The organism is Alkalibacillus filiformis (assembly GCF_030814115.1).
GTDB lineage: Bacteria > Bacillota > Bacilli > Bacillales > Alkalibacillaceae > Alkalibacillus > Alkalibacillus filiformis.
On sequence record NZ_JAUSUP010000002.1, the window covers coordinates 57169 to 172511 of the forward strand.

Genomic DNA, 115343 nt, shown 5'->3' on the forward strand with positions numbered 1-115343 from the left:
CCATTATATCATTTCACTCATGATAATTTTACCATTTTTAATAGGATCAGACACAGCGGCAACTACTTACCATTGACCTTAGCGCCGAATCTTAGTATACGATGATAGGAGAAAATGGGGTCCCGAGTCGTCCGCATTAATCAGTCTTGGTAAATAAAAAAATCTAAACTGGCAAGTAGAAGCCGTGCGCTCTTCTACTTACACAGTTTAGACTACACTCTCTGTCCTTAACCTACTTTATTTACTCTTCGCCTAACATTTACTTGTTCAATCCAATTAAATGGGTCTTCCAACCTTCCATACTGAATACCTGTTAAGGTTTCATATACTTTTTGTACTAAGTTACCTGTTTCTCCATTATTAAAGACCATTTGATAATTATTCCAGTCTAATTGACCAACAGGTGAAATGACAGTAGCTGTACCAGATCCAAATACTTCATCTATATTTCCTTTTTTATACTCTTCGTAGATTTCCTCAATCGTAACCTTTCGTTCTATTACATTCACACCCCAATATTCTAATAATTGGATGACTGAATCTCGTGTAACACCGTTAAGAATACTACCGTTTAACTCAGGGGTCACGACTTCGTCCTTAATTTTGAAAAAGACGTTCATGCTTCCGACTTCTTCGATATATTTCTTTTCAACACCATCTAACCAAAGAACTTGGGCGTAACCTCCATTAGCAGCTTGTTCTTGTGCTTTCAAACTAGATGCATAGTTTCCACCTGTTTTCGCTTCACCTGTACCACCACGGACTGCTCTAACATATTCGTTTTCGACCGCGATTTTTACTGGATTAATCCCTTCTTTGTAGTAGGCACCTACAGGCGATAAAATTATGATCAACTTATATTGTGTAGAGAGTGCTACACCTAAGAAGGGTTCAGTTGAAATTATAAAGGGACGAATATATAGAGAGGTTCCATTTGCTGACGGAATCCAATTTTGGTCAATTTGAATTAGTTCTTTCAAAGCATCTAATAGAAATTCTTCATCAATTGCCGGAATACATAAGCGTTCATTAGATTTGTTTAAACGTGCTATATTTTTTTCTGGTCTAAATAGAAGTGGTTCGCCTTGAGGACTAAGGTATGCTTTAAGCCCTTCAAAAACGGATTGGCCATAGTGAAATACCATCGCTGCAGGGTCAATTGAGAGAGGCTCATACGGAACAATTTTAGCATCATGCCAACCTTCTGATTCTGAAAAATCCATAACAAACATGTGGTCAGTAAAGGTACGTCCAAATTCAAGCTCATGTTTAGGTAGTTCACGTTTTTGGGTTGATTCATACACTTTTAACAAACTTGATTTCATGGTGTCATCTCCTTATTTTCTAAAAATTCTAACAACCATATTAATACAGGACAGACAGTATTTCAACCGGTTTTTTAATGTAAGCGTTTTTATTTGAATTTTTATAATTTTATATAAAATTAGCTTGAATTGTTCAATATTGAGGAGTAAAATACAGTTTAAATTTTCAAAAATAATGCTCGAAAGGAGGTCCAGTGATGCTAACATTTATTGCATCCATCTTAATTTTAATCTTTGGCTATATGACATATGGGAAGGTGGTTGAGCGAATTTTTGGCGCTGACGACTTAAGAAAAACTCCAGCATATACGAAGCAAGACGGTCTTGATTACAGCCCAATGAGTTGGTGGAAGGGAAGCTTGATCCAGCTTTTGAATATCGCTGGACTAGGTCCTATTTTTGGTGCAGTATTAGGCGCATTATACGGCCCGGTTGCATTTATATGGATTGTTGTAGGTGCAATTTTTGCAGGAGCTGTACATGATTATTTTGCAGGAATGATGTCACTTAGACATAAGGGAGCACAATACCCAACGATTGTCGGTAAATATTTAGGGAAACATGCTCAAGTGGCTATTAATATCATCTCTATTGCATTGATGATTCTTGTCGCGGCAGCATTTACAGCCGGACCAGCAGAATTAATAGCTCAAATTAGTCCACTTACGTTTACTGCTGCAATTGTATTAGTGTTTTTTTACTTATTTATTGCTGCATTACTCCCAATTAATAAAATTATTGGTAAGATATATCCGTTTTTCGGGGCAGTATTACTGTTTATGGCAGTAGCAATTGGTTTTGGTATGTTTTTTTCCTTCGAACAATCTATTCCCAATTTAACTTTTGAAAATTTGCATCCTGAAGGGTTACCGATATGGCCTTTATTAATGGTAACTATTTCATGTGGTGCTATTTCAGGGTTTCATAGTACTCAAAGTCCAATAATAGCTAGAACAATTAAGAAGGAAACTGAAGGGCGCAAAGTTTTTTACGGTGCTATGATTGGTGAAGGAGTTATAACTTTAATCTGGGCAGCTGCTGGTATGACCTTTTTCGGAAATGCAGGAGGTTTGCAAGAAGCTATAGCTGCTGGCGGAGCTGCAGGAGTGGTTAATGAAATAAGTCAATCTACACTTGGTATGTTAGGTGGTATTCTTGCGATTTTTGGTGTCATTATTTTACCAATTACAACAGGGGATACTGCTTTGCGTTCATCACGTATGATGTTATCTGAATTATTGAGCGAAACAACGAAACTAAATTTTTCAGGTAACAAAGCCAAATTACTATTAGTTGTGCCAGTAGCAATCCCTACCTTTTTATTAACTCAAATCGATTATTCATTTTTATGGCGTTATGTAGGTTGGACAAACCAAGTTGTTGCAACGGTTATGCTTTGGACAGCTGCTGTATATTTATTAAAACAAGCGAAGTTTCATTGGATCTGCAGTGTACCTGCAACATTTATGACAGCTGTTACAGCTACATATATCTTTTATGCGCCTGAAGGGTTGGGCTTAGATTATTCTTTATCGATGGTGTTAGGAGGATTGATTTGGGTAGTTGTAATCATGTGGTTTGTAAAACGTATTCTCCAAGAAAAACATCAAAATTATTCAAATGCTCCCCAACCAAATGTTAAGGAGGTTAGTAATTGACGTTGATAGATGAATTGAGACGTGCGAATCCTAATGAAAAAAAGCTTAATAAAAATGAGAGTATACAACAAACAATTGAAGAAGCATATTCTTTTCAAATGCATCTTGTAGAGGAAGAATCCCAAAACGGAAACCCGTTAATAGGATATAAAATCAGCTTAACTAGTCAAGAAACACAAAAACTTTTCGGTGCACGGGAACCTTTATATGGTGCTCTTACTAAAGATTCTCTTGTTTCAGGGGGGTTACCGTTGGATGAGTTGTCGGAACCTTTAATTGAAGTTGAGTTAATGTTTATAGTTGATCAAGATATTAAAGTAGAAGATGATGAAATAACGATATTGAATAAAACGCGAGTTGCCCCAGGTATTGAGATTCCTGATTCGCGTTTTGAGGACTGGTTTCCTAATTTAACCCTTCACCAAATTATTTGTGATCGAGCTGTGGCTGGTAAAGTAGTTGTGGGTGAACCTGTATCTGGGTTAACTATTAATAGTCTTAAATCGATTAAAGCAGATGTAAGACTTAATCATGAAACAATTGCAACTGGCTATTCAAGTGAGGTTTTAGGAAACCCTGTAAATGCTGTGAAATGGTTATGTCAAGAACTAAGTAAAACAGAACAATGTATTCAAAAAGGAATGATTATTTCATCAGGAACGTTTATAATGCCTAAACGTTTAGAGAGAGGGTCTTATCAGGTTAATTTTGTAGGTTTAGGCGAGATTCAATTTGAAGTATATTAATTGATTACCTCTAGGACTATATCGCCATGACGAATGCACATAAATACTTATGCTCGTCTTATTCTGGAGAGTCGGCTTTTACACAATACTTAGATGAGATGAAGACAGAACAGAAAAGCACGAAGAGTGAGCAATCTAGTTAAGGAGTTGAAGTTATGCCAACTTGTCAAAACTGCTCAACAACGTGGACGATGAAAGAGACGATGAAAAGCTCCTCTGTTTTAGGTATAAGAATGACATGTCCACATTGCGGAGCGGCACAATATGTATCAAAGCAAACGAGGAAAAATTTTAGTTTAGCAGTCTTTTTCGTCATGCTACTTAATTTGCTCATCCCATTTGGCATTTCACCTTGGTATGTATTCGGCTCATACCTTGTGTTCTTCCCCTTCCTTTTCTACACTTACTATAAACATATGAAATTGAGTAATGAGGAAGAGCCGTTGTTTTAGGAGGTTCTACTGTGTTCCAATTATTAGAGGGCTTTTCTATAGGAAAGATCTTATTAATAGTTATACCTACCTCAATGATCGTGACCTTAACGTATTTATTGACTCGAGATATTTGGGAGACTATTAAGTATATAGTTTTCAGCTAAAACTGAGGGGAAAGCTACCCTCAGTTTTTGCTTGCAAATTGCATTGTCACCCTATCAACTGATCCAACCATTCCCACTACTGATCAACCAAACATTAACAACAATCAGCGCAACGACAACGAATCTCTCTGCCGATGAGCCTGTCCTAAATGAAAGGGGAAATCGGAAATTGCGCTTCGTGATTGGGTGTAGTAACGGTACGCCTCGCTTCGTTAAAAAGTCACCGAAAATGTGAGATGCTACACCGAGTACTAAGCCGTATTGTAAATAGTCTGGGATGACGAACCAGGTGCTCACTAATGATAGATAAACTGTCATGAGAGCTATAAACAGTAATGAATGTGTCCACGTGCGGTGGCTACTTAATATGAAAAAGACGAGTACGATAGTCGCTAATACGAATGTCATCTCTTCATCAATGAATGTCCAAAATTGATCTGGTTGCCATATGTAGAGTGCTCCTGCTAGTGCTGTGACACTTATGGCGATTGGGTATGCATAACGACCGAGTTTTGACGATTTCGAGTCCATATCCGGAAGCAGTGCGCCGATCATGACGATGATGATAAAAAGAATCGTTTCATTGATGCCGCTTATTTCAATTGGAAGAAGGTGCGAAAAGGTGATTGCTGCCACTCCCCATGTTAGTCCCATAGCTTGATGTCCACTTGCCATCATGATGTTGATATCCTCTCTCATGTTGTTTAATAGATTTTCATATTACCATTAATTAGCACTGTAAACATCGGCCTTTATTCTTAAGAAGTTTCAGAATCCGGCGTTCGCCGAATTAATCGGTTGTTTCGCCGGAAAAATGAGGATTTCGCCGGATTATTGAAAATTTCGCCGGAATATCATAAAAATCGCCGAATTAATTTTATTGAACGTAAAAAAATCCTCCCCGCTATGAAAGGCAGGAAGGATTTTCACTTATACAATTATGAATTCGCGATGTCACGCGCTTTATCAAACTCTTCTTGAACTTCTTGCTTAGGTCCAGAGCCGATTAAGCTTACGACAACAGCACCAACTGTCGCGAGTAAGAAGCCTGGAACCATTTCGTATAATCCACCGAATGGGTCAATGTACTCCCAAGTGATTACAGTGATGGCACCAAGCAGAATACCGACTAAGGCACCATTTCTCGTTAGACGCTTCCAGAATAGTGACAATAGGATGATTGGTCCAAATGAGGCACCAAATCCGGCCCACGCATATGCGACGAGATCGAGCACTCGACTCGTATCATCGCTTGCAATAACTAACGCAATTAACGCAATAACGATAACGGAAATACGCGCTACCCATACAAGCTCTTGGTTTGAAGCGTTCTTTCTAAAGAAACCTTTGTAGAAGTCTTCTGCTACAGCTGAAGACGATACTAATAGCTGAGAGTCAACTGTACTCATAATCGCAGCTAAGATCGCAGCTAGTAAAATACCCGCTACTACTGGATGAGTTAACAGTTGTGTCATCGCAATGAAAATAGCTTCTTCATTCGCTAGCATAAGCAGGCCATTTTCCTGAACTGTTTCAATACCACGTTCAGCTAATTCTGATTGCACAGATTCTGTTGCGATATACGCAAGACCAGCAATACCGACGAAGATCGCACCGAATAGTGATAACACCATCCAAGTCATACCGATAAATCGAGCTGTCGGTACATCTTTATGCGAACGAATCGCCATGAAACGAGCTAAGATGTGTGGCTGACCGAAGTAACCTAACCCCCAAGCAAGGGATGAGATAATCGCTAATGCCCCTACTCCTTGCACCATGTGAAGGTGGTCGCCACCAGCTAAATCACCGATAATATTAACTGTCTCATTCCAACCACCAAGTTCAGTAATCGTAATGATCGGTAATACAATTAAAGCAAGAAACATTAATGAACCTTGAATAAAGTCAGTCCAACTAACCGCAATAAATCCACCTAAGAACGTGTAAATGATGATGACTGCTCCACCAATTAATAAAGCAACCATGTAATCATAACCAAACGTACTACTGAATAAAACAGCACCACCAACTAAACCTGATGCTACATAGACTGTAAAGAAAATCAAAATAACTACAGCAGATGCACTTCGTAGTAAACGAGAGTTATCACGGAATCGGTTTTCTAAAAAGTCCGGTAACGTGATCGCATTGTTCGAAACTTCCGTATAAACACGTAACCTTCTTGCAACGAATTGCCAGTTTAAATAAGCACCTATTGTTAAACCGACAGCAATCCAAGCTTCGCCAAACCCAGCTAAATAAATAGCACCAGGCAAACCGAGGATTAACCAACTACTCATGTCAGAAGCGCCTGCACTTAATGCCGCTACTCCTGGCCCTAACTTACGACCACCTAAAAAGTAGTCCGATAGGTTGTTCGTTAAACGATAACCAATAATACCTAAAACAAGCATCCCCAAAATGTAAATAAAAAAGGTAACTAGAGTCGCTGTATCCATTATTTGTCACGCTCCTTTACCCATGATACAAATGATAGAATGACGACTAATGACATTGGCACAAACAACCAGAAATATGTACCAAACGTAATACTATACTCCTCCATCAAATCTCCCCTTTTTTGATTAGTACACTATCATTTTATCTAATATTTCTAAAAATTGAAAACCATCACCATACTACTCACTTAAATTAATTCAAGCAATACGACGACAGCCATTACTAATATAAGCACCGAGATCACGATTAATAAATAAGTAAGGCCCTTCTTCTCACTATTAATAGCATCTTTTAAGACGTAAGTCGCTAGTGCTGCAAAACCAAACAACATAATTAAAATAACAATTTCATTAACAATAAACACCCTCGACACTCCTATAGTAGATTTAATGAGTTTCTCTTCTACTATTTAATCCTTTATTACATCATATCAAACTTCATGCGACAAGTAATCCAAGGGCTTTTCCTTTTATTAGCTATCTTATTATCAATATCAGTTCAATATTACTACTTTTGTTATGGGTCTTATCTCACTTACTTGTAATTCCTGTCCCATTAAACAAAAAGCTTAGGAGCCACCCTAAGCTACCAGCCATACTGTGCCATACTCACAAAGATCGTCACGATACAAATTAACACTGCAATAATTATAGAACCAGCTACCAATTTATTCATAAAGACCCCCCAATACATAGATATGCCTGTATTAGAAGGTGTATTCCGTTACTAGTTAAAATTAGAAACCTTTATGTAAATATTGAATATCTTAGTTCCTTCTCTGAATAAGATTGAGTAAAAGCAATAAACAAGGGTTGATTTTATGTGGAAAGAGTTTAAACAGTTTGCGTTGCGGGGCAATGTTTTTGAATTAGCGATTGCGGTTGTGATCGGAACAGCTTTCAGCAAAATTGTCGATTCATTAGTTAACGATATTATTATGCCTTTGCTTGGAGTGTTAGCAGGGGGGACGAGCTTTAAGTTCCTTGTGTTAAATGTTAATGGTGTCATTATTAGGTACGGCTCATTTTTCCAAACGATGGTTGATTTCTTAGTGATCTCCTTTTCCATTTACCTCTTTATTAAGCTGTTTAATTACATAAGAGGTGATGAAAGTGTCTCATTAAAAGAACCACCTCACCCTAACCAAGAAGTTTTAACAGAGATTAGAGACCTTTTAAAAGCAAAAGAAAAACCAAAGCCTAAACCAAAGAAGGATACTCAAGAGAGGAAAGTTAAAGTTCGAATCAGATAAATTATGAAAAAAAGAGAGGGTATAACACAAAATGTTATACCCTTAAATTTAACTTATTTATTTTAGAACTTCACATGGAACTACCAATATAAAAACACTGCCAACAAAGCGACTACTGTAGCTACTGTACTTGAGATAATTCCAACGACAAACTGTTCACCCTTCGTATAAACACCTGCTAAGCTAGCATAATAGGTCGTCGGGGCATGAATTGGAATCAAGATTGTCCCTCCAATTACCGTCATAATTAACAAGGCTAAAGCTACAGGGGAAAGGTCAATTAGACTTGCATATGACATCATAATTGGGAAAATGACGACGATCGCTGATGTTGAGTTCGTGAACATCCAGCGCATAATGCCAATAAATAAAATAATAAAAATCACTTTCAGCCAAGTGCTTGCTCCATCTGGCACGAGCTGGATTAGTGCTGTTGCTATCATTTCAGCCGTTCCGTTCTCAGCCATGATAAACCCTAAGGAAAATGAGGTCCCTAATAATAAGAACGTCTCCCAATCAAAGTTTCTAATCAGTTGGTTATTCACTAAACCAATTGCTGGAATGGCTAGAAAAGCCACCATCAACATCGGTGGTAAAATGATCGGCACCACTGTTGGATCAGTCGAAATCCAAGCAACTACCATCGCAAGAAAAGCAAAAACAACATACCAAAACTTCGGATGCTCAACTTGTTTTTCCTCCAAGTGATGATTGGGCGCTTTTATTTGGACATTGCTCTCTTCATCTGTGTTCCATTTAAAATAAAACCAGACGAAAAGTGATGAAAATAGTGTAATAACAAATAGCGGCGGAGCCATTAAGCCCATCCACTCTAACCACTGGATTTGCGCAACGTTATACTCTACCATCAGCTGATAAGCGATGACGGCAAAGCCACCGCCAGTAAAAACGATGAATGTCCCTTTTTGATTTAAAAAACTGATGACAAATAAACCAAACTTATTAAAGACACTTTGGTTCGAAAAGCCGTTAAGATCATTCATGCGTTTAATTAAAGGTTCTAATATTTTATAACGGGCAACAGCTGACGGTAGAATGATTGGAAGTAACACCATCATAATAGGTAAACTGACTACCAATCGACTGACACGTCCTCCGCTAAATTGTTGAAACAAACGCGCAATCACTTGGTCAAAGCCAACAATGACAAGTACTTGGCTAATTAAAGATAAAAGAACAATAAAGTATAAACCAGTCGTCAAAAATCCTTGAAATGCTTGATCTGGTTCATCGACAACACCAAGTCCAATTAATAATGCCAGGACTAAAATGCTCGATGCACCTTGTGGCATCGTCGATAACGTCCATAAATAAATAGCAATTACAAGAACTAGCAATGTGTATTGCTGTTCGGGCGAGAAAGACGTTAAAAATGTTGCTTTCCCTACAAAAAATGCCCCTAAAATCACCACCCAAACGAGCAATACAGCACGACTAGATTTTAATATTTGTAGCATATAACAACCTTCTATGCTTCTTTTTTATTTTGGCGCATTGATTTAATAATCGGGAACGCAAATGATAAGACAGATAGAATGATGAGCACTAATGAAATGTTGTTCGTAAAGAAGACTGAGATATCTCCGTTCGAACTCGTCATCGCCTGTCTAAATGATTGCTCCATCATACCGCCTAAAATAAACGCTAAAATAAACGGTGGTGCTGGGAAAGCAAACATGCGCATTAAGAAACCGATCACACCAAATGCTAGTAATAGATATAAATCAAACGTACTAAAGCTAATCGCATACACACCGATTAAACTAAACACGACCACTAGAGAAATGAGTAATGGTCTAGGGACTGTTAATACTCTAGCAATGTACGGAATTAACGGTAAGTTTAAAATTAATAGAAAGACATTTCCGATATACATACTTGCGATGATCCCCCAGAAGATTTCCGGGTTGTCGCCCATTAACATTGGTCCTGGTTGAACACCGAGTACTAAGAACGCACCTAGCATAACGGCTGTCGTACCTGAACCTGGAATACCTAAGCTTAATAACGGTACGAATGAACCACTTGTTGCCGCGTTGTTAGACGCTTCTGGTGCTGCTAGTCCTTTTACCGCACCTTTACCGAATGTCTCAGGGTTTTTAGACAATCTTTTTTCTGAAATATAGCTTATAAAAGACGCAATCGTTGCACCTGCACCTGGTAAAATACCAAGTACGAAACCTAAAATCGACTGACGACCTGATGGACCAGCAATTTCTTTCATATCTTGCTTCGATAGTTTTAAGCTACCTAGCTGCTTAGCGTCTGTGATTGATTTTTTGTGACGGTTAATAATTAAATAACCGACTTCAGCAATCGCAAATAAACCTAATGCGATAATTAAGAAATCAATTCCGTCTAATAGATTAGTGCTTCCGAATGTGTAACGAGCTGTCCCTGTCTGTGGATCAATCCCGATTGTTGCGACCATAAAACCAATGACAGCCGATATAAGCGCTTTAACCGTTGAACCTTCTGAAAGACTCGCAATTGCCGTTAGACCTAGTAACATTAAAGCAAAATAGGCTGGTGGTCCGAATGAGATTGCAACACTTGATAACATCGGTGCAAAAGCCATTAGTAAAATAACACTGATTGAACCGCCAATAAATGATGATATTGCGGCAATAGCTAGTGCTTTACCAGCTTGGCCGTTTTGTGCCATAGGATACCCATCAAATGACGATGCCACTGTTCCGGAGATACCAGGGGCATTTAACAAAATAGATGATGTTGAACCACCAAAGACAGCACCATAATAAACACCAGCCATCATAACAAGTGCAAGTGTCGGGTTCATGCCGTAAGTGATCGGAATCATTATGGCAATCGCACTAATTGGACCTAACCCTGGTAACATACCGATAAAAGTACCGACGAATACACCAAGTAGTACGAATAAAATACCTTCAAGACTTAAGGCAACTTCAAAGCCTGTTAAAATTCCTTCAATCGCTCCCATGATATCCCTCCTTTAAAATGGCATAACACCTTGTGGTAGATTAATATTTAATAAGAATACGAAAATACTATATAAAATTAACGGGAAACAAACTGACACGATCGCATTAACTAAATTGTTTTCGTAACCTAGAAATTTTGAAGAACTAAAAATAAAAAGTGCCGTCATAATGAAAAACCCGACAACCTCTAGTAATGTAATAAAAATTAGTGCTAAGACGAATACGCCTGCTATAGCTTTCACATCTTTTTTTGGGATATGACGTTTCGCTTTTTGTTCTTCTGTGTCTTTGTCTTCACTAAAAAATAATGCAACAGATAAGACGAGTAAAATCCAGCCTAGCGTAATAGGGATCGCATCGGCATCTACAGGGATATAAGGATAAGTCGGGAGTTGATAACTCATCAACAAGTACCCAGCTGATATAAGAAATAAAATTAAACCGATTTTACGATTCACATTGTTTAACACTGTCAGGCACCTACCTTTCTATGAAATAACGGGAAGCCAACGGGGACATCCGTTGACTTCCTCAATAGATTTATTCAGCTGATAGTTCTAGTTCATCTAGGATTTCTTTGAATACTTCATTTTCTTGTTCAAGGAACTCTTGGTACTCTTCGCTACCCATGAACATTTCATCCCAACCGTAGTTGTCACGTACATCTGCGAAAGCTTCAGTCTCGCTCATTTCTTTTAACTTTTCTTCGTAATACTCAACTGCAGCTTCATCCATGTCACCAGGGCCGAAGAATCCTCTCCAGTTAACGAATGTCTCATCAATGCCTTGTTCTTTAGCTGTTGGAATTTCTGATAAGATCTCACCTTCTAGACGCTCTTCAGAAGTAACTGCTAAAGCACGAATATCTTCAGAACGAATTTGTTCAACGATTTGACCTACACCTGTTGAGAATACGTCTGCACTACCGTTTAGTAGTTGAGTAACGCCACCTGCATCTGGGTCAGACACGTAGCTAATTTGTGAAACATCTACACCAGCCTCACGCGCAAAACGGATGAACTGAATGTGGTCCATGCTTCCTGGCGCTGAAGTACCTACTACAGTAATTTCTGATGGATCTTCTTTCATGTCTTCAAATAATTCATTTAAATCGTCCCACTCAGCATCGTCACGTACTGCGAATGATGCATAGTCTGCAATAACATTTGCAATTGGTGTGAAGTCTTCGTAGTTATACTCTGATTGACCATTTAAAGGTACTAATAGTAATGGTGATGATGATACGAATAAGTCGTATGGGCTGTCACCTTGGCTCGCAATGTGTGCCCAACCAATTGCACCACCAGCTCCTGGCTTGTTTACAACTCCAATATCTTCGTCAATGATTCCTTCTTCAGTTAATGTTTGCGCTGTCATACGAGCTGTCGTATCCCAGCCACCACCAGCACCCGATGGAGAAACTATTTCAATTGATTCTTCCGGCTCCCAATCTTGCGGTTCACCGTTGTTTCCTTCGTCAGCTGCTTGGTCGTCTCCACCACATGCAGCTAGAACTAATAACATAAAAGCAAAGATTGAACCTGCTAATAGTTTTTTCATTTTTATTTCCCCCTGTTCAAAATTTATTAATAAAAATGTCACAACTTTTTAAGTAATTCCTATGATAATTCGAAATTTCTAATATGTAACCGTTTTCAAAATAAGCAACATTAGTTACATTTTTATCTTTTTGTTCATTTTGTTCACAGAAGGTTAAGCAAACAAAAAAAGCTAAGGCAAAAACTCACCTTAGCTTTGGTAATATCGTCGTTCTGGCCTACCGACGATTCCATATTCTAATTCTGCTTGGCATTCGCCTTCTGAGATGAGGTACTCTAAATAGCGACGCGCAGTTGTACGGGATGCGCCCATTTGGACACCCATTTCTTCAGCTGTTACCCCAACTTCCTTTTGCAGTATTTCTTTTACCTTTTTCAACGTTAATGGATCGATTCCTTTTGGTGTATCTTGTGGTAAAGGTTCATCCTTTATTTTCGAATCACGTCCGAAGTAAGCATCTAGAAACTGTTGATCGACTTCTTCACGGTTCATTAAATCCTCACGAAACTCCCTGAATTTCTCAACTGCTTCTACGAAACGATCCAGCGTAACGGGTTTAATGATATAATCGAACACCCCTTTATGCAGTGCTTGCTCGACGATTTCGCGTTCGGTTCCAGCACTGATCATAATTATGCCAATTTGGGGATTGATGGCTTTTATATCTTCAATTAAATCAATACCTAATCGATCTGGCATATAAATATCTAATAATATAAGATCTACTTCTTGTTTATTTAATTGATTTAATGTATCTTCAGCCGTTAGCGACTTAAAGGCAACTTCACAATCATCAACTTTATTTAAAAACCCTTCATGAATTGAAGCCACCCGGTAGTCATCTTCTGTAATAGCTACTTTCAATGTCATTAACTCACCTTCTTTCTTTAGGTAAATAAACGGTAAAGATCGTACCTTTACCTCGTTCACTTGATAATTCTATTGTTCCATCTAATTCTTTAACAACTTCGGCTACAATCGATAAGCCGTAACCACGGTCACTTTCTCCTTTAGTCGAATATCCTTTTTGGAAGATTTTCTGCTGCACATCTTCTGGGATTCCACTTCCTTCATCACTTACTTCAAATATGACATCGTGCCCATAATCAGTCACTGAAAACGTCACTTGTGAATGGTTACAGTCTTTCACTGCTTCAAAAGCATTGTCAATTAAGTTCCCTAATATAGTAACGAGTTTCGACGTGCTCATATGTTCAGGCAATGGCGATAGTATACTGTCGGGGTCGATTACTAGGTCAACTTTTTTCTCTGAAGCTTTGCCGAGTTTACCAAGTAAAATCGCTTGAACTGACTGATCCTCTATATTTGAAAACAACGTCTTCGTCTGTTGGTGGTGTTGCTTCGACTCTTCTTGAATCATATTAATTGCTTCGTCATAACTGCCTAGCTGCAACAGCCCTGAAATAACATACAATTTATTCGTATACTCATGTGTTTGGGCACGCAAATCTTCTGAATAACTTTTCACTTCTGAGAGAGTATTAATCATGTCTTGAACCTCTGTCTTATCGCGGAAGCTTGCCACAACACCGACAACTTCATTCCCTTCTAAAATCGGAGTACGGTTTACAATATATACTCGATCTTTTAACACCATTTCATCATCATACTCTGGTTCACCATTGTTCAATACTTCAATCATTCGTGTACTCGGTAATATATCATTAATATGCTCACTTTTTACATCTTCACTTAGATCTAACATTTTACGGGCCGAATGGTTCATAATTGAAATCTTACCTGTTTGGTCAATAGCAATTATTCCTTCTTTAACTGAACGCAATACCGCTTTTCGCTCACGGTATAACGTGACAATTTCATGTGGCTCAAGGCCAAGTATATCTCTTCGAATACTTCTTGTTAAAAATATGCTACCAACAACACCGAGCGCTAAAATGATTGATGAGTTAATAAATAGTACTTGAAGTCGCTCAAAAATAATCCCTCGAATATCCTCAATCATAAAACCGACTGAAACGACTCCGATAATATCATCGTTATCATTAAATACGGGTGCTTTCCCTCGTAAGGAAGGTCCAAGTGATCCAACTGCTTCAGACTTGTAGTATTCTCCATGAACTAAAGCTGGATCATTATCTCCACCGACCATCTCCTGTCCAATTCGATCTTCATTTGGGTGAGAATAACGAATACTATTTTCATTGCCAACCACGACGAATTCAGCCCCGACCGTTTGACGAATATCTTCTGCGATCGGTTGAATGACTTCTGATGGGTTGTCTAGCTCGTAAGCTTCTATTACTTCTGGAGTTAATGAGATAGAAGTGGCTACATCTAAAGCTCGCTGCCCCATTTGCTCCTTAGTCTGTGTCCATTCTATATAAGAATAAATAGCTGTTATTAGTAATGTCACAACAATAAGCAAAAATATAATGGACGTTAAAATCTTTGTGCGTAGAGAAACTCTTTTCAACATGTTTTGGGGCACCTTCCTTACGTCTCGTCATCGCTTTAGTTACAGTTTATCGGCTAAACTCTTAATCGACAACAATCCTGAACATATATTTTACATAAAAAAACTAGGATGCGATGATCACACCCTAGTTCGTTGTTACCCTAACACCGCTCGGTCACTTTCAATTTGCTTACCTCGTATGCGGTGGAATTCATCTAATAAATTTTTGATTGTTAACTCTTGTTTTTCTTCACCCGAAACGTCGAAAATGATTTGACCTTTATCCATCATAATGAGGCGATCACCTAAATCTAACGCTTGTTGCATGTTGTGTGTCACCATTAAGGTCGTTAATTCAAACTTTTTAACGACATCAGCGGTAATTTCAGTAATGAGTTCTGCTCTTGATGGGTCTAATGCAGCGGTATGCTCATCAAGCAGTAAAATATGTGGCTCGGTGAACGTCGCCATTAAAAGTGATAACGCTTGACGCTCACCACCAGATAGTAAACCAACTTTCGCATTTAGACGGTCTTCTAATCCTAAGTTTAGCGAATCTAAATACTCGCGGTACATTTCTCGACGTTTTTTCGTTACTCCTGGGATCAGCTTACGCTTTTTGTCACGTGAATAGGCCATGGCTAAGTTCTCTTCAATTGTCATTGAAGGTGCTGTACCTGCCATTGGATCTTGGAACACCCGCCCAATAAAACCAGCTCGCTTATATTCCGGCAAATGGACAACATGCTTGTCATCGATTGTGACATCACCTACGTCAGGAATTAAACTTCCTGAAACGACGTTCATTAACGTTGACTTACCAGCACCATTACTACCGATCACTGTAACGAATTCACCTTTTTCAAGCTCCAAATCAACAGATTGTAAAGCTTTCTTTTCATCAGGTGTCCCTTCATTAAATGTGATTGACACGTCGTTTAATTTAAGCACTGTGGACCTCTCCTTCCTTACGTTGGAGTAGTTCGGCTTTTTTCCGGAGTCTTCTCTTCTTCTCTTTTCGTGCTTGAATCATTCTTGGTGCAACAAGTGCAGCAATGACTAATACAGCAGTAATTAATTTCATATCACCTGAATCTAAAAAGTCCACACGAAGTGCCATCGTTACGACAATTCGGTAAACAATCGCACCACCGATTACAGCTAAAGTTGCAATAATAATCGTTCGTTTTCCGAATAACGCTTCACCAATAATAACGGATGCAAGACCGATGACAATCATACCGATTCCCATATTTACGTTGGCAAATCCACCGTATTGGCCAACTAATGCACCTGATAACGCAACTAAACCGTTAGAAATGCCAATCCCTATAATGATTAGCCCATCTGTATTGGCTGATAAGCTGCGGATCATCTTCTGGTTGTCACCCGTTGCTCTTAAAGCTAGTCCTACTTCCGTCTTTAAGAAGTAATCTAAAAACACTTTAACCATTAATGTCAAAATAACCATGACTGTAAAAACAAGCCATGTCCCTGAAAATCGTTCAACACCTAAAGATAAAACGATATTATTGAAGAAGGCATCGAACCCTGAAGCAACCCACCACGACTTAATTTGTGTAAACAAAGTCGATTCATTGAGCATCGAGACAGTTGGTTGACCCATCAGCCGTAAATTGATTGAATAAAGCGCAATCATCATTAAAATCCCGGCTAATAAGGCATTAATTTTACCTTTTGTATGCAAGACACCGGTAATACACCCTGCGATAAACCCTGCAAAAGCTCCTAGAAGTGTTGCTAAAATGGGGGACATACCTCCAACGATGGCAACACCAGCAACACCAGCACCCGTTACAAAACTTCCGTCTACTGTTAAATCAGGGAAGTGTAATATACGAAACGACAAGTATACGCCTAAAGCCATTAACGCGTAGATCACGCCTGACTCCACTGCACCAAATAACGATATTAGCATGACGTCCTCCTTCGATCTCAAGTAGAGCTCTTTCTATTATTTGAAGGAAAGCGCTTGGCAGTTTAAATGCAAAGCCAAGCGCTCACCCGTTACTTTATAAAATCGAACTTAGTCTATTAATCAGTTTATTCCTCTTCTTCTGGTTCGATAAATTGTGCTTCATCATCCCAATCATCGTGCCATTCTACACCTTGTAATTCAGCAGCTTCTTCATTAATGAATAATTGGATCTCAGGTGGATGCTCTGCAGGAATCTCTCCAATTTCTTTTTCGCCTGTCAAAATTTCAACCGCCATTTCACCTGAACGGTAACCAATCGTGTAATAATCAATACCGAATGTTGCAAAACCACCTTTTGCGACTGAATCTGGTTCACCAGTTATTAAAGGAATTTCGTTATTGTTCGCAACACCAATGACGCTATCAAGTGCTTCTACTACTGTGTTATCTGTTACCACAAAGAAAACATCAATGTCACTTACTAACGTCGTTGCTGCTTGTTGAACTTCTGATGCGTTAGCTACTGTACGTTCATGTAGCGTTAAGCTCGTTCCTTCAGCAGCAGATTCTATCGCTTCAATTTGTGCAACAGAGTTTGGTTCACCTGCATTATAAATTAAACCAACACCTGCTCCTTCAAAATATTGATCAATAAATTCAACCGTTGCATCAATAGCACCTGGGTGTAAATCTAATACGCCTGTAACGTTTGTTCCTGGATTCTCCATCGACTCAATAACACCTGCTCCTTCTGCATCTGTTACTGATGTAAACACAATCGGGATATCTTTCGTTGCTTCATAAGCACCTTGTGTACTCGGTGTCGAGTTAGTAAAAATTAAATCAACTCCGTCAGCTACAAAAGCATCCGAGATCGGCTTTACATTGTTCGGATCATTTTGTGCATCTTGGAAGTCATACTCAACATTTAACCCCGCATCTTCTAAAGCATCTTGGAACCCTTCATAAGCTCGATCTAATGATGGGTGCTGAACAATTTGTGTTGCACCAATGTGGAACGTTTCACCACCTGCATCCCCTTCATCTCCGCCTCCATTATCTTCACCATCACCACATGCTACTAACAACAACATCCCTACTAACGCAACAAACAACAATTGAAAAACCTTTTTCATCCAATGTATCCCCCTCTTATATTTAATAATTGGCTTTTAAAGCGCCAAGCTTTAAACAGTTTTTTCAAATACTTTGGATTGCTTTTGTTTTTTCGGTGGTGTATGAATCGATTGGCCAACAAGAGCCTCAACCGCTTCAACCAATCCTTCATTCATACTAGGGTGAGCATAATGCGGGAACGTTAAGTCTTCTGTTTTTGCAGCCATTTCAAGCAGCTGCACAAAGTGACTCGACATCTCCACCGCTCCTTCACCAATCATATGAACACCTAAAATTATGTCAGTATTAGCATCACTAATGACTTTTACAAAGCCATCGCGCTTACCTGTTATTAATGCATATCCGTTAGCACCTAAATTAAATTGACCTACTTTATAATGAATTTCATTAGCTTGTGCTTGTTGTTCAGTTAAACCGACTGATGCAATCGGTGGGTTCGTATGAGCTATAAAAGGTAAAAACGTTAAATCAGCTTCAGGGTTCTCACCGGCAACTGCTTCAGCTGCGACTTTTCCTTGCTTGATCGCCTTGACAGCTAACGGTTCACCTTCTGTTAAATCACCAATAGCGTATATATTCGGTGTCGACGTTTTCATTTGGTGATCGACAGCAACATGACCTGTTTCAGTTAAACGAACACCTAAACGCTCCAAGCCTAATGAATCTATGTTCGGTTTTCGTTCACCACTGACGTAACAGTGTGTTGCTTCGATCTGTTGTTCCTCTCCATCTTTACTAATGTTGACTGTAATACCTTGTTCAGTTTCGTCTATTAAGTTTATAGTCGCTTGATTGACGATATGAATCTTTTTCTTCTTATATAATCGCTTCAATTCCTTTATTAAATCTGCATCTAAAGATGAGTCGTCATCGTTAGTTACTAACGTTACTTTAGTTCCAAAACTATGAAACACAGAAGCTACTTCTAAGGCCAAGTAGTCAAAACCACTTACAACAAGGTGTTCAGGTGTTTCTTCAATTTGAAAAACTTTTTCCGCTAGAAAAGCCTTTTCACTATTGATTGGGAAATAATTAGGCTTCACAGCTTGGCTACCTGTCGCGATGATGGCGTTTTTATATATGTAGTGATCAAATTGATGACCGTTTTCAACGCCAATTCGCTGTTCTCCAGTAAATGTAGCAGTGCCTTGAATAACTTCAATTTGGTTCGTTTTAAGTAGTGACTCAACACCTTTTCTTAATTGTGTCGTCACTTGTGATTTATATTGTTGCAGTTGATTTAAATCCACTGTATTAGATGAATCTACTCCAACTCCTAAGTTTTGCATGTGAGAGATTTCATTGATCTTCTTACTAGCGTAAGTCCATACTTTCGAAGGGATACACCCTTCATTTAGGCAAATGCCTCCTAAATCGGATTGTTCAACTAAAGAAACGTTTAAACCGAGTTGTGCAGCGCGGATGGCAGCAGTATATCCACCTGGTCCGCCGCCAATGACGACTAAATCGCGCTCTTCTGTAATTTCGCCAACAACCATTTATACCAACTCCAGCATTAGTTTGTTCGGATTTTCTATTAACTCGTTTAATCGGTTCGTAAACGCCACAGCTGTTGCACCATCTGCTACGCGGTGGTCAAATGACATCGACACATTCATCATGTAACCTGGCACAATTTCATCTTGTTCATTATAGATTGGTAGTTTACGAGTTTTATGAAAGGCAATAAGTGCTGTTTCTGGGTAATTAATAATCGGTGTTGCACCAGTACTACCTAATGGGCCGACATTACTCATCGTAAACGTACTACCTTTTAGTAGCTGTGGTTCTAGATTACCGTTTTGCGCCTTTTCAGTTATAGCTTTCATATCACTATGAATTTGACGCAACGACTTACGATCAACGTCATGTAAAACAGGGACGATTAAACCGTCTTTTGTGTCTGATGCGAGACCGATATGGTATTGCTTCTTTAAAATAATTTGTTCATTTTCTTCATCTAATTGTGCGTTAAAAACTGGGAAGTCCTTTAATGTAATGACAAGCGCTTTTAGTAGGAAAGCCGGGATGGAAATATTGTCTCCAGTTTGTTTAAGTTGCTCACGAATCTGGAATAGTCTTGTCATATTCATTTCATCAAAGTGTGTCACGTGAGGAATAGTATAAATTGATTGCGTCATTTTGTTTGCAATTGTTTTTCGAATACCTCTAAATGGAATCGTTTCTTGTTCTGTCTGGTTAATCGCATTCAGTTCTAACGTTACCGGTTTAGTAGGTTCTGTTTGCTTCGGTTCTGAATCCGTAGTCGTTCCATTTATAAATTGATACACATCTTCTTCTGTCACGCGTCCTGAAGGATCAGATGCTGTCACTTGTTCTATATCAACGTTATGGTCTCGTGCAATTTTTCTCGTGTAAGGTGTCGCTAGTACGCGATTTACTTTCGTTTGGATCCGCCTATTTTGCAATCCTTTTGTCTCGCTCGTCGCTTTTACTAGTTCAGGCTCTGATTGTTCAGGTTGCTTTGCTCCAACACCTTCTATATAAAGGAGTGTTGTACCAACTTGAACAGTTTCTCCAACAGGTACGACAATTTCTTTAACAGTACCTTTTCCTGGTGAAGGGAGTTCAGCAACCATTTTGTCTGTTTGGACTTCAACGAGTGGTTGATCAGTTGAAACCGAATCACCTTCTTTAACGAAGTAATTAACGATTTCCCCTTCCGTCATCCCTTCTCCAATATCGTGTAATTTCACTTCTAACAATGTGCTTCCTCCCTTACTTAAAAGTTGACCGACTTATGAATACTTTCTAAAACGCGTTTTGCAGTCGGTAAATAGTGATCTTCTAATGAAAAGAATGGTACTGGTACATCAAATCCTGTCACTCGCTCAATTGGTGACCTTAAATATAGGAAGGATGTGTCATTAATAACCGATAAGATATCATTGCCAAGTCCACCAGTTCCCTGCGCTTCATGCACGATGACCGCCCGGCCTGTTTTTTGAACGGATTCAGCAATTAAGTCACGGTCAAGTGGGTAAAGTGTTCTTAAATCAAGCACTTCACAACTTACACCTTGCTCTTCAGCCTGCTTTGCTGCTTGTTCTGCTACTGTAACCATTGCTCCCCATGCAATTAAAGTAATGTCTGTTCCTTCTTGAAGCTTTTGACCTTTACCAATTTCTACGTTGTATTTACCTTCAGGAACGTCCTCACGTTTCGCGCGATAACTACGCATCGGCTCCATGAAAATAACTGGATCTGGGTCTTCAATCGATTCAATTAACAATCCTTTAGCATCATACGGTGATGCAGGACAAACGACTTTAATTCCTGGCATATGAGTAAACAATGCTTCCGCACTATCCGAATGAATCTCTGGAGCACGAATCCCAGCTCCATATGGCGCACGGGTCACCATTGGCGCTGAGTAATGACCTAACGTTTTCATACGCAAACGTGATACATGTGTCATAATTTGGTCATAAGCTGGGTATATGAATCCCATAAACTGCATTTCTGCGACAGGTTTAAAACCATTAACCGCTAAACCGACTGATGTTCCAACAATTCCAGACTCTGATAACGGTGTATCAACCACTCGATCTTCTCCAAAAATCTCTTGCAAACCTTCTGTTGCTCTAAATACACCGCCGTTTTTTCCGATATCTTCTCCGAGTACTATGGTGGTATCATCTAACTCTAGCATCGTCTTCAAGCCATCATTAATAGCTTGAATCATTGTCATTTGTTTCGTTTTACTATTTGACTCAGGCTTCTGTTTAACCTTTAAATCCACGTTAATCCCCCTTTAGCTGTGCTAAGTATTGATCCTTTTGTTCTTCGAGTTGCTCTGGCATTTCCTCAAAGACATAATCAAAAAGATCTGCAGGGTTAGCTTTCGGACTGTTTTCCATTGCATCTACAGCTGCTTCAACTTCAGCCTCTATTTTCTCTTTCGTTTCACTAATCCACTCTTCATTCCAGTGGCCGTAGTTTTTCATAAACATCTCTAAACGATCTAATGGGTGAACAATTTCTTCACCTTGGCCATCCGGGCGGTACTTCGTTGGATCATCTGCAGTCGTGTGAGCACCTGTCCGCCACGTTACTGCCTCGATTAACGTTGGACCGCCACCTTCTCGCGCTCGATTAACTGCTTTTTCCATTTCAAAATAAACGCTAAAACAGTCATTTCCATCAATTCTTACACTTGGCATATCATAAGCGAGCGCTTTTTGAGCTATTGTTTCTGAATTCATCTGTTTTTCAATCGGAACGGAAATCGCATAACCGTTGTTCTGATTAAAGAAAACAGTTGGCGTTTGAAAAACAGAAGCAAAATTTAACCCTTCATGAAAGTCACCCTCTGATGTTGCCCCATCACCGAAATAGGCTAGTGCGATATTAGTCGTCCCTTTTCGCTTTTCAGCCCACGCTGTTCCTGTTGCGTGCGGAATTTGCGTCGCAATTGGTACAGCCGCTGGGAAAATATTTTTACCTTCTGGTGGCACAACCCCTTCATGTCGGCCATTCCAATATAAAAACGTGCGCACCATATCAGCACCAAATGTCAACGTTGCACCATGATCACGATATGTTGGGAACATCCAGTCGCCATCTTCAAGTGCTAAGGCGCTACCAACTTGCGATGCTTCTTGCCCTTCAAACGGCGGGTAAGTACCAATTCGCCCTTGCCTTTGAAGGTTGATCGCTTTACGGTCAAACGTACGAATTCTAAGCATGTTGTAATACATCGTGCGGACTAGCTCTTGATCGATTTTTTCTTCAAATGATGAATCAATTAAATTCCCTTGATCATCCATTACTTTCTTGATTGGGAATTGTTCTTCCATCGTAAGACCCCCAATTCTTTATTAATGACGTATTTTCCATTTAGGGCTAACTGTGCGGTTGAAGAAACTATTACGTTTCTCACGATTAGACATTACTTTTTCGCACAGCTGATCAGCCGCTTCAACAGTGGAAATTTCGTTAAATTCAGACTGCCTATATACTTCTAAAATCGTGTTGTATATTTCTTTCGTTTTTAATAAAACGCGTTCTTTATTTGGTCCATATAGCTCATCTGCCACTTGTATGAGACCACCTGCGTTAACAATGTAGTCAGGAGCATAAAGAATGCCTCTTTTCGTTAATTCAATGCCATGCTTTTCTTCTAACAATTGGTTATTAGCAGATCCAACGACTGCTTTAAATTGAAATTGCTCTATTGTCGTATCATTTATAATGCCACCCATTGCACACGGAACAAATATGTCAGCTGGTACTGAATAAATCTCATTTGTTTCAACAACCGTCACAGTCCCTTCAGCTGTTTGTGCCGCCTTCGCTTGAATTTCTTCGATTGAGTCTTTATTAATATCCGACACGTATAACGAAGCGCCTTCTTCAAGCAATCGCTCAGCAATTTTAAAGCCAACTTTACCTAAACCTTGAATCGCGTAAGTAACGGGCTGTAAACTTTCATGACCAAAAAGCATTTTGTTCGTCGCTTTAAGTCCATAAATAACACTTTCAGTAGTAGGTATTGATGAATCGCCACCTCCACCGTATTCTTCTGGGATTCCAGCAATGCAATTTGTCTCTTTCATTGCATGAACGAAATCAGCTAATGTTGTACCCATGTCTGTACCTGTGTAAAATCGGCCGCTGAGAGATTCTACAAATTGGCCGAATGCGCGGAATAATTCTGGTGATTTATCTGTGTGGGGATCTCCTATAATGACAGCTTTGCCTCCACCGAAGTCTAAGTCAGCTGCTGCACATTTGTAGCTCATACCTTTGGATAATCTTAATACATCTTCTAATGCTTCATCGAACGATTCATAGGGTTGCATTCGACATCCACCGATTGCTGGTCCTAATTTCGTACTATGTATGGCGATAATAGCCTTTAAATTAGTCGATGGATCATTACAAAAAACGACTTGCTCATGTTCTGACATTTTCTCGAGGAGTGATAAGTTTTCAATCTCATCATTTTTAGATGATGTCATAATATAACTCATAGTTAACCTCCTATTCTATTCACAACCAAATTAACCATGTAACTGTCCTGTACGCTTTTCGATTACCTCCTTAGGTAGAATGACTTGCTTAACAGTTCCTTTTCCAATTAACTGTCCTTCTTCGCGGTAAGCCTCTACTTCAGTGATCACTTGATGATCTTTATATTCAATTAAAGTTGCTGTTATACTAACATTCGTATTTAGCGGAGCAGCATCAAGATGTTTCACACTAACTGATGCTCCCATACCTTCTTCATTTTCTTCTAAAAAAGGTAATATAATTTTTCGTGAAACCCACTCCATGTGGTACACCATCGAGACAGTAGAGTATACGGGATGCACGACATTTCCTTCAAAACTCGCAAACATATCTTTCGTAACTTTTACTTCAATGGTCTCTTTCCTACCAACTTCCATGCCAGGCTTCATACTATCATCACTTCCATTCTAAAAATTAGAAGTCTTTTCGTTTATATAAAAGCGCTTACATAATTCGTGAAAAAATGTGGTTCGTCAACAATTAATTTGACGAAACCGATCACCTTTTGTCAAAGATTCATTCATTTAAAGTTGTCTCAAAACATATGACGTTTATATAACGCTATTTTACCATTTTGTAATGGATAAAACAATAATTTATTTGAAAAGTGTTTATTTTCTAATAATTATATTGATCATTTAAAAACGTGAGCTGCTGTCTTGAGTGTTCAACTTGACTAGACGCCTCTTGCACCATGCCTTCAACTAACTCTCGGACAGTAGGAATGTCTTCTATTAACCCTGTAATTTGTCCACTGTTTAAAAATCCGTTTTCCAAGTCACCTTCTAATGCACCTTTACAATGTAGTTCTTCAGAGGTTAATTGACGGTACTCCTCTACAGTTAAGCCTGACTTCTCAAGATCAGTAAGCTTCTTTGCATATTCGGTATTCAAAATACGTCTAACTTGCCCTACTGTTCGGCCAACGATTGTCGTCCCTGTACCATTAGCTTCTAATATTTTCTCTTTGTAATGGGTGTGGAAAGGGGCTTCTTGAGTTGCAATGAAGCGCGTTCCCATTTGTACGCCACTAGCTCCAAGCATGAGGGTTGCGGCTAGACCTTTCCCATCACCGACGCCACCAGCAGCAAGAACTGGTACATTAACGTTTCGTACAATTTGTGGTACTAGAGTGAAAGTTGTTAGCTCTAAGTTTGAATTGATCCCAGCAGCTTCATAGCCTTCAGCAACTAACAAATCAGCACCCGCTTCTTCAGCTTTTTTCGCATGTTTCACTGAAGCAACTAAAGTCATCACTTTAATCCCTTGTTCGTGAAGCTTTGGAATGTAAGGTGCTGGGTTTCCGGCAGACAATGATACGACAGGAACTTGTAAGTCGATCACAAGGTCAATTAGACGCTCAACATTTGGTGCAACAGCCATCGCAATGTTTACTGCAAACGGCTTATTCGTTAATTTTTTCGTTTTAGTTATTTTCATTTCGACCTCTTCTGGTGACATCGTGCCACAACCGATCGTGCCAAGTCCTCCTGCCTCTGAGACTGCTGCCGTTAGCTCTGGGCTACTTATATTACCCATTCCCCCTAATACGATTGGGTATTGAATGTTTAATAGATGACATACTGGATTCATAGCTTTCCTCCTCTAATACATGAAAGATTCCTGTTACTTATATATTCTCAATTAAAGTTGAAATTCCCTGCCCGACACCCACACACATTGTCGCAACGCCTAGTTTCGTATCTTGCTTTTTCATTTCGTGAATTAACGTCGTTAAGATTCTAGCGCCACTTGCTCCTAGTGGATGACCAAATGCAATCGCGCCACCATTTACGTTAACTTTGTCTTCATCAAGGTTTAGCTGTTTCATACATTCAATAGACTGCGAGGCGAACGCTTCATTTAATTCGACTAAACCAATGTCTTCTATTGTGTATTCCGTGCGCTTTAATAGTTTTTCAGTTGAGTAGATTGGTCCTAATCCCATAACAGCCGGCTCTAACCCTGCAGCCGCTCCACCAACATATTTAACTAACGGCTTTAATCCTAACTCCTTCGCTTTTTCAGCACTCATTAAAAGTAAGGCAGAAGCACCGTCATTAACGCCTGATGCATTACCAGCTGTAACTGTACCTTCATCAAAGATTGGTCTTAGTTTACCTAACTTTTCTTTCGTTGTATTTGGACGCGGATGTTCATCTTGATTGATCATGAACTCATTTCCTTTACGATCAACGTATTTAACAGGAACGATTTCGTCTTCGAACCGTCCGTTTTCAAAGGCTTTTTTTGCTTTCATTTGACTAGCGTAAGCAAACTCATCTTGTTCTTCTCTCGTAATTTCATATCGTTTTGCAACATTTTCTGCTGTTTGTGGCATCGTGTCAGCGCCGTACATTTCTTCCAATCTCTTATTTGTAAAACGCCACCCAATTGTCGTGTCATACATTTCCATATTGCCTCTTGGGAAATCTTTTTCTGGTTTTGCCATAACAAATGGTGCACGCGTCATACTTTCTGTGCCACCAGCAATATAAATATCACCATCACCTACTGTAATTGCACGTGCCGCTTGAATAACAGCATCCATACCTGAGCCACAAAGGCGATTTACAGTCGTCGCACTAACGTCAACTGGTAAGCCCGCTAATAACGTTGACATACGTGCCACGTTACGATTATCTTCCCCTGCTTGATTGGCATTACCGAAAATAACTTCTTCTATTTCCTCTGAAGGCAAGTTCGGATTGCGTTCTAATAACGCCTCAATGACGATCGCACCTAAATCATCTGGGCGGATTGTCTTAAGTGCACCGTTATATCTTCCAATCGGCGTTCTAACCGCATCAACAATGACTACTTCATTCATTTTTTGATCAACTCATTTTCATTAGAATAATCATAAACACCACGGCCTGTTTTTCTTCCTAAACGACCAGCTTTCACATACTTTTCAAGTAATGGTGCAGGTCGGTATTTTTCACCTAATGTTTCATACAAGTAGTTTAAATTATTAAGTCTAGCATCTAGTCCGACTAAGTCACCTAGCTCAAGAGGTCCCATCGGGTAGTTCAGTCCTAATTTAATTGCTTTGTCGATATCTTCAGCTGAAGCTACACCTTCTTGAAGCATATGAAAGGCTTCATTACCGACTAACGCGCTAATTCGGCTCGTCACAAAACCTGGGAATTCATTAACTTCAACTGTTTCTTTTCCCATTTTCTCTGCTGTTTGGCGAACCATTTCAACCGTTTCATCGCTCGTCTCTAAACCTCTAATGATCTCGACTAATTTCATAACGTGAACTGGGTTAAAGAAGTGCATCGCGACTACTTTTTCAGGACGTTTCGTATAAGATCCTAATTCTGTCGGACTAATTGTAGACGTGTTTGAAGCTAAAATCGTATGATCTGGTGCATGTTGATCGGCTGTTTCGAGTACCTTTTGTTTTAGGTCAGACTTTTCCGGAACTGCTTCAATGACTAAATCTGCACTTGCAGCAGAACTCGCTAAGTCTAGTGAGGTGTGAAGACGCTCTAACAGTTGCTCAGCTTCTTCTTCTGTTACTTTGCCACGTTTGATCCCTTTTGCCGCGGTTTGCTTGGTGTGTTCATAGGCATCTTGTAACTGCTCTTCTGATACGTCGACGAGCTCAGTTTGATAACCTGAAAGGGCCGAGACATATGCTATGCCTCGCCCCATGACACCAGCACCCACGACAGTAACACGATTAATGGTCATGGACACTCTACCTTTCTATCATTCTATTATTTACACGTTGAATGGATTAAGAGGTTTTGAGCCATAGTATGAAAGAACACTCTTATCTTCCATATATAAATCTAGCGTTTCGACTGTTAGTTCACGGCCGAACCCTGACTGTTTGTAACCACCGAATGGCGTACCAGGGAATGCTGAGAATGGGCTGTTTACCATTACGATTCCCGCTTGGATTTGGTGTGCGACTCGAGTAGCGCGACCTTGATTCGTCGTCCAAATCGCTGAACCTAATCCGTATTTCGTATCGTTAGCACGCTTGATCACATCTTTTTCGTCTGTAAATTTCTCAACGACGACAACTGGGCCGAAGATCTCTTCTTGTACAGCTTTCATATCAGGTGTTACGTCCGTAATAACTGTTGGTGCATACCAATAGCCATCTTCAAAACCTTCTGGGTAAATTTGTTTACCACCTGTTGCAATTGTCGCACCGTCTTGAACAGCAGACTGAACGTAACCATCAATTATATCTAACTGTTCTTGGCTTATAATTGAACCAAGGTGAGTTCCTTTATTAAACGGATCGCCTGATTGTAGCTTTTCCGTTTTATCAATAAACTGCTCCATAAACTCATCATAAATTGATTCATGAACAAACATACGTGAACGCGCTTCACACGATTGACCTGTGTTGAAGAAGATTCCAAATAATGAACCAGGAACCGCCGCTTCTAGATCAGCATCTTCAAACACGATATTAGGTGACTTACCACCTAACTCAAGAGTGACACGCTTAAGCGTTTGAGATGCTTTTTCCATAATGTCTTTACCAGTCGGAGTTGAACCTGTGAATGCAACTTTGTTAATGTCTTCATGTTGTACTAAGTAATCACCAACAACACTTCCTGAACCAGGAATCGTATTGACGACACCTTCTGGAACACCCGCTTCATGGCAAATCTCGTTTAATAAAAGAGCCGTAATTGGCGTTAAACTAGCTGGCTTAATGACAACTGAGCAACCAGCTGCAATGGCAGGGGCAATCTTCCATGCCGCCATCATCATTGGGTAGTTCCACGGAATAATTTGAGCACATACACCAACAGGCTCTTTATGCGTATAGTTAAAGAAACCGTACGGCATATTGTTCACTTCACCACGATGCCCAACAATCGCGCCTGCGTAAAATTCAAAATCCTCAATTGACTGGTTAATTTGAACTTGTGCAGCACCAACCGATTTACCACTGTTTAGCACTTCCATTTCAACTAGCTCTTTAAATCGTGAACGCATAATTGATGCGATGTTGTTTAATACACGAGCACGCTTTCCTACTGGGTACTTGCGCCATTTTCCGTGATCAAACGCAGCTCGAGCTGCCTGAACAGCCTTTTCTGCATCTTCCTCACTTGCTTTTGCTACTGTTGCAATCACTTCCCCTGTTGCGGGGTTATAAGTTTCGAACGTGTCTTTTGAACTACTATCAACTCTTTCACCATTAATGATCATCCCATAATGATCACGCTTCATTTCCCCTACTTGTTCAATTGCCTCTTTCGTTAATTCCATTAAAAATCCACTCCTCTCGATTATTTTCCGATGAAATTTGGTTCGCGTTTTTCTTTAAATGCTTGAATACCTTCTTGATGGTCATTAGATAAACCAGCTATTCGCTGGGCTTGTGCTTCACTTTCAAGTACATCTTGATAATCTGAATGCATGCCATCCATCATATAACGCTTAACTAACGCAACCGCTTTGGTTGGCATACTCGCTAACTTTTGCGTAAACGCTTCAACTTGCTTATCCCACTCGTCTTGTGGAACCACTTCAGTTGCCAATCCTAATCCATAAGCTTCTTCACCCGTAATCGGCTTTCCTAGTACGGAGATTTCCATAGCCTTCGCGTATCCGACTATTCGTGGCAAGTTATAAATAAACCCTGAATCAGGGATTAAGCCGATGTTTATAAAAGCACTGACGAATTTCGCTTGCGGTTGTACAAGTCTAAAATCACACGCTAACGCTAAACTCATTCCGGCACCTGCTGCTGTGCCATTAACCGCAGCAACTACAGGCTTAGGCGTTTCTTTAATCGCTTTTAACATTGGGTGATACCTTTTTCTTAAAAAAGTGGCGTGATTCGTGTTTTCATCAACACCTTGTAGATCTTGACCAGCACAAAAGGCTTTTCCTTCACCTGTAAAGACGATACAACGGACGTCATCGTTTTTCGTTGCTTGCTTTAGCGCCCGTGTAACTTCGTAATTCATTCCTTCAGTAAATGCGTTATACGCTGACGGTCGGTTAAGTGTAATCGTTGCAACACCTGAGTACTCTTCATATTTAATCGTTTGAAATTCTTTCCCCATGACTTACACTCCTTTAAAAGAAGGTGAGCGCTTTTCGGTAAAAGCTTTCATTCCTTCTTTTTGGTCCTCTGAGGCAAACGTTAAGTAAAAGTTCTTCCGTTCTAGATTCATGCCGTCCATTAACGTCATATCTTTAGCTGCTTTGACCGATTCTTTAATTAAACGTATTGAAATAGGCGCTTGGTTAGCTAATTGTTTTGCTAAACGGAATGACTCTTCAAAAACGAGCTCATCAGCTACAACTCGGTTTATAGCCCCGAGTTTTAACGCCTCACGAGCCTCCATTTGTTCACCTAACCAAATCCACTCTAGTGCTTTACGTTCACCAATTGCTTTAGTCAATAGTTGTGTACCACCTGCTCCCGGCATGACACCGAGCTGCACTTCAGGGAATCCGAACTTAGACGATTCTCCAGCGACAATTAAGTCACAATGAAGAGCTAGTTCAAAACCTCCACCTAAAGCAACGCCATTAACTGACGCTATAATCGGCTTATTAATAAGTGTGATATGGTCCCAAACTGCAAATGGATCCGCTAACTCCATCGTAAGCGGTGTTTCATCCATCATTTCTTCAATATCAGCACCAGCTGCAAACGCTTTGTCATTTCCTTTAATCATCATGACACGAACGTCTTCGCTTTCATCATACTGCTCTAGCTTCTCAACAATTTCATCTACCATTTGCCGGTTTAATGCATTAAGCACTTCAGGGCGATTCAATTGAATCACCCCAATTTTGTCCTCAACAAACGCTTCAATGTACTGATTAGACATTAACAGCAACTTCCTCGCCAATGACTAATGTGACAATATCCCCGGCAAACTTCATAACATCTTTTCCAGACGCTTTTCCTTCGTCTGTTTTCATCGCTTCTTGTAACGCGTCATGACTCTCATAGTACATTTCACATAACAAGTAGTAATCTGTCTCGCCCATTGGTGAACCAACAATTTTAGTTACTTTCATGTCTTTTAACCCTGGAATCTTTTGTGTCAGTGGTGTGTGTACGTTGTAGTAGTGCTCATCAAACTTCTCCTGATCTTCCGGTTTCTTGTAAATCGCAATTAATTTAACCATTGTAAAATCCCCTCTCAAATTTATTTGATTGCATATTCCACTACTGGCTTCATCGCTTCAAATGGGTTTTTACACGAGCTGCAATATAAAATGCTGCGACAAGCCGTAGGTCCAAACACATTATCCATTGACGTATAGTCAGAATCACAATAAGGACAGTTAACCGTCCACTGCTGTCCTGGCTCGTAATTCTCTGGTGGAGGTGCAATGCCATGCTTTTTCAGCTGCTCTTTCCCTTCATCTGTAATCGCATCTGTCGACCATTTCAGTTCAAAGGAGAAGTCAACTTCACATTCAGACACCCAATCCAGTTCAAGTACCGCTTTATGAACGTCTGTTTTAATGAAGTCTAAAGCAGGACATCCTGCAAAAGTTGGAACCATTACAATCGAGACGCTACTTCCATCAACGATCACCGTATGAACCATCCCTAAATCTGAAACACTAACAGAAGGTAATTCAGGGTCATCAACTAACTTTAAGACCTCTCGAATTTCTTCCTCTTTCACCTGACGCGTCATTGAACGACACCTCCTTTACTTACCAAACGGCTTTCTCATCACTGCGGTATACTTCAGCCAGCGTATTTAACGCTTGGTCTAAATCCGGTGTATGGTCACCTTCTCTACCACTTCCAAATGCTTTACCGAACGAAAGATCTCGAATATGTGCAATAGTCGATTCAACTTCTTGAATAAACCGTTCCTTTAAGTCGTCCTCACCACTTATAATGTCAAAATGCTCAAGTTCAGTAGCATACTCACCAAGCTCTAAGACATCACCGAATTGCTGCCACGCTTCTTCTAAACGCGATTGCAACTTCGTCTTCGCCTCATCAGTAGAGTTATAAAGTTGGTTAAACCATATTTTCCAATGCGATAAATGGTAAGGTTGTTCCATTAACACTTTTCCAGCAACGTTGGCTAACGGTGTATAGGAACTTTTCGTTAACGCTTCTAGCTTTACTTTTTTGAAAGATTCATAGAGAAAGTTACGTACAACAGCTAACGCCCAGTCATAATACGGTTCTGTTAAGTATTCACCTTCACCATTTTTCTTTTCAAAATAAACAGCATTTCGTCTGTTACTAGGTTCGCGTTCATGCGCAAGAGCATCCGCTTCACCTTCACTTAAATCTTCAAGCAATCGATAGTACATTAACGCATGGCCCATCGTATTTTGCGTGATCGAGGAAAAGGCCACATCTTCTTCTATATGCGGTGCTAACCCAAGCCATTCTGAACCGCGAAAAGAAATGAGAAAGTCATCATCAGCTAATTGGTAAAGTAAATCTGTTAAAGCTTTTAAATAAGCTGCATCATTCATTGCCTCTTGTGCAGATGTCACTTGCGTCATTTCTTTTTCACCTCTTTCCACGACATGATCTCTTTCTCATCTAACATGCCTTGTTCTTTTTCCTTCCACTTCTTACGTAAATAGCCGTAACCTTTCGTCCTACGGTAGTCTTTATTGTCTAAACGCTTTGTTAAATTCAAACGCTCCTCACTCGTCATTGAGCGAATATTACTTCGTTTAACTACCCAAACATCTAGCACGTCTTCACGGCGCATGAAATTTTCAACCGCCATGCTAAGCGCCATCTCTTCATTAGGAGCAAGTAAACTGAATTGATGCTGAATGGGTGATTTAACACTTTTTTTACTAAAAACTTCATACTCTTGGTAGAAGTTTGTTTCATTCGACTCCGACATAAAACCTCTCCTTTCCAGTTATTGGCCAATTGCTTCAGGTGAAAGCGCTTCTCTTACCCAACGGTTGTTTTCGTAAGCGACTTCACGTAAGCGCAAACGTTCTTTTGATCGCGGTCCTTTATTTTTAATAATTTGTTTAAACTCATTCCAATCAGGTTGTTGGTAAACCCACATTTCTTGTTCTTCGTCGTAGTGGATCGTTTCATCTGGTACTGTAAGTCCTAGTGAGAATACACGTGGTAAGTATTTATCAAGGAATGCTTGTCGTAGTTCTTCGTTGGAGCTTTTACGAATGCGGTATTTAATCATCGTGTCTTGTTTTGAGGTTCCAGTCGTGTCAGCTGAGCTCGGTCCAAAAAACATCAATAGTGCTGGCCACCAACGATTCAGTGACTCTTGCAATATTTCTCTTTGATACTCAGTTCCTTCAGCTAATGCCATGATGATTGCTTCACCATGCTGTGCGTGGAAAACTTCTTCTTGGCAAATGCGTTGAAGTGCGCGTTGGTAGGGTCCATAAGAAGCATCTAACATGTTCGTTTGTGAAATGATGGCTGCACCGTCAACTAACCAGCCAACCATGCCAGCATCAGCCCACGTTTTCGTCGGCATATGGAAAACGTTATGAAACTTAAGGTCGCCACTTAATAAATCCTCCATTATGTTTTCACGGTTTTTGCCGTATGGTTTCATTAAATCTTCAGCTACTCGCAGTAGTAATTGGCCGTGACCCATTTCATCTTGTACCTTTGCCATAATGCCAAGCTTACGCTTCATCGTCGGTGCTTTTGGCGTCCACTCTTTCTCAGGTAAGGCACCCATAATTTCACTAATGCCATGCATGGAAATTAATTTAATTAAACCTTGCCTATAATCCTCTGGCATCCAATCGTCCGGTTCAATTTTCTCCCCCGCTTCAATCCGTGCCATAAACTGCTCGTATTTTTCTTGGTCTTGTTCTGGTACATTAGGCTGATCAGAACCGCCGTATTCCAAGTAATTATACATACAGCAACCTCTCCTCCATCACGTTTATTTAACGCAATCATAACAAACCGTTATACAAACTTCAATATAAATATTTTAATTTTCAAAAAATAATATAGGTTATATAATACATTGTATGATGAGATTTGAGGTTAATATTCGTTGTTTTATCAATGACTAGCTTGTACATTTTGATAAAAAAGAAGTGAATTTTGCACCACCATGTAGTAAACTAGTAATTAAATATCGAACTAGACAAAGAAGGAAATGATAGAGCATGGATAAACAGTTTAAAACACGGTCAATGATTTTTACGTTATACGGCGATTACATAAGACATTATGGTAATGTCATTTGGATTGGTAGTTTAATTCAGTTATTAGAAGAGTTCGGACATAATGAACAATCAGTTAGAGCCGCGGTTTCTAGAATGAGTAAGCAAGGGTGGCTCCAATCTGAAAAAAGAGGGAACAAAAGCTATTATTCTCTTACCGAACAAGGAAAAGCCCGCATGGAAGAAGCTTCTAAGCGAATTTATAGATCTGAATCACCTAAGTGGGATGGGCAGTGGCGCATGCTTGTCTATTCGATTCCTGAAAGTCAACGTCATTTACGAGATGAATTACGTAAAGAGTTAGTATGGAGTGGTTTTGGCTCTTTAACTAATAGTTGCTGGATTACGCCAAATCCACTTGAAGAACAAGTGCATCGTTTAGTTGATAAGTATGAGATTAGTCAGTATGTAACGTTCTTTAATGCGACTTATGAAGGGATGAGTTCCCCGAAAGAATTAGTCGACCAATGTTGGGATTTAGATGATGTGAATGCAAAATACTCACAGTTCATAAAAGAATACAGTGAAATGTATTACATCGATAAGAACTTAGTAGAAAAAGGGGATATAAGTGATGGGCAGTGTTTCGTCAAATGTGCCTCACTTGTCCATGAGTATCGTAAGTTTTTATTCGTTGATCCAAACTTGCCTGATGAGTTACTCCCAAATCAATGGTTAGGTGACTCTGCAGCAGCATTATTCTCTGATTATCATGAACTGTTACAAACACCAGCTACACGCTTTTTTGAGTCTGTGTTTGAATAGGGAAATCGGTCACCGGATGACTTCCGGTGATTTATTTTATACTTTAGGTAAGGACGGTTAATTATGAAGTTGTACTTTGAGGGTCCGGTTATAATAGTCGCCTTAATCATTTATATTGTTTTACTTTTATATTTGAAATTCAAGCTTAATAAAGGATTGATGTATTTATTCTTTTTTTCAGTATTCTACTTATATATCACTCAAGTGGTAAGATATACGCAGTTCCCGATCACGTATATTCCAGAAATGTACGACCCATTGAGTGTATTAAGACATAATATCAACTTAGTCCCATTTCAAAACTTAGAAATTAACTTAAAGTTTATGTTCTTAAATGTTTTGCTAACTATTCCCTTTGGCTTTCTTCTACCGCTAATTGCTCAAATTACCATGAGGAAAGTTTTGTTATGGGCATTTCTATTACCACTCATTATTGAAGCAACACAACTTATAGTTGGTATATCTACAGGGTATAGACATCGCATATTTGATATTAACGATTTCATTATGAACGGTCTTGGCGTTTTAATTGGTTTTATCATACTAAAGGCTTCGATCAAAGTAATGTTTAAAATCTTTGACCAAAGCCATATTAACCAAAATAAACTACTTAACTATATTGCTAAAAGGTAAATGTTATCTCGAAACACGTTCAAATATAGTTGGATCATTAAACTCTTGACCTTTATTAGCATAAACATCAATCGTTTCTTCAATCATCTTCATGTCCTCATCTGTTAACTCACGGACGACTTTGCCTGGTGATCCTAAGACGAGTGAACGTGGCGGGATCACTTTACCAGATGGCACTAGGCTATTAGCGCCGATAATCGAATACTCTCCTATTTCAGCACCATCTAAAACCGTTGCTCCCATACCTATGAGGACACCTTTTCTTAGTGTACAACCGTGAACAATTGCATTGTGACCAACTGACACTTCATCTTCTAAAGTAAGTGGAAACTGTTCGTACAGGTGACACATGGAGTTTTCTTGTATATTACAACGCTCACCAATGCGGATTGGTCCTTCATCACCTCGTACTGTGACATTGAACCAGATGCTAGACTCCTTTCCGATCTCAACATCACCAATAATTCTAGCATTATCTGCAATAAAAGCTGTCTCGTCTATTCGTGGGGTATGATTCTTGTAGCGATAGATCATAAACCATCCCTCCTATTATTCTGTAAGTTTAATATAACACATTTTTATCATAGCGTAATTATCCCATAATATATTGACAATGTAGAAGAACTTTTGTATTCTTTTATATAACAAAATAATTACAAGCGTGTTAAAAACGTTATAAAAGGAGGGTAGTCATGTTGAATGACCGCATATATGATATTACCGTTATAGGGGCAGGTCCTGTAGGGTTATTTACTGCTTTTTACGCTGGGATGAGAGAAGCATCAGTCAATATCATCGACAGCATGCCACAAGTTGGAGGACAATTAGCTGCATTATATCCTGACAAATACATTTACGATGTTGCAGGCTTTCCGAAAGTTAAAGCACAAGAGTTAGTTGACCACTTACACGAACAAGCTAAGACGTTTTCACCTTCCATTCACTTAGAACAATCTGTAACAGACATTAGTCGCCACGACGAGTACTTCGAGATCTTTACTACCCAAGGGACACATTATTCCAAAACGATTATTATTACAGCAGGTGCAGGAGCATTCCAACCACGAAAACTTAAAACAGAACAAGCGGACCAGTATGAAGGCAGTAACCTTCACTATTTCGTGCAGAAATTAGATCAGTTTAAAAACCGTCGCATCCTTTTATGTGGGGGTGGTGACTCAGCAATTGACTGGTCCTTAGCATTGGAACCTATTGCTGAACAAGTTACACTAATCCACCGTCGAGACAAATTCCGCGCGCATGAACATAGCGTTACACAGTTAAAAAACTCATCCGTTAACATTATGACACCTTTTGAAGTTGGTCGTTTAATTGGAGATGGCAATCGTATTGAGCAAGTCGCAATTAAAGAAGTAAAAGGTGAACAACTCGAACTGATCGACGTAGATGACGTCATTGTTAACTATGGTTTTGTCACTTCATTAGGTCCTTTAAAATCGTGGGGGCTTGAGTTACAAAAAAATAGTATTTTCGTTAATTCTAAAATGGAGACGAACATTTCAGGCATTTTTGCCGCTGGTGACATTTGTACGTATGAAGGGAAACCGAAACTAATTGCAACCGGTTTTGGTGAAGCACCAATTGCTGTTAATCATGCTAAGTCAATGATCGATCCAAAAGCTAAGTTAAGTATTCATAGTACCCATCTTTTTGAGAAATCGAAGTAATAAAAAGCCCAGCTAACAATTTAGCTGGGCTTTAACTACCATTATTCCCCGTATGTTATAATGAGAATTAAAATATATGAGGGGGGTTATTTCATGCCGGTTTGTCAGCAATGTGAAACAGAGTGGACGTGGTGGGAGACGCATAAAGCGTCTGCTAACTTAGATACACGATTGGTATGCCCTCATTGTCATGGACATCAGTATGCCTCAAAAGATACACTGAAAAAAACAAGTGTATTAACTTTACTTATTCCGCTTCTAATTATTTTTCCTTCTTTCTTTTTTAACCTTTCTATTGTAGGACTTATTTTGCACTGTCTTACTGTTATAACTTTATTTTTTATCTTTTACCCTTTTATCTTAAAGTTAAGTAGTACTGAAGAACATTTAGTTAACTGGGGCAAAATAAAATAAAGCCAGCCGTCAGTTAATCATGACGACTGGCTTTATTTATTATTCAGCGTAATGACAGGCCGCTAAATGATGCTCCTTCACTTCTTCTAAGGCTGGTTCAGCTTGTTTACAATATTCTGTCGCAAGGGGGCAACGTGTATGAAAACGACAACCAGTAGGTACATTTAGCGGGCTAGGTACATCTCCTTTTAATTGAATTCTTTCTTTGTGATCTTCTGTTATATCTGGAATAGCTGAAAACAGTGCCTGTGTGTATGGATGCGCTGGATTTTCGTAAATCGAGTCTTCATCAGCTAATTCGACCATCTTACCTAAATACATGACACCGACTCGGTCACTAATATGCTTAACGACTGATAAATCATGAGAAATAAAAATGTATGTTAGCTGGTGTTTTCTTTTCAGTTTTTGCAATAAGTTCAATACTTGCGCTTGAACGGATACGTCTAATGCCGATACCGCTTCATCGCATATGATCAGTTTGGGTTGTACAGCAAGTGCTCTAGCAATACTAACTCTCTGCCTTTGGCCACCGCTAAATTCGTGCGGGTACTTCCAATAAGCTTCAGCTTTCAACCCGACTTCTTCAAGCAAATTTTGAACGTAGCTTTGCCGTTCTTTTTTAGGGACGATTTCGTGGGTGGCAACAATTTCAGTCAGCATTGCACCCACTGTCATTCTTGGGTTCAATGACGCAAAAGGATCTTGGAAGATAATTTGTATATCTTTGCGCAATTTCCGTAACTGCTTCCCATTTAATTGTGCAATATCTTGACCTTCATAATACACTTCACCAGACGTTGGTTTTTGAAGCTGTAATAAGGCTCGTCCCATCGTTGATTTACCACAGCCAGACTCGCCGACAATACCTAAAGTCTCGCCCTTTTTAACGTTAAAGGTTAAGTCATCAACAGCTTTAACTTGTTGTTTTTGTTTAAATAAGCCACCGCCGAGTTCAAAGTATTTTTTTAACCCTTTAATTTCTAATAGGTTCTCGGTCGACTGCTCCATCTGTGGTGTAGCCATTGGACTCTCCTCCTTTAAGCGGTGTCATCTGTTGCCACTCAGCTGAATACATCCAACAACGAACTGGATGTGCTTCTGTACCTTCTTCTTGTGGTGACTGGTCAAAGCATTCCTGCTTCGCAAAAGCGCACCTAGTCGAAAAGCGACAGCCTGATGGCATTTCATCAGGGTTTGGTACCGCCCCTTTAATGACTGGCAATTCTTCTGTTTTTCCTTGTAGCTTAGGAATTGATGCGATTAACCCCTGTGTGTACGGGTGCTTAGGGTTTTCAAATAATGATTTCGAATCAGTATATTCAATCACTTCACCTGCATACATCACAAGTACTTGATCAGCCATTTCAGAAACGACACCTAAATCATGAGTGATCATGACAATCGACATGTCTAAATCGCCTTTCAACTCGTTTAAAAGGTCTAATATTTGGGCTTGGATCGTTACGTCTAATGCTGTTGTCGGTTCATCAGCAATTAACAATTTCGGGTCGCAAGCAAGTGCCATCGCAATCATGACACGTTGGCGCATTCCACCGCTCATTTCGTGTGGGTAGTTATGAACACGTTCGCGTGGCGATGGAATACCGACTAATTCAAACATCTCAACAACCCGTTCAGTGGCTTCCTTTTTCGATACATTACGGTGGATCCGGATTGCTTCTATAATTTGTTTCCCTACTGTATGAACAGGGTTAAGTGACGTCATCGGCTCTTGGAAAATCATTGAGATCTCATTGCCACGTATTTTGCTCATTTCTTTCATTGATCGATTTGTTAATTCTTGACCTTCAAAGCGAATCTCGCCTGAACGAACTTCGCCTGACTCTGGTAGCAGACCCATAATTGAAAGTGAAGTTAAACTTTTGCCACACCCTGATTCACCAACGATGCACAACGTTTCACCCTTGTTCACATTAAAGGATACACCATTTAAAATTTGAGTGTATTTCTTTTTATTTTTAAACCCAACTTCTAAGCCATGGACTTGTAATTGGTTTTCTTCGCTCGTACTTTTCATGACGTGACACTCCTTACTTCATCTTCGGATCTAACATGTCGCGTATGCCATCGCCGAACAAGTTAATCGAAATAACAGTAATAAAGATTAATGCCCCTGGAAATAATGCGATCCAAGGTGCTGAATCTAAATAGCCTTGACCTGTCGCTAACATTGAGCCCCAACTTGGATTAGGTGGCTGGGTGCCTAAGCCTAAATAACTGAGTGAAGCTTCAACGATAATAGCGGCTGCAATCGCAAGCGTTGCTTGAACCATAATTGGTGCAATTGTATTCGGTAAAATATGCTTTAGGATTATACTAAAATCACTAATACCTGATGCCTTACCCGCTTCAACATACTCTTTCTCACGATGCGCCAACACTTCACCACGAATTAAACGAACAAAGTTAGGGGTTAACACTAAACCGATGGCAATCATCGCGTTTGTTAAACCTGCACCTAATACCGCAGCTAATGCCAATGCTAATACTAAAGCAGGAATGGAAAGCATCGCGTCTGTCATTCTCATAATGATGTACTCATCAATAAAGCCACGGTAATAACCTGAAATTAAACCAATCGGAACACCTATGATTAACGCAATCCCAACGGAAATTAGACCCGCTTGTAGCGACACTTGCGCTCCATATATAACTCGGCTAAAAATATCGCGCCCTAAATTATCTGTTCCAAACCAGTATTCACTACTTGGAGCTTGTAGTACTGCACTGTAATTTTGTTCCGTCGGGTCATGCGGAGCCAACCACGTTGCAAATAGTGCTGTAAAGATTAATAGAAAAGTCACAACACCACCGAAAACAGCTAACTTGTTTTGCCATAGTCGTTCTAACATCGTCTTAAGCATTCGCAGGCGAGGGTTTTGAACTTTAGTCGTTTGCACTGATAGATTTTCAGTTTGTTCCATTATTGTGACCCTCCTGTAAGCTTAATGCGTGGATCTAAGATCGAATATAAAACATCGGTTAAGAAGTTAATTAATATAACAGCTAAAGCCATAAACATAACGGCCCCTTGTAAAACAGGGAAATCACGCGTTTGAATCGATGTGACGAGTAGTTGACCTAACCCAGGAATATTAAAGATCTCCTCTGTAATTACGGTACCACCTAAGAAAGCAGCGAACTGCAACGCACTAACTGTAATAACAGGTAATATGGAATTCCTTAATGCGTGACCATACACAACGGCTCGCTCTAGCAATCCTTTGGCATAGCCAGTTCGTATATAATCCGATCCTAAGACTTCTAGTAAACTAGACCGAAGCATACGGGTTAGTTCGGCTGATAGTCTTACACCTAAAGCAACGGCTGGTAGTAACATGTACCATAAACTTTGGGCGACATTTTCTGTGATCGGTACGTAGCCTGATGGTGGGAACCATCCGAGCGTTACAGCAAAAATAAAGATTAATAGAATGCCTAACCAGAAAGGTGGTAGTGATACGCCTGATAGTGCAAATAAAGTTGCTGATGAATCCCATAAAGTTCCTTTTCTCGTCGCACTAATGACACCTGCTGGGATCGCAATTAAAACGGCAATTGCAAACGACATGACCGTTAGCTGTAGTGTGATAGGTATCTTTTCAGCTAATAGACTCGAAACTTCAGTATTATCTCGAAACGATTGACCGAAATCACCTTGTAACAAGTCACCAACCCAGGCAAAGTATTGCATGACTAGAGGGTCATTCAAGCCCATATCCTCACGCAAGGCTTCAAGAGACTCGTCTGTTGCTTCCTGTCCTAAAATCATTAATGCCGGATCACCAGGCAAGACATTGACGAGTGAGAAAACGATAATACTAACGAAAAATAATATAACGATCATTAAGCCTGCTCGGCGAAGTAGAAATGAGAGCACCTTCACCCCTCCTGATTGTCTAAATTAGTGTAAAGCAAGGTGCTGCAACTTGTTGCAGCACCTTGCCAACTTTTATTCAAGTGTTAAATCTGCTGGTCGAATTAAGCCGTCTGGTACGTGGTTAAATCCTTGAACGTTGTCTTTCATCGGCTTATAATCATTTTCGTGGTATAAGAAAATGTAAGGTGCTTCATCCCATAGAATTTCAGCTGCTTGACGGTACATCTCTTGTCTTTCATTTTGATCAACAGTCGTTCTAGCATCCACTAGCAATTCATCTAACTGTTCATTTGAACTGCCGGTAAAGTTATACGTTTCGTCTGTGTGGAACCAGCTATAGGCATTACCGTCTGGGTCCACTCGACCACTCCAACCAAGTCGAGCAACATCATAGTCACCTTCATACATACGGTCTAAAATGGCACCAAACTCAACTTGTTCAATTTCAACTTCAAACCCAACATCATCAAGCATTGACTTTAACATTTCAGATAGTTGTTGCTCTGCTGGTGATGGGCTAACGGTTAACGTGAATGATAGATCCTCAACCCCTGATTCTTCTAATAGCTCCTGTGCCTTTTCAACTTCACGATCAGGCACTTCTAAGTCTGGGTTGTTTGCCCAACTTGACGGTGCAAATGGACTAACTGCCGGTTCAGCGCCATTATGAAAGACGACTTCTGTAATCGCGTCACGATCTACGGCATAATTCATAGCTTGTCTAACCTTTTGGTTATCAAACGGCTCTCGGTCTGTGTTTAACATCAAGCCTTGGAAGCCAATACCGTCCTCTTCAGACATATTAATTTCAGGGTTTTCTTCTAACTGTTCAATATCTTTATGAGCAATACGATTTACAATATCTAAATCCCCTGAAACTAAGTTCGTAATACGCGTGTCCTCGTTAGAAAACGCATGATATTCTAAATACTTATAATCTGGTGACTCACCCCAGTAATCGTCGAAGCGTTCAAACTCTAAGTGGCTTTGAGCTGTACGATCAACGAATTGAAATGGCCCTGTGCCAACAGGTTCATTAGATAAGTCAATCTCTTCATCTTCAGCTGCTTTAGGTGAAACAATTTGACCTGCTCGGTGAGATAGTCCAGATAAGAAAGGAGCAAACGTTTCCTCAAGCTCAACGACAAATGTGTACTCATCCTCTACCGACATCTCTTCAATTAACCTTAAATCCGAAGCATTTGGCGAACCAAGATCTTCATCTAAAATTCGTTCAAAGTTATACTTTACCGCTTCAGCGTTAAAATCGGCTCCATCGTGGAAAGTGACACCTTCTTGCAAATAAAATGTATAAGTTAAACCATCCTCTGAGACATCCCAATCTTTAGCAAGTCCAGGGATAGGGTCTAAGTTTTCATCTACATTAATTAGCGTTTCGTAATTAGCTTTAAAAATTTGACTCTCTACTTGCGCAGTTGATAAATGAGGATCTAATAATGGTGGGTCATCATCTAGTCCTACAACTAAAGTGTCTTCTGCATCATTATTTGTTAAATCTTCGGCTTCATCTTCTCCACCAGCTGACTCACTATCCTGGCCACCGCCTCCACAAGCAGCTAGTACGATAAGTAAAGTTAATAGTAGTGTTGTTAATAGCTTTTTAGAATACATTCGATCGTCCATTTAAGTTCCTCCTAGGTTTTAATTAATTCATAAGTCTGAAATAAAATCGCAAATATCATTTTCCACACAAACCAACTCCTCTGAACTTTTAAAATAGTTAGATAATTTAAATTTAAAATCCATTTTACTTACTTGAGAGCTAAAGTCAATAACATTTTGATAAATTTTTGTTTGTAATCGTTATCATTTTGTTCGATATATATGAAAACCCTTTCATGATGTTTATTTAGGCCTAAGTAATAATAACTAATCTCTTATTTACAAACAAATGTTTAAATGATAAACTTTTGTCATAACAGATTGATAGCGATTTCATTTATTGAATAAAGGAGGGTTCAAAAATGGAGAAAGAACAACAAATTTTAAATCTAATACAATTAAACCCTTACATTTCACAGCAAGAGCTAGCAGATGAGGTCGGCCTTTCACGTTCGGCAGTTGCCAACTACATTAAACGGTTGATCGAATCTGGGGAAATTAGAGGACGAGCTTATATCTTAAATAACCACAACAGCGTTACTTGCATTGGTGGTGCTAACGTCGACCGTAAGTCACATGCCTTGCAAGACGTTAGGATGGAATCGTCTAACCCTGTTACGACGGATGAATCTCTTGGTGGAGTAGCAAGGAACGTTGCTGAAAACTTAGTGCGGTTAGACTTAAAACCGACTTTAGCTACTTTTGTTGGTCAAGATAAAGAAGGCGCTTGGTTAACTGAATCAGCTTATAAAATTGGAATAGACACGAGCGAAGTTACCACCTTACCCCAAAACCGTACAGGAACTTATACAGCATTGATTGACCGTAATGGTGAACTTGTTGTATCTATGGCTGATATGGAGATTTATAACGAAGTCACTCAACAGTTAATTGAGCAAAAGTGGCAACAATACGCACGTTCTAATGTCATTTTCTTAGATACTAATATTTCTGAGGATGCTCTTCATACAGTGATTAGACGTAGTGAAAGCAATCAGAAGCCTTTATTTTTAGACCCTGTCTCCTCAATTAAGGCGAAAAAGCTACCTGAAGATTTAACAGGTGTGCATACGATTATTCCGAACAAGGAAGAAGCCGAGGAACTTTCAGGAATAACGATTAGTAACACTGAAGACTACGGGAAAGCTTGCCATGAGTTGCTGCGCAGAGGCGTTAAGCAAGTGATCATCACTTTGGGTGAAGAAGGTATTTACTACTGTTCTGCTCATGAAGAAGGGAAAGTTGAAGCTATTCGTACAGAAGTAGCTGACGTTACAGGAGCTGGTGATGCATTTACTGCTGGTCTCATATATGGATTCATTAATAATCAAACGTTACAACAATCTTGTCGTTTTGGACTAGCTTGCTCAACACTTACTCTTCAATCTAATCAGTCTTGTTCTGAAGACTTATCAACTAAGAAAATTAATACTTTATTAAAGGAGTTGTCGTAAATGGAACAATTTTTATCATATACAAAAGAAGTACAAGAGGCTATACAAAATAACCAACCTGTTGTTGCATTAGAATCAACGATTATCTCTCATGGTTTACCATATCCACAAAACTTAGAGATGGCTCGTAAAGTTGAAACAATCATCCGTGAACAAGGGGCAGTCCCAGCTACTATTGGGATCATGGATGGCCAAATTAAGATTGGTTTAACAGAAGAAGAATTAAATGTTTTTGCTACGAGTGAAAATGTTCATAAGGTGAGCCGTCGCGATTTCGCCCATGTTATAGCACAAAAAGAGCTTGGTGCAACAACTGTCGCTGGAACGATGATCGCTGCGGAACTAGCAGGCATTAAAGTATTTGCTACTGGTGGAATTGGTGGTGTCCATCGTGAAGGTGAGATTACATGGGACGTTTCAGCTGACTTAACTGAATTAGCTCAAACGAATGTCGCTGTTGTTTGTGCTGGTGCTAAATCGATTTTAGATATTAGTAGAACGCTAGAATATTTAGAGACGCATGGCGTTCCGGTCATTGGATATAAAACGAACACATTTCCTTCATTCTACTCAAGAGTCAGTGAATTCGGCGTCGATTACCAAATCGATGAACCAGATACAGTTGCTAAATCACTTAAAACTAAGTGGGAATTAGGTCTTGAAGGTGGCGCAATTATCGCTAACCCTGTGCCTGAACATGCTGCGCTAAACTATGATGAAATTGAGCATATTATTCAAGAAGCTATTACAGAAGCCAAAGATCATAACATTACAGGTAAAGAAGTGACGCCATTTATTTTAGATAAAGTCAAAACTTTAACAGATGGACAAAGCTTAGAAACGAACTTAGCTCTTGTTTATCATAACGCTGAAGTCGCTGGTCAAGTGGCAAAAGCTTATCAAGATCAAATCTAATTCAGAAAAGAGTGAACTCCTATTCGAGTTCACTCTTTTTATACTTGAGGCTCTTGTTCAGAGTCAATTGCCCCGGTACGTCTATAAGCTGGCGGTATTTTTAGCCAACCGCGTTTTTTCATCATTTCTTTTGCGCTAAACCCTAATGAGAACTTATCTATTTGAAACTTTAAAAACATTAAACCTAAGCCTGTTCCCAAATTCTGTATTTATAGCTTGAGAATTTGGGGGTAATTTATTCGTTAATTTTTATTTCAGACCACCACGTGCATCAACTGGCCAATTGTTTACCACTTCATTTTCATTACAAACGACATACTCATCAAATAAGTTAGCCACTACACAAGCATGGTTTGGAATGATTTCGACTGTATCATTTACTTCCAAGTCACACTGTTCATTAATCGGAATGACACCATGCTCTTCAGACAGTCTTTCAATAACTAAGCTTGGGTAACCAATAACGTGACCAAATCCGACAACACTTTCGTTACCATGTGCTCCTTTTTCAAGTGACAATGCTTTGCTTCCTGCATCAATCACTATACGATCAGAATGTTTAGCAACAACCGTGGCAAGTACAGTTAAAGCACAATCTTCAGGCTCCGCTATACCTAAACCGACTTGAACCATATCATAAAAGATCGCATTCCCTGGTCTAATTTCAGTTACACCCTTAACCTTACCTGCATCCATGAACGTTGGGGTGGCACCAACACTTCGATGCCGAATACGGATTCCTTCAACTTCACACGCTTTTGCACTCTTTACAACACTTTCTGCTTCATACTTGGCGATCCTTTTCCGTTCTTCATTTGACTTAGCACCGTAAGAATGGCCAGCATGAGTGTATAAACCAGTTAATTCAAGACCTGGAAGTGCTGCTATATACTTGGCTAGGCTAACCGTCTCTTCACCTGGCTCAACACCACAACGGTTCAACCCAGAGTTCACTTTAATCCATACTTCAAGCACTTCATCTTCAAACGTGTCACTTAAAGCTTTTGCACCGACCTCAGAATCAACGCTAGCAATTATATTAGCTCGTTTAGTTAACTCTTTTAAACGGTTTACTTTTTGTTTTTTAGTAATTGGATAAGCAATAAAAATATCTTCAATACCACCATCGACCATGACTTCAGCTTCATCCAGTTTAGCAACGGTTATCCCAACCGCTCCTTCTTCAACTTGTCTTCTAGCAATTTGAACACTTTTATGTGTTTTTATGTGAGGACGTAATGCAATGTGTTGTGATTGGGCAAAACCAACCATACTCATTAAGTTACGCTCCATTGTATCTTGTTGTATTAATAAACTTGGCGTATCTAAGTTCATCCCTCAATCACCTTTTCTGTTTATCTTTTAATAATCGGCAATACTACAGAAGATGGATACTGCTCCGAGTGGTAGACCATTTGGTTCGCCACTTTCATCTCAGTCGTCTTACCTAATTCATCACCTGTATTTAAGTTGCGGTCATACTTCGGAAATGCACTGGATGCGACTTCAATTCGGATTTGATGACTTTTTTTAAAGACGTGTGACGTATTCCAACAGTCGACTTCCACTTCGTAAACTTCACCTGGGGTCATTAGTTCAGGCTTGTCTGTTCCGTTACGGAAACGCCCGCGTACGAGCCCGTCTGTTAAACGTTGGGCAAAACCACTCGGCCTTACATCCAGTAACTTAACCGTAAAGTCAGTATCTTTCGCATCAGTTGATACGAATAAGTTTGCTTTAACTTGTCCTGTTACTTCTACATCTTCATCTAACACTTCACTCGTATAGACAAGGACGTCATCTCTTCTTTCAATTGATGAGTAATCATCTGGACCACCAATTTGATGTGATACCATCTCTGTAATGAACGGTACAGGATTTGCAGGGTTATAGGAATACTGATCATACTCCGCTTCATTTCCAGCTGGTTCACTCGTACTTAAAACACCATCTCCAAAACGGCTATTTGCCTTACCTCTACTATGTAAATAAAAGTCGGTCCACTCCGTATTTGGAAGAGGCCACGTTTCTTCTTGCTGCCATTTGTTTTCACCCATTACAAAAAGATCGACAGGCTTCTTCTCACTAAATCCATCGTCTATTCCTTTTAAATAGTAATCGAAAAACCGTCGTTGATAGTCATTCATATCGATTAATGAATCTGCACCAAAGTCTAAATCACCGAGCTTTGTAGATTTATTTAACTGGTGTGGCCAAGGTCCCATAAGTAAATGTTGATTAGACTTACCCGCCTCAACCATGCCACGATAATTCAACGGTGTTCCAATTTGTTCGTCATCATACCAACCTGAAATATTTAAAACTGGAACATCTATTTCATCAAAACGATGTTGATAAGCAATATGCTTCCAATATTCATCAAAGTACGGATGTTCTATTTCCTCACGCCACTGCTCAGAATACCACCCTGTTGGTAAGTCCATATCAACATAAGGTAACGTCCAGTACACCTTTTGCCAATCAACTAAATTAATATTTTGCATGACACGACCTCGCGTCATGTATAACCAACAAATATGCATCGGGTTTGGTAAACCAGTTGGCCATTCCACAAATGGATCTGACGGTGTAACTAGTGGAACCATCGCCTTGAGTGATGGAGGTTGCTCCAATGCGGTAAGCCACTGGATGCGTCCTAAATATGAGCCTCCAAGAGTACCGACATTGCCGTCACACCACGTTTGTCCAGCGACCCATTCAATCACATCATAGCCGTCAACACCATCATTGCGATAAGGGACGAACTCCCCTTCTGAATCTCCACGCCCTCTTACATCAACGTTAATAACATGATAGCCATGGTCAGCGAAGTATTCACCCTGCAAATGTTGCTGCTCTCTCGTTTTACCATAAGGTGTTCGTACAACAATAGCTGGGTATTGACCATCTTCCTCAGGTTGATAATGATCAGCAGATAATAACACGCCGTCCCTTAAAGGAATTTTTATATCTCTTTTAACACGATTACTCATACAAACCCTCCTTAGATCTATATTTCGATATTCGAATTAAAAGTCCTGCTAATCGACATACGTTTGAATAAATATTTGCCCTTTCATCAAACTTTCACATTAGTGGATTAAGTTAATTTGGGTTTTTAACCTTTATTAGAAGTTAACGCCAGCTCAAAATTAGAGCTGGCGTTAATGGCTTTTTACTGCTGAAGCTTTAAGCTTTGTCTACTATTCCATGGAAATCTCGACATTAAACGTGCTCTACTGTGTCGAATCTTGTATTCTATAAGCTATTCCAAACCTTCTATGAGCCGTTTTCCAATTTCTATGAGCTATTCGCATGAAAAAACCCTCATACGACCGTATGAGGGTTACATCTAACAGAATGAATCTTTTGATTTTGGTACGGATAAGCCGAAGAGTGGCCTTAAATATAAGGCGAGGAAGGTTCCTGCTAGTGCTAGAATTCCCCAAATATATCCGTGTAGGCTGAATGATGCAATTCCGCCGAAGTAAGCACCGATATTACAACCGAATGCTAGACGTGCACCGTAACCCATTAGTAAACCACCAATAATGGATGCTGCTACATTACCTTTAGTTAATCTCGTAAACTTAAATAATCCACCTGCTGCTGATGCGATAAAGGCACCGATAATGACACCGAAGTTCAAGACTGTTGTTGAATCTGCTAGAATTGATGCTTCTAATGCTGCGGCATTTGCACCTTGCCAATAACTCCAGCTAGCAACATCAATGCCAAAAAAGTCAGCTACTTTTGATCCCCAAAGCGCGAAGGCAGATGTTACTCCCCACGGTTGACCACGCGTCATTAACGTTACAGCATTTAATACTGCTAAAACAATCGCCGCTGCGAATAATGGCCAAGAACCACGGAAGATCCGTTTCCAACCTTTTTCAGATGGTACTGGTGCCATTTTTGGTGCTTTTCTTCTTTTTTCAATCACTAACGTAATCCATGCAATTAAACCAAATAGCGCAATTGAAACTAACCATGCTCCACCATAACCAAAACCTGTCGTTTCAGCTAATGAAACTGGCTGGTAAGCTGGCAAGTCTTCAGTCCAGAACGGTAAGTGGTATGCTCCAATTGTCGAACCAACGATAAAGAAGATCAGTGTTACGAACATCACTGTACGACCGCCACCAACAGCGTATAACGTACCTGATGCACAGCCCCCACCTAGCTGCATACCGACACCAAACATAAACGCACCAACTAGTAAACTAATACCGATCGGCGCAACATACCCAGATACACCTGTATCGAAAAACGAGATTCCGAATGCTAGAATCGGTGCAAATAACGTTACAGCAACTGCCAACATGAGCATGTGTGACCTTAAGGCCTGCCCGTTACCTACAGATGCTAAACGACGAAATGCTGATGTAAAACCAAACCTCGCGTGGAATAATGTATAACCTAATAATAGACCAATGATGAGAAGTAACGCTTGAACACCATCATATGATGTCATTAAGTGAACCATTAAAACAAACGTTACAGCTAAAGCACCAATGATCAACTTATTTTGCGGTTTATTTAAACCAGTATCATCTTTTTCAACTGATACCGGATCTTTAACTTCATTAACCGGTTGTACTTTAGTTGTCATGTTAATTCTCCTTTTCTGATAAACTTACTCGGATATTATCTACTTGTAATACTATATTCGGTTTGCGCTTTTTCGTCAACCATTTAACTTAACTTTTTTTAATTAGGCTATTATGATTTATAATGGTGATGAGGAGGGTTTAAATGTCTCGAAAGCAAGTCGTTTCACTCTACTTATTTTGGATATTGACATTCCCGACAATGATAGTCGGTTTTAGGGCATTAATAGACTGGAGTGCTGGAAACTTAGAGTCTTTCATATCATATTTACCAGTCTGGCTTGGTATTGCCACAGGAGGAATATTAGCAGGGTTGTTTGTTCATTCATTAAAGAAAGCAAAATAAATACCGACCTAATCTAAGGCCGGTGATGATTCATGCTTAACTTTTCACTTTTGCGATGTAATCTACAATACCAAGTGCGCACACATCAACATCCATGTTTATAAACTGATAAACTTTATGCTCGTGTGGAACACCTAGCTGATCTAAATGGTCTGATACTAATTTGAACAATGCTGACTTAACTGCTTCTGTTTGTTCTTCTAGATCTGCACTTTTTTGCTCAACTAATGCCGCTTCACTTACTTCAAGAAATCGCGGCAACCATTCGCGCATTTGTTTATATACAAGCTCTGGGGTCGTCGATTGTCCAAAGTGCCCGAAGTTAATCGCATCAACTTCAAGACGTTCAATTCGGCTTAGTGAATCTAGCATCGCTTCTGGATCAAACTGATTTGGGGATGTAGATGGTAGAACAAGCTCTTCATCAAACTCTAGTAAATCAGGGTAATACACGCCGATCGTATCTCCTGTGAAAATACTATTGCTTTTAGATTCATGAATGGAAAAATGGTGCTTCGCATGACCAGGCGAGTCATAAAATGTTAACTCTCGGTCTTTAAGCGTTAACTGACTACCATCCTCATGCTCTTGTAACCTCTCTTCTGGTACAGGAACAATTGGATCAAATAACTTATCAAACTTCTCGCCATAAACTGCTCTTGCCCCTTGAATGAGCTTTGACGGATCTGCTAAATGACGCTTACCACGTGGGTGAACGTGTACTGTTGCATTTGGACAACTTTCTAAAAATAAACCGACACCACCTGCGTGGTCTAAATGAATATGTGTGACAATGATATGCCTAATGTCTTCTGGCTTAAGACCTAATTGCTTTAAACCTTCTAGTAAATACGGAACTGAAGGGCTGGCACTCGTTTCAACAACCGTCAGTTCTTCATCATGAATGACGTACGAACCCGTTCTTTTTGGTAACCCTAAATCGTATATGTCGATTAATGAAATACCGTTATTTAAATCAATTGGTTTTGACATAAACTCCCTCTTTCTATACTTAGATTATTTATGTCATTATTTCGACTGAATCATAACAATTCCCTGCTAATTGATCAATTCCGATAGCATTTTTAATTAATTTATGTAATTCTATAAGTAAATGGACAAAGGAGTGCTGGACTTGTTAGATTTTCTTTTAGGCAATATGTTTTTACTGTTTTGGATTGTATTTTTCGTCGTCATTTTTATTATTTTCATTAAAAAAGGTTAAACTTTGCCAATCATTCGGATGACATTTCCATCAATTTCCAAACCTGATTCTTTCATACCTAACTTCTTGTAAAAGGCTCGAGCTTGTTTATTAGTCGGTGAGACGCGCAAATGGAACTCAGACACTTGATGCCTTTGAAAAAAGTCTTCCGCATAGTGTTGTAACACTTGACCATATCCTTTTCCACGTTTTCTTGGAACTAAGTAATATAGATGGACATAGCCGATTTCTCTTCCTTCGTACTCACGAATGGAAAGCTCGATTTGTCCAATTAATTCCCCGTCCTCTTCAACTAATACAAAGCCATCAGGGTGTTTTGTAATTTTCTCGCGCAAAAATTGAAGGTATTCTTCAACATTTAAATATTGATTCGTACCAAAGCTAACAAGGTATGAGTCCCGTCTAAAACGGATGGTAATATCCCTATGTTTGACCGGATCAATCGGTATGAAATTCACGTGATCTCTATTCTTCATTAATTTCCACTCCCCCTTTACCTATGATATTCAACCTTCAAGGATTTTTTGCTTTGATTACGAGAAATAAACCTTTATACATATGGTCAACATCAGTCACTTCAAACCCTGCTTCTTTAATAAGAGTTAAGGAGTCACGATTAAGGTGGCACCCACCCGCAACCTTTTTCCAGACAGGCGTTAACAAATCTTGAAGTTTCCCCACGGTTGAATCGTTTAATTTTACATGTTCAAAAAACATCACTTGTCCACCCGGCGTCACCACTCTTCTCATCTCACTTAAAGCTTGGTTAACGTCTTGAATCGTACATAGAGCCAATGTCACCACGACACTATCAAACTGGTGGTCATCAAATGGAAGGTTTTCAGCGTAAGCAAGTTGAACTTCTATAGGGACTTTTGAGTGAGTGATTTTTTCCATCGAACGATTTTTCATTGTTTCATCTGGCTCAACAGCGGTAACCGATTTGACGTTTTGATATAGCGGAAAATTAACCCCAGTTCCTGAACCAATTTCTAAAACGTGTCCATCGGCATAACTTAACAACTCACTTCGAACGCGTTTAAATCGCTTCTTTTCAATTGGAGCCATAATTAAATCATAAAGCTTAGGAACTAACTTACCCATAACTAACCTCTCCTCTCATGTATAAATTACCAAGTTAATAACGAAGCTAACTATTAGACATGGTTGATTAATTACCATTATCATATAAGAAGCAACTGTAGGAGGTATAACATTGAAGAAAAACTTATTATTTATAACCATTATAACTGTTTTAACTCTACTTGTAGCGTGTGGTGATACAGAAGTTGAAGCTGATTATCAAACAATCGACCTTGATGAAGTACTGACTAAACAAGAAGAAGGTTACACAATAGTTGACGTACGGGAAGTCAATGAATACGAAGCAGGTCATATTGAAGGGGCGATTAATAAACCGCTTTCTGAATTAAGAGAGCAAAGTTTTGAACCACTCATAGATGATGAGCCTTATGTCATCATTTGTGAGACTGGCAACCGCTCTCAACAAGCTAGTGAACTTTTATCCAAAGAAGGTTATGATGTCATCAACGTGTCCCAAGGAATGAGCTCTTGGGAGGGCGATGTCGTACAATAAGTAAACTATTTAGCTGAATGAGAAAACTTCATTCAGCTTTTTTACAGTTATTTTGCACTTCAGTCTGAAAATCCCAAGTATAAATGGTATAATAGTCCTGCATTATTTTATTGGGGGGATATTTGGGGGATTTACAATGAAACCATTAAATTTAAAGCCTGCTTCAAAGAAAGACTTTAACTTCATCGATCAGTTGTGCCAGTTAAGTGCGAGTAATCAAGCACAATGGTTAGGTGATCCTAAGATTAAGAACTTGGAAGATTTGCAGGAGAAAATTACTGAGTATGAAAACTTTTTTCATCATTGTGTTTTAACTATTGAGTTAGACGGAAAGCCTGCTGGATTTACTGGTCTCCTTTACAAAGAAGGTGATCTTGAGGCCACAATTATTGGTCCTGTCTTACTTGAACAGTACCACACAACAGCATTTCTTCAAATTGTTTTAGATGAGCTGATCGGTATATGTTTAAATACGTTTGACACTATTTACATAAAAATTGCCAACCAAAACAAAAATCTCATTCAAAGCATTGATGAACAAAAGTGGGTCGCCACTAACAATTCGACTAACGATATTCAATCGTACTCATTAAAATTAAAACGCGCGTTGACATTATAATCAACGCGCGTCTTATTTTACTCTTCTCCACCTTCATCTCCACCGTTACCTTCTTCATCATCAAGGTCCAGCTCAATGTTTACATCTTCTTCACCTTCATCTTCTTGTTCCCCACCATCACCAAACATTGGGAATACAAAATAAACAATGAAGAATAACAAGAGTACAGTAATTATAATTGCTGTAATAGATTTAATCGCTGTTGAACCTGTACGATCTGGTTCTTCTCTTCTTTCAACATGTTCTTTTCTTTCATCTACCATAATAGAACCTCCTTTAAAGTAGGTTGTACTATGGGTTTACCCTGACGTCGACAAATGTAAACAAATGATTTAAAAATAAAATGAATATGATAAAAATTAACTAGATTTATTAAACCAACTACCCTGTCATATTGGGTCCTTTATTAACCCATGCGACTAGCGTTGCCGTTAATGGAAAGATCAACATAACGATTAGTATTTCTGTATAACTTCCAAACCAATCATAAGCTAACCCAAACGGCAACGGGCCTAATGACGACGCTATAACTGTCGAAGTTACACCAACCCCTTTTAAACTTCCTAAATGACCTGTACCGAAGAAGTTAGGGATTATTAGCGCAATACACATCGTTCCAAAACCACCTGCTAAACCTCTTAACACTCCGAAAAGCAATGCTCCTGCAAACGAATCAGCAACTAACAATATGATAATAGCCAATGTTTCTAACACAAAGGTTAACGTAAACACTTTATGTAATGAAATACGGTCAAGCATAAACCCAGCAATAAATGAAATTGGAAATGCTGTTAACGCAATAGTACTTAATATAAATGAGGACTCTCCTCTTGTTAGGCCTTCTTCACCCAAAATAGATACCATATGAAAGGTTAAGCCCGTATTAACCATAGCCGGAACTGCAATACAGAATAAAACAGCCCAAAAGCTAAAAGTCCTTACAGCTTCATTTAATGTCCAACTATGTTGAGCTACAGGCGGATGACTTTTATCTTCTTCAGGATCTTGTTGCTTAATTGGTCCATCAGGCTGCAAACTCACTTCTTCCGGGCGATTTTTTATTAATAGCACTACTAAAGGAACATAAAAAAGACATAAAACGGCTGCCCAAAACTGCCATGCACCAGACCAACCAAACGATGCAATGAGCCATACATTTAATGGTGGAAGCGCCGCAGCACTTAGAAATCCACCTACTTCCATAAATGCCATAGCCTTACCTCTTTTTCTAACAAACCATTGAGGAACTAATGTATTAGGCACCATCTCCATTAACCCTTGTCCAAACATCCGAATTAAAAAGAAACCAATAAATAACATGATCGGACCAAGAATAAAGCTATTAAACAGACAAGCAATGGCAAGCATAACGCCTGCAAAGACTGACATAGCTTTTTGTCCACGTCGATCTATTAATTTACCTAACCAAATCATAAGTGTACCCGAAATTAATGTTGCACCTGAGTACATAGTAGATACTAATGTATGACTAAAACCAAAATCCTCTATGTAAGCATCAATAAAAATTGAAACTGAATAAGTTTGCCCAGGTCCTGACAAAAACACACCTAATGCAGACATAACAACAATAACCCATCCATAATAAAATGGGGTGTTTTTAACAACCCGACCCGATGATGACTGCTGACTCATTTTCATTCTCCTTATTTTATTTCAGATGCCTCCCATTATATCACGAACTTTCAGAGTTCCTGTTTAAATTGTTAGCTGTGCGTTTGCCCAAGACTTGTCACGTCTGCCCACTGTTTGAATATGTTAAGGGTGAAGACAAATGAGGAGGTTGAAAGATGGATAAAAATTATAAACAGCCACATATGATGCAGCCAATGGGTCAGCACAAACACCATAAAAACCAGAAAATGCACCCGATGCATCATGGACCACACCACCATAAAAAAATGGATCCTAAACATCACATGAAAAAAGATCCTAAGCATCATCACCAGAAGATGGACCCTAAACATCACATGAAAAGCATGTTTGATACATGTCATAAACATCGCATGCATTTAGTTCAAGTTCAAGCACATGACGGGCAAGTCTATGATGGCATTATCGATGATGTCGGTGAAGACGGTGTCACTTTAATTATGCCGTGGGGCGATTATGAAGATATGGATCATGGCTACGATGACCGTATGGGACCAGGTGGCGGCTTCGGCCCTGGTTACGGTCCTGGATATGGGTCTGGGTATGGACCTGGGTATGGACCTGGGTACGGATTAGGTTATGGTCATGGTCAATACCCTAGACGTTTCCGCCGTTTTAGAAGACATCGTTTCCCATTTAGTGGTTTATCACGAATTTTCTTCCCATTCTTTTTATAAACCATTGAACTCACCCATACCGTTAAGCCGTCTCTTTCATTATATGTAAGAGACGGCTTATGAAGGGTGGGTAATTTTAATGGAGGAGGAATTGTTTTTTCGCGCATTAGGTGATTCGCTAACTGTCGGTGTTGGAAGTTACTTTAACCGAGGATTTGTCAGCCGTTATGCCCAAATGACAGTTGAGCAATTAAACCGCCCAGTTCGGACTGAAGTTTTCGCTAAAAACCGGATGACAAGTGGTCAACTAAGAGCTATGATTCACGACCAACACGTTCGTTCTAGGTTGATGCACTCTAATATAGTGACGATTAGTGTAGGTGGAAACGACTTAATTCAAGCAAACCGAATGTTTCTAAGAACATATAACCCCGTTGTGTTTGAACACGCTGAACAGCAGTTATATGAAAACTTATTGTACATTTTATATGAAATTCAAATTTTAAAATGGTTATATCCTACTCCTTACTTTATTCGTTTAATTGGCTTATACAATCCGTATCCACAACTAGGCTATAGTCAGTTTTGGATTAACCGATTTAATGATGTTCTAAGGTCTTTACAAACAGACCATATTCGTTATGTCGATATTCTTCCGCACTTTTCAGAGGGCGGTCGAAATTTATTAGCATTTGGTAGCATCCACCCAAACCGAAATGGATATAATCTTATTGCTAAACAGTTAGTTAATTCAGGGTTTTCACCTTTAAAAATATAACGTAAAAAGAGCCAATGGACGGTTCCATTGGCTCTTTCTTATATTTAACACGAGTCACCATCACAGTATTCTGTTTTAGAATCTTTGTTTAACATTTGAACTTGTGGCTTGCTCTTTTCTTCTTCATACACTTTATTTAACACTTCCAAAAAGCTTTCAGTTGATTGTGCACCAGAGACTGCATACTTTTCATTAAAGACGAAAAACGGAACACCTTGAACACCGATTTGAGAAGCTTCTTGTTGATCACGTCTAACATTAGATAAGTAAGCACCACTTTCTAAAGCGTTGGAAGCTTCTTCGCGATCAAGTCCTACTTCACCTGCCGTATCAAGTAAAACTTCATGGTCCCCTACATCTAATCCTTTTGTGAAATAAGCTTTCATCAACTCTTCCATCAGTTCATACAACTTACCTTCCTGTTTAGCAAATTGACTTAAACGATGGGCATCTTCAGTGTTTGTCGGGACAACAGAGTCAAAATTGAACTCCAACCCTACTTCTTTAGCTTGTTGTGCCATTTGCGCATTCATTTCTTTTCCTTGTTCATAAGGAACTTGATATTTATTCGCTAACATTTGGTGAATATCATCGTACTGACCCTTTTCTACTGTTGGGTCTAGTTGAAAGCTTTTAAAAGTCACTTCAACTTCATCCCCAAAGTTAAATTGTTGTAAGGCCTGTTCAAAGCGCCTTTTACCTATATAACAAAACGGACAAACGACGTCCGACCAAATTTCTACTTTCATGAATAGAACCTCCAACAACATTTTTCAGTTCTCATTATTCATGAATTAAGCTTGAAAATCAAATTATTTGTACTACCAGCCAATTTCATCAAGCTCAACAAATACTGGAATTAAAGCCTCATCATAGATATCAATAATTTCATCCTCTACTTGTTGCGTTTGTACGATTTCTCCGATTCTTTGTAAGATTTCTCGGTCTGCATTCTCTTCTCTTGCTGCAATAATGTTAATATATGGCGTTGCTGTATCACCTTCAATAAAAATTGAGTCGTCATTCGGTTGAAAGTCAGCTTCACGAGCAACACCGTTATTAATGATTGAAATATCAACGTCTGGTAATACACGTGGTGTTTGTGCTGCTACAACAGGTTCGAACTCAAGCCCTTTAGGATTCTCCACAATCTTATCTAGTTCACCATAACCATTAAAACCTTCTTCTAACTCAATCAAGTCAGCTTCTTCTAACAGCAATAAAGCTCGGCCCATATTCGTTGCTTCTTGAGGTAATGCGACAATGCCACCTTCAGGAACTTCTTCAATTGATTCATGCTCATCTGAATAAAGGGCCATAGGAGCGATATATGTCGTTGCGATCGGCTCTAGACTTAGATCATGCTCTTCAATGAACTCATCAAAATACGAAACAGTTTGAAAGGCGTTAATGTCGACATCTCCATCTTCTAGCGCCAAATTTGGCCTTACGTAATCTGCGAATTCAATTAACTCTAACTCTACTCCTTCTTCTTCATATACAATATCAGCTACTTCCTCCCATAAAGGAACACCTGAACCATTCAATCCAACCTTAATGGTTTCATCACTTGACCCACAACCTGCAAAAATAATTGTTAATACTAATGCTCCGAATAAAGCTTTAATTGTTGTTTTCATTTATTATTCCTCCTAGTTTATAATCTTCGAAGTTTCTTAGATAGATAGTTTCCAATAGCTTGGAACGCTTGAACAATAATGATTAATAAGATTACGGTGACAATCATAATATCCGTCTCAAAACGTTGGTAACCGTAAGAGATTGCTAAGTCACCTAAGCCACCGCCACCAACGAAACCAGCCATCGCAGAAGCTCCAACAAGTCCAATTGATGCAATGGTTAAGTTCAACGCGATGGTACTTAAAGCTTCAGGTAATAAAACACGATAAATAATTTGCCAATTAGTAGCTCCCATCGACTGCGCCGCTTCAATCACCCCTTTATTTACATCTAACAAGCTACTTTCAATTAGCCTTGCAATATAAGGGCCTGAAAATAAAACTAGTGGTACAGTTGCAGCTGCAGTTCCGATTGATGTGCCGACTAATAAACGTGTCAAAGGTAATATCGCAACAAGTAAGATGATAAAAGGAATGGAACGGAAAATATTCACAACACCATTTAACACATTAAACACGATTTTATTTTCCATTAGACCATGATCTCTCGTGACAACTAAAGCGACACCTAAAGGTAAACCGATGACCGTGGCTAGTACTAATGCAATTGAAACCATCAATAACGTTTCTTGAGTTGCTTCTAATATACGTGGCCAAAAATCTAATAAATTAACTTGCACTTGCCATCACCCTCTCTACCGATACGACTTCCTCTATGTAATGAACTGCCTTCAAAATTTCTGAATCCTCTCCTTGTAGCTCTACAATTAAGTTCCCGAACGGTGTTTCTTGAATTTCTAATATTTGACCATAAAGTATGTTCACTTCAACATTAAATCGCTTAGCGATCCTTGAGAAAACAGGTTCACCCGCATGTTCTTTCAAAAATGTAACGCGATAAATATGGCGTGGATGGTTATTTTCTCCAATACCTATTAGAATGGACTGAGGTATATCACCTTTCATGACGCTTTGAATGAACTTATGGGTTGTTTTATGTTTAGGGTTTGTAAACAAATCAAAAATCGATCCTTGCTCAATTACTTCCCCATCTTCCATCACTGCAACTCGATCACAAACGTCTTTAACAACATTCATTTCATGTGTAATCATTAAAATTGTCACATTATATTCGTCTCGTATTTTCCTTAACAGCTCCAATATAGACTGTGTAGTTTCTGGGTCTAACGCTGACGTTGCTTCATCGCATAATAAAATATCTGGTGAAGTGGCAAGAGCTCGCGCTATACCTACACGTTGTTTCTGTCCTCCTGATAGCTGGTCAGTGTAATAATTAGCGCGATCTTTTAAACCAACGAAATCTAATATTTTCTCAACCCTTTTCTTAACCTTATCTCTCGGTTCACCTGACAAGATGAGTGGAAAGGCAACGTTATGATAGACCGTTTTAGACTCTAACAGATTGAAATGCTGAAAAATCATACTGATCTTCCTACGCATCCCTCTTAACTCTTTTGCTGATAAAGACGAAACGTCCTGACCATCAACGAGCACTTCCCCTTCAGTCGGTTTCTCCAATTGATTTACTAAACGTACTAAAGTGCTCTTACCAGCTCCACTAAAACCAATCACACCAAAAATTTCTCCACGTTCCACCTGAAGGTTCACTTCGTTTACAGCTACTAGTTTTTCACCTTCGTGTTCATACACTTTAGAAACGTTTTTAAAGTTAATCATGGTGATTGCTCCTTTCTACAGAAACAACAAAAAACCCCCTCTTCTTACCTTGTATAAAAGATAAGAAGAGGGGGTGAATAGTTATATAATCGACCCGACTCTTCTTATCTTTCAAATACTTTACAAGTATTTGCTGGAGTTGGCACAGTGTCTGTCGCATAACAGACCCGCTGCCGAGGTTTCAAAGGGCCAGTCCCTCCACCTCTCTAGATAAGAAGATTTTATGTTTTTGCTATTTTGAATTTTTTAAATGATAGATACAATCATAAGAACTTTAGGTTTAAATGTCAATCATATTTTTAAAATTGATTTTTTATTTGTTGATACTCTTCATCTGTATATGCTCTAGACCTCGTTAAAAAACGCTTACCGTGAACACCTTCCAATGAAAACATACCGCCTCGACCATCAACAACATCGATGATTAACTGTGTATGCTTCCAATATTCATACTGGCTTTTATGAATGTAGAAAGGCGTGCCACCAATTTCGCCTAAATAGACATCTTGATCTCCAATTAACAGGTCACCTTTCGGGTAACACATCGGGGAACTGCCGTCACAGCAACCGCCAGATTGATGAAACATAAGCTCACCATGCTCTTCTTTTAGTTGGTTAATTAATTGAATCGCCTCTTCAGTTGCTGTTACACGTTCAACCATGTCCCTATCCCCTTTCGTTAATTTTAAAAGAATCCTAGTTTCTGAGGGCTGTAGCTGACGAGTAAGTTTTTCGTTTGCTGGTAATGCTCTAGCATCATCTTATGGTTTTCGCGTCCGATCCCTGACATTTTGTAACCACCAAATGCAGCGTGTGCAGGATAGTCATGGTAACAATTCGTCCATACACGTCCTGCTTCAATCGCACGACCAAAACGGTAAGCTGTATTAATATTACGCGTCCATACACCTGCACCTAGGCCGTATAGTGTGTCATTGGCAATTTGCAGGGCTTCTTCATCTGTTTTAAAAGTCGTAACCGCCAAAACAGGGCCAAAAATCTCTTCTTGGAAAATTCGCATACTGTTATCGCCTTTGAAAACAGTTGGCTTCACATAATAACCGTCAGCAAACTCGCCATCTTTCTTGTTTTGTTCACCACCAATTAAGCATTCAGCACCTTCTTGCTTACCAATATCTAAATAAGACAAAATCTTTTCTAACTGTTCACTTGATGCTTGAGCACCCATCATCGTATTTGGATCTAACGGATTACCTGTTGCAACCTCTGCAACGCGTTTTAATGCTCGTTCCATAAACTCATCATAAATATCTTCGTGAATTATAGCACGCGATGGGCATGTACAGACCTCACCTTGGTTTAGTGCAAACATAACTAACCCTTCTATCGCTTTATCTAAAAAGTCATCATCTTCATCCATAACATCTTTAAAGAAAATATTCGGTGATTTACCACCTAGTTCTAATGTAACTGGAATTAAATTTTGTGAAGCGTATTGCATAATCATACGACCTGTCGTCGTCTCACCTGTGAATGCTACTTTACCTACACGATCACTTGAAGCAAGTGGTTTACCTGCCTCTAAACCGAATCCGTTAACGATATTAAGTACGCCAGCTGGAAGTAAATCTTCAATTAGCTCCATTAATAGTAAAATCGTTGTCGGTGTTTGTTCTGCAGGTTTTAATACGACACAGTTACCTGTCGCCAATGCCGGTGCTAACTTCCAAGTCGCCATTAATAGCGGGAAGTTCCACGGAATAATTTGGCCTACAACACCAATCGGCTCATTAAAATGGTATGCCACCGTATCGTTATTAATTTCACCAATCGTACCTTCTTGTGAGCGGATTGCCCCAGCAAAATAACGGAAATGGTCAATCGCTAATGGCAAGTCTGCATTTAACGTCTCACGTACAGCTTTACCGTTTTCCCACGTTTCAGCAACTGCTAGCATTTCTAAGTTATCCTCAATACGATCAGCAATTTTGTTCAAAATGTTCGCACGTTCAGCAACCGAAGACTTACCCCAAGCGTCTTTAGCTGCATGAGCTGCATCTAAAGCTAATTCAACATCTTCTTTCGTTGAAGCTGGGATCTCACAAAAAGCTTTCCCTGTTACTGGTGTAACATTGTCAAAGTACTTACCATTGGTAGGTGCCGTCCACTTTCCTCCAATATAATTCTCATAACGTGATTTAAAGTTTACAACCGCTCCATCTGTGTTTGGAAATGCATACGTCATCAATTAATTCCTCCCCTATATTATAAGTTTAATAGGACTGAACTAGATGTATTGGACAAGTTTCCGTCTCACTAATATGTATGCGTTTACATTTTGTTATATGATTAAGTGAAAGTGGTGAAACTTGTATTATTATTTTATCAGAAAATGAGGAATATTCAATCTTTTGTTCGCAAAAAAAAAGCTTTGGGCTTTATGCACCCAAAGCTTGATCCTTTCTTCTTACTAAAAAGATATATGATAATAAAGCACTCATTTGACATACTAAAATGATCGACGCTAACGGAAGAACTGTCGTCGTTCCTAAGAAACCTACAAGAGGCGCTGCAACACCACCGAATATAAACTGGAATAACCCTAGAAAAGCCGCTGCACTTCCTGCATTGTTTTCTTGTTTTTCCATAGCGAGTGATAAACTCGTTGGATTTAACACACCAACACTAGAAATGACTAAGAAAAGTCCAAACATAACTAACCAAAAGTTCTCACCGTTTAACGAAGCCAATAGTAATGTAACACCACCTGACAAGGCTATAATAAACCCTGCGACAAGCAACTTCTCTTCTTTCACATAATCTACTAACCTACCTGTTATTTGACTGAGCGTTATAAAACCTAACGCATTAACACCAAAAACGATCCCATAAGTTTGTGCTGATAAGTTAAAGATATCTTGTAAAATAAATGATGAGCCCGAGATGTATGAAAACAATGCCGCCGCCACAAAGCCTTGAATAAGCGCAAAGCCGACAAAGCTTTTTTGCTTTAACAGTGCGACAAACACATTTACCGTATTCTTCAAACCACCAGTTGAACGCCTTTCATTTGGTAACGTTTCTTCAACTTTAAAAACAGCCATTAATGTAACTAAAATTCCTGCAATAGCTAGAATCGTAAAAATACCACGCCATGATGTAAAGGTTAATACTTGACCACCAATCACCGGCGCTAAAATCGGGGCTAACCCCATGACTAAAATTAACAACGAAAACATTTTTGTCATATCAGGTCCAGAATAAAGATCGCGAATCATTGAACGAGAAAGTACAATTCCTGCTGCCCCAGTAAAGCCTTGAATGAAACGACAAGCAATAAAGACCCAAATATTCGGTGCAACCGCGCATAAAAACGAAGCGACAACAAATAAAGAAATGGCTAGAACTAACGGTCGTTTCCGCCCATATATATCACTCATTGAACCTATAATTAACTGACCAAATGCAATTCCTAACAAACTAGCAGTTAAACTAATTTGCGTTAAAGAATTAGTCGTATTCAAATCTTCTGTTAAAGCTGGAAAAGCCGGTAAATACATATCAATTGTTAATGGAACAAGTGCTGTTAACGCACCTAGCATTAACAACAATTTAAATCGGCTGCTTGTCATCTTTTGTGTCAAATCAATACTCCTCTACACCCTAAAAAATTACAACAAATCTATCATAACACTTATTCTTCAACACCTAAAGGTTGCAAAAATTAAATATTGTTAAAGGTAAAGTTTTTGAAACTAAATCTAGGGGTATTCGTCTAATTAGTTAGGGACTTAGTTGAAGTAGACGACCTTTTAACCAGAAAAGTAAAACAAGTAACATTGAATATGACATTTTCGTTTATACTTGCTTTAATGGATGACATACATAAATTGGTCGTAGATAAAGAGGGCATTTCTATTTCAACACTGCTCACACGATAAACCATTAAGGGAGAGAGAGTTATGGAAACAGTTTTAACTGTCGAAGGACTGGAGAAATCTTTTAAAAATACTAAAGTTCTTCACAACATTACCTTTGATGTTCACAAAGGAGAAATTATGGCCATTTTAGGGCCTAACGGTGCTGGTAAATCAACAACCATTCGTAACATTATGGGCATTATGTACCCTGATGATGGATGTGTAACGTTTCACAACCATCAAGGAAACGAAATACCCCGTCACAAAATCGGTTACTTGCCAGAAGAACGAGGGCTTTATAAAAACGTAAAGGTAATGGACATTATTCTTTACTTTGCCGAGCTTAAAGATTATCCATTAAAAAAAGCTAAAGAAAGAGCTATTCAATACTTAGAGAAGTTTGGATTAGAAGGGAAAGAAAATGTCTCAGTTGAAGAATTATCAAAAGGTATGGGGCAAAAAGTACAATTTATCGGCTCGATCATTCATGAACCAGAGTTATTAATATTAGATGAGCCGTTCTCTGGTTTAGACCCCGTTAGCCAAGATGTCTTTAAACAAGAAATTAAAGAGCTTGCTAATAATGGAACTGCCATTTTATTGAGCTCACATCAAATGAACTTAGTAGAAGAAATGTGTGACCGTTTGTTTATGATCAACCGTGGCCAGAAAGTTATTTACGATTCATTAAAAGACGTCAAATCGAAGTACGCTAACTTCAAATGTACGATTTTAGGTGATAACTCTGTACAGCAACTTGAATCTATTAATCAAGTATCTCGTGTTGAACAAGATGGTTATAGTTCAGTTCTATACTTAGAACAAGGAATTGAACTTCCATCATGGTTACACACGTTGCCAAATGACTTAGATATCGTAGAGTTAAAAGTGGACCGAATTTCACTTCATGAAATATTTATTGACGTTGCACTAGGGCGTTCAATCGCAGAGGAAGTAGGTGGCACATATGCGTAATAGTATTAAAGTCGGTAAATGGGAAATTAAAAGAAATATTAAAAACAAATCGTTTATCATTTCATTATTTTTAACACCACTGATCTTTTTATTTTTCGCAACAGTGCCTAACTTGTTAAGCGGAAATGACTATGACACAACAACGACGGTTTACGTAAATGACCAACTTGGCACATTTGAAATGATTGAGCCAATTATAGAAGAAAATAACATGATGAACTGGGACTTAACTGAAACGAATGAAGAATTACCCGCGGTTCAGGAACGGTTTGAAGAAGAACCAAACTCAGCATACATTCAAATTGATGAACATACTGCAGAAAACGGAGTTGTTACTTACGTTAAAGGTGATGATGTCAGTCCACAGTTTTCAAACCAACTTCGTATTATTGAGCAACCTTTAAAACAAAATCAGTTACAAAGTGCCAACCTAACGGAAGAACAATTAGAGTTAATTTCTACACCTATTTTGTTTGAGGCTGCAGATGGCAATGATGAATCAAAAGCTAGTCAAGAAGAGACAGCAACAGCTGAAATTGGTATGGTTGACCCATTTGAAAGTGGAATTCCTGCTGCTTTCGCCGGACTTGTTCTCTTCTCGATTGTCATTACGGGTATGATGATTTTCCAAAGCGCATCACAAGAAAAGAAAGATAAAGTTGCTGAGATTATCTTATCCTCAGTTACGCCAGGTGAACTTATGCAAGGGAAAATCTTAGGATACTTTGTTTTAGGACTTATTCAAGTTGGTGTGTGGATGCTATTTGCAATACCTATTGCGATCTATATGTTAGATGACGTTCCAGTTTTACAATACTTATTTGTCCCTGAAACGTTCATTCTTGTAATCATTGCGATTTTAGGTTACTTATTGTTCGCTGCTTTATTTGTCGGTTTAGGTGCTACTCTAGAAGATGCAAGTTCAGGAAGCAACTTCCAAGGTATGGTGATGATGTTACCATTTATTCCTGTTGTGATCATAGGACCTGTATTATCTGACCCTAGTGGCATTGTGGCTCAAGTTGGAAGTTATATACCATTCACATCACCTACTATTCTCATTTTGAGGTTAGCCATTTTAGACGAATGGCCATGGATTGAAATTTTAATCGGCATAGCAATCTTACTTGTAAGCATTTGGCTGTTCATGAAGCTAGCCGGTAAGATCTTTAAAGTCGGCATTTTAATTTACGGTAAAAATGCGACACCGCAAGAGATATGGAAATGGTTAAGAGCATAAATGGAGTAAATTAATAAATTAGCTGAACGATTGTCACGAACTTCGTGCTTTCGTTCAGTTTTTTTATATAATTTCAACCGATCGTGACAAAATAAGGCTAACTATTATTCATGGAGGGACGGTTTAGTGGAAGAAACAATTAAAGAATCACTGATCGTTATTGGCCGCGTAGTCACCATCTTACCGCTACTTTTATTTATGACAATCTATATGGGCAAACGCACCATTGGAGAAATCCCTGTGTTTGATTTCTTAATTATTATTTCTCTCGGTTCGATTGTCGGTGCAGACTTAGCTGACCCATCTATTAGCCATATATATACAGCTGTCGCTATTGTATCAGTTGCACTTCTTCAACGAATTATTACCAAGCTCAAACTCTCTAACAGGCGTTTCGGTAGAATTGTAACGTTTGAGCCGACTGTAGTTATCCAAAATGGACAATTTCTTAAACAAAATATGAAAAATATCGGCTATTCAATTGATAACGTCTTGCAATTATTAAGAGAGAAAGATGTCTTTGATATCGATGAAGTAAAAACTGCCATTGTTGAATCAAGTGGTAAGGTAAGTGTATTAAAAAAGTCATCAAGCACTAATGTAACCCGTTCTGATTTAAACATTACCGGAAAATCTGCAGATATTGCCTTACCCATTGTCGTTGAAGGAAAAGTTTACACACACGTGTTAGAAGATTTCGGACTTGATTATGATTGGTTACAAAAACGAATGAAAGAACAAGATGTTCAAAATGTTGATGAGGTCTTTTATGCGACAATCAACCAAGAAAGAAATCTGCATGTCTCACTTAAAGAAAACAATTTAAACGTTCCACGAATATTACATTAAACAAGCACGATTCAAGTTAAACACCTATATCATATAGTAATGAATAATAACGAGGTGTTTTAACGATGAACCCAATTGTTACGGGTAGTTCTACTGAAGACATAGTCACGATCAATATTGACTTAAGCCAGCGTTCAATTAGTTACTTAAATGTCTTCAGATCAGATCAACTAGTTGGAATTTTTGAGCCTGTAAGGAGTTTTCACTTACGTAATGAAAGGTTAGAACCCATTACAGTCGAGTGTGTATTTGGAGATGGCACTTCCTACTCCACTTACTTAACATTTGATGAAAACCGCCAAGTGAGACGTCCAAGTGACTTTAAACCTGGTGATATTCTAGTGGCAAGTGATAACTTTGGAGATGTCTTCCCTCCTGGTTACATAGGCCACTCTGCAATTGTTATTGATGAGTATCGAATCGCCGAATCTGTCACATCACACCCACAAGTTAGAAAAGCACCAATCGATAACTTTCTCTCTGTTCATACCCAAGTCATGCATGCTCGTCCAAAAGACCCAAGTGTTGGCATGGCTGCTGCTGAGTATGCTAAAGAGTATGTAGAGGCATATGATACGAACTTAAAACAAGGTAATTCTGTTCCTGAATTTTCCTTTTCAACACGTGTCCCGTTAAATGACCCTAATGATGCGATTTATTGTTCTAAACTTGTATGGTTAAGCTACTATTATGGTGCCGATGTAGAGTTCCAAAATAACTTCTACTTATTCGCTCCAGTTGATTTAAAAGCCAATATTGAAATGGATGACCGTTTCGATGTGATGTATCAGCACCCTGAGTTTGATTTTAAAATTAACTTAAAGCTTTAACCCTCCCATTCAGTCAGCGATTACTATTTCAGTTTTCGCTGACTGTTTTTGTAATGAAAAAGACTCACCATATCTCTATGGCAAGCCTCTTCATTGTTAACTCACTTAATAATGTGATACTTTCCGATTACAGGAAGTGGGGCCATTTCACCTTTAGCCGCGTTTAAAATACCAATTAACCAAAGAATAAAGACAAATAAGTTTCCAATCGGTAAAATGATCAACCAGCCAATAATAGGAATTAACGTCCCGGCCGTGTTGATTATAATTGCTGTTAAAAGTAACAGTAACCCTTGGTTAGCATGGTATGTTGCAAACTTAGACTCTTTCGCTACTAACAATGGGATAAAGAAAATAATATACGCTACAATACCTAAACCTTTGTTTTTCTGAGCATCTTCACTTACTTGGTCCTGCGAGGGATCTTTTTGTTGTTGATTTTCCTTTTCACTTCCATCTGTCATCTTTTCTCCCTCCCATCTATAAAAACCTTACTCAATTTTATGTTTTAAAAATTGCTGTATGACTGTGACAACTAAAGTGAAGGGAGATTTTATAGATTATTTGTGGTCAAATGAAGACGAAAATCATATTTATAATAAATGACTCTTTTTAAAGGTGAAGATGCTGTGAAAAATATTGATGATTTCTTTAACGAATTTATAGATTCAAATTGTGAAGAGTTAGGTCCTGTTCGAGGTCGTGTAAGGCAAGAGAAAGCTTATCAAATCAAGATGAAAGCGGCTGATAACCATTTGCGTACTTCACGTTCTGAGCCAACTTGTAACGATGATGAGCAGAGATTCGCTAATAAAATAGGTAGTTATACTAAAGGCTTACCCCATAACAAGTATGGTGAGGTTGACACTCCTGCTTATGACGCTCTAATAAAAGCACTTAATAGCGGGTTACCTAGAGACTTTGAAAGTATTCCTTTAGGAAGCGAGTTAAAACTAACAAATCCACAAGCAGCCTATGCATACAACCTTGTAGGTCCAGACTCTCATCAAATTGCAATTCCTGCTCCTCCATCTATTAGGAGCACTTGGCACGCTAGTGAGATGGCAGAATTATATTGGAGAGCTCTAACTCGTGACATCCCTTTTAATGATTACAATAGAAGTAAGTTAATTCATGAAGCATCAAAAGATCTCACTAAGTTCTCAAATTTTAAAGGCCCTAAAACAAGTTTACATGTTACACCTAAAACCATTTTTAGAGGGGATACGAAGTCTGACTTAACAGGCCCTTTAATATCACAGTTTTTATTACTCGATATCCCGTATGGAAACAACACGTTAAAGCAGAGATACCGTACAACAATTAAAGGTGATGACCATTTAACAGAGTATAAGAGTTGGTTAAATGTTCAAAACGGACACAAACCAACTAAAAAGAATAAATGCGACCGTCGCTATCGATATATTCGTTCTGCTCGTGACTTAGCAGAATGGGTACACCGTGATTTCAGTTTTCAAGCCTTCTTGAATGCATGTTTAATCCTTCTTAAATACGGAGATGAAGCAATTGATTCAAACAACCCTTATTTGAACTCAAAAACACAAGGTGGCTTTATTACGTTTGGTGCAGCGCACATATTAGATATGGTCACAAGAGCAGCTCGTTCAGCCCTAGAGAGTTCTTGGTACCAAAAATGGCTTGTACACAGAAGGTTACGACCTGAAGAGTATGGTGGTCTTGTTCACAACTACTTGGTGGGTCACACTCTAGCTCCCATTCACGAAGAACTACTAGAGTCAAAAGCGCTCCAATATACAGAAGAAACGTTTGGAACTTATCTTTTACCCGTTGCATACGCAGAAGGCTGTCCAACTCACCCCGCTTATCCAGCTGGCCACGCTTGTATTGCAGGAGCAGGGATCACTATGCTAAAAGCTTTTTTCAATGAAGATTTTGTCATTCCTGAACCCGTAATTCCATCACCAGACGGCCTTTCACTTAATTCATACAAACAATCCCCTCTTACAATAGGTGGAGAGTTAAACAAACTTGCGAGTAATATCGCTCTAGGGCGTGATGCAGCAGGTGTTCATTGGAGAACTGATGGTACTGAAGGAATAAAATTAGGTGAACAAGTCGCTCTCAATATCCTGAAAGATTATAAAGAAACCTTCAACGAACAATTCTCTCATTTCAAAATAACCAAGTACAATGGCACAACAGTGACTATATAACTTAACCCAGCCCTAACATGATCGTGGCTGGGTTATCACTTTTGTTAGTTTAATTTTTTAGAAAATTTAGTAAAATTATTTTAAATAACTTTAGGGGAGCGAGAATAGATGGCAAATAGAACGGTTATCGTAACGGGTGGAGCACAAGGAATCGGATTCGCTATTGCAAAAGCGTTTAGTAACGAAGGTGACTTTGTTCATATTTGTGACTTAAATGCTGACTTAGTTATAGAAGCAGCAAACAGCTTAGTTAACACAACAGGTCATCAAGTTGATGTAACGAATGAAATAAACGTTAACACGTTTGTTGAACGTGTAGTTAAGGAAAATGGACAAGTCGATATTTTAATTAATAATGCTGGCTTACAACATATTGATCGTGTCGAAGATTTCCCACTAGAAAAATGGAACTTGCTCATTAAAGTCATGCTAACAGGTCCTTTTTTACTAACGAAAGCAGTCATTCCAGTTATGAAAAAACAGCAATTTGGTAGAATTATTAATATATCCTCTGTTCACGGAAAAACAGCCTCACCTTACAAATCAGCATACATATCGGCAAAACACGGGGTTGTCGGCTTAACTAAAACCGTTGCGATCGAAACGGCTAACGATGGCATTACAGTAAACGCCATTATGCCTGGAGCTACAAGGACGAAGTTAATTGAAAACCAATTAGCGAAGCTTGCTGAACAAGACGATATTACTGAACAAGAAGCATTGGAGAAAAACTTACTAATCAAACAACCAATGAAACGTCTGCTAGAACCAGATGAAATAGCTCAAACGGCTTTATTTTTAGCATCCGACAAAGCTAGTGCAATAACAGGCGAAACAGTCAGTGTCTCTGGTGGATGGTAATGAAGAAGGTGATTATTTGAGCTATAAAATTGCTGTATTAGCTGATATACATGGTAATCATGAAGCCTTAAAAAGCGTGTTGAAACATATTGATGGAACAGGGGATGTGGAACATATATATTGTCTTGGTGATTTGATCGGAGTCGGTTACCAAACTAACGAAGTGTTAGACAAGTTATTTTCAAGAAACGACATCTCATTTGTACGTGGTAATCATGACCAAGACGTTTTAAGCATTATTGATGGTGAAAAGCCTAACAGTAAAGGTGAAGAACGAGAGCATCACCATTGGATTGCATCTAATTTAAACCCGAGCTTTATCCCAAAGTTAAGAAGCATTCCTTACACGTTAAGACGCCAAATAAATGGCGTTTCGTTCCTATTTTTGCATTATCACATGAAAAAAGAGCCGCAGTTCTTGCCCGTTAACTATGACCCCAGTATCGATGAGTTAGAGAAACTTTATCATCATGAGCAATCTAAAGTCGTCTGTTTCGGTCACCATCACGTCGTTCATCATTTCAAAAATGACCATCAACTTTTTATAAATCCAGGTGCTTTAGGTTGCAGTCATAACCCAACCGCTCAATATGCCACAATTACTGTTGGTGATAAAGGAAATATTAATACTTCTTTTTTTGAAGTTCCATATGATCCGACTGATTTTCTACAAGGTTATGAACAGTTGCAAGTACCAGCTCGTGACTTCATTTTAACTAACTTCTACGGCAATCAGCATATTAAGTAAAAAATTTCCTAAGAGGTTTAAATGTGGGCAGGGCAACCAATTTACCAATTATAAACGCAATTTACTTTTGACATTCTAAAATTTTTCGTTAGTATTAGAATTATAAATTAAAAACTTAACAAACTTAACACTGAGGAGGTTGTTAAATGAGTCAAAATGACGAACAGGCAAGAGAGTCCGTCGATCAAGCAAAAGACATTGTCATTGAATCATTAGGTGAAACGATGGACCTTTATGGTGTTACAAGAAGTGTCGGCAACCTTTACGGTACGATGTATTTTGAGGAAAGTATGACTTTAGATGAAATGCGTGAGAAATTGAAAATGAGTAAGCCTAGTATGAGTACTGGCGTTAAAAAACTGCAAGAATTTGATATCGTCAAACAATCATTTCGTCGTGGTTCAAGAAAACAAACATTTGTTGCTGAAAAAGATTTCTTCAGTTTCTTTAGTAAATTTTTCACTAAAAAGTGGGAGCGTGAGGTTACCTTAAACCTTGAAGCGATTAAAGAAGCTCAACCTATTTTAGAGGATGTTATGAACTCTGAAGATGTGTCTCAAGAAGTGCGAGATGAAGCACGAGAACTTTATGAACAAGTCGAATACTCAAAGGCCTATTACTACTGGCTTGAACAACTTGTAGAAGGAATACGTAACGGCAAGATTTTCGAAGCATTCCCACCACCTGAACAAAACAAGAACAAATAACTGTCAGCCCTTATCTCTATTGTTTGAGGTAAGGGATTTTTTATTTGAGGCATTTTTAACCTGTTGTTCCATCGTATATTTTGACCTGTGAAGAAAAAAATAAGTGTAAGAAAGGCAGGGAGAAGCTATGGATGAACAACGCGCAAAACAAATTATCGATTCACTTGTTATGGTTAACGTTAAATACCACGGTATTCCCGTCTATATTCAAGAAGTTAATAACAGTGAAACAGCGACAATTTTTCCATTAGATGAAATGCACCATGAACAGGAAGTTGAATTAAAAGGGTTATATGAGGATGATCCAACATAAAAGGAGGGATATAAATGGACCGTTTGCGTGCACAACAAATCGCTGAATCACCTGAGATGAAGAATGTACAATACAATGGACAAAATGTTTATATCCAACATGTGAATGATAACGGTACAGCTCATTGTTATTTTTTAAATGACTTAGAAAATGAATTTGATGTTCAGTTATCCAATTTAAGAGAAAAAATTTAACCAACTAATCGAGCGAACGCCCAATTAATTAGGCGTTCGCCTAATTAAATTTGATTTCGCTTAATTATTTCTATTTTCGCCTAATAAAAAAAAATCGCCTGATTCTTAAATAATTAGGCGATTTTACAAGTTGAGCTGGTAAATGATTAATCTTCTTACATACTATCTTTTTGGTCTTTTTCTTGTTCTTTCTTCGTCATGACCATCGTTAATGGTTTGTCACTACCTGTCATCAGCTGGTGGACATAGGATGATGTCATCTCATGCTGGTCTTCAATCTTTTCTGCCAGGTGGTGGCTTCTCTCATATAAAATTGACCTAAAATTAAGCATTTGTCTGTTAAGCTTTTCCATTAACGCCTCTTGTCTTTGAACTTGTTCTGACATCTCTTGTTGGTTTTGATCAAAGTACATAAGCTGTTCGCTCATCTCTTCATGTGCATTGACAATTTGATTCAATTGATCAATTAATTCATCATTTGAAACTTTCTGATCGGTTATTTTATTTATAATTTCTTTATTCGATTCATTTATACTTTTTACTTGATAAATTAGATCTTCTCGAGCATGTTCTTCACTCTTAAGCCACTCTTCCAACTGGCTGCTTTTGTTGTCTAACATGCGCAATCTCTCCAATACATCTTGTTTAAACTGATCTTGACTATGTTGTTTAGCTACAAGTTCTTTAACTTGTGTATCCATTTGTGTTTGGATATGATCTTGCCGTTCATACAACTGATTAAGAAAGCTATTTGAACGCTTTAACGAACGATTGACTTTTTGTTGTTCTTCCATCCACTCTGATAACCTGTCAAACTTCGTGTAGTCTTGGTTTGGTTCAGTTAATTTCCGTTTTGAGCGATATACAGTCGGATGTTCGCCATCATTAATGTATAATGTCATGTTTCCACATCCCTTTAATGTCTTACTTATACCATATGCGAATGTCCATATAAAAAGTGCCTGTCACGATTTTATTCGTAACAGGCACTTCAACTTATTAGGCTTTTGATTTAGTTTTTGACTTCTTACTAAGCTGTTTACTTCTTAATTGACCACAAGCTGCGTCAATGTCACTACCTTGTTCAACACGAACACCGCAGTTAATGTTATTTTCAAGTAATGTTTCGTAGAATGTTAAGATATTTTGCTTACTACTACGATCATAAGGGTGGTCTTCTACCGGGTTATACGGTATTAAGTTAACGTAAGAAAGGTGGCGCTTGTCTTTTAGTAGCTTCACGAGTTCTAACGCTTGCTCCTTTTGGTCGTTCACATTATGAAGTAGTATATATTCAAATGTTATGCGACGATTTGTCTTCTCTAAATAATAATCAACAGCATCCATCAATTGCTCAATTGGGTAAGCACGGTTAATCTTCATAATATCTGTTCTTAGCTTATTATTCGGTGCATGTAATGATAATGCTAAGTTAATCTGGATGTTTTCATCAGCAAAATCATACATCTTCGGAACAATACCACTAGTAGAAACAGTGATGTGTCTAGCTCCAATTGAAAGTCCCTTTTGATGATTAACGACACGTAAGAAGTCCATCGTATTGTCGTAGTTATCAAATGGCTCACCGATTCCCATGACAACAATGTGGCTTACACGCTCATCATCGCCTCTTTCATCTAAATGGTGTTGGACATTCATAATCTGCTCAACAATTTCACCACTTGTGAGGTCGCGATTTTTACTTAAAATACCACTTGCACAGAAAGAACAACCAATATTACAACCTACTTGTGTCGTAACACAAACAGAAAGCCCGTAATCAAAACGCATCAATACGGTTTCGATATGGTTGCCATCAGGTAGTTCGAATAAAAACTTGATCGTTCCGTCTTGTGATTCTTGCTTTATTGTTTCAGTTAATGACTGGATCTGATAATGTTCTTCTAATAGTTCGATTGTTTTTTTATTGACGTTTTTCATCTCAGAAAACGATTTAACGCGCTTTTGATACAACCAATCCCATACTTGGTCAGCTCTAAAGCGTTTTTCACCATTTTCGACTAACCAATTTTGTAATTTTTCTTGTGTTAGTCCATAAATAGATGGTTTCATTTTAAACCCTCATTTCAAAACCTAAGTTACTTTGTTAATACTAATGGATATAACACAATGTATCAAGTAATTTATATAGTCAACATGTTCCAAATTTGCTTACACTTTATTTGCTTTCTTTGCAACAACTCTCATGATTAGAAGCATGCAAACCACCCCTAAAGTCAGAGCACCGAAAAAGATCCAACTCAATTGTTGTTTTAATAACTCTTCACTATTTAAATTCATCACTGAAACCATCACACGATCATGTTCTAAAGGCTTATAAATTTTGCGGTAATTATTTTGATCCAATGTAAAATCAACGGTTTGTGACTCACCTTGTTGCCAAGCCGCTTCAACCATGTCTTCATCATCACTAATATCTAGTGTCATATGTCCATATAAAACAGGTAGATCGGTTTCAGGCTCAATAACTTCATGCTCTTCATCACGTTTTAACCAAGCTGGTGCATTTAATACTGCTATTTCTTCTACGACATCGTTATGAACTTCAATTTGCGAAATGACTTCAGATGGTCCTGATTCAAAGCTCACACTATAAATTTCTTCATCTTCAATATAAGCATTAACCATGTAATCAGTCGTACCATCATAATAATAAGCAAACTTATAGTAAATGTGATCAAATAACTCAGCACGCGAAATTGGCCCAACCCAAAAGTTTTCTAATGCGAATCCCTCCTCAACAGTTACTGGTTGTTGTGACATCAATTGTTCGAAAGCAGTAAACCAATATCCCCAGTCATGAGAATATAAACCAATTTGTGTATCATCAGTTGATTGGGTTACCACTATATCTTCCTCTTCTCTTTCCCATAGCGATATCTCTTGAACATCCCAATGGTCAGCTATTTCCCTTAGCTCACCTTGACTAATATCGTTAATGTCTCGATCACGGAGGTCTGTCATTATTCCTTTAGACGCTGTATATAACCTCATCTCCACCATGTTCTCTATTGTATCTGTCGCATGTTGTGTGGATTGCATCGCAGATTGAACCGTCCTTGTAGCAGAATCTATCTGTTCGTCTTGATACGTTTCAACTCGAGAACTAATTAACATTATTCCAATAGCAAAAGACAATAAAGCAATGCCCCCTATACAGACTCCAATTTGCACAATAAATTTATTTGTGTGACTCACCTTGTATGACCCCTTCCGACACCTATCTACATTAATTTTCTATACAAGATAAATTCTTCCTTCTTTTTAACTGAATTTATAACAAAAAAAGAACTGGGCATAACCCAGTCCCTAAAATCTAACTTCTTTTTATAAATTCTCAAAGAACACACGGATGACATCGGCTCCTCCGATAAACGTTCCTAAAGAGCTTCCGATATTCGTAAGTACGACAATTAACAAGATTCTCGTTACTTTGTTTTGCCAAAAACCTTTAACCGTTGTAACATCTTCAGATATATTTTCAAAATCTGAAACGTGTGGTTTACGAATTGATGCTTGCACGATTCCAGCAAACCAACCTGCAGCTAGCATCGGATTTAATGAACTTAATGGCGCTACTAAAAAGGCGGCCAAGATCGTGAGCGGGTGTCCTAAAGCGATCGCTGCCCCTAAAGCAGACATCGAACCATTCCAAATAATCCAGCTAAGCGTTTGCTGATAAGCCGCATCCGGATTATTCATAAATGTGTAAACGATGATTGATATGATGACAATCGGAATCATCCAAGCGATTACTTTTGGTGCTTTTGATTTAGGGGGTACAGTCGTTAGTCGATCTAAGTCTTGCTCTTTATTAATTTCTTTTTTAACCCCTGGAACGTGTGCTGCACCTAAGACTGCAACAACCTTATCTCCTGGTGCATCTTTAATCTTTTGGGCTAAATACTGATCTCGTTCATCTATTAACGGCTTTTTTAGTCTTGGGAAAGCTTCTGTAAACTCCTGCATAACAGAATTTAACATATCTTGTTGCTTCATCTTCTCAAGTTCTTGTTCAGAAATGGTCTCACGGTTAAAAATGCTATAAAGAATTGAAAGCATCAGCTTTGCACGGCCCGAAACCCCAATACTACGCCAAACCCTTGAAAAAGTCGTCTGGATATTACGGTCGGCCAATACTAGATCAGCCCCAACCTCTTCAGCTGAATCAATCCCTTGAATCATTTCCTGACCAGGCTTAATGCCAAACTGCTTCGCAACACGGTTTTGGAAAGATGAAATCATCATATTCATTAACAACAAAGTTGATTTCTTCTCTTTAACGACCTTGAATATGTTCATATCTTTCCATTTGTTACCTTCTCGAACTGATTGATAACGTTGTTCATCTAGTTCGACACAAACAGAATCAGGTTGTTCCACTTCAATAACTTCTTTAACTTGTTCTGCACTTTGCTTAGATACGTGTGCAGTACCAATTATAATAACTTCTTTTCCGTCTATATCGAGTCGTGTAATATTATTTTCATCCATATTAGACTTCCTTTTCCCTTGTATTTCTACATATACAATAGTTTAACATTAATTCACCACAATGAAGAAATTATTTTCTTAAAATTTTAGAAACCTTTGATTATGTATATACATAGAGCCTGTGCAACGAAACGATCAGTTTTTGATTATTTACAATATTCGCTTCTATGATAAATTAATTAATAATGACTTACTGAAAAGGTGGGAGCTATTATATGCAAGACTGGTGGAAAAAAGCAACGGTATATCAAATCTACCCACGTAGTTTTAACGATTCAAACGGCGATGGGGTTGGGGATTTACAAGGAATCATTGAGAAGCTCGACTACTTAAAAGGACTAGGCATAGACTTAATATGGTTAAGCCCTGTATACGATTCACCGAATGATGATAACGGTTATGATATCCGTGATTACTACAGTATTAACCCAGAGTTCGGGACGATGGAGGACTTTGATCAATTACTTAATGAAGTACATAAACGTGACATGAAATTAATGATGGACCTTGTCGTTAATCACACTTCTGATGAACATCAATGGTTTAAAGATCACGAAGACTATTATATTTGGCGAGAAAAGCCAAACAATTGGGGCTCCGTTTTTGGCGGTTCAGCTTGGGAGTATGACAATAATAAAGGTAAGTATTACTTACACTTATTTAGTAAAAAACAACCCGACTTAAATTGGGAAAACCCCGAACTAAGGCAGCGTATATACGATATGATGCATTGGTGGCTACAAAAGGGGGTAGACGGTTTTCGTATGGACGTGATTAATTTCATTTCTAAACATCCTGATTTACCAGATGGACCGAATGGTGATGGAAGTGCCTACTTCATGAATGGGCCACGAATTCATGAGTTTTTACAAGAAATGCACGATGAAGTTCTATCCCATTACGATTGTGTAACGGTTGGTGAAATGCCTGGAGCAACACCAGAAGATGCCAAGGTTTACACAAATCCTAACAACCGTGAAGTTAATATGATTTTCACTTTTGAACATATGGACTTAGACCATGGCCCAAATGAGAAGTGGGATTACCAACCATTAAACTTAGTTGATTTAAAAGAAAATCTAGAAAAATGGCAGCACACCTTATATGATATAGGTTGGAACAGCTTGTATTGGAATAACCATGACCAGCCAAGAGTCGTATCACGCTTTGGCGATGATACAAACTATCGGTATGAGTCAGCAACTATGTTAGCAACTTGTCTACATTTTCTTCAAGGAACACCTTATATATACCAAGGCGAAGAAATTGGGATGACAAATGTTCAGTTCCCAACAATCAATGAGTATAAAGATATCGAAACACTTAATATGTATCAAGAGAAAAAGAATAAAGGAACAGCCGAAAGTGATATACTAGACCAAATTCACCACGTTAGTCGCGATAATGCTAGAACACCAATGCAATGGTCAGGCGAAAATCAAGCAGGTTTCACAACAGGTGTACCATGGATTCAAGTTAACCCGAATCATTGTCACATCAATGTTGAGAGCGATTTAAACGATGAATATTCTATTTATAAATATTACAAAAGTTTAATCAAACTAAGAAAAGATATAAACTTAATTACAATGGGTAAGTTTAAGTTAATTTACCGTGAACATCCTAATTTATTTGCTTATAAAAGAGAAGGGGAAAGCGAAACCCTTACTGTTTATTGCAACTTCAGTGACCAAACAATTGAAGTTGATGAACAACCTAATGGAGATATTTTAATTCAAAATTACGACAATCAAGCTTCAAATAATCAAATAAAGCTACGACCTTATGAAACGATTGTATACAAACATTAATAACTGGAGGTATGATTCGTGAAAGTATTAGGTGTTGATATAGGCGGGACAAAAATTAGAATGGGAGTTGTTGATGAAGATTTAAATGTTCACTTAGATGAGCAAGTTCCGACAACTTTTCCTCTATATGATTCACTAGAAAAAGAGATCAAAAACGTTTTAGAAAAACACCCTGACGTTGAACGAATTGGAATTGGAACACATGGCTTTGTCGATTCAAAACGTGGGCGTGTTGTTTATGCGACTGACTTGCTACCTGGGTGGTCTGGAACTGAAGTAAAAGAACAACTTGAACAAGCCACTGGTAAGTTAGTTCGTGTTGATAACGATGCAAACGTTGCAGCTTTAGCTGAAGCAAAAGTTGGGGCAGCTAAAGAGTATGAAAGAACGGTCTGTTTGACTTTAGGTACAGGGCTTGGTGGCGGAATAATTTTAGACGATTATATCGTTTCTGGAGGTCCTAATGGTGGGGCTGCGGAGATTGGTCATATGATCTTATACCCAAATGGTCACCCATGCCCGTGTGGTCATAAAGGTTGTTTTGAACAATATGTCTCAGGAACAGCACTTAAACGACGTATTGAAGAGGCTAATCTTCCATATTCGCCAAAAGAGTTATTTTTGAATGCTGATCAAGACGCTGAAGCCAAAGAACTTATTGATGCCTTCACTTTTGACTTAGCTGTCATCATTAGTTCTCTACAAGCAACTTTCGATATGGATTGCGTTGTGATTGGTGGTGGTGTATCAGAATCAGCTGAATATTGGTTTGAAACATTAAAAGAGCAACTAGATGACCACTTATTAAACCCAATTGATGTAAAAGTAGCTGAATTTGGTAATGAAGCAGGCATGTTAGGGGCTAGTTTATTAGTTTTAGATCAATAATTGAATTGTTGCGCAAACGTTTTCCCTGTGGTAGTATTTAACACGATAATATAAAAATAATCACACAATTTTGTTATTTTATGCAAACGTTTTCGCACTGATTTAAAAAGGCTCTTATAGGTGGAACAACTAGAAGGGGTATGGTTATGGAAAGAATTTGGTGGAAAGAGGCTGTAGCCTATCAAATATATTTAAGAAGTTTTTATGATTCAAACGGTGACGGGATTGGCGATCTACCAGGTATAATTGAGAAACTCGATTACTTAAAAGACTTAGGTATTGATGTCATTTGGGTATGCCCATTTTATAAGTCTCCCAATGCCGATAACGGCTATGACATTAGCGATTATCAAGCTGTATTAGAAGAGTTTGGTACAATGGAAGACTTTAATCGTTTATTAGAGGAAACTCACAAGCGTGATATGAAATTAATCATAGATTTAGTCGTTAATCACACTAGTGATGAACACCCTTGGTTTATAGAATCGCGTTCAAGCAAGGATCACCCTAAACGTGACTGGTACATTTGGGTTGATCAACCAAACAATTGGCAAAGTATTTTCGGTGGACCAGCTTGGAAGTATGACGAACAAACCGATCAATACTATTTACACATTTTCTCGGTCAAACAACCCGATCTAAATTGGGAAAATGAAGACATGCGGCAGTCTGTTTATAACATGATTAATTGGTGGTTAGATAAAGGGATTGATGGGTTTAGAGTTGATGCTATTAGCCACATCAAAAAAACAAAAGGTCTTCCTAATGGACAAAGCTCTACTGAACCACCTTGGGAGCATATGATGAATGTAGACGGCATCCACAACTATTTAAGCGAGTTATATGCAGAAACTTTCTCCAACTATGATGTTATGACTGTCGGTGAAGCAAATGGCGTTAGCACTGACGATATTTATAAGTGGGTTGGAAAAGACCATGGTAAATTTAGTATGATCTTTCAATTTGAACATTTAGATTTATGGGATCGTGACTCAAATGCAGGTGTTGATGTACCAAAACTAAAAGAAGTATTAACGAAATGGCAACACGCTTTAGATAAAGACGGTTGGAACGCCTTATTTATTGAAAACCATGACATACCTAGATCCCCTACAACATGGGGGAATGATGAACAATACTGGTACGAGTGTTCAACAGCTTTAGGTGTTATGTATTTCTTCATGAAAGGAACACCTTTTATTTACCAAGGTCAAGAAATTGGCATGACCAATGCTGAGTATTCTTCGATCCATGACTTTAATGATATTAAGGACCATAATTTTTATAAACAACAAGTTGAACAAGGTGAAAACGCACAAGAAATTATTGACACCTTAAACATGACAAGCCGTGATCACGCAAGAACACCTATGCAATGGACAGCTGAGGAAAATGCAGGGTTTACAACTGGTACACCTTGGCTAAAAACAAACCCTAACTATAAAACAATTAACGTTGAATCACAGTTAAAAGACCCTCATTCTGTTCTGTCATTTTACAAAGATATGATTCAATTGAAAAAATCTGATGAAATTTTTACTTATGGGAAATACGATCTCGTTTTTGAAAATTCACCAACGGTTTTTGCATACACAAGAACGTTAAACCAAGACCAAGTTCTCGTATTAACCAACTTAAGCGAAGACCGGACACCTATTGATTTATCTCAATACGAGTTAGGCCACTTATTGTTAAATAACTACTCAGAAATTGATGAAGCTGTCTTAAAGCCTTACGAATCAAGGGTTTATCAAACTAAGTAAATAAACTTAACCCCCAATTCCACACAATGAATGTGCAAATTGGGGGTTTTTTGATTATTCCGCTTCATATCCTGGTTTTTTTAGAAGTTTAAAGATATTAGTCTTATACTCTTCAACACCTGGTTGGTTGAACGGGTTAATCTCAAGTAAATAGGCACTATAAGCGCATGCGATCATGTAGAAATATAATAAATAACCAATGTGGTACTCATCCACTTTCGGTAAGTGGATTCCGATTTGTGGAACACCACCTGATAAATGAGCATTTGACGTTCCTTTATAAGCCACTAAGTTGAAGTCGTGTAATGAAGTGCCAGCTAAATAATTAAGCCCATCTGCATTTTGCTCAGCCTCAAATAATTCTATGTCCTCATCCACCTCTTCTACAATTAAAAATGACTCTAATAAATCGCGCTTTCCGTCTTGAATATATTGCCCTAATGAATGAAGGTCTGTCGTGTATGTGACCGACACTGGGAAAATACCTTTATGTTCTTTACCTTCACTTTCACCATATAGTTGCTTCCACCATTCTTGTACATAACTCAACTTCGGTTCAAATGTTGCTAGCACCTCATTTGTAAACCCTTGTTCATACAAGTCATGACGAATGGCTGCATACTGAATGGCTGAGTTGTTTTCTATATCAAAAGTTGATAGCTCCTCTTCAGCCTGTTTTGCACCACGAATTAGTTCATTAAGGTTATAACCTGCTGCTGCAATAGGTAATAATCCTACCGCTGTAAATACAGAATAACGGCCTCCAACATCATCAGGTACAACAAAGCGTTGATATCCCTTCTCCTTCGCAAGGTTCAACAGTGCCCCTTTATGTTCGTCTGTCGTTACGTAAATACGGTCAGAAGCTTCCTCTCCATAACGATCTTCCATATACCTTTGTAGAAAGCGAAATGCAATAGCTGGCTCTGTCGTCGTACCTGACTTAGAAATGACATTTAGAGCCACCTCTCGACCATCTATGTATTCCATTAACTGTTTCAAGTACGCGCCACTAACATGTTGACCGGCAAATAACACTTCAAAATTAGGGTTCTTTTCAAAGTGTGGTTTTAACGCCTCAATAACAGCTTTCGCCCCTAAGTAAGAACCACCAATTCCAATCACAATTAGAACATCTGCTTGTTTTTGAATTTGTTCAGCAGTATCTTTTAAGTTAGTCATGAACTCTTCTGAAAGCTCACTTGGCCAATCTAGCCAACCTAAAAAGTTACTACCTGCCCCTTGTTTTTTGTATAAATTTTCATGAATAGTTTGGAGGTTCGAAACTTTTTCACTACTGAATACATCTTGTTTCTGTCCTGAGTAAGTTATGTTGACCATAGTTCGTCCCCTTTTTACGTTAATTATCTTCTCGTATTATACCAAAAAATGACCGCTTTTAAATGTTAGATCATTAATTAATGAATATGATCAACTGTGTACCCTTCTTCTTCTAAAATCGAGACAATATGCGGTTCAATGATTAAGTGAGCAGCTCCAACAATGACAAAGTACGTTCTTCCATCATTTGATTGTAGAAACTCATCAATCTGTTCTGCCATATTATAGTTTCGATTATCATTTAACTCTTCCATAAACGCCTCTTCATCGTCTGAGACAGTTGCATCTTCATCAAATAAGTAATCAACTAAATCCTCAGGGTCACCTGCTTTATATAATTCAAACATCTCGCTCATTTCTTGATCAAATTGTTCTAGACTGACTAAAGAATCTTCTAACATTGCCATTTGATACTCTTCTGATGGACTAGCTAGTACTTCAAGTTGGGATTCAAACGTTTCTAAAGCTTCGACTTCTTTACCATCAATTGCTGCTTGATTTAAGAAGTACTCATCAACACCGTGAAGATAGCCTAACTGTTGCAGTCGCAAACTTTGAACTAATGAGGATAGCAACCACGGCTTGTAACGATTGACCATCTCTAGATCCATACCTAGGTCACTTATAACTTCATCTAACTGTTCATACACTTCATCAGTAACGTAGTCTTCTATCGTCGTTCCTTCTTCATACATGCCTAATTCTTGTTGTGTTTGCTGCATGTCATACATATTCAAGTCATTTAAATCAATTTCTGGCACAACAACATCTGCCTCATCATATGCGGTTTCTATTGACTCATGTAACGGGTAAAAATCTCTCGTTCCAGCATGAATCGTACCAAGTAAATAAACAGTTGTATCCTCACTCTCTACTTGCCACAAAAAACCACCTGGTCCATCAGGATCACCCAATTGCTGTGTTTCTATAACGTTAACCCCTTGTTCAGACAGTTGATCTAATAACTCGCTTTGTTCACGGTCCTCTAATAAAGGATTCGCTACAATAATAAATTCTTCTAAAGAATCAAGTTCCATTATAAAGGAAATATCGTCAATATTGTTGTTCGAGACGTCTAACACTTCAAGATTATAAAGCGCGTCTATACCATTTAAAGATTCGATATTTTCACCTGACAAATCAAGTTCCGTGACCGTTTCAACACCACTTTCTGTTAGTTCTTCATTAATCCTTAACTCATCTAATACCGCATTTTCTAAGTTTTCATCATTAAAAGTAATCGCATCATCTGAACATGCACCTAATAATAATGCAAAAAGAATAACCACTATGTATACTCTTACAGCCTTCAAAACCATCCCTCCCCTCCTTAATTATACATGTTTTTCCATCAAACTGTATAATCTCGGGTAAAAATTGACAAAATAAATATTAAAGGTTATAATAAATCGTCTATACATACAATAAGTACTATTGCCGATGTAAAGTTGTGTTGTAAAACATTGCAGAATATAAACTAGGCACGAGTTTTCCAATTTCTGCCGATAAGAAGAAAAGTTACGTAGCTACTATAAATGTAGGATTCCACTTTTTTTCCGACATTTAGCATTAGCTACTTTTTTTATGTAAATAATATAGGTAAAGAGAATTTTTAGGAGGAACAAGTTTGAAAACATTTCAGGAATTAAACATTGAGGCAGATGTATTAGATGCATTAGCTAAAATGGGATTTGAAACAACAACACCAATTCAAGCACAAGCCATTCCAACAGCATTGGAAGGAAAGGACTTAATTGGGCAAGCACAAACAGGTACAGGAAAGACTACAGCATTTGGTGTACCAATGATTCAAAAGATCGACCCAAAAAACAAAGACGTACAAGGTATTGTTATTGCACCTACACGTGAACTAGCAATTCAAGTAGCTGAAGAATTAAACCGTATTGGTCACAATAAAGGTGTACAAACAGTACCAATCTATGGTGGACAGGATATTACTCGTCAAATCAAAGCTCTAAAACGTCGTCCACAACTGATTGCAGCAACTCCAGGTCGTTTATTAGACCACATCAGAAGACGAACTATTAAGTTACAAAACATCGAAACAGTCGTTTTAGACGAAGCCGATGAAATGCTTAACATGGGATTCATCGAAGATATTGAGGCAATCTTAGCTGAAATGCCACAGCAGCACCAAACATTACTTTTCTCAGCGACTATGCCTAAGCGTATTCAGCTTCTAGCAGAAAAGTTTATGAATCAGCCTGAAATTGTCCGTGTTAAATCGAAGCAGTTAACAGTGGACCACATTGATCAATTTTACTATGACGTTAAAGAAAATCAAAAGTTCGATGTTCTTTGTCGTTCATTAGATATTGAATCTCCTGAGTTAGCGATCATTTTCGGTAGAACGAAAAAACGTGTTGACGAGGTAGTCGAAGGTTTAATGAAACGTGGTTATTCTGCTGAAGGTATTCACGGCGATATTCCACAAGTTAAGCGTGAAAAAGTTATTAAACGTTTTAAAGACCAAGCAACTGACATTTTAGTTGCAACAGACGTTGCAGCTCGTGGCTTAGACATCTCAGGTGTTACTCACGTTTATAACTTTGATTTACCGCAAGACCCAGAAAGTTACGTTCACCGTATTGGACGTACTGGTCGTGCTGGTGAAAAAGGAAGTGCTTATACGTTTGTCACTCCACGTGAGATGGACCATTTAAAAACCATTGAAAAATTAACGAAGCGCCAAATTGAAAAGCAATCTTTCCCAACATATAAAGATGTTATGGAAGGCTTACAAGAAGGTGCGATCGAAGAATTAAAACAGACGGTTTGGGCTCATGAAGGTGACAATTATCGTGAAGCTGCAAAACGTTTACTTTCTGAAGAAGATGCTGTTGATGTTGTCGCTTCAGCAATTAAACTTCTTGCGAAAGAACCAAGCCAAACACCTGTACACCTAACAGCTGTTGAACCTTTACGAGGAAAAAGAGTTAAAGGTGGGCAACAAAACAACCGTGGCGGACGCGGTAACCAAAACCGTCGTGGTGGCGGTGGCGGACGTAGAAACGACCGCGATGGACGTAGACACCGTAATAACCAAAAGCAAGATGGCGGCAACAGACGCAACAATAATAACCGTAAGAAAAATCAATAATATAGCAAAAGCTCGGTTTAGATTATTAAATCTAAACTGAGCTTTTTTATATCTTTATAATTACCTACTTAATACTGATGTCACTTCGTATTGATCTGACCTTAGAACAATTCTCGAACATTCTAGTGGCAAATCATTAGGGCCAAATGTTTGTTGGTCTAAGTATAATACAGGGTCACCCACTTTTAAATTTAACAATCTCGCTTCTTCTTCATTCAAGGCTTTAGCTGCAAAGCTTCTTACACCATATGTTATTTCAACTTCAGCACATTCTTCAATTACTTTAAATAAACCTTTTTCATTTATATTAGCTCGGTCTACTCCTGGACACCTGTCCATCGACACCCAATTTTCAATAATAATAGCAGGTTCATGATCAACCTTCCTAACCCGTTTAACGTAATAAACTAAATTATATAACCCAACCTCTAACTTATTTTGCACCCATTCACTTGGTTGCATCACCTTATACGAGACAACATCCGTGTCAAAGTAATACCCTTTTATCTCCATTGCCTCAGCAAATGAAACAAGTTCTTGAGCAAAAGGGTATGAGATTTTCTGCTTTCTTACAAATGTCCCTTTTCCTTGAACTTGTTCAAGTAAGCCTTGCTTCAGAAGTTTAGCAATTGCTTTTCTTACTGTACCGCGACTTACATTTAACTGATGCGCTAATTCCTCTTCAGCTGGTAGTTTATAACCTTCTTTCCACTTTCCTAAGTTGATATGTTCAGTCATCCACTTGGCAATTTGCTGGTATAATGGCTTACCATCATTCTGTTTAACAAACTTCATCCATAATCCCTCTCTACACTCTGTTCCAGTATAATATGTAGCTTGAAAAAAGACAGGTTATTCACCTGTCTTTACGACTTCATAAAGCCTTGTATTATTCTTAAAAGCACTTGTTCATCCATATTTAAATCTTCTTGGTTCACTTCACTTAATAACTTCTTCGTGTTTGTACGATCAAATGTAATTGAACGGTTTAAATACTGCTTGAACACTTCTAAAGGTTGGTTTAACTTTTTCTCTTCTTCAGTTATTAAGTGTTCATCTTCATAAGATACAATTTCAACTTGGTGAAAACCTATACCATGTTTAATCGCTTTAAATATCTCACCGTTTGTTGGTGGATTAGGATTTGTTGCGTGATAAATGGTACCCGGCTCCCCTGACGTTAAGCTTAAAGCTAAAATGTCAATTACGAAATTTACAGGAACTAAATTGGAGACTGTATCACGTTCAATAAGCAAACGATAACTTTGTTTATCTTGTTTACGTTCCGCGCGCTTTTTCAACAACTGCACAGTACGTAAAATTCCATACAACCCAAATGTCGTATCCGCTTCACCTGTAGATGAATCCCCTATGATAATAGCTGGGCGAACAATAATGACATCTAAATCATCTTTATAAGACATGACTAAATGCTCTGCGTGACACTTACTTTCTTCATATGCATTAACGAACTCATTGTCTATCGAATGTAGTTTCTCATGCCCTTCCGTTGATTCACCTAGCGTATAAGCTGTACTAACGTGAATAAACCTCTTCACCTGTAATTGCTTAGCTACTTCTAGAACACGTTCTGTTCCTTTTAAATTAATGTTAAAAACTAAATCACGCTCTGACTCGTCAAAGGATAAATAAGCTGCTGTGTGATAAACAGCATCTATTTTCCCTTTTAGCTGAATAGCTGTATCAGGTGAGATTCCTAATCCTTCATCTAACAAGTCCCCTTCAACGACGTTAATTTGATCGTGTCGATGGTGTGGAATTTGGTTGTACACACCTTCTAACTTCTGTTTATTTCGCACTAATAAATAGACGTGATGATTTTCATTCACTAACCGCTGAACTAAATTAGTTCCTAGGAACCCTGTTGCTCCCGTAATTAATATATTCATAAAAAAGCCTCAAACCCTTTCTAATAATCGAACCGTAACATAATAAATATACTTAGTATTAATACTTCTAACACTAGTTTATAACGCAAGACTACAAAAATCTACAAATTCAACCAAACATTTTGTAATGATCCACTCCATCTAGAATAAAACTTTTGTAACCGTTAACAAGTCGCATTTATTAAAATTTTGTAAATTTTCTATTTATTTGTCTAGAAATACGTAGTACAATAAAAACTATCCCAAAAATCGACATATTGGAGGTAATAATCATGGCAAACAAAAATCGTTGGTTAATCGCATTATCTGCCATTGCAATCCACCTATCCATTGGTGCTTCATATGCTTATAGTGTTTATACGAATCCTATTCATGATACTATTGGTTGGTCTACTGGACAAATCACATTAGCCTTTACTATTATGATGGGTCTAGCTGGTTTTGCTGCAGCATTTTTCGGTCCGTTTGTTGAAAAACAGGGCCCGAGACGTTCAGCGATCTTCGCTGCCGTATTATTTGGTATTGGTCAGGCCGGTTCTGGACTAGCTGTTGCCATAGACTCACACATTTTATTCTTACTTATGTACGGATTTGCAAGTGGTTTAGGCTTAGGTATTGGGTACATTTCACCTGTTTCTACTCTCGTTAAATGGTTCCCGGACCGAAGAGGGTTAGCGACTGGAATGGCTGTGTTAGGATTTGGTACAGGTGCATTAATCACAGCCCCTGTAGCAGAAATTTTAATGAATGCTGTTGGTGTATCATCAACATTTTACATATTAGGGGTTGGTTATTTCATTGTGATCATTTTAGGCGCCTCTTACATTGCCCCACCTCCTGAAGGTTGGATGCCAGCTAAAATGAAACGTGATATAGCTTCCGGTGAGAAAGTCGTTAAGAAAGACTTAGCACAAATGACAGCGAAACAAGCGGTTAAATCTAGACGTTTTTGGATGTTATGGTCCATGATGTTAATTAACACGACAGCTGGTATTATGATTATTTCAGTTGCATCACCAATGGCTCAGGAAGTTGTTGGGCTTTCAGCAGCAGCTGCTGCAACAATGGTAGGAATCATGGGGATCTTTAATGGTGGTGGTCGCCTCGGTTGGGCTGCTTTATCAGACTATGTTGGACGACCTGCCATTTTTATAACATTCTTTGCATTGCAACTCGTTGCATTTATTTCATTTCCAAACATCACAAGCGTACTATTATTCCAAGCTTTAATCTTTATTGTCGTTAGTTGTTACGGAGGTGGATTTTCAAACTTACCTGCCTTTATCGGTGACATGTTTGGAACGAAAAACTTAGGTGCGATTCATGGGTATCTTCTAACGACATGGTCCTTAGGTGGAATTATTGGTCCAAGTGTCGTAACACAGATCTATAGCCGTACAGGAAGTTATATGCCTGTCTTCTACATGTTCATGGCACTGATGGCAGCTGCTTTAATAATCGCATTATTATTACAACTCGATATTAAGCGCCAAGAAAAACAAAGTGTTAAAGAAGAAGAAATGATTGCTTAAGAGGGGGACAACCCCTCTTTTTTAATTTATCTTCTATTTCGCCTCTTCCGCCCATAACCTTTAACAAGGGAAATTATCACGTTGTTGGGAGGGGTTAACAAAATGAGTATATTACAACTAATTAAACGGACAATTCCCTTTTTCATTTCAAGAATAATAGTTTACCTCATCTTTGGAGCAATTTCACTAATTTTTCTAGGACTAATGCTCGGTTTAGGAATCTTACTGTTTAGATGGTTTGAGTTCGCTTCTGGTTTCTTCATTTTCCTAATGATTATTACATTCTTCGGTGTACTAGGTCTTTTACGATTTATCGAACGGTATTTCCTTTATATGGTCAAGGTAGGTCATATAGCGGTTGTTACTGAATTGTTACGTAAAGGCTCAGTACCAGATGGAAAAAGTCAAATTAGTTACGGTAAAGATCAAGTAGTCAACAACTTTGGCTCAGCGAATGTGGCCTTTGTCGTTGATAAAATTATTTATGGAGCAGTTAAGCAAATTCAACGTTGGTTAATGAGAATCGGGAACTTCCTCAACTTCATTCCAGGTGCCAAAAACATAATCGGGATTTTAAGCAAGGTTATGGCCGTCAGTCTTCGCTATGTTGATGAAGCAATCTTAAGCTATATCATGCTTAGAAAAAGTGAAGCTAAAGATGCAGAATCTGAAAATGAGGAAAGTGTATGGAAAAATGCTTGTGATGGAGTAGTCCTTTATGCACAGAGCTGGAAAAAGATTATTATAACAGCTGCTGGAATTGTAGCATTTGTCTACATTCTTAATATTGCAGTCTTTTTAATCACTGTGTTCCCACTGATGGCTCTGGCTTCTACGATTACCGACAATGCTGGTGCAGCTGGAATACTAGGGTATTTTGCAATTATCGGGGCATATATTATCACTTCGATGGTTAAGCGTGCCTTTGTTGATCCAATCGCTATGATTGCGATGGTAAGAACTTATCAATTAAACATTGAAGATATGGAGCCTAGCATAGACTTACAACAAAAACTTCTTAATGTATCATCTAAGTTCAAGCAACTATTTAATAAGAAAGATGAAGATGTTCAAAAAGCAGAGCAAACAACATAGTAACAAAACAAAGCCCTGGGGGAATCCCCCCCCAGGGCTTTAATAACAGCCATTAGTTATTGTTTTGTTCCGCTTCATCTGTAATAACATCATCTGCGACTTTATTTTCTTCTCTTAAGTCTTCAAGCGCATTATAAATTCTTTCTCTTTCACGTGGTAATGAACCATCACCTAATTCCTTAAACAGTGCCCAAATCAAGCAGTACATCATTAAGAACATGAGGATCATGAATGGGAAACCACCGACTAGTGATGCTGTTTGTAACGCTCCTAGTCCACCAGCCATCAATAATACGGCTGCAAATGCACCTTCAATGATACCCCAAGTAATACGTAAACCAATTGGTGGGTTCATATTACCTTTAGACGTTAACATACCAATGACATACGTACCTGAGTCAGATGACGTAATAAAGAAGATTGTTAAAGAAATCATCGCAACTGCAATTAACACAGATGAGAATGGGAAGCCTTCTAACAATGCGAAGAACCCTTGTGCTTCGTCTTCGAATACAGCATCCATAATACTATTATCTGTAAAGTGTTCTTGGAATAATGCTGTACCCCCGAAAACACTGAACCAGAAAATACTTACAGCAGTCGGCACTAACAACACACCGACAGCAAAGCTACGAATTGTACGACCACGAGATACTCTCGCAATAAACGAACCTACGAATGGTGCCCAAGCAATCCACCAAGCCCAGTAGAAGATCGTCCATGCATCATACCAACCATCAGCACCTTCTCCTGCTGCATCAATCCCGAATGACATTGAAAACAGGTTCTGTAAATAACCACCTGTTGAATGTGTCATAGCTTGTAAAATGAATAAAGTAGGTCCTAAAATAAAGACAAACAATAGCAATAAACCAGCTACACCTAAGTTTGCTTGGCTTAAAAATTTAATACCTCTGTCAATTCCTGTAGATGTTGAAATAATAGCTAGCAATGTTACAACAACAATAATAATTAACCATAAGCCTTCAGAATTCGGAATTCCAAATAGCGTTGAGAAACCACCACCGATTTGCATAACACCTAAACCTAGTGATGTTGAAATACCGAATAATGTTGCAATAACACCGATAATGTTAACTGTATTACCCCAAAAACCGTTTAAACGATCACGACCCATTAACGGTTCTAGTGTTGAGCTTAGTAACATCGGTAAGCCTTTTCTATATGAGAAATAAGCTAATGATAATGCTACGACCGCATAAATCGCCCATGGGTGCAGTCCCCAGTGGAAAAATGAATATTGTAATGCTGAGTGCAATGCTTGGGCAGTTCCACCTTCACCATACGCTGGCCAATCATAGTGGTTAATCGGCTCTGAAACACTCCAGAATAATAAACCAATACCCATACCTGCACTAAACAACATGGCAAACCATGCTGGTGTGGAATACATCGGTTTTTCATCATCATCCCCTAGTTTAATCTCACCAAGAGGACTTAAAATTAAGAAAATCGTCACTAATATAAAGGCACTTCCACCTAAAATAAAAGACCACCCTAGGTTCGTTACCATCCAGTTGAACGTTACCTCAATATAATGGTCAAAATTAGGTAAAACTGACCCTAAAATAACAAATGCTGAAGCGATAATCAATGAAATGATGAAAGCAGGGGTTTTAGCTGCTTGACTAAATGAGGTTAACCCCTTGGTTTTCTTTGACATAGATTCTCCTCCTAAAATATTAAATCCAGCTTTAGTATAATCACCTTAAGAAATGAGTCATAAGTTGTATGTGTGTACATTCAATAAAATACCCCAAAACTATATAATGAAACATTTTATTTATAACTAAAAAAATTATTAATATAAACATTATGGTGATTATTGACACACTGGACCTATATGTACTATTCATACGCGTTTATTACCCTAACATAATAACTATAATGTTACAAGTTAACCTCCCGCACTGTTAAATTAGTAGAATTAATTCATTGTTGGTATAATGTTTAGTTAAGAAGTTTTCATGAGGTGAGACGATGGACTATAAGGCATTGAATAAAATAATTGAAAACCACCAATCTGAGACACTCGGTATTCCTGATAATCGAAAGTATGCTATTATCATTCCTTTGATAGAAAAAGACGGTGAATTACAGATCGTGTTTGAAGTGCGCTCTAAAAACATGCGACGTCAACCAGGTGAAATCTGTTTCCCAGGAGGAAAGGTAGACGAAGATGACTTAAGCACGTCCGAAACTGCTGTGCGGGAGTTAAATGAAGAGTTAGGGGTGCAAGAAGAACAAGTGAATGACGTAGAATACCTTGGGCTTCTTGTTACTCCATTTCGCCTAAGTGTTAGTGCTTACACAGGTTTTATTACACTTGATTCTGAAAAGGATTTTCAACCTAATCCATTTGAAGTAGATTCCATTTTCACAGTACCTTTATCCTTCTTTTTGAATAACAGACCAGAAATACATTATATAAACGTTGATATTAAACCAGATCAAGATTTCCCTTATAACAATATACCAAATGGTAAAACTTATGAGCTACAAAAGGTTCAGTATGAAGAACACTTTTATTACTTTAAAGACTATGTCATTTGGGGTTTAACCGCTAGAATTTTAAATGATTTTATCGCCATTATAAAAGGAGATAGGAATTAATCCTATCTCCACCTTATCTAAAAAACCAATCGCGCTTTCTTCTTTTTCTAATGAATAACACGACTATCGTTATTAATGTTGCTAGCAAAGTTAAAGCAATCCAAAAAACAATATTTAGACCGTTATCACTTTGGGTTGCTGTTCCCATAGCCATTTGTGCATCTTTTGGATCAGGCTCTTGATCTAATTCTTCGTCTGTTTTCAGTTGTTTCTCTAACAATACGTCCTGATCATCATTAAAAACACTTAAAAAACCCTCATCCGTTACTTCTTTTTCCCATTTTTGATCAACTTTGGTTGTGAAATATAACGGCTCCTCTAACTCGTACTCTTGTCCATTTTCATCAAAAAGAATCTCACCTTCTTCTAGCTTGTTCGTTTTAAAGTTGTCAAAGCCATAGTTTATTAATTTTCTTGTATCATTATAAGCGTGGTTGGCAGATGGTGAATTTAACGTGACAGCCACTAAATCAATTTGATCATCTTCATGAGATGCAGTCGTTACTAAAGTATAACCAGACTTTCTAACAAATCCATTTTTCACACCCGTAACCTCATCATACTGTCTAACCATTTGATGGTGGTTATAAATCGTGGTCTCCCAGCCTTCAGTCTCCCATTCAAATTCGGTCATCGCGACAATATCACGAAACTTCTCATTATCCATTGCATATTGCGTGATCTTTGCCATATCGCTTGCGGTAGTATATTGATCTTCGTCAAATAGACCGTGCGGATTTGTGAAGTTAGTATCACTTACACCGACAACATCATTTACAAACTCATTCATTAACTCTGCAAATTCCTCTTCACTACCAGCAATATGCTCAGCAATCGCAGCAGACGCATCGTTACCAGAATTAATTAACATACCCTTAACTAATTTACGTAACTCAACCTCTTCATCCTCTAGCAGATATACACTTGTCCCAATGACTTCAGTCGCATTCTCACTAATCGTTGCCATTTCATCAAGGTCACCTTGTTCAATGGCTATGATGCCGGTAATAATTTTAGTAATACTAGCCGGATACATCTGTTGTTGGCTATTCTTCTCGTATAACACTTCACCACTTGACTGATCGATTAATATAGCTGACTCGCTATACAGGTCAATGTCTTGAACGTGCGCATTCGCAGACGGTGAATTTGTGATTATTAAAACTAAAGCTAAAACAATTATTAAACTAAATCTCAATTTATATATAAGCATATGAGCATTCCTCATTTGTAATTGTAATTATTTCGCTTTATTAATTTTACCAAATTAAAATATGTATAAATACTAATAAAAGATTACATTTATATTTCAATTAGTTAAAGTAATGTTTATGACTGAGTAAATACCAGTTAAATAAAAAAGAAGCTGACCTAAAATTAGGTCAGCTTCCTCGTTAGCTTATTATGTTAACACTGGTTCTTTTACTACACTCTTAACACTTTCTTCAATAATCTCTAATCCTTTTTTCAAATCTGCTTCTTCGATTGTAATGGCTGGGAACAATTTAAACACTTCATCATCTGGACCTGCTGTTTCCATAATTAGACCTAGCTCAAAAGCTTTCTCTGCAACTTTTTCTGCTAGTTCTTTTTCGCCACAAGCTATTCCTACCATCAGTCCTCTACCACGAACTTCACCTTTTAGTTCAGGGTAGTTTTCAACGATTTTCTGTAAGTATTCATGCGTGATCTCTGCTTTATGCTTAACACTCTTTTCTAACTTATCATCTTTCCAGTAGTCTAAAGCAGCTGTTGCTGTAATAAATGCATGGTTATTTCCTCGGAAAGTACCATTGTGTTCACCTGGTGCCCAAATGTCTAGATCTGACCTTAGCAACGTGATTGCAAACGGCACACCGTAACCACTTAAAGACTTAGACATACATACGATATCTGGTGTAATGCCCGCTTCTTCAAAGCTGAAGAATGAACCTGTACGACCAACACCTGCCTGGACGTCATCGATGATTAACAGGATATCCCAACGCTTACAAATAGATTCTAATTTTTGTAACCACTCTTTGCTAGCAACGTTGATTCCACCTTCACCTTGAACAGTCTCAACAATCATAGCGGCAGGTAAGTCTACACCACTACCACCATTTTCTAAGAAACGCTCTAAATAATCTAAAGTATCGGCTGAATCCATAAAACGATCATAAGGCATTGTAACAGAGTGGTTTAACGGAACCCCTGCACCTCTACGCTTAGCAGCATTCCCTGTTACTGATAAAGAGCCAATTGTCATACCGTGGAAACCATTTGTAAAGCTAATAACATCAGTACGTCCTGTTACTTTACGCGCTAACTTTAATGCACTTTCAACGGTATTCGTCCCAGTTGGTCCTGGGAACATGATTTTATAATCAAAACCTCTTGGCTTTAAAATCACTTCATTAAATTGCTCAATAAATTGCCCTTTAGCTGTCGTTGCTTTATCTAATGAGTGTGTAATCCCATCATTTGCTATATAATCAATCAATGCTTCTTTCATTTTCGGATCGTTGTGGCCATAATTTAATGCACCAGCACCCGAGAAGAAGTCAAGATATTCATTTCCATCTTCATCCCACATTTTAGAACCTTTTGCTTCATTAAACACTGTTGGAAAGCTTCTGCAATAACTACGAACCTCTGATTCATGTTTTTCAAAAACCTTCATATCTGTTTTATTCAAAATTGATCCTCCTCAAATTACCCCTTAGGGTATTTTAATGTAAACACTATTATTGGGTGTTACTTTTTAATTTTTTAATTATTTCTCGATTGGTCCAATTAAAAAGCTTAACTCTTCTTCATGTTCATCACTTGGGAATAATTCTTCAGGAAAGCACTCTGACACTTCGCATTTCGTGTCATGGTTACGTGCAAACCCTTTAAATAACGATTGGGATGCTTTATTTGATGGAGTTACTGTCGCCTGTAAAAAGCGCACATCTCGGCAAGCTTCTCGTTGTATTAGTTCGTTTAAAATCCTAGATGCTAGTCCTTTTCCTCTTTGTGACGCATCAACTCCAATTTGCCAAACGAATACAACATCTTGCCTCTCTGGAGGTATAAATGCGGTAACAAACCCTACAACCTTATTGTCTTCTTTTGCGACAACACATGTCTCTGCAAAATGTTCACACATCATAATATACTTATAAGCCGAATTTTGATCTAAACTTGAATTATTAACTAACTCCCACATTTCTGAACCATCTTCTACAGTCGGTTTTTCAAACGTGACCGTATCTAACGGACTTAAAGTAGCTGTTTGACTATTAATGTTAACTGCTCCCTTCAAAATTTAAATTAACGATTGTTTCCATTTATTATGTTAACGAGTGGAACAATTTTTATCAAACGACTTAGAAAGTGATTAACAAGCATACATCTATCTTATTGTTGATGTGGTTAATTAAGAGTTACGAACTTAATAAATGCTACAGTATTGTATGTATTTCTCTAATTTATTAAGAATTTAGTCTTTTTTACCATTTAATTTTTTGATGATTTTAAAATTTGCATAAAAAAAGAGAAGGAATTAACGCCTTCTCCTTTACTGATTCTTTTTAAATGTTTGTGGGGACTCTTCCATCCAGCCATACTTAATCATAATTTTAGCACCTTCATGAGCGTAGCTAAAAATATCTTTCATTAAATAAGACATACGGGCTGGAATGTCATTTCTTAAACTAAATGAAGTACCTAATGAGCTACCCCCAATTGAAAAACCACAGAATAAGTTAACACAATATAACATAAGTTTATCTGAAAATGGGGCAACAGAAGACGTTGTCACATTTCCACCATCAGTACCTGGGACTTGAATATAACCATCTTCAAGAAACTTACTTAAATCATCAACAATCTTTTTAGCTAGTTTTATACCTTTATCAAAATACTTTTTTACATCTTCTTCTTCAGCACATTGTGCAAAACCTTTGATCATTTGTAGGCCGATTTTATTAGAGTCGATTCCATGGTATAAGTGAGCTATTTCAACTGTACTTAAAGGTCTCTTTTCACTAAAGGGATTTAACCCACCTAAGTAGTTTGTATCACTAACATATTCTACAGTTTGCTCAATGGCTACGTATGGAGCTTTTGCAATCAAACCTTTATCTAATAAATACTGTGTACAATCTTCATAACATTTTTGAGTAATGATTGAGAGTTCTCTATAAAACTTCGTAATATCTTCCCGGTAAGACATCGCTAAGTTTAATGTATGCATACCCGTACTAATTTCTTTAATTAGCCGTAATAACATAATGTCAAATCCATTGTCATAAAGCTTGGGTACATCTTCATTTACATCAACACTAGTAAACCCAGTCGGTATAGGTAAATTCTCTTCCTGAAAGATCGTGACAATCTGTTCTACATAAGGTTCAATCTGTTCATATATATTGACCATGATCTTTCTCGCTTCTTCATCATCAGCCTTTTTGATAAAATACTCTAACATTCTGAGTGACATTGTTTTTTGCTGATAAGTCATCCATAACGTTCCAATTTCTGATGATACTAAACCTGGAGATTGTGGCATTAGACGACTCCTCCATCATTTCTTATAATCACCTTTTATTATGAACAATGCCAGTTAAATCATGCACTTTTTGTATGAAAAAGACCCACTCGTTAAAACTAACTACAAAGGAGTGAATCGTTATGACACATTCAGCTGATCTGACCGCAACGGAAGTATCAAATCTATGGTCAGCTTACATGAAAAGTAGTATGGAGCAACGATTGTTTGAATACTTCCATAGTTCTTCAGACGATGAAGATATAAAAAGAATAGCAGGAGAAATTGTTTCACATGCCAAACATGCATTAAATGATCTGCATACATTATTTAATCAAGAGAAATTAACAATCCCACACGCTTTTACAGACCAAGATGTGACGCCTGATGCACATAAAATTTTTTCTGATACGTTCATTCTATTTGCTTGTCATGATATTACGATGCTTTCAATGAGTACTTATCCTAGTGCTTTTTCTGATTGTTCGAGACAGGATATTACACAGTTCTTTCAAGAACGCATTGAAACAATGACCAAAGTGCAAAATGAAATAACACAACTAATGGTTGAAAAAGGCGTCTATTTAAAACCTGCACAATTAAACATGGAAAGTGAAATTGACTATGTATCAAGCAAAAAATATTTATTAGGTATTACTGATCAATCGCGACCACTTAATGCTCCTGAAATCGCAAATTTATCAAGGATATTGCATAGAGCGCAATTCTCAAAAATGGTGTTCGTCACTTTTTACAAAATGGCATCAACCAAAGAGTTAAAAGATTTTTTTGTTAGAGGACGAAATGAACTAGAAAAAGTATTAGACTCTCTTTCAGAAGTTCTTGAAAAGGAAAACATTCCACTAGCCGCTTCAATCCTGTAGAAATGTCACCATTTTCAGAACGATTAATGCTTTTTTTCATTAATACTTGTTTAGGTATGTTTTGTTTTCAAATGGTGTCACAAGCTATGAATTCAACTTTAAGGTCTGATATCATATTAAAATTAAATAAAATCTCATTTAACATGAGAAAGTTTTATAGTGCCGGGCTATTTCTAGCGATTGAACAAGGTTGGTTTGAACAACCACCACAACCAGATGACCATAAACTTAACTCTTAGAAATGTTTAAACATGTTCTCATATGGTTATGTGACATGTACAAGACATTTCGAGGAGGGAACGTAAATGAACTTAATGCGTGCAAAAGAAATTAAAGATGACCCTAACATGAAGAATGTCGTTTACAATGGAAAGTATGTCTACATTGAGGATGTGAATGATGAGAAGCAGAAAGCGATTATTCACTACTTAAAAGAGAGTGGTAAAGAGTTTGAAGTCGATGTTACTGAATTAAAAGAAGAGTGATTAAAAGAGGTTGAGACAGAACTGATTGTAAAAACACAAAACCCGAACGAAATCACCTTTTGACTTCGTTCGGGTTTATCTTTTATCACCGCTCCATCAAAATGCTTCGCTTTCACCCGCAGGGCACAAGTGCAACATCTGCTCAAACTCCCTATGGTCGTTTGTCGCAGTGTTTTCTTTGCCGGGGCGGCTGGTGAGCCAAGCTACTACATCGAGTAACTTCCTTGTGCTTTGCACCGAGGAAGCCTGCTTCGAAGATTATCTAGAAGACGCAGGTGCATCCCTGGGGTCTCACCCAGGCCTTTGCCATGACGACCTGGACGGTCTAATGTCGGCGTTGGTCACAAATGCAGATTTCTTTAACTTCTGCGCTTTAATTTGCGCCGAGTAACCGCAGGCGCAGGACGTGACCGTTTTTAGCCGACCAGGAGTCTACGCATTTTGATTCCGCTAAGTTACTGCTCAACTAAGCTTAAATGTCAATTGTTCGTGTTTTCATCACACTCTAACCCTTTTGTCTCAACCTCTTTAGTTTATACACTTGACCCATATATTGCCACGTACTGCTGACTTAAAGCAAAGCGTTGACCATCCCAAGCTAACGTGTTTAATACGTATCCAAGAGCATCCGCATTGTATCGACCTGCAATTCTTTGGTAAGCTAACAATTCATAAACACCATCCAAATCAAAATCGACTGGATATAAACCACTTAGTGGATTGACCCACCCTTCAATCGGTTCAATTAAATTCCCATCTGCGTCATAAATTTCATTCAAGTACTCTGGGTCACGTTCAGAAAGATCAATGACATATTGCTGTTGGTTCACTTCACTCACAACACGAACTTTCGCATCATCTTCATAATTTACAGTATATTGATAGTAATCATTATACTCATTACTATTAAAAATTAGGTTAAAACGATTATAAACGAAAGAATAAATAAATTCATTCATAATACCGCCACTTCCACCTATTGCAACACTAATAAGAATTTCGTGTACACCATCACCCGTGAAATCACCTAAAAAAAGCGATGGATTATAACCAACATTATCGACTAGAGGTGTACTGTAAAGCTCATGCGTGACACCATATTGAACAACTAGTGTAATGTTTTGCACAAATGGGCTTTCTTGAGTTTGATAACCGATTAAATACACCTCATCCATTACACCGTTACCATTAACGTCACCGCTAGCTGAATCAACAACTTCAATCGCTTTTCTTACATCATAATAGTACATAACAATCCCCTTCGTTTACCTTTTTCTATATATTTATGGGCAAACGCGGAAGTTGCTACAAAATGATTTGTAATAATACATTAGCATTAATTTAGTTTTATTAAATTATCATTAAATTCTTAATCAACCCACTTATACCCTATTCCCCATACAGTCTTTAAGTGGTTGTCAATTGGGAAGCATAGGACTCTTAACTTTTCCCGTATATTTCTAATATGTGAATCTACCGTTCTACCTTCGACAATAGCCGCAAAACCCCACACTAGATCAATTAACAGTTCTCTTTCATATACTTTATTAGGATGCTTTATTAAATACCCAATCAATTCAAATTCTATAGGGGTAAGCGAGATACTTTCGTTGTTAAAGGACAGTTCAAATCTATCTTTATTCCAAATGAGTCCATTTATCTCTATAATATTTTCTGATTGAATTCTTCTAAGCAAAGCTTCCATTCGAGCTACTAATTCATTTTCATCAAAGGGCTTTGTAATATAATCATCGGCACCCAGCTTTAACCCTTTTATAATATCCTCTTGTCCCTCTCGAGCTGTAAGCATAATAATAGGTACATTTGAAAATGTTCTAATTTCTTTGCATAATTCGAAACCATCCATCTCTGGCAGCATGATATCAAGTATAACTAAATCCATATCTTCTTGATTAAGACGTTCTAATGCTTTCTCTCCATCCACACACTTGAAGCATTTAAAAGAGTAAGGTTGTAAATATATTTCTATGAGGTCTAGCATTCGAGTTTCATCATCTATAATCATTACTTTATACATATATTCTCACTCCTTCGGTAGGGTGATGATAACTGTAGTCCCTTCACCACGTGTGCTGTCTAATGAAACCGCCCCTCCATGAGATTCAATAATTTCTTTAGTGATGGCTAAACCTATCCCAGACCCTCCACTTAATCTTGAACGAGACTTTTCTACCCTATAAAGTCGATTAAACACTTTTGGGATTTCCTCTTTCGGAATACCTTCCCCTTCATCCTTAATCGTTATTTTAGTATGATAGTGGTTTTCTGAAACGTTGATAAAAATACGTGTATTTTCTTCAGAATATTTCTGTGCATTATCTAAAATGTTGATCAAGACTTGTTGGATACGCTCTTGATCAACAAAAGCCTTTAAATCTTTTGAACAATTGATATCTAACGTTATATTTTTACTATTGAACGCTGGTACCATTTTTTCAAACACTGATTGGGTTATGTCGTATAAAGAAACCCATTCCTTATTTATAACAAATTCATGTTGATCAACCTTTGCTAGGTCAAACAAGTTCTTTATTAATTTTGATAGTTCATCTGCTTCATTTTTAATAATAGTACTATACCTCTCAGTTTCTTCCTTCGAAATCTCACGACGACTTAAAATATCCGCATACCCTTTTATGTAAGTGAGCGGCGTCCTTAATTCATGAGATATATTGCTTAGGAATTCACTTCTTTCATCCCTTAATTGAGTCAAATCTTCTGAAAGTCTTGTAATAGTTCGAGCAAGAACACCTAATTCATCTTTTCTTTTTGTATCTAAAGAAAGTTCACTCTTGTTATCAAAAATATTTTCTGTAGCATTCTTCATTCGAATAAGCGGCATAGTGATTAATTTCGATAAAATAAAAATAGTCATTATTGTTATTAATAGAGTCAAGAAGCCGATAAGTTTAAATTGGTTCCCCATTTACCCTAATAAATTTCTAATCTGTTCTGTTTCAGCAAACATGAACACATGTCCTTTGATTTCATTTTCAGTAAATATCACACTCTGTGAAGCAATATAATCATCATGTCTCCAATCATTAGAAACAACCCTCCCATCATGATCTATAGGATTATTGATAGCTTTTTGGATAACATTTTGCATCTCACTTTCAATAGAATTTGAATGAACAATAGTGTTTCCTTCCGTATCTGTAATCACTACTACAAAATCAGATTCGGATTCCATTATTCCAACATGATTGATCGTTGACGTATTATAATAATCTTCCAATACATCACGATGCGTATTACCTCTTGATAATAAATTACTCATAACTTCATCCACTTGGTTATTTGCTGAATTATAATAAAGCACCACAAATAGCAGAACCTCTACCAATAATATAAAAATAAAAAATAACATTCCAATTTTAAAAGATAACTTATTCAACATTTTCTTTAAATCACATCCATAAACTTAATGCTTCCCATCTATGATAGCACCTTAGTCGTTGGCTAATAGTTTTTATTAGTTAATTTTATCAATCATATATAAAGTTTTTGTGCAGAGCTTATTCTCATTTCTATTAGAATTAAACACACTCATTTCGTATATTTTAATTTTTCTTAATCAATAATAAAAATACGGTTTTAAATAAATCATTCTGCACATATTCTGCATTTTTAGGGGTTATTGTATAATCAATAAACATTATGGAGGGATATCAAATGAAATCACTAAAAACATCTCTAATTTTACTATTCGTAATCCTCTTATTTACTGCATGTAATACCGAAACCGAGGATCCTAGCATTGACGACACTGAAGCAGACCAAAACGAAGAAGAAACCGACCATGACTCAGATTCTCATGACGATATGGACCATTCTGGTATGGAGATGTCTGGTTCAGGTGAAGTTCCTGAAGGGTTAGAAGAAGCGGAAAACCCAACATATGAAGTGAATAGCCATGCTTTAATAGAAGATGGCCATATGGAAGGTATGGAAGGAGCAGAAGCAACGATTGTTGGGGCATATAACACAACGGTATATTCAGTATCTTACACACCGACAGATGGTGGTGAACGTGTCACGAATCACAAATGGGTTATTCATGAAGAGTTAGAAGATGCCGGAGAAGCTCCTTTAGAACCTGGAGACGAAGCAATTATTGATGCCAGTCACATGGAAGGCATGGATGGGGCAACAGCAGAAATCGATTCTGTAGAGGAAACAACAGTTTATATGATTGATTTCGAATTAACAACTACTGGTGAAAAAGTTACAAATCATAAATGGGTGACTGAAGGAGAATTAGGTTCAGTAGAATAACATACTCTTAATATAGATTATGTAACTATAAAAAGAGCTACTCATAACCATTTTAAGTTATGAATAGCTCTTTTTTTTATTTAAAATGCTGGAATTGATGTTTCCTCGTAATTTTCTTCTAAAAATTCACGAACTTCGTCACTTGTCATTGCTTCAGCTAACTTTTGAATGGCTTCTGAATCTTCATTGTCTTCACGAGCAATTAACGTAATCGCAAAGTCATTGTCTTCACCTTCCGTTAGTAAAGCGTCAGCAGTTGGTGTTAGACCTAATGGCTCTGCATAAGCAGGTGTCATTAGCACGGCATCAACATCATCATATGCTCTTGCTAACATTAATAAATCAACTTCTTCAAAGTTAAATTCATGAGGGTTCTCTTCGATATCAGATAAACGGTAATGCTGGTTATCTGTTTCACCTAACGTAATGACACCATGGTCATCTAATAACCTTAATGATCGGTCTAAATTAGTCATATCATTGGCAACAGCGAGCGTTGCACCATCTGGAATCTCTTCCATTGCGTCAAAATCTTTAGCGTATACACCGTAATTTGCATAATAAATTGGCTGAACTGGAGTTAAATTCGTGTCATTGTTACGATTATACTCTTCCATATAAGGGACGTGTTGAAAGAAGTTTGCATCAACTTCTTCTTCAGCTAACGCATCGTTTGGTTGTACGTTATCGCTTAACTCTACAATTTCAAGTTCAATACCTTCTTCAGCTAGTTGCTCTTGAGCAATCTCAAGAATATCTAACATTGGTGGGATTAAAGAAGCCACTTCTAATGTTTGATCTTCTGTTTGTTCCTCTGTTTGCTCTTCTGCTTCATCAGCTCCGCCACACGCAGCTAATATTAATAACAAGATTGTCATTGGTATTAATAGTTTTTTCATGTTATGTTCTCTCCTATCTTTTATCAAGTTTTCTAGCAGCCGTTATTCCCGTAAATTGAATCAACTGTACGAGTATAACCATGATGAAAATCATATAAAACATTAAATCAGTTCTGAATTGTTGGTAACCATAACGGATCGCAAAGTCACCGATTCCTCCGCCACCAACAACACCCATAATCGTTGAGTAAGAAATAAAACTAATCGTTGATGTCGTTAATCCAAGCACTAAGCCTGAGCGTGCTTCAACATATAAAAATTTAAAAATTATTTCTTTAACAGAAGCACCCATTGAAATGGCCGCTTCCATAACACCTTTAGGAATGTCTAGTAACGACTGTTCAACTAAACGCGAGTAATGTGCAATCGCAATAACAGTTAATGGAACAGTAGCTGCTGCAGTACCGAATGCTGTCCCAACGATCAAACGGGTAAACGGAATCATAAATACAACGAGTAATAGGAAAGGAAACGATCTGATCACGTTAACGAGTAAGTTCAAAGTAGAAAAGACCGCTTGGTTTTCTAATATTTGATCTTTACGACATAAGTATAAGAAAGTCCCTAGCGGTAACCCAACTAATACGGCAGCTAAAATTGAAAATCCAACCATAATGAACGTTTCGCCAATTGACTGCCAGATTTCCGGCTGGTATTCAACTAACACTTCAGGCATGATGATCACCACCATGAGTGAGACGTTCAACAAACCCTTGTGCACTTCGATCAATCTTCTGAATACCGGCTGGCTCTATTTCGACCGTTTCATATACTTCACCATTAGCCATAACGGTGACACGCTCACATATACTTTTAATCACTTCCATCTCATGACTAACGATCACAATCGTCACACCGAAATTTTCATTAATCCGCTTCAATACAGTTAAGATTTCTGCCGTTGTGTTCGGATCTAATGAAGAGGTTGGCTCATCACATAACAACACTTTAGGTTGATTAACAAGAGCACGCGCAATTGCGACACGTTGCTTTTGACCACCGCTCAATTGAGCTGGGTATTGGTCTTTGAAATGGTCCAAGCCGACAAATTGTAAGCTTTCCATCACTCGGTCTTCCCGCTCTTGTCTAGGTACTTTTGATAACTCTAATGGCACTCCGACATTATCATAGACGGTTTTATTACCTAGCAAGTTATATTGTTGGAAGATCATCGCAATCGATTGCCTTGCTTCTCTTATCCTTCTTCCTTTTAATCTAGTAAGTGAATCGTCGTTAACAATGACTTCTCCATGGTCTGGACTTTCAAGTAAATTCATTAACCTTAATAAGGTCGATTTACCTGCGCCACTTGCTCCTATAACACCATAAATTTCGCCATGATTAACTGATAAAGAAACTGATTTAATCGCTTCATAATCACCAAAACGTTTACTAACATTTTGAATTTTAATCATAAAAAAACCCCTTCCCATGGCATGAAAGGTGATTAAGAACTTTTATATTATAACTCATGTTCGCGCCCTTGTCATTTAGTAGAGTTAAGATTTCAATCACTACTTAAAAAGAAGGGACTGGGACAAAACAAATTACTAATCAACAAAACCCGAACGAAATCATATTTTGACTTCGTTCGGGTTTATCTTTTATCACCGCTCCATCAAAATGCTTCGCTTTTACCCACAGGGCACAAGGGCAACATCTGCTCAAGCTTCCTACGGTCGCTTGTCGCAGTGTTTTCTATGCAGGGGCGGCTGATGAGCCTCCTCGTGCTGTGCACTGCGGGGTCTCACCGTTGCCTATGCTCCCGCAGGAGTCTTCGCATTTTGATTCCGCTAAGTAACTGCTCAACTAACATCAAAAAATCAAAAGTTCGTGTTTTCACAACACTTCATTCCTTTTGTCCCAAACTCTTTCTCATCACCTTTTATGTTGTTGCTGCTACTTCATTAGCTACTTCTTGTTCATCTAACTCTAATATTTCTGCAGTTGATTGATGAATCTCACGAATAAGTTCTGGGTTTTCAACTAGTGATTGACCGTAAGATGGGATCATTTCTTTTAATTTAGGCTCCCAAGCATCAAATTGCTGAGGGAAACACTTCTCTAACACTTCAAGCATAACAGACACAGCTGTTGATGCACCAGGTGATGCACCTAGTAGAGCTGCAATCGAACCATCAGATGCTGTGACAACCTCTGTCCCAAATTGAAGTGTTCCTTTTCCACCTTCTTCAGTATCTTTAATCACTTGCACACGTTGACCTGCTACGACTAAATCCCAATCTTCGCTTTTCGCATTTGGGATAAAATCTCGTAACGTTTCCATACGCTTTTCTTTAGAAAGCATCACTTGTTGAATTAAGTACTTTGTTAAAGGCATTTCTTTCGCCCCTGCCGATAACATCGTAAACAAGTTGCTTGGCTTAACAGAAGTCATTAAATCAAAGATGGAGCCTGTCTTTAAGAACTTCGGTGAAAAACCGGCAAATGGTCCAAATAATAAAGACTTTTCATTATTAATATAACGTGTATCAAGGTGTGGCACCGACATTGGTGGTGCGCCAACTGGGGCCTTACCGTATACTTTAGCATGGTGTTGTTCTACAACTTCTGGATTTTTACATACCATGAATAGTCCACTGACTGGGAATCCACCTATATTCTTACCTTCAGGGATACCTGACTTTTGTAGTAAGTGTAAGCTTCCACCACCAGCACCGATAAAAACGAACTTCGCTGTATGACGTTCCACTGTATTCGTCTCTAGGTTACGAATTTTCAATTCCCATGAGCCGTCATCTTTTTGGTTCAGTTGATCGACACTGTGCTTATAGTGAACTTCTACATTTTGTTCTTTTAAATGATCAAAAGTCTTACGTGTTAAAGCACCAAAATTAACGTCTGTTCCACCATCGATTTTAGTGGCCGCAATCGGTTCTTCTCCTTGACGATCTTCCATAATTAAAGGTGTCCACTCTTTAATTTGCTCTGGGTCGTCAGAGAACTCCATACCTGTAAATAACGGATTACTAACCATTGCTTCATAACGTCTCTTTAAATAGTCAACATTATCTTTACCGTGAACTAAACTCATGTGTGGTAAAGCTTTAATGAATTCTTCTGGACGATCAAGCTGGTTATGATTTACTTGATATGACCAAAACTGCTTGGATACTTGAAATTGTTCATTAATCTTAGTCGCTTTGGTCGTATCAATTGATCCGTCTGAATTTTCACTTGTGTAGTTTAACTCACACAATGCAGCATGTCCTGTTCCAGCATTATTCCATTCATTCGAACTTTCTTCACCCGAACGCTCGAGCTTTTCGAAAACTTTAATATTCCAACTTGGCTCTAATTCATTTATAAGAGAACCTAATGTTGCACTCATGATGCCGGCACCAATTAAGATCACATCTGTATTATTGCTCATGTCCTTTCAAACTCCTTAACGTTTTGTCCAAAAGATGTATTTACCTTGCAAATGTCTAGCAAGGCTAATCTATAAAAATTGTCATACTACTCTAGTTTAAAGTTTTACTACTATAAGTTTATCACTAATACTAATAGATTGAAATATATATTAAGGTTCAACAAAATAGGCGGAATTTTTATACGTCATATAGTTTCCATCCACTCAACACCTTCTATTTTATCTAAATATTTTGAAAAAATAAACACAACTAATGTTATACTTAAAACTTTTTTAGTACTGAGAAAATAAAAAGACGATTCCTAAATGTTACAGAAATCGTCTTACTTAACTAATCCAACTTAGCAAACCTTTTCCGAAAACGCCTAAACAAACTATACTTCCCGACTTTTAATTCTTTTAAATAGTCTTCATCAGGGTTTTGAAACCTTGGCTTCATTGATTTAAACTGCCAGTCTTGGTCAGGGCTTAGCTTCATTCTGTTTAAATTTCTTAAAAAATCCATATCGCTAAATTCTGCCAACCCAAACTTGTAACCTAAAAGCATCAATGATTTTGCTTCAACTTCAGAAAACGAGTCAAGGTCCGTTCTCATGTTTGATAAATAGTGTTGAACTTTAATATCAACCCCATGGTTCACTTCGCCTAGTTCTTTATTAGCTCTTGTGTACCTTGGTAGCGCATACCGCATATCAATATGTTCTTGATCGATATCAATATTATTTAAGTTACTTCTTACAATCGCGTTAATAAATATGTTTTGAGTCCTTACAATAACGTTAATTAAAAAGTTCGACGGTTTAGGCTTTGCCTCCAAATATTTTGAGCCATCACTTATGATCAAATGATTACAACCTTCATTTAACAAGCTATTAGTACCTAAATTATCTAAAATTCCCCCATCGACTAACTGAATATCAAGAGAATCCTTTTTGATTGAAACAGGCTTAATAAACGCTGGGACTGCAGCCGATGCAGCAACGGCCTTTCCAACGGTAAAACCACTTAAACAATGAGATTCATCATTATGATGGCCTTCAACTTTCGCGATTTCATTTAAATATTCTTTAATCTGACTATTTTCCTCACTCGTAAATAACCACAGTTCACCGTTATTTAACGAGGTCGTATTAACGATTATTTTAGGAGGTTTATTTTGTCCATATAATGGTTCAATTTTCAAATCATTTAAAGATAGATGGTGTTTCTCATTAAGAATGCTCTTAAACACTTCATCTAATTTTTCACTTAACTCATCACCTGTCATCGTATAGAGCTTATGAAGACCTCTAAACCCGAAAGTTCGAAACCCTTTTTGAACAATGTTTAATAGATCATTCTCAACAGCTTGAACAATCCCAAGATAGTCCTCGTCTTGAATTGGGCGGTCATTCGATTCTAGCCACTTCTTCAAATGCAGATAATAAATCATACCAACAATCGAACCACCTGAAACAGTCGAGATTGTATCTATTTCTTTCAACTTTCTGAACTCTGCTAACTGAGCTAATAACCCAACGTGAAATAAAGCAGCTCGAAAACCTCCACCTGATAGAGCTAAGCCTACTTTCTTCTTAACGGGTTCAACAGTAGATAACTTCATCATTATACCTACTCTCTTCAAAATCTTATATAGTTAATATATTTGCTTCTTACGAGTTCAGTTTGTGCCAAGTAGCTATTTGAAGAGTATTAATGTATGCCCTTTTTAGACCGTATATATTGTCATTCGACAATATGCCTTTTACTCCTGCAAAAATAAGTTCAAACACCTAGTCAATTATGAATATTCAGGCATTAAGACTTATAAAAATAAAATCACGATTTTTTAAAAATAAAAACGCTTTCCGAATAGACCTGGTGTAGTTGATAATGATATGATTGTAGATGGGAAATATATAGAATGACGATAAGGAAGTGATTTGACATGAACCAAACACATTTTGACAAAATGAAAAACGGTAATGGTTTCATTGCTGCACTTGACCAAAGTGGCGGTAGTACTCCAAAAGCGTTAGCAGGATACGGCGTAACAGAAGACCAGTACTCAAACGAAGAAGAAATGTTTGACCTTGTCCATCAAATGCGCACACGCATCATTACTTCTCCAGCTTTTGATGCAGACAAGATTCTTGGAGCGATCCTATTCGAACAAACGATGGATCGTGAAATTGAAGGTAAGTACACGGGTGACTACCTATCTGAAAAAGGTATTGTACCTTTCTTAAAGATCGACAAAGGCTTAGCTGACAAAGAAAACGGTGTTCAACTAATGAAGCCAATCCACGATCTTGATGAAACATTACGCCGTGCTAATGAGCGTGGAATGTTCGGTACAAAAATGCGCTCAGTCGTTCATGAGCCAAACGAAGAAAACATTAAAGCTGTTGTTGACCAACAGTTCGAAGTCGGTCAGAAAATTATCGAAGCTGGCTTAGTTCCAATCATCGAACCAGAAGTTGACATTAACAGCTCTGACAAAGAACAATGTGAAGACATTCTAAAAGCTGAACTTAAGAGTCATTTAGATAAGCTAGGTTCTGATGAGCACGTTATGCTTAAGCTAACGATCCCTTCAAAAGCTAACCTTTACAAAGACTTAGCTGAACATCCAAACGTTGTGCGCGTGGTTGCACTATCTGGTGGTTACACTCGTGACGAAGCTAACGAAAAGTTAAAAGACCACGAAAACCTAATCGCAAGCTTCTCTCGTGCACTAGCAAGTGAACTAAACGTTAACCAATCAGAAGAAGAGTTTAACAACACACTACAAGAAGCTGTCGATTCAATCTACGACGCGTCGGTTAACAAAAACTAAGAGCATCAAAGAAGAAACGTCCTACCCTCTTCAAAAGGGGGATAGGACGTTTTATTTTAATAGTAGCAGACGGTAAAAAGAAGGAAAGCGAACAACGAATATTATATTATCCTATTTTTGCACCGTGATCCCTATCTCTTTGTCTGAGTTAAATAGAAGGAATTCACTAAAAAAACTCGAATAGTTATACTAATTCCACTTTTGAAATTACCTTAAGGGTATAGGAGGGGCTAAATGATTAAACATCAACAGAGAGAGTTACTTGCTAAGCTATTTATGTTAACCATTACATTAAGTGGTTGGGCAATCATCATTGGAGCATCGACTCGAATTGAACTCACATATGACTCTCTTTTATTATTAATCCTATTCATCCTTTTTTTAGGTGTTACTGAATACTACCCTTTTCCCGTATGGAAAGGTTTCTCTACCATTAATTTCCCCATCATATTTATTGTTTTATTAATCTATGGTCTACCTTTAATGCTTGTTGTATACAGCTTGATTGTCATGAGCGTTAATATATTACATAAACGACCTATTCGATCAGTTTTATTCAATCCAGCTCAACTAATTATTAGCCTTTTCTCAGCTCATATATTAGTCACAACTTTATACTCAATAGACCAAATTACTTTCACATCCAATATATTAGATGGTCTAATTATATATTCAACGTTTCTGATTGTTTTTTACTTAATCAATAACCTTTTTGTAGACATTGTATTATGGTTAAGACCACAACCATATACATTTTATAATTGGAAACAAAAGCTAATCTCAGAATTAGCAAGTGGCGGCTTTTCTTTTTTATACGGAATTATATTCTACATTTTAGGAAATCAAAATAGAGGTGAAGTGGACTTATTTTCTTATTTTTTCTTTCTGTTCCCTCTTATTGCAATGTCATTAATTGGGTCAAGTTTTGTTCGATTAAACACTGAGAAAAACCGCTTAAATAAAATGTTTCGGCTAACAAGAAACTTGAACACTCATATGTTGAAGGATCGATTTGGTCAATCAATGACGGAATTAAATAATTTTATGAACTGTGATGAAGTAAGTCTTGTGATTAAAGAAGACGAAAACTGGACAGTAGCATATCCTAATAATAAATTGACACTGACCACCGACATAGAAGACCATTTAAATGAATTAAGATCTATGACCAGCTATGAACAAAAACCTGGTGAACCGAATGGGCTTTTATCTCACATTTTTTTCAAATGATATGAGGTCGTTTATTTATGCTCCATTAAGGTTAGATAACGAATCGCTAGGTATGATTGTACTAGCTAAATCACGACCGAAAAGTTTTATCGATGCTGATAAGAATGTTCTTGCCACATTAGCGAACCAAATTGCAGCCACTTTAAAAACTAGAAATCTAGTTAAAGAACAGCAGGAAAAACACATATTGGAAGAGCGTAACCGTATAGCAAGAAACATCCATGATGGCATAGCGCAGAATCTAGCTGCGTCTATACTACAATTAGAATCATCTAAGAGAATGCTTCACAATGAACCATCCAATAGTGAACATTATCTCAATCGATGTATGGATCATTTAAGGACTACCTTGTGGGAAGTTCGAAACTCTATTTACACACTTAAACCAGCCCAAAAGAACCAAGCTGGATTAATTCCAGCTATTCATAAAAAACTAAGATCTTTTGAACAAGAGACCGAAATCTCAATTCAGTTCAATTTAAAAGGGAAGCCATATCCTGTTAGTACAATGGTTGAAAGGACAATATTTGATATTTTCCAAGAATCCGCTCAAAACAGTATCAAGCATAGTAATGCTAAAAATATCATAATCACACTATATTATAATACGGATGAAATATTACTAACTATATCTGATGATGGTGTAGGCTTTTCTCTATTCCACGAAATGATTAAAGCGGAAAGTGAACCACATTTTGGAATCCTACAAATGAATGAGATAGCTGAAAAGATAAGTGCTTACCTTGATATACGGAGTAAAGAAAACGAAGGAACGACAATAAGCCTGAGTATTCCAAAGCTCGAAAGTGAGGTTGTGTCTCATGATTAACATCTTTGTAATTGATGACCACATCGTTTTAAGAGATGGGTTGAAAAACATCTTAAATATGGAAGAACATATCAATGTAATTGGAGAAGCCTCTTCAGATTTTAATACAACTAAAGACCTCACCGAATATGAACCACATATTGTTCTATTAGATATAAACATGCCTGAAAAAAATGGATTGGAGATCTTAAAAGAAATTAAGGAATTCTCACCGGATACAAAGGTTCTTATATTAACCATGTTTAGTCAAGAAGATTATTTTTACAGTGCAATAGAGTTAGGAGCCGATGGATATTTGCTAAAAGATGCTCCAACTCCACAAGTTATAGAAGCCATTTATACCATTCACAAAGGTGATTCATACATTCATCCAATTATGACAAAAAAATTGGTAGATTGGTATCAGAAGAAAAAGAATGAACCTGATGTCAATGAGTTGACTAACCGAGAGAAAGAAGTTTTACAGTTGGTCGTTGAAGGGTTATCCAACAAAGAAATCGCTCAGCAACTCTATATCTCTGATACAACAGTGAAAATACACGTCAGTAATATACTAAAAAAATTAAAAGTAAAAAGCCGTTCACAATTAATTATTCATGCAGTTAGAAATAAGTTGGTCAAAATGCCACCCGAGTTAGAAGTCTAATCTTCTAAACTTGGGTGTTTTCTTTTTAAACGATGTTCAAACATAAATTTGAGAACTAATTAGAATACCCCTTTAAACTGTCATCTAATACTTAAGTATTAGATGTGTATATACTTAAGTTTGATCAGAATTAGACTAATGCATAATATTCAGTATTGTGAAAAAAATATATACTTTTAAATAAGGAGGGTGATTATACGATGAGAAAACCTTTTATTCTTATTATGTGTTTATTGTTATTATTGTCAATTAGCTTCCAAACGAACTTTAAAGCAGAAGCAACTAATAACAATAAACTAGGAAGCCATCTTCAAGAACAACTGCAAGAAGTGACTAATGAACTCGAGATTATTGTTGGCTTCCATTCTTCCACTCAAGATGAACGTAAACATTTACTAGAAGATCTAGAAATTACTCAAGCGATTGTATTTAATGAACTTCCATTAGCTGGTGCACTAGCAAGTAAAGAACAAATTCTACAGCTAAATGAAGAATCTATTGTAAGGTCTGTTTACTTTAACAGCGCTATTGAATATGAAAATGCTGAAGCAACTGCTTTAACTGGTGTTGATGATGTTAGAACAGACTCAGAACTGCAAAAGCATAATAATGGAATGCCCATTACTGGAGACGGTATTGGTGTTGTCATTAATGACAGTGGTGTAGATGGCACACATGAAGACCTCAAATTCGGTTCGAACCTCGTTCAAAACGTCTTAGGGGCCACTAACTTAAATGCTGTATCAGAAGTTTTACCGATTACGTATGTTGAAGATGTTCAAGCGACTGATAACAACTCCGGACACGGTACACATGTTGCTGGAACAGTTGGAGCTACAGGAGCTAAATCTGGAGGGAAACATGAAGGTGTAGCACCAGGAGCAAACTTAGTTGGCTACGGATCCGGTGCAGGTGTAGCTATCTTAGATACATTAGGTGCATTTGAATATGCTCTTGTTAATCAACAAAAGTACAACATCCGTGTCATTACCAACTCATGGGGAGCAACGAGTGATTCAGGTACACCATTCGATCCTAATCACCCGATTAACATTGCAACGAAAAAACTATTTGACCGTGGTATTTTGACCGTATTCTCAGCTGGAAATTCTGGCCCAGAACAAGATACAATTTCAGGTAATTACAAAAAAGCACCATGGGTTGTTTCAGTAGCTGCCGGTACGAAAGATGGTGAGCTAACAAACTTCTCTTCTCGTGGTTCAGAAGGGGTCAAGGAGCAAGTGGAGGTTGATGGTGAAACATGGGAATGGATAGACCAACCAACCGTGACAGCACCAGGGTATAAAATCATCTCCACACGTGTATTATCACCACTCCCATTACTGGCAACAACAGATGACTTAGAACTAATCGAACCAGCATATTTACCTTATTACACAACTATGAGCGGTACTTCCATGTCTGCCCCACACGTAGCTGG

The 115343-nt window shown here is 38.1% G+C and carries 116 protein-coding genes and 1 riboswitch (1 of these 117 running past the window's edge); of the genes, 41 read left to right on the forward strand and 75 right to left on the reverse strand.

Features of this window, described 5'->3' with window-relative positions; all coding sequences use genetic code 11:
* Nucleotides 1–227 precede the first annotated feature (227 nt).
* Complete coding sequence (locus J2R98_RS05870; protein WP_307067055.1) at nucleotides 228–1325, reverse strand: branched-chain amino acid aminotransferase; 1098 nt, start codon at nucleotides 1323–1325, stop codon at nucleotides 228–230.
* 197 nt (nucleotides 1326–1522) lie between these two features.
* Here J2R98_RS05870 and J2R98_RS05875 point away from each other — a divergent pair, with 197 nt between their 5' ends.
* The 3 genes from J2R98_RS05875 (at nucleotide 1523) to J2R98_RS05885 (ending at nucleotide 4181) form a co-directional block, all read left to right on the forward strand.
* Nucleotides 1523–2983: a carbon starvation CstA family protein gene (locus J2R98_RS05875; protein ID WP_307067057.1), complete on the forward strand. Its 1461-nt coding sequence runs from the start codon at nucleotides 1523–1525 to the stop codon at nucleotides 2981–2983.
* Nucleotides 2980–3729: a 2-keto-4-pentenoate hydratase gene (locus J2R98_RS05880; RefSeq protein WP_307067059.1), complete on the forward strand. Its 750-nt coding sequence runs from the start codon at nucleotides 2980–2982 to the stop codon at nucleotides 3727–3729. The genes J2R98_RS05875 and J2R98_RS05880 overlap by 4 nt, the downstream gene beginning before the upstream one ends.
* A gap of 155 nt (nucleotides 3730–3884) precedes the next feature.
* Nucleotides 3885–4181 (forward strand): TIGR04104 family putative zinc finger protein, encoded by a 297-nt coding sequence (locus tag J2R98_RS05885; protein WP_307067061.1) that lies wholly within the window; start codon nucleotides 3885–3887, stop codon nucleotides 4179–4181.
* A 200-nt stretch (nucleotides 4182–4381) separates the two neighbouring features.
* Here the strand turns inward: J2R98_RS05885 and J2R98_RS05890 are convergent, their stop codons facing one another.
* The 3 genes from J2R98_RS05890 to J2R98_RS05900 all read right to left on the reverse strand — a co-directional run bounded on the left by J2R98_RS05890 (nucleotide 4382) and on the right by J2R98_RS05900 (nucleotide 7154).
* Complete coding sequence (locus J2R98_RS05890; RefSeq protein ID WP_307067063.1) at nucleotides 4382–5005, reverse strand: metal-dependent hydrolase; 624 nt, start codon at nucleotides 5003–5005, stop codon at nucleotides 4382–4384.
* A 260-nt stretch (nucleotides 5006–5265) separates the two neighbouring features.
* Nucleotides 5266–6789, reverse strand: a complete 1524-nt coding sequence (gene putP, locus J2R98_RS05895; RefSeq protein WP_307067066.1) for a sodium/proline symporter PutP — start codon at nucleotides 6787–6789, stop codon at nucleotides 5266–5268.
* A 188-nt stretch (nucleotides 6790–6977) separates the two neighbouring features.
* Nucleotides 6978–7154, reverse strand: coding sequence for a hypothetical protein (locus J2R98_RS05900; protein WP_307067068.1), 177 nt, complete (start codon nucleotides 7152–7154; stop codon nucleotides 6978–6980).
* Between the two features lie 456 nt (nucleotides 7155–7610).
* Here J2R98_RS05900 and mscL point away from each other — a divergent pair, with 456 nt between their 5' ends.
* Nucleotides 7611–8042 carry a large conductance mechanosensitive channel protein MscL gene (gene mscL, locus J2R98_RS05905; protein ID WP_307067070.1) on the forward strand — a complete coding sequence of 144 codons (432 nt, stop codon included), beginning with the start codon at nucleotides 7611–7613 and terminating at the stop codon, nucleotides 8040–8042.
* 80 nt (nucleotides 8043–8122) lie between these two features.
* Here the strand turns inward: mscL and J2R98_RS05910 are convergent, their stop codons facing one another.
* From J2R98_RS05910 to paaA, 26 genes are all read right to left on the reverse strand, one after another.
* A complete protein-coding gene (locus J2R98_RS05910) occupies nucleotides 8123–9520 on the reverse strand; it encodes an SLC13 family permease (RefSeq protein WP_307067072.1) in 1398 nt (465 codons plus the stop codon).
* Nucleotides 9521–9531: 11 nt separating this feature from the next.
* Nucleotides 9532–11025, reverse strand: a complete 1494-nt coding sequence (locus J2R98_RS05915) for a tripartite tricarboxylate transporter permease (RefSeq protein ID WP_307067074.1) — start codon at nucleotides 11023–11025, stop codon at nucleotides 9532–9534.
* 12 nt (nucleotides 11026–11037) lie between these two features.
* Nucleotides 11038–11496, reverse strand: coding sequence for a tripartite tricarboxylate transporter TctB family protein (locus J2R98_RS05920; protein ID WP_307067076.1), 459 nt, complete (start codon nucleotides 11494–11496; stop codon nucleotides 11038–11040).
* Nucleotides 11497–11566: 70 nt separating this feature from the next.
* On the reverse strand, nucleotides 11567–12586 hold the full coding sequence (locus J2R98_RS05925; RefSeq protein WP_307067078.1) for a tripartite tricarboxylate transporter substrate binding protein: 1020 nt from the start codon (nucleotides 12584–12586) through the stop codon (nucleotides 11567–11569).
* 189 nt (nucleotides 12587–12775) lie between these two features.
* The gene (locus J2R98_RS05930; RefSeq protein WP_307067080.1) at nucleotides 12776–13456 is read right to left on the reverse strand and encodes a response regulator; all 681 of its coding nucleotides are present in this window, start codon (nucleotides 13454–13456) and stop codon (nucleotides 12776–12778) included.
* Nucleotides 13457–13460: 4 nt separating this feature from the next.
* The gene (locus J2R98_RS05935; RefSeq protein ID WP_307067082.1) at nucleotides 13461–15044 is read right to left on the reverse strand and encodes an ATP-binding protein; all 1584 of its coding nucleotides are present in this window, start codon (nucleotides 15042–15044) and stop codon (nucleotides 13461–13463) included.
* 135 nt (nucleotides 15045–15179) lie between these two features.
* Nucleotides 15180–15974, reverse strand: a complete 795-nt coding sequence (locus tag J2R98_RS05940; protein ID WP_307067084.1) for an ABC transporter ATP-binding protein — start codon at nucleotides 15972–15974, stop codon at nucleotides 15180–15182.
* Nucleotides 15967–16962 (reverse strand): ABC transporter permease, encoded by a 996-nt coding sequence (locus J2R98_RS05945; protein WP_307067086.1) that lies wholly within the window; start codon nucleotides 16960–16962, stop codon nucleotides 15967–15969. Before J2R98_RS05945 ends, J2R98_RS05940 begins: the two co-directional genes overlap by 8 nt.
* Before the next feature lie 125 nt (nucleotides 16963–17087).
* Nucleotides 17088–18098, reverse strand: a complete 1011-nt coding sequence (locus J2R98_RS05950; protein WP_307067088.1) for an ABC transporter substrate-binding protein — start codon at nucleotides 18096–18098, stop codon at nucleotides 17088–17090.
* Between the two features lie 51 nt (nucleotides 18099–18149).
* On the reverse strand, nucleotides 18150–19598 hold the full coding sequence (lpdA, locus tag J2R98_RS05955; RefSeq protein WP_307067090.1) for a dihydrolipoyl dehydrogenase: 1449 nt from the start codon (nucleotides 19596–19598) through the stop codon (nucleotides 18150–18152).
* Nucleotides 19599–20825, reverse strand: a complete 1227-nt coding sequence (locus tag J2R98_RS05960) for a dihydrolipoamide acetyltransferase family protein (RefSeq protein WP_307067092.1) — start codon at nucleotides 20823–20825, stop codon at nucleotides 19599–19601. It abuts the gene before it with no gap.
* A 17-nt stretch (nucleotides 20826–20842) separates the two neighbouring features.
* A complete protein-coding gene (locus J2R98_RS05965) occupies nucleotides 20843–21811 on the reverse strand; it encodes an alpha-ketoacid dehydrogenase subunit beta (protein ID WP_307067392.1) in 969 nt (322 codons plus the stop codon).
* A gap of 52 nt (nucleotides 21812–21863) precedes the next feature.
* Nucleotides 21864–22919: a pyruvate dehydrogenase (acetyl-transferring) E1 component subunit alpha gene (pdhA, locus tag J2R98_RS05970; RefSeq protein ID WP_307067094.1), complete on the reverse strand. Its 1056-nt coding sequence runs from the start codon at nucleotides 22917–22919 to the stop codon at nucleotides 21864–21866.
* A gap of 21 nt (nucleotides 22920–22940) precedes the next feature.
* Nucleotides 22941–24095, reverse strand: a complete 1155-nt coding sequence (locus tag J2R98_RS05975) for a Leu/Phe/Val dehydrogenase (protein WP_307067096.1) — start codon at nucleotides 24093–24095, stop codon at nucleotides 22941–22943.
* 30 nt (nucleotides 24096–24125) lie between these two features.
* On the reverse strand, nucleotides 24126–24524 hold the full coding sequence (locus tag J2R98_RS05980) for a thioesterase family protein (protein WP_307067098.1): 399 nt from the start codon (nucleotides 24522–24524) through the stop codon (nucleotides 24126–24128).
* Nucleotides 24525–24753: 229 nt separating this feature from the next.
* Nucleotides 24754–25728 carry an NAD(P)H-dependent flavin oxidoreductase gene (locus J2R98_RS05985; RefSeq protein ID WP_307067099.1) on the reverse strand — a complete coding sequence of 325 codons (975 nt, stop codon included), beginning with the start codon at nucleotides 25726–25728 and terminating at the stop codon, nucleotides 24754–24756.
* Between the two features lie 37 nt (nucleotides 25729–25765).
* Nucleotides 25766–26965, reverse strand: coding sequence for a thiolase family protein (locus J2R98_RS05990; RefSeq protein ID WP_307067101.1), 1200 nt, complete (start codon nucleotides 26963–26965; stop codon nucleotides 25766–25768).
* Nucleotides 26962–27837 (reverse strand): 3-hydroxyacyl-CoA dehydrogenase, encoded by an 876-nt coding sequence (locus J2R98_RS05995; RefSeq protein WP_307067103.1) that lies wholly within the window; start codon nucleotides 27835–27837, stop codon nucleotides 26962–26964. The genes J2R98_RS05990 and J2R98_RS05995 overlap by 4 nt, the downstream gene beginning before the upstream one ends.
* 30 nt (nucleotides 27838–27867) lie before the next feature.
* Nucleotides 27868–29385: an aldehyde dehydrogenase family protein gene (locus tag J2R98_RS06000; RefSeq protein WP_307067105.1), complete on the reverse strand. Its 1518-nt coding sequence runs from the start codon at nucleotides 29383–29385 to the stop codon at nucleotides 27868–27870.
* 20 nt (nucleotides 29386–29405) lie between these two features.
* On the reverse strand, nucleotides 29406–30188 hold the full coding sequence (locus tag J2R98_RS06005) for an enoyl-CoA hydratase/isomerase family protein (protein WP_307067107.1): 783 nt from the start codon (nucleotides 30186–30188) through the stop codon (nucleotides 29406–29408).
* A 3-nt stretch (nucleotides 30189–30191) separates the two neighbouring features.
* Nucleotides 30192–30965 carry an enoyl-CoA hydratase/isomerase family protein gene (locus J2R98_RS06010; protein ID WP_307067109.1) on the reverse strand — a complete coding sequence of 258 codons (774 nt, stop codon included), beginning with the start codon at nucleotides 30963–30965 and terminating at the stop codon, nucleotides 30192–30194.
* Nucleotides 30958–31269, reverse strand: coding sequence for an EthD family reductase (locus J2R98_RS06015; RefSeq protein ID WP_307067111.1), 312 nt, complete (start codon nucleotides 31267–31269; stop codon nucleotides 30958–30960). Before J2R98_RS06015 ends, J2R98_RS06010 begins: the two co-directional genes overlap by 8 nt.
* Nucleotides 31270–31289: 20 nt before the next feature.
* Nucleotides 31290–31790 (reverse strand): 1,2-phenylacetyl-CoA epoxidase subunit PaaD, encoded by a 501-nt coding sequence (paaD, locus tag J2R98_RS06020; RefSeq protein WP_307067112.1) that lies wholly within the window; start codon nucleotides 31788–31790, stop codon nucleotides 31290–31292.
* Nucleotides 31791–31809: 19 nt separating this feature from the next.
* The gene (gene paaC, locus J2R98_RS06025; protein WP_370871944.1) at nucleotides 31810–32625 is read right to left on the reverse strand and encodes a 1,2-phenylacetyl-CoA epoxidase subunit PaaC; all 816 of its coding nucleotides are present in this window, start codon (nucleotides 32623–32625) and stop codon (nucleotides 31810–31812) included.
* Nucleotides 32622–32981, reverse strand: coding sequence for a 1,2-phenylacetyl-CoA epoxidase subunit PaaB (paaB, locus tag J2R98_RS06030; RefSeq protein WP_017185599.1), 360 nt, complete (start codon nucleotides 32979–32981; stop codon nucleotides 32622–32624). The genes paaC and paaB overlap by 4 nt, the downstream gene beginning before the upstream one ends.
* Before the next feature lie 18 nt (nucleotides 32982–32999).
* On the reverse strand, nucleotides 33000–33989 hold the full coding sequence (gene paaA / locus J2R98_RS06035; protein WP_307067117.1) for a 1,2-phenylacetyl-CoA epoxidase subunit PaaA: 990 nt from the start codon (nucleotides 33987–33989) through the stop codon (nucleotides 33000–33002).
* A 256-nt stretch (nucleotides 33990–34245) separates the two neighbouring features.
* Between paaA and paaX the strand changes: the two genes are divergently transcribed.
* Nucleotides 34246–35067 carry a phenylacetic acid degradation operon negative regulatory protein PaaX gene (gene paaX, locus J2R98_RS06040; protein ID WP_307067119.1) on the forward strand — a complete coding sequence of 274 codons (822 nt, stop codon included), beginning with the start codon at nucleotides 34246–34248 and terminating at the stop codon, nucleotides 35065–35067.
* A gap of 63 nt (nucleotides 35068–35130) precedes the next feature.
* Nucleotides 35131–35700, forward strand: coding sequence for a VanZ family protein (locus J2R98_RS06045; RefSeq protein WP_307067120.1), 570 nt, complete (start codon nucleotides 35131–35133; stop codon nucleotides 35698–35700).
* A 3-nt stretch (nucleotides 35701–35703) separates the two neighbouring features.
* On the opposite strand, the gene J2R98_RS06050 is transcribed toward J2R98_RS06045, so the two are convergent.
* Nucleotides 35704–36234 (reverse strand): gamma carbonic anhydrase family protein, encoded by a 531-nt coding sequence (locus J2R98_RS06050; RefSeq protein WP_307067122.1) that lies wholly within the window; start codon nucleotides 36232–36234, stop codon nucleotides 35704–35706.
* A 158-nt stretch (nucleotides 36235–36392) separates the two neighbouring features.
* Here J2R98_RS06050 and J2R98_RS06055 point away from each other — a divergent pair, with 158 nt between their 5' ends.
* Both J2R98_RS06055 and J2R98_RS06060 read left to right on the forward strand, forming a co-directional pair.
* Nucleotides 36393–37388: an NAD(P)/FAD-dependent oxidoreductase gene (locus J2R98_RS06055; RefSeq protein WP_307067124.1), complete on the forward strand. Its 996-nt coding sequence runs from the start codon at nucleotides 36393–36395 to the stop codon at nucleotides 37386–37388.
* A 93-nt stretch (nucleotides 37389–37481) separates the two neighbouring features.
* Nucleotides 37482–37802, forward strand: coding sequence for a TIGR04104 family putative zinc finger protein (locus tag J2R98_RS06060; RefSeq protein WP_307067126.1), 321 nt, complete (start codon nucleotides 37482–37484; stop codon nucleotides 37800–37802).
* A 39-nt stretch (nucleotides 37803–37841) separates the two neighbouring features.
* On the opposite strand, the gene J2R98_RS06065 is transcribed toward J2R98_RS06060, so the two are convergent.
* The 5 genes from J2R98_RS06065 to J2R98_RS06085 form a co-directional block, all read right to left on the reverse strand.
* Nucleotides 37842–38828: an ABC transporter ATP-binding protein gene (locus J2R98_RS06065; RefSeq protein WP_307067128.1), complete on the reverse strand. Its 987-nt coding sequence runs from the start codon at nucleotides 38826–38828 to the stop codon at nucleotides 37842–37844.
* A complete protein-coding gene (locus tag J2R98_RS06070; protein ID WP_307067130.1) occupies nucleotides 38779–39843 on the reverse strand; it encodes an ABC transporter ATP-binding protein in 1065 nt (354 codons plus the stop codon). Before J2R98_RS06070 ends, J2R98_RS06065 begins: the two co-directional genes overlap by 50 nt.
* Before the next feature lie 13 nt (nucleotides 39844–39856).
* Nucleotides 39857–40750 carry an ABC transporter permease gene (locus J2R98_RS06075; RefSeq protein WP_307067132.1) on the reverse strand — a complete coding sequence of 298 codons (894 nt, stop codon included), beginning with the start codon at nucleotides 40748–40750 and terminating at the stop codon, nucleotides 39857–39859.
* A complete protein-coding gene (locus tag J2R98_RS06080; RefSeq protein ID WP_307067134.1) occupies nucleotides 40750–41706 on the reverse strand; it encodes an ABC transporter permease in 957 nt (318 codons plus the stop codon). The genes J2R98_RS06075 and J2R98_RS06080 overlap by 1 nt, the downstream gene beginning before the upstream one ends.
* Nucleotides 41707–41778: 72 nt before the next feature.
* Nucleotides 41779–43350, reverse strand: coding sequence for an ABC transporter substrate-binding protein (locus tag J2R98_RS06085; RefSeq protein ID WP_307067136.1), 1572 nt, complete (start codon nucleotides 43348–43350; stop codon nucleotides 41779–41781).
* 341 nt (nucleotides 43351–43691) lie between these two features.
* Between J2R98_RS06085 and J2R98_RS06090 the strand changes: the two genes are divergently transcribed.
* The gene (locus J2R98_RS06090; protein ID WP_307067138.1) at nucleotides 43692–44783 is read left to right on the forward strand and encodes a PfkB family carbohydrate kinase; all 1092 of its coding nucleotides are present in this window, start codon (nucleotides 43692–43694) and stop codon (nucleotides 44781–44783) included.
* Nucleotides 44784–45698: a pseudouridine-5'-phosphate glycosidase gene (locus J2R98_RS06095; RefSeq protein ID WP_307067140.1), complete on the forward strand. Its 915-nt coding sequence runs from the start codon at nucleotides 44784–44786 to the stop codon at nucleotides 45696–45698.
* Between the two features lie 38 nt (nucleotides 45699–45736).
* On the opposite strand, the gene J2R98_RS06100 is transcribed toward J2R98_RS06095, so the two are convergent.
* From J2R98_RS06100 to J2R98_RS06115, 4 genes are all read right to left on the reverse strand, one after another.
* Nucleotides 45737–45877 carry a hypothetical protein gene (locus J2R98_RS06100; protein ID WP_307067142.1) on the reverse strand — a complete coding sequence of 47 codons (141 nt, stop codon included), beginning with the start codon at nucleotides 45875–45877 and terminating at the stop codon, nucleotides 45737–45739.
* A gap of 70 nt (nucleotides 45878–45947) precedes the next feature.
* A complete protein-coding gene (locus tag J2R98_RS06105; protein ID WP_307067144.1) occupies nucleotides 45948–47033 on the reverse strand; it encodes an alanine racemase in 1086 nt (361 codons plus the stop codon).
* Between the two features lie 20 nt (nucleotides 47034–47053).
* Nucleotides 47054–48691 (reverse strand): CocE/NonD family hydrolase, encoded by a 1638-nt coding sequence (locus J2R98_RS06110; RefSeq protein ID WP_307067145.1) that lies wholly within the window; start codon nucleotides 48689–48691, stop codon nucleotides 47054–47056.
* A 359-nt stretch (nucleotides 48692–49050) separates the two neighbouring features.
* The gene (locus J2R98_RS06115) at nucleotides 49051–50310 is read right to left on the reverse strand and encodes a YeeE/YedE family protein (RefSeq protein ID WP_307067147.1); all 1260 of its coding nucleotides are present in this window, start codon (nucleotides 50308–50310) and stop codon (nucleotides 49051–49053) included.
* A gap of 143 nt (nucleotides 50311–50453) precedes the next feature.
* Between J2R98_RS06115 and J2R98_RS06120 the strand changes: the two genes are divergently transcribed.
* Nucleotides 50454–50654, forward strand: a complete 201-nt coding sequence (locus J2R98_RS06120; protein ID WP_307067149.1) for a hypothetical protein — start codon at nucleotides 50454–50456, stop codon at nucleotides 50652–50654.
* Nucleotides 50655–50690: 36 nt separating this feature from the next.
* On the opposite strand, the gene J2R98_RS06125 is transcribed toward J2R98_RS06120, so the two are convergent.
* From J2R98_RS06125 to J2R98_RS06135, 3 genes are all read right to left on the reverse strand, one after another.
* Complete coding sequence (locus J2R98_RS06125; RefSeq protein WP_307067151.1) at nucleotides 50691–51647, reverse strand: MBL fold metallo-hydrolase; 957 nt, start codon at nucleotides 51645–51647, stop codon at nucleotides 50691–50693.
* Between the two features lie 228 nt (nucleotides 51648–51875).
* Nucleotides 51876–52355 carry a GNAT family N-acetyltransferase gene (locus J2R98_RS06130; protein ID WP_307067153.1) on the reverse strand — a complete coding sequence of 160 codons (480 nt, stop codon included), beginning with the start codon at nucleotides 52353–52355 and terminating at the stop codon, nucleotides 51876–51878.
* A 37-nt stretch (nucleotides 52356–52392) separates the two neighbouring features.
* On the reverse strand, nucleotides 52393–52983 hold the full coding sequence (locus J2R98_RS06135) for a class I SAM-dependent methyltransferase (RefSeq protein ID WP_307067154.1): 591 nt from the start codon (nucleotides 52981–52983) through the stop codon (nucleotides 52393–52395).
* A 112-nt stretch (nucleotides 52984–53095) separates the two neighbouring features.
* Here J2R98_RS06135 and J2R98_RS06140 point away from each other — a divergent pair, with 112 nt between their 5' ends.
* Entirely contained in the window at nucleotides 53096–53476 is a 381-nt protein-coding gene (locus J2R98_RS06140; protein WP_307067156.1) for a rhodanese-like domain-containing protein, read from the forward strand.
* Between the two features lie 136 nt (nucleotides 53477–53612).
* The gene (locus J2R98_RS06145; RefSeq protein WP_307067157.1) at nucleotides 53613–54095 is read left to right on the forward strand and encodes a hypothetical protein; all 483 of its coding nucleotides are present in this window, start codon (nucleotides 53613–53615) and stop codon (nucleotides 54093–54095) included.
* A gap of 17 nt (nucleotides 54096–54112) precedes the next feature.
* On the opposite strand, the gene J2R98_RS06150 is transcribed toward J2R98_RS06145, so the two are convergent.
* Both J2R98_RS06150 and J2R98_RS06155 read right to left on the reverse strand, forming a co-directional pair.
* Complete coding sequence (locus J2R98_RS06150; RefSeq protein ID WP_307067159.1) at nucleotides 54113–54358, reverse strand: hypothetical protein; 246 nt, start codon at nucleotides 54356–54358, stop codon at nucleotides 54113–54115.
* A gap of 118 nt (nucleotides 54359–54476) precedes the next feature.
* Entirely contained in the window at nucleotides 54477–55748 is a 1272-nt protein-coding gene (locus tag J2R98_RS06155) for an MFS transporter (RefSeq protein WP_307067162.1), read from the reverse strand.
* 155 nt (nucleotides 55749–55903) lie between these two features.
* On the opposite strand from J2R98_RS06155, the gene J2R98_RS06160 reads away from it, so the two are divergent.
* Nucleotides 55904–56443 (forward strand): hypothetical protein, encoded by a 540-nt coding sequence (locus tag J2R98_RS06160; RefSeq protein ID WP_307067164.1) that lies wholly within the window; start codon nucleotides 55904–55906, stop codon nucleotides 56441–56443.
* 79 nt (nucleotides 56444–56522) lie between these two features.
* On the forward strand, nucleotides 56523–57161 hold the full coding sequence (locus J2R98_RS06165; RefSeq protein ID WP_307067166.1) for a GDSL-type esterase/lipase family protein: 639 nt from the start codon (nucleotides 56523–56525) through the stop codon (nucleotides 57159–57161).
* A 44-nt stretch (nucleotides 57162–57205) separates the two neighbouring features.
* On the opposite strand, the gene J2R98_RS06170 is transcribed toward J2R98_RS06165, so the two are convergent.
* The 7 genes from J2R98_RS06170 to J2R98_RS06200 all read right to left on the reverse strand — a co-directional run bounded on the left by J2R98_RS06170 (nucleotide 57206) and on the right by J2R98_RS06200 (nucleotide 64092).
* Nucleotides 57206–57910 carry a DsbA family oxidoreductase gene (locus tag J2R98_RS06170; protein ID WP_307067168.1) on the reverse strand — a complete coding sequence of 235 codons (705 nt, stop codon included), beginning with the start codon at nucleotides 57908–57910 and terminating at the stop codon, nucleotides 57206–57208.
* A 72-nt stretch (nucleotides 57911–57982) separates the two neighbouring features.
* Complete coding sequence (locus J2R98_RS06175; protein ID WP_307067170.1) at nucleotides 57983–58801, reverse strand: MetQ/NlpA family ABC transporter substrate-binding protein; 819 nt, start codon at nucleotides 58799–58801, stop codon at nucleotides 57983–57985.
* A 17-nt stretch (nucleotides 58802–58818) separates the two neighbouring features.
* The gene (locus J2R98_RS06180; RefSeq protein ID WP_307067172.1) at nucleotides 58819–59481 is read right to left on the reverse strand and encodes a methionine ABC transporter permease; all 663 of its coding nucleotides are present in this window, start codon (nucleotides 59479–59481) and stop codon (nucleotides 58819–58821) included.
* Nucleotides 59471–60499 carry a methionine ABC transporter ATP-binding protein gene (locus J2R98_RS06185; protein WP_307067174.1) on the reverse strand — a complete coding sequence of 343 codons (1029 nt, stop codon included), beginning with the start codon at nucleotides 60497–60499 and terminating at the stop codon, nucleotides 59471–59473. The genes J2R98_RS06180 and J2R98_RS06185 overlap by 11 nt, the downstream gene beginning before the upstream one ends.
* 101 nt (nucleotides 60500–60600) lie before the next feature.
* A riboswitch (SAM riboswitch) is annotated at nucleotides 60601–60716 on the reverse strand.
* Nucleotides 60717–60798: 82 nt separating this feature from the next.
* A complete protein-coding gene (locus J2R98_RS06190) occupies nucleotides 60799–61161 on the reverse strand; it encodes a DUF779 domain-containing protein (RefSeq protein WP_307067176.1) in 363 nt (120 codons plus the stop codon).
* Between the two features lie 23 nt (nucleotides 61162–61184).
* Nucleotides 61185–62705, reverse strand: a complete 1521-nt coding sequence (exaC, locus tag J2R98_RS06195; protein WP_307067178.1) for an acetaldehyde dehydrogenase ExaC — start codon at nucleotides 62703–62705, stop codon at nucleotides 61185–61187.
* Between the two features lie 193 nt (nucleotides 62706–62898).
* The gene (locus J2R98_RS06200; RefSeq protein ID WP_307067395.1) at nucleotides 62899–64092 is read right to left on the reverse strand and encodes a multidrug effflux MFS transporter; all 1194 of its coding nucleotides are present in this window, start codon (nucleotides 64090–64092) and stop codon (nucleotides 62899–62901) included.
* 330 nt (nucleotides 64093–64422) lie between these two features.
* Here J2R98_RS06200 and J2R98_RS06205 point away from each other — a divergent pair, with 330 nt between their 5' ends.
* The 4 genes from J2R98_RS06205 to J2R98_RS06220 all read left to right on the forward strand — a co-directional run bounded on the left by J2R98_RS06205 (nucleotide 64423) and on the right by J2R98_RS06220 (nucleotide 68274).
* Entirely contained in the window at nucleotides 64423–65355 is a 933-nt protein-coding gene (locus J2R98_RS06205; RefSeq protein WP_307067180.1) for an ABC transporter ATP-binding protein, read from the forward strand.
* Nucleotides 65348–66595: an ABC transporter permease gene (locus J2R98_RS06210; protein WP_307067182.1), complete on the forward strand. Its 1248-nt coding sequence runs from the start codon at nucleotides 65348–65350 to the stop codon at nucleotides 66593–66595. Before J2R98_RS06205 ends, J2R98_RS06210 begins: the two co-directional genes overlap by 8 nt.
* Nucleotides 66596–66721: 126 nt before the next feature.
* Nucleotides 66722–67444: a DUF421 domain-containing protein gene (locus J2R98_RS06215; RefSeq protein ID WP_307067184.1), complete on the forward strand. Its 723-nt coding sequence runs from the start codon at nucleotides 66722–66724 to the stop codon at nucleotides 67442–67444.
* 65 nt (nucleotides 67445–67509) lie between these two features.
* On the forward strand, nucleotides 67510–68274 hold the full coding sequence (locus J2R98_RS06220; protein ID WP_307067186.1) for a YiiX/YebB-like N1pC/P60 family cysteine hydrolase: 765 nt from the start codon (nucleotides 67510–67512) through the stop codon (nucleotides 68272–68274).
* A gap of 101 nt (nucleotides 68275–68375) precedes the next feature.
* Here J2R98_RS06220 and J2R98_RS06225 read toward each other — a convergent pair whose 3' ends face one another.
* Nucleotides 68376–68738, reverse strand: coding sequence for a DUF4870 domain-containing protein (locus J2R98_RS06225; protein WP_307067187.1), 363 nt, complete (start codon nucleotides 68736–68738; stop codon nucleotides 68376–68378).
* 165 nt (nucleotides 68739–68903) lie between these two features.
* Here J2R98_RS06225 and J2R98_RS06230 point away from each other — a divergent pair, with 165 nt between their 5' ends.
* The 6 genes from J2R98_RS06230 to J2R98_RS06255 all read left to right on the forward strand — a co-directional run bounded on the left by J2R98_RS06230 (nucleotide 68904) and on the right by J2R98_RS06255 (nucleotide 73292).
* Nucleotides 68904–70469, forward strand: a complete 1566-nt coding sequence (locus tag J2R98_RS06230; RefSeq protein ID WP_307067189.1) for a vanadium-dependent haloperoxidase — start codon at nucleotides 68904–68906, stop codon at nucleotides 70467–70469.
* Nucleotides 70470–70577: 108 nt separating this feature from the next.
* On the forward strand, nucleotides 70578–71330 hold the full coding sequence (locus J2R98_RS06235) for a 3-hydroxybutyrate dehydrogenase (protein WP_307067191.1): 753 nt from the start codon (nucleotides 70578–70580) through the stop codon (nucleotides 71328–71330).
* 16 nt (nucleotides 71331–71346) lie between these two features.
* Nucleotides 71347–72078: a metallophosphoesterase family protein gene (locus J2R98_RS06240; RefSeq protein WP_307067193.1), complete on the forward strand. Its 732-nt coding sequence runs from the start codon at nucleotides 71347–71349 to the stop codon at nucleotides 72076–72078.
* A 146-nt stretch (nucleotides 72079–72224) separates the two neighbouring features.
* Nucleotides 72225–72785 carry a choline uptake/conversion transcriptional regulator CudC gene (cudC, locus tag J2R98_RS06245; protein WP_307067195.1) on the forward strand — a complete coding sequence of 187 codons (561 nt, stop codon included), beginning with the start codon at nucleotides 72225–72227 and terminating at the stop codon, nucleotides 72783–72785.
* Nucleotides 72786–72912: 127 nt separating this feature from the next.
* Entirely contained in the window at nucleotides 72913–73098 is a 186-nt protein-coding gene (locus tag J2R98_RS06250; protein ID WP_307067197.1) for an H-type small acid-soluble spore protein, read from the forward strand.
* A gap of 14 nt (nucleotides 73099–73112) precedes the next feature.
* Nucleotides 73113–73292: an H-type small acid-soluble spore protein gene (locus J2R98_RS06255; protein WP_307067199.1), complete on the forward strand. Its 180-nt coding sequence runs from the start codon at nucleotides 73113–73115 to the stop codon at nucleotides 73290–73292.
* Nucleotides 73293–73447: 155 nt separating this feature from the next.
* Here the strand turns inward: J2R98_RS06255 and J2R98_RS06260 are convergent, their stop codons facing one another.
* The 4 genes from J2R98_RS06260 to J2R98_RS06275 form a co-directional block, all read right to left on the reverse strand.
* On the reverse strand, nucleotides 73448–74194 hold the full coding sequence (locus tag J2R98_RS06260) for a coiled-coil domain-containing protein (protein ID WP_307067202.1): 747 nt from the start codon (nucleotides 74192–74194) through the stop codon (nucleotides 73448–73450).
* A gap of 97 nt (nucleotides 74195–74291) precedes the next feature.
* Nucleotides 74292–75365 (reverse strand): dual-specificity RNA methyltransferase RlmN, encoded by a 1074-nt coding sequence (gene rlmN, locus J2R98_RS06265; protein ID WP_307067204.1) that lies wholly within the window; start codon nucleotides 75363–75365, stop codon nucleotides 74292–74294.
* Between the two features lie 99 nt (nucleotides 75366–75464).
* The gene (locus J2R98_RS06270) at nucleotides 75465–76511 is read right to left on the reverse strand and encodes a hypothetical protein (RefSeq protein ID WP_307067206.1); all 1047 of its coding nucleotides are present in this window, start codon (nucleotides 76509–76511) and stop codon (nucleotides 75465–75467) included.
* Nucleotides 76512–76640: 129 nt separating this feature from the next.
* Nucleotides 76641–77807, reverse strand: a complete 1167-nt coding sequence (locus J2R98_RS06275) for a TraB/GumN family protein (RefSeq protein WP_307067207.1) — start codon at nucleotides 77805–77807, stop codon at nucleotides 76641–76643.
* Nucleotides 77808–78022: 215 nt separating this feature from the next.
* Here J2R98_RS06275 and J2R98_RS06280 point away from each other — a divergent pair, with 215 nt between their 5' ends.
* The 3 genes from J2R98_RS06280 to J2R98_RS06290 all read left to right on the forward strand — a co-directional run bounded on the left by J2R98_RS06280 (nucleotide 78023) and on the right by J2R98_RS06290 (nucleotide 82269).
* A complete protein-coding gene (locus tag J2R98_RS06280; protein WP_307067208.1) occupies nucleotides 78023–79618 on the forward strand; it encodes a glycoside hydrolase family 13 protein in 1596 nt (531 codons plus the stop codon).
* 18 nt (nucleotides 79619–79636) lie between these two features.
* Nucleotides 79637–80506: an ROK family protein gene (locus J2R98_RS06285; RefSeq protein WP_307067210.1), complete on the forward strand. Its 870-nt coding sequence runs from the start codon at nucleotides 79637–79639 to the stop codon at nucleotides 80504–80506.
* A 146-nt stretch (nucleotides 80507–80652) separates the two neighbouring features.
* Entirely contained in the window at nucleotides 80653–82269 is a 1617-nt protein-coding gene (locus J2R98_RS06290; RefSeq protein ID WP_307067213.1) for a glycoside hydrolase family 13 protein, read from the forward strand.
* Nucleotides 82270–82323: 54 nt separating this feature from the next.
* Here J2R98_RS06290 and J2R98_RS06295 read toward each other — a convergent pair whose 3' ends face one another.
* Nucleotides 82324–83610 (reverse strand): glucose-6-phosphate isomerase, encoded by a 1287-nt coding sequence (locus J2R98_RS06295; RefSeq protein WP_307067215.1) that lies wholly within the window; start codon nucleotides 83608–83610, stop codon nucleotides 82324–82326.
* Nucleotides 83611–83687: 77 nt separating this feature from the next.
* A complete protein-coding gene (locus J2R98_RS06300; protein WP_307067216.1) occupies nucleotides 83688–84929 on the reverse strand; it encodes a TraB/GumN family protein in 1242 nt (413 codons plus the stop codon).
* A gap of 308 nt (nucleotides 84930–85237) precedes the next feature.
* Between J2R98_RS06300 and cshA the strand changes: the two genes are divergently transcribed.
* Nucleotides 85238–86731 carry a degradosome RNA helicase CshA gene (cshA, locus tag J2R98_RS06305; RefSeq protein ID WP_442319954.1) on the forward strand — a complete coding sequence of 498 codons (1494 nt, stop codon included), beginning with the start codon at nucleotides 85238–85240 and terminating at the stop codon, nucleotides 86729–86731.
* A 60-nt stretch (nucleotides 86732–86791) separates the two neighbouring features.
* Here cshA and J2R98_RS06310 read toward each other — a convergent pair whose 3' ends face one another.
* Together J2R98_RS06310 and J2R98_RS06315 are read right to left on the reverse strand one after the other, a co-directional pair.
* Nucleotides 86792–87526, reverse strand: coding sequence for a GntR family transcriptional regulator (locus J2R98_RS06310; RefSeq protein ID WP_307067218.1), 735 nt, complete (start codon nucleotides 87524–87526; stop codon nucleotides 86792–86794).
* 71 nt (nucleotides 87527–87597) lie between these two features.
* A complete protein-coding gene (locus tag J2R98_RS06315) occupies nucleotides 87598–88641 on the reverse strand; it encodes an SDR family oxidoreductase (RefSeq protein ID WP_307067221.1) in 1044 nt (347 codons plus the stop codon).
* A 272-nt stretch (nucleotides 88642–88913) separates the two neighbouring features.
* Here J2R98_RS06315 and J2R98_RS06320 point away from each other — a divergent pair, with 272 nt between their 5' ends.
* Together J2R98_RS06320 and J2R98_RS06325 are read left to right on the forward strand one after the other, a co-directional pair.
* A complete protein-coding gene (locus tag J2R98_RS06320) occupies nucleotides 88914–90173 on the forward strand; it encodes an L-lactate MFS transporter (RefSeq protein WP_307067222.1) in 1260 nt (419 codons plus the stop codon).
* Nucleotides 90174–90275: 102 nt separating this feature from the next.
* On the forward strand, nucleotides 90276–91268 hold the full coding sequence (locus J2R98_RS06325) for a hypothetical protein (RefSeq protein ID WP_307067224.1): 993 nt from the start codon (nucleotides 90276–90278) through the stop codon (nucleotides 91266–91268).
* Between the two features lie 52 nt (nucleotides 91269–91320).
* On the opposite strand, the gene J2R98_RS06330 is transcribed toward J2R98_RS06325, so the two are convergent.
* Nucleotides 91321–92952, reverse strand: coding sequence for a BCCT family transporter (locus J2R98_RS06330; RefSeq protein ID WP_307067227.1), 1632 nt, complete (start codon nucleotides 92950–92952; stop codon nucleotides 91321–91323).
* 317 nt (nucleotides 92953–93269) lie between these two features.
* On the opposite strand from J2R98_RS06330, the gene J2R98_RS06335 reads away from it, so the two are divergent.
* A complete protein-coding gene (locus tag J2R98_RS06335; protein ID WP_307067229.1) occupies nucleotides 93270–93902 on the forward strand; it encodes an NUDIX hydrolase in 633 nt (210 codons plus the stop codon).
* 13 nt (nucleotides 93903–93915) lie between these two features.
* Here the strand turns inward: J2R98_RS06335 and J2R98_RS06340 are convergent, their stop codons facing one another.
* The 4 genes from J2R98_RS06340 to J2R98_RS06355 form a co-directional block, all read right to left on the reverse strand.
* Nucleotides 93916–95115 carry a D-alanyl-D-alanine carboxypeptidase family protein gene (locus tag J2R98_RS06340; protein WP_307067231.1) on the reverse strand — a complete coding sequence of 400 codons (1200 nt, stop codon included), beginning with the start codon at nucleotides 95113–95115 and terminating at the stop codon, nucleotides 93916–93918.
* A 189-nt stretch (nucleotides 95116–95304) separates the two neighbouring features.
* Nucleotides 95305–96579: a diaminobutyrate--2-oxoglutarate transaminase gene (ectB, locus tag J2R98_RS06345; protein WP_307067233.1), complete on the reverse strand. Its 1275-nt coding sequence runs from the start codon at nucleotides 96577–96579 to the stop codon at nucleotides 95305–95307.
* A gap of 78 nt (nucleotides 96580–96657) precedes the next feature.
* Nucleotides 96658–97191: a diaminobutyrate acetyltransferase gene (ectA, locus tag J2R98_RS06350; RefSeq protein WP_307067235.1), complete on the reverse strand. Its 534-nt coding sequence runs from the start codon at nucleotides 97189–97191 to the stop codon at nucleotides 96658–96660.
* A 255-nt stretch (nucleotides 97192–97446) separates the two neighbouring features.
* On the reverse strand, nucleotides 97447–98439 hold the full coding sequence (locus J2R98_RS06355) for a DUF3231 family protein (RefSeq protein ID WP_307067237.1): 993 nt from the start codon (nucleotides 98437–98439) through the stop codon (nucleotides 97447–97449).
* Between the two features lie 122 nt (nucleotides 98440–98561).
* On the opposite strand from J2R98_RS06355, the gene J2R98_RS06360 reads away from it, so the two are divergent.
* The 3 genes from J2R98_RS06360 (at nucleotide 98562) to J2R98_RS06370 (ending at nucleotide 99787) form a co-directional block, all read left to right on the forward strand.
* Nucleotides 98562–99302 (forward strand): DUF3231 family protein, encoded by a 741-nt coding sequence (locus J2R98_RS06360; protein ID WP_307067239.1) that lies wholly within the window; start codon nucleotides 98562–98564, stop codon nucleotides 99300–99302.
* Nucleotides 99303–99328: 26 nt separating this feature from the next.
* Entirely contained in the window at nucleotides 99329–99541 is a 213-nt protein-coding gene (locus J2R98_RS06365; protein ID WP_307067399.1) for a DUF3231 family protein, read from the forward strand.
* Nucleotides 99542–99607: 66 nt separating this feature from the next.
* Nucleotides 99608–99787 carry an H-type small acid-soluble spore protein gene (locus tag J2R98_RS06370; protein ID WP_307067241.1) on the forward strand — a complete coding sequence of 60 codons (180 nt, stop codon included), beginning with the start codon at nucleotides 99608–99610 and terminating at the stop codon, nucleotides 99785–99787.
* A 533-nt stretch (nucleotides 99788–100320) separates the two neighbouring features.
* Here the strand turns inward: J2R98_RS06370 and J2R98_RS06375 are convergent.
* The 4 genes from J2R98_RS06375 to J2R98_RS06390 all read right to left on the reverse strand — a co-directional run bounded on the left by J2R98_RS06375 (nucleotide 100321) and on the right by J2R98_RS06390 (nucleotide 103088).
* Nucleotides 100321–101037, reverse strand: coding sequence for a YybI family spore inner coat protein (locus J2R98_RS06375; RefSeq protein WP_307067243.1), 717 nt, complete (start codon nucleotides 101035–101037; stop codon nucleotides 100321–100323).
* A gap of 119 nt (nucleotides 101038–101156) precedes the next feature.
* A complete protein-coding gene (locus J2R98_RS06380; RefSeq protein ID WP_307067244.1) occupies nucleotides 101157–101825 on the reverse strand; it encodes a response regulator transcription factor in 669 nt (222 codons plus the stop codon).
* A gap of 6 nt (nucleotides 101826–101831) precedes the next feature.
* Nucleotides 101832–102635 carry a sensor histidine kinase gene (locus J2R98_RS06385; protein WP_307067246.1) on the reverse strand — a complete coding sequence of 268 codons (804 nt, stop codon included), beginning with the start codon at nucleotides 102633–102635 and terminating at the stop codon, nucleotides 101832–101834.
* Nucleotides 102636–102734: 99 nt separating this feature from the next.
* Nucleotides 102735–103088, reverse strand: a complete 354-nt coding sequence (locus J2R98_RS06390) for a hypothetical protein (protein WP_307067248.1) — start codon at nucleotides 103086–103088, stop codon at nucleotides 102735–102737.
* Nucleotides 103089–103483: 395 nt separating this feature from the next.
* On the opposite strand from J2R98_RS06390, the gene J2R98_RS06395 reads away from it, so the two are divergent.
* Nucleotides 103484–104086: a YdhK family protein gene (locus tag J2R98_RS06395; RefSeq protein ID WP_307067250.1), complete on the forward strand. Its 603-nt coding sequence runs from the start codon at nucleotides 103484–103486 to the stop codon at nucleotides 104084–104086.
* Nucleotides 104087–104166: 80 nt separating this feature from the next.
* Here J2R98_RS06395 and J2R98_RS06400 read toward each other — a convergent pair whose 3' ends face one another.
* The 5 genes from J2R98_RS06400 to J2R98_RS06420 form a co-directional block, all read right to left on the reverse strand.
* Entirely contained in the window at nucleotides 104167–104985 is an 819-nt protein-coding gene (locus J2R98_RS06400) for a MetQ/NlpA family ABC transporter substrate-binding protein (RefSeq protein WP_307067253.1), read from the reverse strand.
* A gap of 13 nt (nucleotides 104986–104998) precedes the next feature.
* Nucleotides 104999–105661 (reverse strand): methionine ABC transporter permease, encoded by a 663-nt coding sequence (locus J2R98_RS06405; protein WP_307067255.1) that lies wholly within the window; start codon nucleotides 105659–105661, stop codon nucleotides 104999–105001.
* Entirely contained in the window at nucleotides 105654–106400 is a 747-nt protein-coding gene (locus J2R98_RS06410) for a methionine ABC transporter ATP-binding protein (RefSeq protein WP_307067257.1), read from the reverse strand. Before J2R98_RS06410 ends, J2R98_RS06405 begins: the two co-directional genes overlap by 8 nt.
* A 470-nt stretch (nucleotides 106401–106870) precedes the next feature.
* On the reverse strand, nucleotides 106871–108379 hold the full coding sequence (locus tag J2R98_RS06415; protein WP_307067258.1) for a malate:quinone oxidoreductase: 1509 nt from the start codon (nucleotides 108377–108379) through the stop codon (nucleotides 106871–106873).
* 331 nt (nucleotides 108380–108710) lie between these two features.
* Nucleotides 108711–109982 carry a patatin-like phospholipase family protein gene (locus J2R98_RS06420; RefSeq protein WP_307067260.1) on the reverse strand — a complete coding sequence of 424 codons (1272 nt, stop codon included), beginning with the start codon at nucleotides 109980–109982 and terminating at the stop codon, nucleotides 108711–108713.
* A gap of 324 nt (nucleotides 109983–110306) precedes the next feature.
* Between J2R98_RS06420 and J2R98_RS06425 the strand changes: the two genes are divergently transcribed.
* The 5 genes from J2R98_RS06425 to J2R98_RS06445 form a co-directional block, all read left to right on the forward strand.
* Nucleotides 110307–111197 carry a fructose bisphosphate aldolase gene (locus J2R98_RS06425; protein ID WP_307067262.1) on the forward strand — a complete coding sequence of 297 codons (891 nt, stop codon included), beginning with the start codon at nucleotides 110307–110309 and terminating at the stop codon, nucleotides 111195–111197.
* A gap of 234 nt (nucleotides 111198–111431) precedes the next feature.
* Complete coding sequence (locus tag J2R98_RS06430; protein ID WP_307067264.1) at nucleotides 111432–112427, forward strand: hypothetical protein; 996 nt, start codon at nucleotides 111432–111434, stop codon at nucleotides 112425–112427.
* Nucleotides 112396–113256, forward strand: a complete 861-nt coding sequence (locus tag J2R98_RS06435) for a GAF domain-containing sensor histidine kinase (RefSeq protein ID WP_307067266.1) — start codon at nucleotides 112396–112398, stop codon at nucleotides 113254–113256. Before J2R98_RS06430 ends, J2R98_RS06435 begins: the two co-directional genes overlap by 32 nt.
* A complete protein-coding gene (locus J2R98_RS06440; protein ID WP_307067268.1) occupies nucleotides 113249–113902 on the forward strand; it encodes a response regulator in 654 nt (217 codons plus the stop codon). Before J2R98_RS06435 ends, J2R98_RS06440 begins: the two co-directional genes overlap by 8 nt.
* Before the next feature lie 200 nt (nucleotides 113903–114102).
* On the forward strand, nucleotides 114103–115343 hold the 5' portion of the coding sequence (locus tag J2R98_RS06445; protein WP_307067269.1) for a S8 family serine peptidase. 160 nt of this gene lie beyond the right edge of the window; 1241 of the gene's 1401 nt are visible here — the first part of the coding sequence; it begins with the start codon at nucleotides 114103–114105; the stop codon falls past the right edge of the window.

Bases quoted from the DNA above. Each gene is read 5' to 3' on its own strand.
- J2R98_RS06175 (WP_307067170.1), bottom strand. From the start codon at position 58,801: ATGAAAACAACAATTAAAGCTTTATTCGGAGCATTAGTATTAACAATT.
- rlmN (WP_307067204.1), bottom strand. From the start codon at position 75,365: ATGAAACCATCTATTTATGGACTAACACAAGAAAAATTACAAAATTGG.
- J2R98_RS06200 (WP_307067395.1), bottom strand. From the start codon at position 64,092: ATGACAAGCAGCCGATTTAAATTGTTGTTAATGCTAGGTGCGTTAACA.
- J2R98_RS06395 (WP_307067250.1), top strand. From the start codon at position 103,484: ATGAAATCACTAAAAACATCTCTAATTTTACTATTCGTAATCCTCTTA.
- J2R98_RS05915 (WP_307067074.1), bottom strand. From the start codon at position 11,025: ATGGGAGCGATTGAAGGAATTTTAACAGGCTTTGAAGTTGCCTTAAGT.
- J2R98_RS06045 (WP_307067120.1), top strand. From the start codon at position 35,131: ATGAAGTTGTACTTTGAGGGTCCGGTTATAATAGTCGCCTTAATCATT.
- J2R98_RS06115 (WP_307067147.1), bottom strand. From the start codon at position 50,310: ATGACAACTAAAGTACAACCGGTTAATGAAGTTAAAGATCCGGTATCA.
- J2R98_RS06295 (WP_307067215.1), bottom strand. From the start codon at position 83,610: ATGGTCAACATAACTTACTCAGGACAGAAACAAGATGTATTCAGTAGT.
- J2R98_RS06290 (WP_307067213.1), top strand. From the start codon at position 80,653: ATGGAAAGAATTTGGTGGAAAGAGGCTGTAGCCTATCAAATATATTTA.
- paaD (WP_307067112.1), bottom strand. From the start codon at position 31,790: ATGACGCGTCAGGTGAAAGAGGAAGAAATTCGAGAGGTCTTAAAGTTA.
- J2R98_RS06275 (WP_307067207.1), bottom strand. From the start codon at position 77,807: ATGGATGAAAATAATATTACACGACTCGATATAGACGGAAAAGAAGTT.
- J2R98_RS06105 (WP_307067144.1), bottom strand. From the start codon at position 47,033: ATGAACTTAGATACGCCAAGTTTATTAATACAACAAGATACAATGGAG.
- J2R98_RS06370 (WP_307067241.1), top strand. From the start codon at position 99,608: ATGAACTTAATGCGTGCAAAAGAAATTAAAGATGACCCTAACATGAAG.
- J2R98_RS06435 (WP_307067266.1), top strand. From the start codon at position 112,396: ATGGGCTTTTATCTCACATTTTTTTCAAATGATATGAGGTCGTTTATT.
- paaB (WP_017185599.1), bottom strand. From the start codon at position 32,981: ATGTCGGAGTCGAATGAAACAAACTTCTACCAAGAGTATGAAGTTTTT.
- J2R98_RS06335 (WP_307067229.1), top strand. From the start codon at position 93,270: ATGGACTATAAGGCATTGAATAAAATAATTGAAAACCACCAATCTGAG.
- J2R98_RS06005 (WP_307067107.1), bottom strand. From the start codon at position 30,188: ATGGGGAAAGAATTTCAAACGATTAAATATGAAGAGTACTCAGGTGTT.
- paaC (WP_370871944.1), bottom strand. From the start codon at position 32,625: ATGACGCAAGTGACATCTGCACAAGAGGCAATGAATGATGCAGCTTAT.
- J2R98_RS06060 (WP_307067126.1), top strand. From the start codon at position 37,482: ATGCCGGTTTGTCAGCAATGTGAAACAGAGTGGACGTGGTGGGAGACG.
- J2R98_RS06070 (WP_307067130.1), bottom strand. From the start codon at position 39,843: ATGAAAAGTACGAGCGAAGAAAACCAATTACAAGTCCATGGCTTAGAA.
- J2R98_RS06015 (WP_307067111.1), bottom strand. From the start codon at position 31,269: ATGGTTAAATTAATTGCGATTTACAAGAAACCGGAAGATCAGGAGAAG.
- J2R98_RS05885 (WP_307067061.1), top strand. From the start codon at position 3,885: ATGCCAACTTGTCAAAACTGCTCAACAACGTGGACGATGAAAGAGACG.
- J2R98_RS06120 (WP_307067149.1), top strand. From the start codon at position 50,454: ATGTCTCGAAAGCAAGTCGTTTCACTCTACTTATTTTGGATATTGACA.
- J2R98_RS06125 (WP_307067151.1), bottom strand. From the start codon at position 51,647: ATGTCAAAACCAATTGATTTAAATAACGGTATTTCATTAATCGACATA.
- J2R98_RS06400 (WP_307067253.1), bottom strand. From the start codon at position 104,985: ATGAAAAAACTATTAATACCAATGACAATCTTGTTATTAATATTAGCT.
- lpdA (WP_307067090.1), bottom strand. From the start codon at position 19,598: ATGGTTGTTGGCGAAATTACAGAAGAGCGCGATTTAGTCGTCATTGGC.
- J2R98_RS06380 (WP_307067244.1), bottom strand. From the start codon at position 101,825: ATGTATAAAGTAATGATTATAGATGATGAAACTCGAATGCTAGACCTC.
- J2R98_RS06160 (WP_307067164.1), top strand. From the start codon at position 55,904: ATGGATAAAAATTATAAACAGCCACATATGATGCAGCCAATGGGTCAG.
- J2R98_RS06235 (WP_307067191.1), top strand. From the start codon at position 70,578: ATGGCAAATAGAACGGTTATCGTAACGGGTGGAGCACAAGGAATCGGA.
- cudC (WP_307067195.1), top strand. From the start codon at position 72,225: ATGAGTCAAAATGACGAACAGGCAAGAGAGTCCGTCGATCAAGCAAAA.
- J2R98_RS06210 (WP_307067182.1), top strand. From the start codon at position 65,348: ATGCGTAATAGTATTAAAGTCGGTAAATGGGAAATTAAAAGAAATATT.
- J2R98_RS06420 (WP_307067260.1), bottom strand. From the start codon at position 109,982: ATGAAGTTATCTACTGTTGAACCCGTTAAGAAGAAAGTAGGCTTAGCT.
- J2R98_RS05935 (WP_307067082.1), bottom strand. From the start codon at position 15,044: ATGTTGAAAAGAGTTTCTCTACGCACAAAGATTTTAACGTCCATTATA.
- J2R98_RS06090 (WP_307067138.1), top strand. From the start codon at position 43,692: ATGGAGAAAGAACAACAAATTTTAAATCTAATACAATTAAACCCTTAC.
- J2R98_RS06065 (WP_307067128.1), bottom strand. From the start codon at position 38,828: ATGGCTACACCACAGATGGAGCAGTCGACCGAGAACCTATTAGAAATT.
- J2R98_RS05875 (WP_307067057.1), top strand. From the start codon at position 1,523: ATGCTAACATTTATTGCATCCATCTTAATTTTAATCTTTGGCTATATG.
- J2R98_RS06330 (WP_307067227.1), bottom strand. From the start codon at position 92,952: ATGTCAAAGAAAACCAAGGGGTTAACCTCATTTAGTCAAGCAGCTAAA.
- J2R98_RS06250 (WP_307067197.1), top strand. From the start codon at position 72,913: ATGGATGAACAACGCGCAAAACAAATTATCGATTCACTTGTTATGGTT.
- J2R98_RS06050 (WP_307067122.1), bottom strand. From the start codon at position 36,234: ATGATCTATCGCTACAAGAATCATACCCCACGAATAGACGAGACAGCT.
- J2R98_RS06365 (WP_307067399.1), top strand. From the start codon at position 99,329: ATGCTTTTTTTCATTAATACTTGTTTAGGTATGTTTTGTTTTCAAATG.
- J2R98_RS05995 (WP_307067103.1), bottom strand. From the start codon at position 27,837: ATGACCATTAATCGTGTTACTGTCGTGGGTGCTGGTGTCATGGGGCGA.
- J2R98_RS06190 (WP_307067176.1), bottom strand. From the start codon at position 61,161: ATGGTTGAACGTGTAACAGCAACTGAAGAGGCGATTCAATTAATTAAC.
- J2R98_RS06185 (WP_307067174.1), bottom strand. From the start codon at position 60,499: ATGATTAACTTTAAAAACGTTTCTAAAGTGTATGAACACGAAGGTGAA.
- pdhA (WP_307067094.1), bottom strand. From the start codon at position 22,919: ATGGAAGAACAATTCCCAATCAAGAAAGTAATGGATGATCAAGGGAAT.
- J2R98_RS06165 (WP_307067166.1), top strand. From the start codon at position 56,523: ATGGAGGAGGAATTGTTTTTTCGCGCATTAGGTGATTCGCTAACTGTC.
- paaA (WP_307067117.1), bottom strand. From the start codon at position 33,989: ATGTATAATTACTTGGAATACGGCGGTTCTGATCAGCCTAATGTACCA.
- J2R98_RS05985 (WP_307067099.1), bottom strand. From the start codon at position 25,728: ATGAATCCAGTATGTCATCTATTAAACATTCAATACCCAATCGTATTA.
- J2R98_RS06280 (WP_307067208.1), top strand. From the start codon at position 78,023: ATGCAAGACTGGTGGAAAAAAGCAACGGTATATCAAATCTACCCACGT.
- J2R98_RS06110 (WP_307067145.1), bottom strand. From the start codon at position 48,691: ATGAGTAATCGTGTTAAAAGAGATATAAAAATTCCTTTAAGGGACGGC.
- J2R98_RS05930 (WP_307067080.1), bottom strand. From the start codon at position 13,456: ATGACATTGAAAGTAGCTATTACAGAAGATGACTACCGGGTGGCTTCA.
- J2R98_RS06155 (WP_307067162.1), bottom strand. From the start codon at position 55,748: ATGAGTCAGCAGTCATCATCGGGTCGGGTTGTTAAAAACACCCCATTT.
- J2R98_RS06440 (WP_307067268.1), top strand. From the start codon at position 113,249: ATGATTAACATCTTTGTAATTGATGACCACATCGTTTTAAGAGATGGG.
- J2R98_RS06425 (WP_307067262.1), top strand. From the start codon at position 110,307: ATGAACCAAACACATTTTGACAAAATGAAAAACGGTAATGGTTTCATT.
- J2R98_RS05925 (WP_307067078.1), bottom strand. From the start codon at position 12,586: ATGAAAAAACTATTAGCAGGTTCAATCTTTGCTTTTATGTTATTAGTT.
- J2R98_RS06000 (WP_307067105.1), bottom strand. From the start codon at position 29,385: ATGGAATTAACGAAAGAGGCAATTGAACAAGTAGGGGAAATGAAGCGT.
- J2R98_RS06010 (WP_307067109.1), bottom strand. From the start codon at position 30,965: ATGTCTAATCAGTACATTGAAGCGTTTGTTGAGGACAAAATTGGGGTG.
- J2R98_RS05950 (WP_307067088.1), bottom strand. From the start codon at position 18,098: ATGAAAAAGGTTTTTCAATTGTTGTTTGTTGCGTTAGTAGGGATGTTG.
- J2R98_RS05890 (WP_307067063.1), bottom strand. From the start codon at position 5,005: ATGATGGCAAGTGGACATCAAGCTATGGGACTAACATGGGGAGTGGCA.
- J2R98_RS06150 (WP_307067159.1), bottom strand. From the start codon at position 54,358: ATGGTAGATGAAAGAAAAGAACATGTTGAAAGAAGAGAAGAACCAGAT.
- J2R98_RS06310 (WP_307067218.1), bottom strand. From the start codon at position 87,526: ATGAAGTTTGTTAAACAGAATGATGGTAAGCCATTATACCAGCAAATT.
- J2R98_RS06405 (WP_307067255.1), bottom strand. From the start codon at position 105,661: ATGCCTGAAGTGTTAGTTGAATACCAGCCGGAAATCTGGCAGTCAATT.
- J2R98_RS06255 (WP_307067199.1), top strand. From the start codon at position 73,113: ATGGACCGTTTGCGTGCACAACAAATCGCTGAATCACCTGAGATGAAG.
- J2R98_RS05975 (WP_307067096.1), bottom strand. From the start codon at position 24,095: ATGAGTTATATTATGACATCATCTAAAAATGATGAGATTGAAAACTTA.
- J2R98_RS06170 (WP_307067168.1), bottom strand. From the start codon at position 57,910: ATGAAAGTAGAAATTTGGTCGGACGTCGTTTGTCCGTTTTGTTATATA.
- J2R98_RS06100 (WP_307067142.1), bottom strand. From the start codon at position 45,877: ATGTTTTTAAAGTTTCAAATAGATAAGTTCTCATTAGGGTTTAGCGCA.
- J2R98_RS06325 (WP_307067224.1), top strand. From the start codon at position 90,276: ATGAGTATATTACAACTAATTAAACGGACAATTCCCTTTTTCATTTCA.
- J2R98_RS06320 (WP_307067222.1), top strand. From the start codon at position 88,914: ATGGCAAACAAAAATCGTTGGTTAATCGCATTATCTGCCATTGCAATC.
- J2R98_RS05945 (WP_307067086.1), bottom strand. From the start codon at position 16,962: ATGCTAATATCGTTATTTGGTGCAGTGGAGTCAGGCGTGATCTACGCG.
- J2R98_RS05990 (WP_307067101.1), bottom strand. From the start codon at position 26,965: ATGAATGAAGTAGTCATTGTTGATGCGGTTAGAACGCCGATTGGAAGA.
- J2R98_RS06205 (WP_307067180.1), top strand. From the start codon at position 64,423: ATGGAAACAGTTTTAACTGTCGAAGGACTGGAGAAATCTTTTAAAAAT.
- J2R98_RS05980 (WP_307067098.1), bottom strand. From the start codon at position 24,524: ATGAAGCCTGGCATGGAAGTTGGTAGGAAAGAGACCATTGAAGTAAAA.
- J2R98_RS06410 (WP_307067257.1), bottom strand. From the start codon at position 106,400: ATGATTAAAATTCAAAATGTTAGTAAACGTTTTGGTGATTATGAAGCG.
- J2R98_RS06415 (WP_307067258.1), bottom strand. From the start codon at position 108,379: ATGAGCAATAATACAGATGTGATCTTAATTGGTGCCGGCATCATGAGT.
- J2R98_RS06260 (WP_307067202.1), bottom strand. From the start codon at position 74,194: ATGACATTATACATTAATGATGGCGAACATCCGACTGTATATCGCTCA.
- J2R98_RS06360 (WP_307067239.1), top strand. From the start codon at position 98,562: ATGACACATTCAGCTGATCTGACCGCAACGGAAGTATCAAATCTATGG.
- J2R98_RS06075 (WP_307067132.1), bottom strand. From the start codon at position 40,750: ATGGAACAAACTGAAAATCTATCAGTGCAAACGACTAAAGTTCAAAAC.
- J2R98_RS06225 (WP_307067187.1), bottom strand. From the start codon at position 68,738: ATGACAGATGGAAGTGAAAAGGAAAATCAACAACAAAAAGATCCCTCG.
- J2R98_RS06375 (WP_307067243.1), bottom strand. From the start codon at position 101,037: ATGTACTATTATGATGTAAGAAAAGCGATTGAAGTTGTTGATTCAGCT.
- J2R98_RS06220 (WP_307067186.1), top strand. From the start codon at position 67,510: ATGAACCCAATTGTTACGGGTAGTTCTACTGAAGACATAGTCACGATC.
- J2R98_RS06355 (WP_307067237.1), bottom strand. From the start codon at position 98,439: ATGCCACAATCTCCAGGTTTAGTATCATCAGAAATTGGAACGTTATGG.
- J2R98_RS05965 (WP_307067392.1), bottom strand. From the start codon at position 21,811: ATGACAATGATTCAAGCTATTAATGATGGCTTGAAGACGATGCTAGAG.
- J2R98_RS06430 (WP_307067264.1), top strand. From the start codon at position 111,432: ATGATTAAACATCAACAGAGAGAGTTACTTGCTAAGCTATTTATGTTA.
- mscL (WP_307067070.1), top strand. From the start codon at position 7,611: ATGTGGAAAGAGTTTAAACAGTTTGCGTTGCGGGGCAATGTTTTTGAA.
- J2R98_RS06300 (WP_307067216.1), bottom strand. From the start codon at position 84,929: ATGGTTTTGAAGGCTGTAAGAGTATACATAGTGGTTATTCTTTTTGCA.
- J2R98_RS06145 (WP_307067157.1), top strand. From the start codon at position 53,613: ATGAAACCATTAAATTTAAAGCCTGCTTCAAAGAAAGACTTTAACTTC.
- J2R98_RS06085 (WP_307067136.1), bottom strand. From the start codon at position 43,350: ATGGACGATCGAATGTATTCTAAAAAGCTATTAACAACACTACTATTA.
- J2R98_RS06130 (WP_307067153.1), bottom strand. From the start codon at position 52,355: ATGAAGAATAGAGATCACGTGAATTTCATACCGATTGATCCGGTCAAA.
- J2R98_RS06340 (WP_307067231.1), bottom strand. From the start codon at position 95,115: ATGCTTATATATAAATTGAGATTTAGTTTAATAATTGTTTTAGCTTTA.
- J2R98_RS05910 (WP_307067072.1), bottom strand. From the start codon at position 9,520: ATGCTACAAATATTAAAATCTAGTCGTGCTGTATTGCTCGTTTGGGTG.
- exaC (WP_307067178.1), bottom strand. From the start codon at position 62,705: ATGACGTATGCATTTCCAAACACAGATGGAGCGGTTGTAAACTTTAAA.
- J2R98_RS06055 (WP_307067124.1), top strand. From the start codon at position 36,393: ATGTTGAATGACCGCATATATGATATTACCGTTATAGGGGCAGGTCCT.
- J2R98_RS06385 (WP_307067246.1), bottom strand. From the start codon at position 102,635: ATGAAGAATGCTACAGAAAATATTTTTGATAACAAGAGTGAACTTTCT.
- J2R98_RS05870 (WP_307067055.1), bottom strand. From the start codon at position 1,325: ATGAAATCAAGTTTGTTAAAAGTGTATGAATCAACCCAAAAACGTGAA.
- putP (WP_307067066.1), bottom strand. From the start codon at position 6,789: ATGGATACAGCGACTCTAGTTACCTTTTTTATTTACATTTTGGGGATG.
- J2R98_RS06095 (WP_307067140.1), top strand. From the start codon at position 44,784: ATGGAACAATTTTTATCATATACAAAAGAAGTACAAGAGGCTATACAA.
- J2R98_RS06135 (WP_307067154.1), bottom strand. From the start codon at position 52,983: ATGGGTAAGTTAGTTCCTAAGCTTTATGATTTAATTATGGCTCCAATT.
- J2R98_RS06390 (WP_307067248.1), bottom strand. From the start codon at position 103,088: ATGAGTAATTTATTATCAAGAGGTAATACGCATCGTGATGTATTGGAA.
- J2R98_RS06315 (WP_307067221.1), bottom strand. From the start codon at position 88,641: ATGAATATATTAATTACGGGAGCAACAGGGTTCCTAGGAACTAATTTA.
- paaX (WP_307067119.1), top strand. From the start codon at position 34,246: ATGGATAAACAGTTTAAAACACGGTCAATGATTTTTACGTTATACGGC.